The 82,568-nt window shown below is 43.6% G+C and carries 81 protein-coding genes, 1 tRNA gene and 2 pseudogenes; 24 read left to right on the forward strand and 60 right to left on the reverse strand.

Going from position 1 to position 82,568, the window contains the following annotated elements:
* The 3 genes from LYNGBM3L_RS31880 to LYNGBM3L_RS48130 all read right to left on the reverse strand — a co-directional run.
* Positions 1-2,381: NACHT domain-containing protein (locus LYNGBM3L_RS31880; protein WP_229414773.1), on the reverse strand; the 2,381-nt coding region annotated here is incomplete at its 3' end.
* 79 nt (positions 2,382-2,460) lie between these two features.
* Positions 2,461-2,601, reverse strand: coding sequence for a hypothetical protein (locus LYNGBM3L_RS48125; protein WP_008191138.1), 141 nt, complete (start codon positions 2,599-2,601; stop codon positions 2,461-2,463).
* Between the two features lie 3 nt (positions 2,602-2,604).
* Positions 2,605-2,796 carry a hypothetical protein gene (locus LYNGBM3L_RS48130; RefSeq protein WP_008191140.1) on the reverse strand — a complete coding sequence of 64 codons (192 nt, stop codon included), beginning with the start codon at positions 2,794-2,796 and terminating at the stop codon, positions 2,605-2,607.
* 68 nt (positions 2,797-2,864) lie between these two features.
* Between LYNGBM3L_RS48130 and LYNGBM3L_RS44760 the strand changes: the two genes are divergently transcribed.
* Positions 2,865-3,041, forward strand: a complete 177-nt coding sequence (locus tag LYNGBM3L_RS44760) for a hypothetical protein (RefSeq protein ID WP_154659986.1) — start codon at positions 2,865-2,867, stop codon at positions 3,039-3,041.
* A gap of 86 nt (positions 3,042-3,127) precedes the next feature.
* Entirely contained in the window at positions 3,128-4,006 is an 879-nt protein-coding gene (locus tag LYNGBM3L_RS31885; protein WP_008191141.1) for a Uma2 family endonuclease, read from the forward strand.
* A gap of 89 nt (positions 4,007-4,095) precedes the next feature.
* Here LYNGBM3L_RS31885 and LYNGBM3L_RS31890 read toward each other — a convergent pair whose 3' ends face one another.
* Entirely contained in the window at positions 4,096-4,887 is a 792-nt protein-coding gene (locus LYNGBM3L_RS31890; RefSeq protein WP_008191143.1) for an LmeA family phospholipid-binding protein, read from the reverse strand.
* Between the two features lie 867 nt (positions 4,888-5,754).
* On the opposite strand from LYNGBM3L_RS31890, the gene LYNGBM3L_RS31895 reads away from it, so the two are divergent.
* Positions 5,755-6,180, forward strand: a complete 426-nt coding sequence (locus LYNGBM3L_RS31895; RefSeq protein WP_008191146.1) for a hypothetical protein — start codon at positions 5,755-5,757, stop codon at positions 6,178-6,180.
* A gap of 152 nt (positions 6,181-6,332) precedes the next feature.
* On the opposite strand, the gene LYNGBM3L_RS31900 is transcribed toward LYNGBM3L_RS31895, so the two are convergent.
* Positions 6,333-7,685 carry an AAA-like domain-containing protein gene (locus LYNGBM3L_RS31900; RefSeq protein WP_008191148.1) on the reverse strand — a complete coding sequence of 451 codons (1,353 nt, stop codon included), beginning with the start codon at positions 7,683-7,685 and terminating at the stop codon, positions 6,333-6,335.
* 657 nt (positions 7,686-8,342) lie between these two features.
* Between LYNGBM3L_RS31900 and LYNGBM3L_RS31905 the strand changes: the two genes are divergently transcribed.
* Positions 8,343-10,259: an adenylate/guanylate cyclase domain-containing protein gene (locus LYNGBM3L_RS31905; RefSeq protein WP_008191151.1), complete on the forward strand. Its 1,917-nt coding sequence runs from the start codon at positions 8,343-8,345 to the stop codon at positions 10,257-10,259.
* A gap of 188 nt (positions 10,260-10,447) precedes the next feature.
* Here the strand turns inward: LYNGBM3L_RS31905 and prfA are convergent, their stop codons facing one another.
* From prfA to LYNGBM3L_RS32065, 32 genes and pseudogenes are all read right to left on the reverse strand, one after another.
* The gene (prfA, locus tag LYNGBM3L_RS31910; RefSeq protein WP_008191153.1) at positions 10,448-11,560 is read right to left on the reverse strand and encodes a peptide chain release factor 1; all 1,113 of its coding nucleotides are present in this window, start codon (positions 11,558-11,560) and stop codon (positions 10,448-10,450) included.
* Positions 11,561-11,780: 220 nt separating this feature from the next.
* A complete protein-coding gene (gene rpmE / locus LYNGBM3L_RS31915; RefSeq protein WP_008191155.1) occupies positions 11,781-12,029 on the reverse strand; it encodes a 50S ribosomal protein L31 in 249 nt (82 codons plus the stop codon).
* A gap of 336 nt (positions 12,030-12,365) precedes the next feature.
* Positions 12,366-12,779 (reverse strand): 30S ribosomal protein S9, encoded by a 414-nt coding sequence (gene rpsI, locus LYNGBM3L_RS31920; protein ID WP_008191157.1) that lies wholly within the window; start codon positions 12,777-12,779, stop codon positions 12,366-12,368.
* A 5-nt stretch (positions 12,780-12,784) separates the two neighbouring features.
* Positions 12,785-13,234, reverse strand: a complete 450-nt coding sequence (gene rplM, locus LYNGBM3L_RS31925) for a 50S ribosomal protein L13 (RefSeq protein WP_008191159.1) — start codon at positions 13,232-13,234, stop codon at positions 12,785-12,787.
* A gap of 214 nt (positions 13,235-13,448) precedes the next feature.
* The gene (gene truA / locus LYNGBM3L_RS31930) at positions 13,449-14,282 is read right to left on the reverse strand and encodes a tRNA pseudouridine(38-40) synthase TruA (protein ID WP_008191161.1); all 834 of its coding nucleotides are present in this window, start codon (positions 14,280-14,282) and stop codon (positions 13,449-13,451) included.
* 61 nt (positions 14,283-14,343) lie between these two features.
* Positions 14,344-14,694 carry a 50S ribosomal protein L17 gene (gene rplQ / locus LYNGBM3L_RS31935; protein ID WP_008191162.1) on the reverse strand — a complete coding sequence of 117 codons (351 nt, stop codon included), beginning with the start codon at positions 14,692-14,694 and terminating at the stop codon, positions 14,344-14,346.
* Positions 14,695-14,796: 102 nt separating this feature from the next.
* A complete protein-coding gene (locus tag LYNGBM3L_RS31940; RefSeq protein WP_008191164.1) occupies positions 14,797-15,741 on the reverse strand; it encodes a DNA-directed RNA polymerase subunit alpha in 945 nt (314 codons plus the stop codon).
* A gap of 143 nt (positions 15,742-15,884) precedes the next feature.
* Positions 15,885-16,277 (reverse strand): 30S ribosomal protein S11, encoded by a 393-nt coding sequence (gene rpsK / locus LYNGBM3L_RS31945; protein ID WP_008191167.1) that lies wholly within the window; start codon positions 16,275-16,277, stop codon positions 15,885-15,887.
* A 186-nt stretch (positions 16,278-16,463) separates the two neighbouring features.
* Positions 16,464-16,847, reverse strand: a complete 384-nt coding sequence (gene rpsM, locus LYNGBM3L_RS31950) for a 30S ribosomal protein S13 (RefSeq protein WP_008191169.1) — start codon at positions 16,845-16,847, stop codon at positions 16,464-16,466.
* A gap of 71 nt (positions 16,848-16,918) precedes the next feature.
* On the reverse strand, positions 16,919-17,032 hold the full coding sequence (gene rpmJ / locus LYNGBM3L_RS37590; RefSeq protein WP_071986986.1) for a 50S ribosomal protein L36: 114 nt from the start codon (positions 17,030-17,032) through the stop codon (positions 16,919-16,921).
* 101 nt (positions 17,033-17,133) lie between these two features.
* Positions 17,134-17,358, reverse strand: a complete 225-nt coding sequence (gene infA, locus LYNGBM3L_RS31955; protein WP_008191178.1) for a translation initiation factor IF-1 — start codon at positions 17,356-17,358, stop codon at positions 17,134-17,136.
* Positions 17,359-17,688: 330 nt separating this feature from the next.
* Positions 17,689-18,252, reverse strand: a complete 564-nt coding sequence (locus LYNGBM3L_RS31960) for an adenylate kinase (protein WP_008191180.1) — start codon at positions 18,250-18,252, stop codon at positions 17,689-17,691.
* Between the two features lie 124 nt (positions 18,253-18,376).
* Complete coding sequence (gene secY, locus LYNGBM3L_RS31965; protein ID WP_008191183.1) at positions 18,377-19,717, reverse strand: preprotein translocase subunit SecY; 1,341 nt, start codon at positions 19,715-19,717, stop codon at positions 18,377-18,379.
* A 44-nt stretch (positions 19,718-19,761) separates the two neighbouring features.
* Positions 19,762-20,211 carry a 50S ribosomal protein L15 gene (gene rplO, locus LYNGBM3L_RS31970; RefSeq protein ID WP_008191185.1) on the reverse strand — a complete coding sequence of 150 codons (450 nt, stop codon included), beginning with the start codon at positions 20,209-20,211 and terminating at the stop codon, positions 19,762-19,764.
* A 107-nt stretch (positions 20,212-20,318) separates the two neighbouring features.
* Positions 20,319-20,840 carry a 30S ribosomal protein S5 gene (gene rpsE, locus LYNGBM3L_RS31975; RefSeq protein ID WP_008191187.1) on the reverse strand — a complete coding sequence of 174 codons (522 nt, stop codon included), beginning with the start codon at positions 20,838-20,840 and terminating at the stop codon, positions 20,319-20,321.
* A gap of 114 nt (positions 20,841-20,954) precedes the next feature.
* Complete coding sequence (gene rplR / locus LYNGBM3L_RS31980; RefSeq protein WP_008191189.1) at positions 20,955-21,317, reverse strand: 50S ribosomal protein L18; 363 nt, start codon at positions 21,315-21,317, stop codon at positions 20,955-20,957.
* Between the two features lie 3 nt (positions 21,318-21,320).
* On the reverse strand, positions 21,321-21,860 hold the full coding sequence (rplF, locus tag LYNGBM3L_RS31985) for a 50S ribosomal protein L6 (protein WP_008191191.1): 540 nt from the start codon (positions 21,858-21,860) through the stop codon (positions 21,321-21,323).
* A 262-nt stretch (positions 21,861-22,122) separates the two neighbouring features.
* Positions 22,123-22,524: a 30S ribosomal protein S8 gene (gene rpsH / locus LYNGBM3L_RS31995; protein ID WP_008191196.1), complete on the reverse strand. Its 402-nt coding sequence runs from the start codon at positions 22,522-22,524 to the stop codon at positions 22,123-22,125.
* 23 nt (positions 22,525-22,547) lie between these two features.
* Positions 22,548-23,093 (reverse strand): 50S ribosomal protein L5, encoded by a 546-nt coding sequence (gene rplE / locus LYNGBM3L_RS32000; protein WP_008191199.1) that lies wholly within the window; start codon positions 23,091-23,093, stop codon positions 22,548-22,550.
* Positions 23,094-23,189: 96 nt separating this feature from the next.
* Positions 23,190-23,551, reverse strand: a pseudogene (gene rplX, locus LYNGBM3L_RS32005) (50S ribosomal protein L24).
* Positions 23,551-23,919: a 50S ribosomal protein L14 gene (gene rplN / locus LYNGBM3L_RS32010; RefSeq protein ID WP_008191203.1), complete on the reverse strand. Its 369-nt coding sequence runs from the start codon at positions 23,917-23,919 to the stop codon at positions 23,551-23,553. Before rplN ends, rplX begins: the two are co-directional and overlap by 1 nt.
* Positions 23,920-24,070: 151 nt before the next feature.
* Positions 24,071-24,319 carry a 30S ribosomal protein S17 gene (rpsQ, locus tag LYNGBM3L_RS32015; protein WP_008191205.1) on the reverse strand — a complete coding sequence of 83 codons (249 nt, stop codon included), beginning with the start codon at positions 24,317-24,319 and terminating at the stop codon, positions 24,071-24,073.
* Positions 24,320-24,327: 8 nt separating this feature from the next.
* Positions 24,328-24,612, reverse strand: coding sequence for a 50S ribosomal protein L29 (gene rpmC, locus LYNGBM3L_RS32020; protein WP_008191208.1), 285 nt, complete (start codon positions 24,610-24,612; stop codon positions 24,328-24,330).
* Between the two features lie 3 nt (positions 24,613-24,615).
* Positions 24,616-25,035, reverse strand: coding sequence for a 50S ribosomal protein L16 (rplP, locus tag LYNGBM3L_RS32025; RefSeq protein ID WP_044495712.1), 420 nt, complete (start codon positions 25,033-25,035; stop codon positions 24,616-24,618).
* 85 nt (positions 25,036-25,120) lie between these two features.
* The gene (gene rpsC, locus LYNGBM3L_RS32030) at positions 25,121-25,846 is read right to left on the reverse strand and encodes a 30S ribosomal protein S3 (RefSeq protein ID WP_008191211.1); all 726 of its coding nucleotides are present in this window, start codon (positions 25,844-25,846) and stop codon (positions 25,121-25,123) included.
* Positions 25,847-25,922: 76 nt separating this feature from the next.
* Positions 25,923-26,282 carry a 50S ribosomal protein L22 gene (gene rplV / locus LYNGBM3L_RS32035; protein WP_008191214.1) on the reverse strand — a complete coding sequence of 120 codons (360 nt, stop codon included), beginning with the start codon at positions 26,280-26,282 and terminating at the stop codon, positions 25,923-25,925.
* Between the two features lie 50 nt (positions 26,283-26,332).
* The gene (gene rpsS / locus LYNGBM3L_RS32040) at positions 26,333-26,608 is read right to left on the reverse strand and encodes a 30S ribosomal protein S19 (protein ID WP_008191216.1); all 276 of its coding nucleotides are present in this window, start codon (positions 26,606-26,608) and stop codon (positions 26,333-26,335) included.
* A 111-nt stretch (positions 26,609-26,719) separates the two neighbouring features.
* On the reverse strand, positions 26,720-27,583 hold the full coding sequence (gene rplB / locus LYNGBM3L_RS32045; protein ID WP_008191218.1) for a 50S ribosomal protein L2: 864 nt from the start codon (positions 27,581-27,583) through the stop codon (positions 26,720-26,722).
* Positions 27,584-27,705: 122 nt separating this feature from the next.
* The gene (locus LYNGBM3L_RS32050) at positions 27,706-28,008 is read right to left on the reverse strand and encodes a 50S ribosomal protein L23 (RefSeq protein WP_008191220.1); all 303 of its coding nucleotides are present in this window, start codon (positions 28,006-28,008) and stop codon (positions 27,706-27,708) included.
* Positions 28,001-28,633 (reverse strand): 50S ribosomal protein L4, encoded by a 633-nt coding sequence (rplD, locus tag LYNGBM3L_RS32055; RefSeq protein WP_008191222.1) that lies wholly within the window; start codon positions 28,631-28,633, stop codon positions 28,001-28,003. Before rplD ends, LYNGBM3L_RS32050 begins: the two co-directional genes overlap by 8 nt.
* 147 nt (positions 28,634-28,780) lie before the next feature.
* Positions 28,781-29,416 carry a 50S ribosomal protein L3 gene (gene rplC, locus LYNGBM3L_RS32060; protein WP_044495716.1) on the reverse strand — a complete coding sequence of 212 codons (636 nt, stop codon included), beginning with the start codon at positions 29,414-29,416 and terminating at the stop codon, positions 28,781-28,783.
* A 641-nt stretch (positions 29,417-30,057) separates the two neighbouring features.
* Complete coding sequence (locus LYNGBM3L_RS32065) at positions 30,058-32,259, reverse strand: cation:proton antiporter domain-containing protein (RefSeq protein WP_008191226.1); 2,202 nt, start codon at positions 32,257-32,259, stop codon at positions 30,058-30,060.
* A gap of 197 nt (positions 32,260-32,456) precedes the next feature.
* On the opposite strand from LYNGBM3L_RS32065, the gene LYNGBM3L_RS32070 reads away from it, so the two are divergent.
* Positions 32,457-32,678: a hypothetical protein gene (locus LYNGBM3L_RS32070; protein WP_008191228.1), complete on the forward strand. Its 222-nt coding sequence runs from the start codon at positions 32,457-32,459 to the stop codon at positions 32,676-32,678.
* 116 nt (positions 32,679-32,794) lie between these two features.
* Here the strand turns inward: LYNGBM3L_RS32070 and LYNGBM3L_RS32075 are convergent, their stop codons facing one another.
* Positions 32,795-35,434, reverse strand: a complete 2,640-nt coding sequence (locus LYNGBM3L_RS32075) for a colicin transporter (RefSeq protein ID WP_008191230.1) — start codon at positions 35,432-35,434, stop codon at positions 32,795-32,797.
* Between the two features lie 659 nt (positions 35,435-36,093).
* Here LYNGBM3L_RS32075 and LYNGBM3L_RS32080 point away from each other — a divergent pair.
* Positions 36,094-36,963 carry a pentapeptide repeat-containing protein gene (locus tag LYNGBM3L_RS32080; RefSeq protein ID WP_008191234.1) on the forward strand — a complete coding sequence of 290 codons (870 nt, stop codon included), beginning with the start codon at positions 36,094-36,096 and terminating at the stop codon, positions 36,961-36,963.
* Positions 36,964-37,306: 343 nt separating this feature from the next.
* Here the strand turns inward: LYNGBM3L_RS32080 and LYNGBM3L_RS48135 are convergent, their stop codons facing one another.
* Positions 37,307-40,207, reverse strand: a complete 2,901-nt coding sequence (locus tag LYNGBM3L_RS48135; RefSeq protein WP_008191239.1) for a TIGR03960 family B12-binding radical SAM protein — start codon at positions 40,205-40,207, stop codon at positions 37,307-37,309.
* A gap of 246 nt (positions 40,208-40,453) precedes the next feature.
* A complete protein-coding gene (locus LYNGBM3L_RS32095) occupies positions 40,454-40,786 on the reverse strand; it encodes an STAS domain-containing protein (RefSeq protein WP_008191243.1) in 333 nt (110 codons plus the stop codon).
* 776 nt (positions 40,787-41,562) lie between these two features.
* Here LYNGBM3L_RS32095 and LYNGBM3L_RS32100 point away from each other — a divergent pair.
* Complete coding sequence (locus LYNGBM3L_RS32100; RefSeq protein ID WP_008191245.1) at positions 41,563-41,757, forward strand: hypothetical protein; 195 nt, start codon at positions 41,563-41,565, stop codon at positions 41,755-41,757.
* Between the two features lie 240 nt (positions 41,758-41,997).
* On the opposite strand, the gene LYNGBM3L_RS32105 is transcribed toward LYNGBM3L_RS32100, so the two are convergent.
* Entirely contained in the window at positions 41,998-42,393 is a 396-nt protein-coding gene (locus LYNGBM3L_RS32105) for a hypothetical protein (RefSeq protein ID WP_008191247.1), read from the reverse strand.
* 185 nt (positions 42,394-42,578) lie between these two features.
* On the opposite strand from LYNGBM3L_RS32105, the gene LYNGBM3L_RS32110 reads away from it, so the two are divergent.
* The gene (locus LYNGBM3L_RS32110; RefSeq protein ID WP_008191249.1) at positions 42,579-42,923 is read left to right on the forward strand and encodes a hypothetical protein; all 345 of its coding nucleotides are present in this window, start codon (positions 42,579-42,581) and stop codon (positions 42,921-42,923) included.
* A 142-nt stretch (positions 42,924-43,065) separates the two neighbouring features.
* On the forward strand, positions 43,066-44,259 hold the full coding sequence (locus tag LYNGBM3L_RS32115; protein WP_008191251.1) for a hypothetical protein: 1,194 nt from the start codon (positions 43,066-43,068) through the stop codon (positions 44,257-44,259).
* Positions 44,260-44,486: 227 nt separating this feature from the next.
* Here the strand turns inward: LYNGBM3L_RS32115 and LYNGBM3L_RS32120 are convergent, their stop codons facing one another.
* From LYNGBM3L_RS32120 to LYNGBM3L_RS37600, 7 genes and pseudogenes are all read right to left on the reverse strand, one after another.
* Complete coding sequence (locus LYNGBM3L_RS32120; protein WP_044495721.1) at positions 44,487-46,061, reverse strand: ammonium transporter; 1,575 nt, start codon at positions 46,059-46,061, stop codon at positions 44,487-44,489.
* Positions 46,062-46,074: 13 nt separating this feature from the next.
* Positions 46,075-47,421 (reverse strand): annotated as a pseudogene (locus tag LYNGBM3L_RS32125) (RNA-guided endonuclease InsQ/TnpB family protein).
* Between the two features lie 270 nt (positions 47,422-47,691).
* The gene (locus LYNGBM3L_RS32130; protein WP_008191260.1) at positions 47,692-49,749 is read right to left on the reverse strand and encodes a ribonuclease catalytic domain-containing protein; all 2,058 of its coding nucleotides are present in this window, start codon (positions 49,747-49,749) and stop codon (positions 47,692-47,694) included.
* Between the two features lie 343 nt (positions 49,750-50,092).
* Positions 50,093-50,308 carry a 30S ribosomal protein S18 gene (rpsR, locus tag LYNGBM3L_RS32135; protein WP_008191262.1) on the reverse strand — a complete coding sequence of 72 codons (216 nt, stop codon included), beginning with the start codon at positions 50,306-50,308 and terminating at the stop codon, positions 50,093-50,095.
* Between the two features lie 453 nt (positions 50,309-50,761).
* Complete coding sequence (rpmG, locus tag LYNGBM3L_RS37595) at positions 50,762-50,956, reverse strand: 50S ribosomal protein L33 (RefSeq protein ID WP_071986987.1); 195 nt, start codon at positions 50,954-50,956, stop codon at positions 50,762-50,764.
* 311 nt (positions 50,957-51,267) lie between these two features.
* On the reverse strand, positions 51,268-51,420 hold the full coding sequence (locus LYNGBM3L_RS44765; RefSeq protein ID WP_008191268.1) for a hypothetical protein: 153 nt from the start codon (positions 51,418-51,420) through the stop codon (positions 51,268-51,270).
* Between the two features lie 324 nt (positions 51,421-51,744).
* Positions 51,745-51,888: an HNH endonuclease gene (locus LYNGBM3L_RS37600; RefSeq protein WP_081431819.1), complete on the reverse strand. Its 144-nt coding sequence runs from the start codon at positions 51,886-51,888 to the stop codon at positions 51,745-51,747.
* Between the two features lie 290 nt (positions 51,889-52,178).
* On the opposite strand from LYNGBM3L_RS37600, the gene LYNGBM3L_RS44770 reads away from it, so the two are divergent.
* The 3 genes from LYNGBM3L_RS44770 (at position 52,179) to LYNGBM3L_RS50725 (ending at position 53,680) form a co-directional block, all read left to right on the forward strand.
* Positions 52,179-52,337, forward strand: a complete 159-nt coding sequence (locus tag LYNGBM3L_RS44770; protein WP_154659987.1) for a hypothetical protein — start codon at positions 52,179-52,181, stop codon at positions 52,335-52,337.
* Positions 52,338-52,404: 67 nt separating this feature from the next.
* Complete coding sequence (locus LYNGBM3L_RS32140; RefSeq protein ID WP_008191272.1) at positions 52,405-52,602, forward strand: hypothetical protein; 198 nt, start codon at positions 52,405-52,407, stop codon at positions 52,600-52,602.
* Positions 52,603-53,596: 994 nt separating this feature from the next.
* On the forward strand, positions 53,597-53,680 hold the full coding sequence (locus LYNGBM3L_RS50725; RefSeq protein ID WP_438941764.1) for a hypothetical protein: 84 nt from the start codon (positions 53,597-53,599) through the stop codon (positions 53,678-53,680).
* 58 nt (positions 53,681-53,738) lie between these two features.
* On the opposite strand, the gene LYNGBM3L_RS48140 is transcribed toward LYNGBM3L_RS50725, so the two are convergent.
* Together LYNGBM3L_RS48140 and LYNGBM3L_RS32145 are read right to left on the reverse strand one after the other, a co-directional pair.
* The gene (locus LYNGBM3L_RS48140; RefSeq protein WP_229414775.1) at positions 53,739-53,975 is read right to left on the reverse strand and encodes a hypothetical protein; all 237 of its coding nucleotides are present in this window, start codon (positions 53,973-53,975) and stop codon (positions 53,739-53,741) included.
* Positions 53,976-54,142: 167 nt separating this feature from the next.
* A tRNA-Gly gene (locus LYNGBM3L_RS32145) sits at positions 54,143-54,214 on the reverse strand.
* A gap of 404 nt (positions 54,215-54,618) precedes the next feature.
* Between LYNGBM3L_RS32145 and LYNGBM3L_RS32150 the strand changes: the two genes are divergently transcribed.
* The 4 genes from LYNGBM3L_RS32150 (at position 54,619) to LYNGBM3L_RS32165 (ending at position 59,366) form a co-directional block, all read left to right on the forward strand.
* On the forward strand, positions 54,619-55,494 hold the full coding sequence (locus LYNGBM3L_RS32150) for an Npun_R2479 family HD domain-containing metalloprotein (protein ID WP_008191277.1): 876 nt from the start codon (positions 54,619-54,621) through the stop codon (positions 55,492-55,494).
* A 155-nt stretch (positions 55,495-55,649) separates the two neighbouring features.
* Positions 55,650-56,720, forward strand: coding sequence for an ABC transporter permease (locus tag LYNGBM3L_RS32155; RefSeq protein ID WP_008191278.1), 1,071 nt, complete (start codon positions 55,650-55,652; stop codon positions 56,718-56,720).
* 423 nt (positions 56,721-57,143) lie between these two features.
* Positions 57,144-57,347: a hypothetical protein gene (locus tag LYNGBM3L_RS32160; RefSeq protein ID WP_008191280.1), complete on the forward strand. Its 204-nt coding sequence runs from the start codon at positions 57,144-57,146 to the stop codon at positions 57,345-57,347.
* Positions 57,348-57,560: 213 nt separating this feature from the next.
* Positions 57,561-59,366 carry an ABC transporter ATP-binding protein gene (locus LYNGBM3L_RS32165; RefSeq protein WP_008191282.1) on the forward strand — a complete coding sequence of 602 codons (1,806 nt, stop codon included), beginning with the start codon at positions 57,561-57,563 and terminating at the stop codon, positions 59,364-59,366.
* 220 nt (positions 59,367-59,586) lie between these two features.
* Here the strand turns inward: LYNGBM3L_RS32165 and LYNGBM3L_RS32170 are convergent, their stop codons facing one another.
* The 3 genes from LYNGBM3L_RS32170 to LYNGBM3L_RS32180 form a co-directional block, all read right to left on the reverse strand.
* A complete protein-coding gene (locus LYNGBM3L_RS32170) occupies positions 59,587-60,339 on the reverse strand; it encodes a Uma2 family endonuclease (RefSeq protein ID WP_008191284.1) in 753 nt (250 codons plus the stop codon).
* A 1,077-nt stretch (positions 60,340-61,416) separates the two neighbouring features.
* Positions 61,417-61,689: a Txe/YoeB family addiction module toxin gene (locus LYNGBM3L_RS32175; protein WP_008191287.1), complete on the reverse strand. Its 273-nt coding sequence runs from the start codon at positions 61,687-61,689 to the stop codon at positions 61,417-61,419.
* Entirely contained in the window at positions 61,670-61,942 is a 273-nt protein-coding gene (locus LYNGBM3L_RS32180) for a type II toxin-antitoxin system Phd/YefM family antitoxin (RefSeq protein WP_008191289.1), read from the reverse strand. Before LYNGBM3L_RS32180 ends, LYNGBM3L_RS32175 begins: the two co-directional genes overlap by 20 nt.
* Positions 61,943-62,791: 849 nt before the next feature.
* Between LYNGBM3L_RS32180 and LYNGBM3L_RS32185 the strand changes: the two genes are divergently transcribed.
* Positions 62,792-63,211: a hypothetical protein gene (locus LYNGBM3L_RS32185; RefSeq protein WP_008191291.1), complete on the forward strand. Its 420-nt coding sequence runs from the start codon at positions 62,792-62,794 to the stop codon at positions 63,209-63,211.
* A gap of 22 nt (positions 63,212-63,233) precedes the next feature.
* Positions 63,234-64,370 carry a hypothetical protein gene (locus LYNGBM3L_RS32190; protein WP_008191293.1) on the forward strand — a complete coding sequence of 379 codons (1,137 nt, stop codon included), beginning with the start codon at positions 63,234-63,236 and terminating at the stop codon, positions 64,368-64,370.
* A gap of 193 nt (positions 64,371-64,563) precedes the next feature.
* On the opposite strand, the gene LYNGBM3L_RS32195 is transcribed toward LYNGBM3L_RS32190, so the two are convergent.
* The 3 genes from LYNGBM3L_RS32195 to LYNGBM3L_RS32200 all read right to left on the reverse strand — a co-directional run bounded on the left by LYNGBM3L_RS32195 (position 64,564) and on the right by LYNGBM3L_RS32200 (position 67,344).
* Complete coding sequence (locus tag LYNGBM3L_RS32195) at positions 64,564-65,175, reverse strand: Uma2 family endonuclease (RefSeq protein ID WP_008191295.1); 612 nt, start codon at positions 65,173-65,175, stop codon at positions 64,564-64,566.
* A gap of 69 nt (positions 65,176-65,244) precedes the next feature.
* The gene (locus tag LYNGBM3L_RS42350) at positions 65,245-65,427 is read right to left on the reverse strand and encodes a hypothetical protein (RefSeq protein WP_131826829.1); all 183 of its coding nucleotides are present in this window, start codon (positions 65,425-65,427) and stop codon (positions 65,245-65,247) included.
* 285 nt (positions 65,428-65,712) lie between these two features.
* Complete coding sequence (locus LYNGBM3L_RS32200; RefSeq protein WP_008191297.1) at positions 65,713-67,344, reverse strand: Hsp70 family protein; 1,632 nt, start codon at positions 67,342-67,344, stop codon at positions 65,713-65,715.
* A 53-nt stretch (positions 67,345-67,397) separates the two neighbouring features.
* Between LYNGBM3L_RS32200 and LYNGBM3L_RS49230 the strand changes: the two genes are divergently transcribed.
* A complete protein-coding gene (locus LYNGBM3L_RS49230) occupies positions 67,398-67,532 on the forward strand; it encodes a hypothetical protein (RefSeq protein ID WP_008191298.1) in 135 nt (44 codons plus the stop codon).
* Here the strand turns inward: LYNGBM3L_RS49230 and LYNGBM3L_RS32210 are convergent.
* The 3 genes from LYNGBM3L_RS32210 to LYNGBM3L_RS34450 all read right to left on the reverse strand — a co-directional run bounded on the left by LYNGBM3L_RS32210 (position 67,518) and on the right by LYNGBM3L_RS34450 (position 72,714).
* Positions 67,518-69,140: a DUF2079 domain-containing protein gene (locus tag LYNGBM3L_RS32210; protein WP_008191301.1), complete on the reverse strand. Its 1,623-nt coding sequence runs from the start codon at positions 69,138-69,140 to the stop codon at positions 67,518-67,520. The two genes, LYNGBM3L_RS49230 and LYNGBM3L_RS32210, sit on opposite strands and share 15 nt — an antisense overlap.
* A gap of 416 nt (positions 69,141-69,556) precedes the next feature.
* Positions 69,557-71,119 (reverse strand): ATP-binding protein, encoded by a 1,563-nt coding sequence (locus tag LYNGBM3L_RS32215; RefSeq protein ID WP_008191304.1) that lies wholly within the window; start codon positions 71,117-71,119, stop codon positions 69,557-69,559.
* Positions 71,119-72,714: a sensor histidine kinase gene (locus LYNGBM3L_RS34450; protein WP_008191305.1), complete on the reverse strand. Its 1,596-nt coding sequence runs from the start codon at positions 72,712-72,714 to the stop codon at positions 71,119-71,121. Before LYNGBM3L_RS34450 ends, LYNGBM3L_RS32215 begins: the two co-directional genes overlap by 1 nt.
* An 89-nt stretch (positions 72,715-72,803) precedes the next feature.
* Here LYNGBM3L_RS34450 and dxs point away from each other — a divergent pair, with 89 nt between their 5' ends.
* The 5 genes from dxs (at position 72,804) to LYNGBM3L_RS32250 (ending at position 80,021) form a co-directional block, all read left to right on the forward strand.
* Positions 72,804-74,711, forward strand: a complete 1,908-nt coding sequence (dxs, locus tag LYNGBM3L_RS32225; RefSeq protein ID WP_008191307.1) for a 1-deoxy-D-xylulose-5-phosphate synthase — start codon at positions 72,804-72,806, stop codon at positions 74,709-74,711.
* A 102-nt stretch (positions 74,712-74,813) separates the two neighbouring features.
* Positions 74,814-75,875 carry an S-methyl-5-thioribose-1-phosphate isomerase gene (gene mtnA, locus LYNGBM3L_RS32230; RefSeq protein WP_008191309.1) on the forward strand — a complete coding sequence of 354 codons (1,062 nt, stop codon included), beginning with the start codon at positions 74,814-74,816 and terminating at the stop codon, positions 75,873-75,875.
* 611 nt (positions 75,876-76,486) lie between these two features.
* On the forward strand, positions 76,487-77,104 hold the full coding sequence (locus tag LYNGBM3L_RS32235; protein WP_008191311.1) for a L,D-transpeptidase: 618 nt from the start codon (positions 76,487-76,489) through the stop codon (positions 77,102-77,104).
* A 332-nt stretch (positions 77,105-77,436) separates the two neighbouring features.
* On the forward strand, positions 77,437-78,177 hold the full coding sequence (locus LYNGBM3L_RS32240; RefSeq protein WP_008191314.1) for a cytochrome c biogenesis protein CcdA: 741 nt from the start codon (positions 77,437-77,439) through the stop codon (positions 78,175-78,177).
* A gap of 401 nt (positions 78,178-78,578) precedes the next feature.
* The gene (locus LYNGBM3L_RS32250) at positions 78,579-80,021 is read left to right on the forward strand and encodes a cytochrome c biogenesis protein (RefSeq protein ID WP_081431820.1); all 1,443 of its coding nucleotides are present in this window, start codon (positions 78,579-78,581) and stop codon (positions 80,019-80,021) included.
* A gap of 51 nt (positions 80,022-80,072) precedes the next feature.
* Here LYNGBM3L_RS32250 and LYNGBM3L_RS32255 read toward each other — a convergent pair whose 3' ends face one another.
* Positions 80,073-82,502, reverse strand: coding sequence for a non-ribosomal peptide synthetase (locus LYNGBM3L_RS32255; RefSeq protein ID WP_071986989.1), 2,430 nt, complete (start codon positions 82,500-82,502; stop codon positions 80,073-80,075).
* Positions 82,503-82,568 lie beyond the last annotated feature (66 nt).

Raw genomic sequence — 82,568 nt, forward strand, 5'->3', positions numbered from 1 at the left:
TAAGTTTTAACTAACTGTTCTATTGCTCTAACTCGCACCCTCCAATCATTATCACAGCGAGCCGATTGTTCAAGTATGGCTAAGGTATATTGGTGGTTTTTATAACTTTTAGCTAAATGTTCAATTGCTCTAACTCGCACATCCGAATCAGTATCACAGCGAGCCAATTGTTTAATTAGGGCTAAGGTATCTTTGTGGTCTTTGTAACCTTGAACTAACTGTTCAATCGCTCTAAATCGCACCCACAAATCAGTATCACAGCGAGCCAATTCTTGAAGTAGGGCTAAGGTATCTTTGTGGTCTTTGTAACCTTGAACTAACTGTTTAATTGCTATAGATCGCACCCACAAATCAGTATCAGAGCGAGCCAATTTTTTAAGTAGGGCTAAGGTATCTCGGTGGTCTTTGTAACCTTGAACTAACTGTTCAATTGCTCTAACTCGCACATACCTATCAGCATCCGAGCGAGCCAATTTTTTAAGTAGGGCTAAGGTATCTCGGTGGTCTTGCCAATGGGTGGCTACTGCTACAACAGCTTTAGTGCGAATATCACGGACTAAGTTGGCCTCATCTCCATACTTGTTATCAGTAGAATTTAGATCATAATGAATTAATTCTTTGATGCGATTCAGTAATCCAATATTCGTTGATTTAATCTCATACCGATTCCTAACCTCAGATAAACAATCCCCTGCCAGAAATAAATTATTAAAATCATCCTCTACTCCACCTTGTGCCATCAAATACTCAATAATCTCTCCACCTTTGGTAGAATCAATCATGCCCACAATCAACTGCAGCGCTTCATGCCAATATTCATCCCGCCAGTGCTTACCAAATACCTCAGTTTTCAACTGTGCTAGGGAAATATCCTGCTTTTTCTCAAATTTCCTGACAAATTCCCTAGCACAGAAATAGTCCAAAAATGTCCGATGCACAAAAGCGTAGTAATCTGCTCCTATTGAACAAAATATAAAATTGCGGGTACGCAACTGATTAATCATTACCTTAGCCACCGCTCTGGGATTACTAACCTCCCGTAATTTCAGCTCTTCTTTGATAATTCTTTCTAAATCTTCCCCACTAATCAGATTTCGCGCTAATCCTCCTTGATTACCCTGCATAAAATATGCCACTTTTCCCAATATCTCTTGCTTATCTTGATAATCAATAGTCTTCGGATCAACACGATTATCTTCTAGTAATGCTAGTTCCACATCCCATTGATGGAGCAGTAAGCGAGAAGATTGGTTATAGAGTTCAGAGCGGTCACGAGGCAATTCTTGATTGTGGTTCAGGATTGCCATCATGGTTAGTAATAGGGGATTTTGCGCCAGTTGTCGAATCCGAGAGCATGTCTTAATGGCTTTTTGTAAGCGCTCCTGTTTCCTATCTTTATCCGCTTGATCAGTAAAGGTTAACTCATGCCACTGCTCGATAAACGTTTGAATTTGTTCCGACTCCAAGCCTTGGAGCATTACATGACGAAATTCAGCATCCCGTAGCCGTTGAGGTTTATAACCAATTACCCGAGATGTCACAATTACTTGTACCTTAGGATACTGATTCGTAAAGCGATGAATATCAGTAATGACATCTTCTCGTTTCCCTGGCTCAAACACTTCATCCAAGCCATCAAACATCACTAAAACCTTACCAGCCTTTAACTGATCATCAAGTTTATTTTGATTGATATCACATATCGCTCCACTACTTTGATGGCAGAATTCCAAGAAATTCTGACACTGTCCACTATCGCGATTCCGGATATAAGTGGGTAAGTCAATCAGTAACGGAATCCGTAGAGAACTTTCAGTAGTTAGATCAGTTCTTGCCCACTCCAATGCTAAATATTGCAGTAAGGTAGATTTACCAGAGCCTGGGTTTCCTAAAACCACCAAATAGCGATAGCCTTGAGAGTCTTTGATCACATCCAATATCGATTGAATTGGCTGTTGATAATAAACCTGTTTAGCTCGTTGCAACTCCTTTTGGTCAATGTCCTGATCTAATTCACCACTCTCTTGCAGTTTTCGATAATCATCCTTAGGCAGTTCATGAATCGCCTCCGGCATCAAGTCATGAACCTCTTGCACATTTTGGGGGATAAATATATTCCAGAGTTTTAGTTCATTATAAGCACAGCCACTAGTATCCAAACTATCCAATTTAACATTACCGTAGCTCTCTAGGAGTGCTTCCTGATATTTCCTTAACTCAACATCTGGGGTAATTTCTGGTTTAGTGTTTTCTGCGATCGCTTCCAAGGTTTGGGAATTTCGGATAGGCCGTAACTGCTCTGATTCCCGAATAATATTTTTTACTTTCTTATTGTTCTTTTTTTTTCCTTTCTTGAGATAGCTTTTACCAATATAGTACATAGTGCCAATCAAATCCTTCCGGTAATTCTAATAAGTCAAGCTCAATCTAAGTCTTCGCTAATATATCGGTATCTATTCCTTAACAGCCATACTTGAACGCACTGCCCAGGATAGCTTTAATGGATTTATGTTTAATATACTGCTTGAGAGGTTTACTATACTGTTTTAATTCTTGCTTAGATAAATCAGCATCTTCCAATTCTTCTTCCACTAAAGCCATAAATTATTTTAATGCTTTACCCAAGAGTTTTTTCTGGATATTTTGATCCGATAGTCCGGTATACTCTTTGATGGATACTTTGAATAAGTCTTTGGTGTAGTCTTCTAGAGCTTCTTTGGCCAACGGACCAATCACCTCTTTGGCGAGATAGCCACCAGCACTAGAAATTCCCCAAACTGCTAACCAATCTAGCATGATATTGGTAGTTGTTTTTTGGTTTATCTATAATTATAAAGTAAAAGGAGTAGGGAGCGGTGCGACCCGTGGCGAATTTAATAATTAGATGCGGAAAGCGCACCGAGGGAGTCGGGAGCAGGAAAGTCCAATATAGCGTTTATGGGATGTATGAGGTACGCTTCTCAAGCTCAAAGTCCCTCTTTTATAAGGGAAACGGGGGTACGCTTTGGGAACAGGGAACAGGGAGCACAGCTGATGGCTGACAGCTGACAGCTGACAGCTGAGGGCTAAATGCTTACCGGCAGTTGCTAAGATCAAACTCATCAGTCGGAAAAATTGAGGTCATCTCATGTCACTTGCCAAACCCTCATTTAAAAAAGTTATTCTCCCTCATCCGGCTAAAGAAACCCTGCCCACCATGTATGATTTACCCAGTGAAGATCCCGAGGAGCCGGGTTTGCCTGACGAATTTCATCTTTGGCAACCACAACTGTGTAGTGAAACATTTCGCCCTCCCAATTATGACAGCGAAAGGGTGTTTGTGGCCAGTGACTTAAATTTATATTATGACCCCAACCATACCGCTTGGTACAAACGACCGGATTGGTTTGCGGTAGTAGGGATTTCCCGATTCTACCAGGGACGAGAGCTCAGAATGAGTTATGTGATCTGGCAAGAAGAAGTCAGACCAATTGTGGCGATAGAGTTTCTCTCTGCCAGCACCAGAGATCAAGACCTTGGTTACAGTGAACGAACGGGAGAACCACCAACGAAATGGGAAGTGTACGAGCAGATTTTAGCAATTCCCTACTATATCACCTTTGAGCGAGTCACCAACGAATTAAAAATCTTTCACTTAGATGGCGGCAGCTATCAACCCCAAACAATAGATAATTCCCAATTTTGGATCCCTGAGTTGCAATTGGGTTTAGGGCTATGGCTTGGGGAATATCGGGGATTGAATCGGTTGTGGCTACGTTGGTATGATCAAGATGGAAATTGGATTGCCACTAACGCAGAACGAACCGAACAAGAACGGCAACGAGCCGAACAAGAACGGCAACGAGCCGAACAAGAATACCAACGAGCTGAACAGGAACACCAACGAGCTGAACAGGAACACCAACGAGCTGAACAAGAACGTCAACAGAAGGAACTGGCTCAACAACGAGCTCAACAACTAGCAGAACGGTTACGACAGATGGGTATTAATCCCGATGAAATTTAACCCCTGTCTGAGTTTTTCTGTAAGCTATCAGCTATCAGCGTGTCGCGTATCAGCTATCAGCTAAAGGCTGACCACTGACGGCTGACCGGTCAAGGATTATTGGGGATGTGATCGATTTGGGCATAGCCACTGAAAACTAGCTTTTTACCCTGGGTCTCTAGACGATTGATGCGCATAGTAACACCATCAAGGTTGAAGCGGTCTAGATCCACCATATTGTTCAAGATCTCATCCAGGGCTACTGTCAAAGTTTGAGATATTTCTTGTAACGACTCTGGTATTTCATTAGCTTGAAACTGGGAGTCTTTAAACAAAATCCGCCGTCGCCGCTCTACTCCGATGGTAGATGTCATACTAATCGGTACTATGCCGTAATTCGGTAGATCAGCCTTAGCAAATAACCGTAGACCATTGTTCGGTTGCAGCTGCACTTGCACCTCAGTAAAGGAAACCGGAGCACCACCAGATAGTGCGGTTAAGGCTGGTGTAGAAAGGTTTTCCAGCCGCTTTCTTACTAGTTGTGCTTTAAAGGATTGGTTGATGTCAGCTTCAGTAAGAATAACTTGAGCGATCGCTTGAGTAGGTTGTTTCAGAGAAATCTTACCCTGAAGCACTGAGCTGAAATCCAGAGAGACAGCATCGGTTTCAAAGGACATCTCCTCTGTCCGGAATTCCCGACGAATCACTAAACCACGACCACTCATTTTGAAACTATCGATGCTACCTTGTAGCAACTTGCTAGAGGGATAGCAGCGCACAGACACATCTACCGATTCGCTTGTGGTAAACAGGTGGCGAATGGTCTTGCTGGCAACAGTATTGAGCAGCTGTTCACCCCAGTCAGTGCCAGAATTATTTGTACCGGTGAAGCCACCTAACATAACCATCTTGCATCCTGCGAGAGTTACTTCTACATTTGTAACAAAATGTGAAGAACTCAGCAATCGATCCTAGGGATTAAGGTTATTTGGTTATTCCCCATTGACATCCAGTGTAGCGTAAGTTAATCGGTTGTTCACCTTTAGTGTCCAGTGCAGGGTAGGTTATTTGGTTGGTTATCGGTTAATCAGCTGTAGTATATCAAATGTAGTATCTCAAACTGGTTAGCTCCAGAGGTCTCGGTTGTAGGGCTTTAGTTGTAGACCTAAAGGGGTCAAAAGCCAGTCTCAACCTTTATAGCATTTGTCATAGTTATCAAGTACATTCAATTTTCTTATCCAATCTTGATGGACTCGCTCATGGAGGGGAAGCCATCATGAAGGCGCTGGCTCCCCAATGGCTGGGCTGCTCCCTACTCTCTACTCCCTGCTCCCTATTCCCTAACAACCAGAGCCTAAGTACCTGACCCAATTGAGAACTACTTTATAATCCTTCACCTAATTGTTTACTTTCGTAAAATGTAGCTTAATATAATTAAGGCTTTATAATACTTGTAAAAGTTAGTCAAGAACAAAAATTAACCTAAAGTTGCGGTCTGTAACGTAATTAATGGGATTTTTGGGATGAGTATCACCGATTCTCATTTACCGATTACCCCTTACTAAACTCAGTTACAGCAAAGACTCCAGGTCAATACAGCAACCAGAGCTTTTTTTGTTCTCCTACTTTGTAAGCACCCCGCTCGCCCATAGACGAGGCAATAACACCAATAGTTAATCCCACATCTCCGCCAGCGGGTAGGACCAACGGGCTAATCTTGCCCGAATAGCTAAAAAACTCGGTTAAAAACTTCTAGGTATACGATTATTATGAGCGATAGCACTGTGAGCGATAGCACTGTGAGCGATAGCACTGCAATCAATGAAAACACTACCGCAGTTCAGCTAGCAGAAGCTCCAGCACAGGAAACCTCTGCCCTGGATACACTTCCCCCTTTACCTGGAAACCGTCCCATTGCTCCTAGTGAGCTTCATATTAGTGAAACACACAGCATAATGGGACATCGACCAATTGATGCCAGTAATCTCCAGGTATTAGAAACGATGTCTGTAATGGGAGAGCGCCCCATCACTTCTAGCAACATTGAGGTACTCGGTATCATGAAGGTGTCTGGGGAGAGACCAATTGCTGCTAGTAGTCTTCATCTTGACGAAATAGAGTACATCATGGGCAAGCGTCCCATCGCCCCAAATGATATTGATGCTGATCCACAGCTGATGGGTTATTTAGATTAAATTCAATCACCTGTTGATTTAGCGTCCGCTCCCACAACTGTTTTTTCCACGAACCACCCCTGTTTCAAAACAGGGGAATTTTGTGATTAGCTATTACTCAAGCCATTAGTAATTAGTAACGTAAGCCATAGATTAACCTTAAACCTTAAACCTTAAACCTTAAACCTTAAACCTTCAACCTTCAACATATCAAGGTGTTCTAAAAAATACTGACGATATAAATTACAACAGAGTGTGACTTGATTTCTCTGAACACTCACCAAACCCATACTCTGTAACTTATAGATACTGATTGGATCTAGTTCAACTCCCCTATCTGCTATAACCACCTGTTTAAGAGTAGTAGCTAAATCAGGATTTGCCCTGAGTACACTCAAGTGTTGCCGCAAATAGTCACTATAAATTCCCGTAGCAGTAGCTGCTTCAGCGAGTAATTGTTCTAGGCTAATGTTATGATAAGCCAAATGATAGAGAGCAAGCTGCACTAATCCCGGATGTCCTCCCACCATAGCCATCAGTTTCTCAGCAGCTTCACTATTTGACCAATGTAATCTATAAAGCTGCGCTAACTGCTGGATTTGCTGTTTGTTAAACTCGGGTAACTTAATCGGTAATCCCACATTAAACGGAGATTGGGAAGTTTCCAGAGCAACATAAATTTCTGTCGAGTAAACCACAATCACCCGCAGCTTTCGCCACACCGGTAGTTGTTTAGCTTCCTCATGCCAAGAGCGCAATAAGGGCAAAAAATCTTTAGCAGTTTGGGCATGCTCAAACAGGTGATGAACTTGATCCATTGCCAAAACGAGGGGATGGTGTATTTTTTCTAGGATATGTTCTTGTAAGTAACTCATACAGCTGACCTTACTGCCTAGGTCTTTATCCCAATAGTCATCCAGTTGGTGGGGAAGCTGGAGTTGGTAACTGACGTTAACACATAACCAGCGCAATAGCCGGTCTAAATTACTTAAAATGGCGGTTTCGGCTTGGTCAAAATTGAGGTATACTCTGTGATATTGTTTTTCTCTTGCCTGGTCTAATATTCGCAGCAGCAAAGAGGTTTTTCCTGTCTCTTTTGGTCCTGTAATCCGGAGCAAACTCCCAGGTTGCTGGATGGCTTGATAGCAAAGCTCTTCAATAGGAGGACGCTTTATATAAAGCTGAGATGGTAGGGGAAGTGCTCCACTGGGAAATTCAGCAATTTGACGTAGGCATTGACGGCGGTAATATTGCTCAATTATCTCTTGATAGTAGGGAGTAATCGGGGTTGTCTCCAGGGTGTTCCGGAAATTGGTCTTGGTGATCGCTTTGCCAAAAATATCTCCCAGTAATCGCCACAACTTATAGGCAGTCTTTCTGAGGTATTCAGGACCATAGTGTGCTTCGATCGCCATATCGGTATAGGTTTTTCCTTCCCAGGCTTGGTGCAGTATCCATTCCTGAAGTGGAGTCAACTTGATTTTCTCAACACTTTTGAGGATGTCAAGTACCTGATCAATAGTCATCACTAACAGTTCCCCAATATCTCAAACGACACTTTAGCGCTTTCTAACAAGGCAGACAATTAATTTAGGTTGATTCAGTGATTAAACTGGCTACACTTGCTAATTGACAAATACATACTATTATGTATAGTGCTGACATGCCTATCAAATGGTTGTCTTGGGATAGTTGACAAATAACTTATTTAAGGGGAATAATTCGGTTTTAGGTATATTCTAAGGGATTCGGGGTTAATTGAGTGGGTTAATCCGATAAATTTCCAGCAGACTGGGTCAATAGTGTAGCCAAATTTTAAAAGCAATTGGCTACATTTTTGTGTTGACGGTAGAGGATACTATCGCCACAATGCTATATGTTGCTCCAACAAATAGAGCTTGTCTGCTAAATCCATAGGTTGAGATAAGTCGGTTGCTATAAATAAAGGAAATATGTAGATTTTTTGTGGTTTACTGTTGATGTATTACTCTTAGTAATAAATGCTCAATGAATAATATTTTAGCGACTAATAGTTTATCTTTAATTACAGCTACAGCCACTGATTTACTTCAATAAATTAATAAGCAGGCAACCTTTTGGTGTGACTATCAAAACTATATAATAATTAATTGCCGCCAGGCATTAATTTAACTAATTCAATATGATTTTGCAGATAATTTGGCATGACAAACCCATTAATAATTATTTGTATTGATAATGATCCATCAGTTCTCAATAGCCTAAAAACATCTCTAGGTAAGACTCTCGGCAAAGAACATCTGATTGAAAATTTTGAAGGGAGTAAAGGGGTTGTCAAGTTAGTCGAAGAGTTGCGCCATGATGAGTCTGAAGTTGCTTTAGTTTTGGCTGGTGCTGTTATCCCTGATCTAAAAGGGGATGACTTATTAAACATAGCTTATTTTTTCTCTAACCAAACTATCAAAATTATGCTGACGGATGATCTGGATTTGGAAGGGACAGCCAAGGCAATTCGGTATGCAAAGTTATATCGTTACCTAGGCAAGCCTTGTCCATCTGAAGACCTTAAATTGACAGTCATAGAAGCCATACATAGTTATCTTCTTGAGGAAACATTGAAGGCACAAAATCGCCAACTTCAGGAACTCAATCAGCACTTGGAAAAAATAATCTGTGATCAAGCAGCACAGATTTCAGAATATACTACAGCACCAGAACAAGCTAATCAAGAGTGGCAGCACCTGAGTTCTATAAACCGTCAGCAAGCTGTCCTAGTTGACGAACTGCTAGAGAAGCAGTATCAATTGACCCAGTTCCTAGAAAGGATGCCTGTGGGTGTGGCTGTGTTTAATGATAAGGGGATACTAGAATTCCTCAATTATAAGGCGCGGCAGTTATTCGGAAAGGGAGTCGTGCCATTAACTACAGTTGAGCAAATGCCAGAGGTTTATCAACTTTATGTTGCCGGAACCAATCAGCTATACTTTGCTGAAAAATTAGTTGCTGTAAAGGCCTTAAAAGGTGAAAACTCCACCCTCGATGATATTGAAATCCACCAAGAAGACAAAATTCTCCCTATAGAAAGTTGGGGAACACCTATCTTTAATGAATTGGGTAACATTGCCTATGCTATCGTTGCCTTTCATGATATCACCCAACGCAAAAAAGCAGAAGCAGAACACCTACGCTTGATGCAGGAATTCTCGCAAGTTAATCAAGCTTATGAAAGCTTTGTTCCCCATCAGTTTCTCCAGTTATTGAACAAACCAAGCATTGTCGATGTTCAATTAGGGGATCATGTTCAGCAAGAGATGTCGGTGCTATTTTCCGATATTCGCTCCTTTAGCACCCTCTCGGAAAGTATGACACCTGAGGAAAATTTTGAATTTATCAATACCTATCTTTCTCGTATGGAATCTGTCATCACTGAAAATCATGGCTTTATTGATAAATACATGGGGGATGGGATTATGGCTCTGTTTAACGAAAGTGCTAATCATGCGGTCAACGCCGGAATTGCTATGCTCACATCCCTAGCTGACTATAATCAATCTCGGCGAAGCTCAGGACACCCAGCCATCACCGTTGGCATTGGCATCAATACTGGTTCCTTGATGTTAGGAACAGTGGGAGGAAAAAATCGGATGGATAGCACTGTCATCAGCGATGGGGTTAATTTAGCGTCTCGTTTAGAAGAATTAACGAAACCTTATGGGGTGCCATTATTAATCACTCACCATACTTATTGGAAGTTAGATAATCCCTTAGCTTATGCCATTCGCTTGATTGATCGGGTACCAGTGAAGGGCAAATCCGAAATGGTGACAGTTTATGAAATCTTTGATGCCGATGAACCGCAATTGCGAGAGGGCAAGTTAATTACTCGCAGCAAATTTGAACAAGCCTTGGTGCTTTATAATCTGCGTTATTTCTCCAAGGCATCAGTTCTGTTTCAGGAATGTCTACGCTTGAATCCAGGAGATAGTGTAGCACAAATTTATCTTGGACAATGTCAACTTCATACTCGCCTCTCTGGAGTGACTAAAATCAAGCAACCATTAAAATCTAGTTTACAAAATTTTGATTATGATGTAATATACAAACCTAACAACAAACTGTAGTCTTCGAGTCTGGGCTTCACTTTGATTAAATCCAGATCAGGTAAGGCTTTTAGGTAAGCGCGATTGACCAAAGGTCACGCTACGCGAACGCTCTTTTTGTGACAAATGCGGCTAATACCGCAATCAATTCCATCAGAATCCCACGCTAAAAACGTAGTGTTAGCGTGGGAGAGTCACCTAACTTGGTATCAATTTAAAGATTGACCGTTGGATGTTGAAGATGCCAATTTTTCCAATTGCTCCTGCTGGTCTTGGCTAATGCAAGCTTGAATCAATCCCTCCAAGTCCCCCTCCAGCAAAGGAGCGAGGGAATAATTTTGACCCAGTCGGTGATCGGTAACCCGATTATCTTTGTAGTTGTAGGTACGGATTTTCTCAGAACGAGCCCCTGTACCAACTTGGGCACGCCTCATCGAGGTCACCGCTTCTTGCTGTTCCTGTAACTTGATCTCGTACAGCTTAGCCCGGAGAATTTGCATAGCTCGCTCTCGGTTTTGCAGCTGAGATCGTTCTTCTGTACAGAAAATGCGAATTCCTGTAGGCTTGTGGTATAAATCAACTGCCGTTTCCACTTTGTTTACGTTCTGACCACCAGCACCACCCGAACGGGCTGTAGAAATTTCGATCTCCTTGGGGTCAATCTCCACATCCACCTCATCAACTTCCGGCATCACGGCTACCGTTGCTGTTGAGGTGTGAACTCTACCGCCAGCCTCAGTTACAGGTACTCGTTGGACTCGATGAACCCCAGCTTCAAACTTCAGCTTGCTGTAAACTTGCTCTCCCTGAATTTCTAATATCGCCTCTTTGAAGCCTCCCATATCCGCCAGAGACTCACTCAATAACTTTACTCGCCAGTTTTGACTTTCGGAATAGCGTGAGTACATCCGTACCAAGTCCCCTGCCCAGATACTTGCTTCATCGCCACCAGTTCCTGCCCGAATCTCCAGCATGATATTCTTTTCATCATTTGGGTCTTTGGGCAAGAGTAATATTTTAAGTTCTCTTTCCAGATGCTCTACCTTGGTCTGGAGTTCCTCAACTTCCAGAGCTGCCATTTCTTGCATTTCTGGCTCACCAGTGGATTCTTTGAGGATTTGCCTTGCTCCTGCCAAATCCTCTTGGGTTTTCTTCCAGTTGTCGTAAGTAGCAACAACTTCTTCTAAGGAGGCACGAGCTTTTGCCACTCGTTGCAACTCATTGGGGTCAGTGGCGATATCTGGATCAGCCAGACGCCTTGTTAATTCATGGTAGGTTTGCTCGACAGAGTTTAGTTTTTCCAGCAGGTAGGTTTCAGCCATGGTTTATGCGATCGCTCTCTTGAAATAGCCTAAGAAGTTAGGAAGGATGAAGTATAAATTTATGAATTATGAAGTGGGAACTATTAAGTGGGAAGTTTAAGTCCTAACTGTTTATCAAGTTTTTAGTCAACCTTAAGTTAGCCATCGCTAAACCCATTTCATGGTTCATTCCTCCTGGTTCATCTTTTATCCTTCATCCTTCACCCTTGAACTTCAGGAGCTATTTCTTTGTCTCATCAGAGCTAGCTGTATTGTCTGCAGCATCCAGCATCCCATATTTCCGCATAAAGCGTTCAACTCGCCCTTCCGTATCAATAATTTTCTGGGTTCCTGTGTAGAAGGGATGATTACCAGACCAAACATCGACGTGAAGTTCTGGCTGAGTTGAGCCAACGGTCATAACAACTTCCCCGTTGCAATAGACTTTAGCTTCTGGGTACCACTCTGGGTGAATATCTGGTTTTGGCATAGTTCCTCCTTTGATTTCTATTTTACTATATATTTAGCTAATTTTTCATTCCTATTTGTTAAATTATGGTAATGATATGCGCTAAGCACACCCTACTTGAGGTGCTATCAGCCCCTTAGCAGTCAGCTTTTCAATCCTGTCAAACTTAGGGATGTTGCTTAATGTTGCCCAGACATTAGCTATTGTGGACAACCCTTAATCAGCTAATTTATTAGCTTATTTATTATTGCTTTTAGCTAAAAGTTTATTCGGAATGGCTGATAGCTGATAGCTAAGGTCTGAATGCTTACAAATTTTTAATTACCATGTTGAATTTTAAATTAGCCAGCTGATAATTTATCGCTTCGAGTATTGGGGGGCTTTCCGAGCTTTTTTCAAGCCATATTTCTTACGCTCTTTTGACCGTGGGTCACGAGTCAAGTAGCCTTCTATTTTAAGAGGTTGGCGGTTTTCTGGGTCTAGTTCGCACAAGGCTCTAGCCACCCCTAGACGCACAGCATCAGATTGTCCCGTTAAGCCACCACCGTGGGCATTGACTAGGATATCGTACTCATTTTCCAAACCTAAAGTTTCCAAAGGTGCTTTCAGGCTGGCTAGGTACATGGGGTTAAAGTTAAAGTAAGCGTCCCCTGGACGTTTATTAACAATCAACTGACCGCTACCGGGAACCAAACGCACTCTAGCAACTGATGACTTACGACGACCAGTTCCCCAGTAAACAGCGCGACCTGCTTGTTCTTCTGCTTGCATTAGTTTTAGCCTCCTGGAATTGTTTTAATAGTTAGTTCTTGGGGTTGTTGTGCTTCATGGGGATGGGTCTGACCAGTGTAAACTTTCAGCTTCTTGAAAAGTTGGCGACCCAGAGAGTTTTTAGGTAGCATACCCTTGACAGCTTTCTCGATAATTCTTTCGGGTATACGTGCTTGCAATTCGGCAAAGGTTTCTGTCTTCATACCGCCAGGACGACCGGAATGGCGGCGGTATAGTTTTTGGTCTCGTTTTCTGCCAGTTACCATAACTTTTTCGGCATTGACAACAATCACGAAGTCACCAGTATCCATGTGGGGAGTGTAAGTAGGTTTGTTCTTCCCCCGCAGAATAATGGCTATTTCACTGGCTAGTCGTCCTAGACGCTGGTTGGTGGCGTCTACAACGTACCACTTTTTTTCAATTGAGTCTTTAGTTGGTATGTGGGTTTTTTCCATCGGTTCAATCAATATCAGGTTTACGGTTGGGTTGAAAGGTTGTCTCTTGTAGCTTGGCCTTAAGGCCCACGCTACACAGGTTGTTCTAGCCCAAGGAGCCCTTGTCGGTTAGTAGGTTGACAGATTAAATTGAATGTTACTTATCTCTAGAAGTAGCCTTCAGGCTTGTTACCTGTCACCTTCACCCCCTCTTCAATCTTGTTACGTGTAGTCTTCAACCCGTCAATTGAGGTAATATAAATTTGGGTTGGGTATCATACCATATTTCTGGGAGAAAGGGGCATTCTGGGTAGCCAACCCTTAGCAAGCACAAGCCTTTGGCTGGAGAAGCGTGTTTCACCTTGTCCCGCTGTTGGTTAACCCAGATGTCAGTAAACTGTTCTGGGGTTAGCTTCCCTATTCCCACTTGTACTAGCATTCCTACCAACAGACGCACCATACCATATAGAAATCCGTTAGCTTGAATTTCTATATGAATAAATGGTCCATTGCGGTAACATTCGGCTGCTTGCACATTTACCCAGGAATGCGATCGCCCCGAGTTGCTTCGGTGAAAGGCTGCCAAGTGATGCTTACCCAGCAGTGGTTTTAAGGCTGCCTGGATCAGGGATTCATCAAGGGGAGCTTGATAATAGTGCCAACAAAAGGGTTGTACAAACAAGTTAGGGCAGGCGTCGGTATAGATTGTGTATCGATAACGACGCCAGATGGCACTAAACCGAGCATGCCAGTCTTGTGAAACTAATGCTGATGCTCGGACTAAGATATCCTCTGGCAGTCTACTATTGAGTATCGCTGCCCAGCGATGGGCTGGTATGGGACCTGTGGCATTAAAATGAGCGACTTGGGCAGCAGCGTGAACCCCTGTATCAGTACGACCAGCACCATATAGGGTTATGGCTCGCTGTTGCACGCTGGACAGAACTGTTTCGATTTCTGACTGAACACTGCGATGCTGGGGTTGTCGCTGCCAGCCATAAAAGTTATTACCCAGGTATTGAATAACCAGGGCAATTCGCTGGATAGCTTTAGCATCGTTGTCAGACATCATGGATTAAGGATTAACAATTGACATTTTTAATGGTTAATTGCTTTAATGGTTAATTGCCTCAGACTAGTTCAATAATAGATATTTCAGCATTATCACCACGACGCCGCACCGTGCGCAGAATTCGGGTATATCCGCCGTTGCGATCGCCATATCGCGCTTTAACCTCAGCAAATAGGGAGTGAACTAACTTTTTGTCGTAGAGATAGGCAATTGCCCTACGTCGGGATGCCAAGGAGCCATCCTTGGCCAGGGTAATCATTCGCTCCACCTCCGAACGAATGGCTTTTGCCCGAGCTTTAGTGGTAGTGATTCGACCATGACGCAGTAATTCAGTGGTCAGGGATCTCATCAGAGCCCGACGTTGATCTGCTGGCTTGCCCAGTTTTGGCACACGACGCCCGTGACGCATTTTTTAGCTTCCTCCTTTTTTTTGAACAAGATTTGCCTTTATTCCTAGGGTTTGGACTAGCTAATTGCTAATTGTCCAGTCCCTTAAGTTTAATTGTTGTGGTTAAGTCTTAGCGGATTTTTCGTGGGGCAGTGTAATTCCTAGACGTCGTTGCAGAGCTTCAATCACTTCTTCAGCCGACTTTTGACCAAAGTTTTTGATTTCTAGGAGGTCTTCCTGACTATAATCGAGCAAATCGGATACAGAGTTGATCTGTGCTCGTTTCAGGCAGTTGTAAGCCCGAACCGAGAGTTGTAATTCTTCGATTGGGATTTGGCTGGTCGGATCGTCATCATCACCATAGTCATCTTTAATAGATTCGAGATTAATATCCTTGAGAGGATTGAACAGATCCACCAGGGTCCCAGCCGCTTGAGATAAAGCTTCTTGGGGAGTTATACTACCATTGGTCCAGACCTCTAAAGTTAAGCGATCCTTTTCCAGAGCACCATCAATGCGAGTATTTTCAACGCTGTAATTTACTTTAGTCACCGGCATGAAAACAGAGTCAATCTGGAGGAAATCTACCGCTGTTGATTCATCATGCCCCCGTTCCACAGAGCGATATCCTGTACCCTTTTCGATGCGGAACTCCATTTCAAGCTTAGCCCCTTCTGCTAAAGTAGCAACATACTGACCTGGAGCAATAATTTCCACCTCCGAGGGCAAATCAAACTGAGCAGCTCTCACAGTGGATGGCCCAGTAATCATCACTCGACCTATCTGAGGTTGAGAGGTGTAGCTTTTGAGGACAACTTCCTTCATATTCAGCATAATTTCCAGGACATCCTCTCTGACTCCCTCAATTGTGGCAAACTCATTGTTTACGCCAGCAATCCTGACAGCCGTCACTGCTGCTCCTTCTAGGTTGGACAGCAAAACTCGTCTGAGGGCGTTGCCAACCGTTGTGCCTTGACCACGTTCGAGAGGCTCTAGGACAAATCTGCTATACTGACTTTGGTTCTTCAGTGTTTTGGATTCTACACACTCAATCTGAAACTGCGCCACAGAGTGACCTCCCTCTATTCATAAGACCCCTTTAACCGAATACAGGTTGAAGGGATAGTAAGCCAAAGGGTAAGGAGTTCCTTATGAACCTCCTCCTTTCAAGCTACTTTCCTTTCAACCTAACGGTCGCAAAAAATATACTCTTATACTCGACGCCGTTTGGGTGGACGGCAGCCGTTATGAGGAATTGGAGTTACATCCCTGATTAGGGTGATTTCCAGTCCGGCTCCTTGCAGGGCCCGAATAGCGGTTTCTCGACCTGCTCCTGGTCCACTCACCATCACTTCCACCTGACGCATACCTTGGTCTATGGCTCGTCGGGCAGCACTGTCAGCAGCGGTCTGAGCAGCGAAGGGAGTTCCTTTTTTTGCCCCCTTAAATCCACTAGAGCCAGCTGAAGCCCAAGAGACTACATCCCCTTTGGTGTCAGAAATGGTGACGATAGTATTATTGAACGTAGACTGGATGTATGCTATTCCATTGGGTACATTGCGTTTCTGCTTTTTTGTACCACCTTTTTTTGTTGGTCGCGCCATGTCACTTGACTTTACTCTATCGGTGATTGATTATCTTGGGGTTGAGTAACTTGAACAATTTTGTCCAAAGTCTTTTGTCCAAAGTCCTTTGTCCAAAGTGACTAACAGAAGGTCTCCTGGCAGTTACTTTTGACGAATGACCAATGACCACAAAGCTGTGGTGGATAGTTGAGCTGACTAGAGCTATTACTTCTTAGCCGGTGCTTTTTTCTTTCCAGCGATAGTCACTCGTCTACCGCGACGGGTACGGGCATTAGTGCGGGTTCGCTGTCCTCTCACGGGCAGTCCCATGCGATGACGACGTCCGCGATAGGTACCAATATCTACTAGGCGCTTGATGTTCATTGACTGCCAGCGCCTTAAATCCCCTTCCACCTGATAATTTTTTTCGACAGCTGCTCTGAGGGCAGCCACCTCAGCATCGGTCAAATCCTTAACCCTCGTATCTGGGTTAACTCCTGTTGCTGCTAAAATGTCTTTAGACCGCGACAGACCGATTCCATAAATGTAGGTCAGACCTATTTCTACACGTTTATCGCGAGGTAGGTCTACACTGGCAATCCGAGCCACGCTTGGTTCTCCCTTGACTGAAGTTTTGTGCTACAAATTAAATGTATGGATTAAGTGTATGGATTTGAGGTTTATCCCTGACGCTGTTTGTGTTTGGGATTCGGGCAAATCACCATAACTCGACCGTGGCGTCGAATCACGCGGCACTTTTCACACATTTTTCGGACAGATGGTCTAACTTTCATGCCTTTTTTTCTGGACAGAATGCAGTTGGTTATTATATCTTTTTTTTGGTTGACTTGTCAAATTTAACTTATTTTTCATAAAACAGAATCCGCTGCTAGTTTTACTTCTTACGCAGACGGTAGGTGATCCTGCCTTTGGTTAAATCGTAGGGGGTTAGTTCAACTTTGACCCGGTCTCCGGGCAGAATTTTGATGTAATTCCGACGGATTTTACCGGAAATATGAGCTAGGACATTAAAGCCATTGTCCAAGTCAACGCGAAACATGGCATTCGGCAGGGATTCAGTCACCGTGCCTTCCATTTCAATTAAGTCTTGTTTAGCCAAAGTGTTTTAACCTCAATACAACTATCCCCCTATGTTCTAAATTTTGATTATTTAATTCAGGGAGTCTTAACATATTTTATCAAATCCTAAATTATACCAACTAAACTAGTTTAAAACCAACTTTGGAGTAGCGCGGTCAGGGAAGCATTTTTCCCGTGGCCTAGCTCAAGGCATAGGTTACACCGGTCGAACCATTAGAATAACCATTAGTCTAAATTAGTCTAAGTATTAGGCTAGTGGTAAGGTATTCGCTACAATAGGGTCAGATGATGGCTTCCATGCCCCACGCAGGGGGTTTCCGCCCTTACGCATGGGCTTACCCTAAAATCATTACGCTAGAACCTGTTTAATCGATTCGGTGACTTGCTCTAAGGAGAGATCACCATTAATAGATTTTAAAGCTGAGTGTTCTCGGTAAAATTCCACCAAAGGAGCTGTTTGATGGTTATAGACCTCAAGACGTGTGCGGATAGTTTCCTCATTATCATCTGTACGTCCCTCCTTACGACCCCTTTCCAATAGTCTGTCGATCAAAACCTGATCTGGCACTTCTAGGTTGATGGCACCATCCAAAGTTTGGTCAAGCTCCTGCAACAGGTCATTCAAGAAATGGGCTTGGCTGACGTTACGGGGAAAACCGTCTAAAATCCAACCATTTTGAGCATCGGGTTGATTTAGGCGATCGCGGATCAGATCTATGAGCAACTCGTCAGGCACCAATTCTCCTTTATCCATATAGGACTGAGCTTTTTGACCCAGGAGGGTTTGAGCACTTACAGCCCCTCGCAAAATTTCCCCGGTGGAAATGTGAGGAATCCCTAGTTGTTCAGCCACAATTTTGGCTTGAGTTCCTTTACCTGCTCCTGGAGGTCCTAAAAAGATTAATCTCTTCATGTGTCATGTGTCATGGGTAATGTGTCAGTTGGTTTTTGTCCTAGGCAATGAACAACAACCAACTGACCCGAAAATTTGAGGCTCATCCACCTAAAAAAGCTGCTGCGCCCATTGCCCAATCGCTTTATTGCTTGACCATACCTTCGTAACGCTGGGAAATCACGTAGGTTTGAATTTGCTTGGCTGTGTCAATGGCAACCCCCACCAAAATCAGCAACGATGTGGCACCTAATCCCCTAAATGTGGTTACACCAGTGGCGCTTTCGACTGCAGTTGGTACTACAGCTACCAGTCCTAGGAAAATTGCTCCTAATAAGGTCAGTCGGTTCAAAACTCTCTCTATATATTCACTCGTAGCCCTTCCTGGTCGAATACCAGGGATACTCGCCCCCATTTTCTTCAAATTCTGGGACATATCTACTGGGTTTATAATCAGTGAGGCGTAGAAGTAGCTAAAGAACAAAATCAAGACTAAATAGACAGCAACATAGACCCAAGGAGTTTGACCATTGGGGTTGAGATAATTGGCAATCTGGATTAGGACTTGATTGATTGAGCCTAACAATCCATTGCTATTATCGCCACTAGTTATCCCAGCTAGGGATGTGGGTAGGATTAAGACGGCTGAGGCAAAGATAATTGGCATCACGCCACCTTGGTTTAACCTTAGGGGCAAATAATTTTTCCGCTCCCGGTAAAGGCGCTTACCAACTTGACGTCTGGCAGTAATAATCGGAATTCGTCGGCTGCCTTCTTGCACAAAGACAATACCAACAATCATGACTAGGAAAACTAACAGCAGCACAATTACCTTACCCACCGTTTCTCGACCCCCGGTCTGAGCCAGTTCAATGGTTTGACCCAAGGTGCGGGGCAAAACAGCAACAATATTGACAAAAATCAATAGTGAAGCTCCGTTGCCAATACCTCGTTCGGTAATTAACTCTGATAGCCACATCACAAACATAGAGCCAGCCGTGAGGGCAAGTACAGTTTCAAACACAAAGAATGCGCCTGGTTCAACAGCAAACCGCTGTGCCCACAACGATAAGCCAATACTTTGAATCACAGACCAGCCTAGGGCAACATAACGGGTAATCTGACCGATTTTTCGACGCCCTGCTTCACCTTCATTTTTCTGCAAATTTTCTAAAGCAGGAATTGCTGCCGTTAGCAGTTGTAGGATAATCGAAGCATTAATATAAGGCAAAATTCCCAAGGCAAAAATCCCTAGGGCGGAAAAACCACCACCAGAGAAAAAGTCCAAAAGACCTACAAACGGGCTATTCTGGAGTTCTGCTGAAAATCTGGCTCGATCAATTCCTGGTACAGGAAGAAAGACACCCAAGCGGGCTAAAATTAACAAACCAACGGTGACAAGCAGCCGACCTCTAAGGCCAGCCGCTTGAGCCATTTGCATAAACGTCTCTTGAGCAGTTGGGGCTTTGTCTCGACTGACAGTCATTTAAGGTACCTCTTGAAGATACAGGAGCATAAGGGCTAAAGGGGTTACTTAGCTATAACTTCCCAGCTGCCACCAGCCGCCTCGATTTTTTGGCGGGCACCACTTGTAAAGGCAGCAGCTTTTATATTGAGTGGCACATTCAGCTCCCCATCACCGAGTAGTTTCAATGGACCATCATTGGTGGTGACCACACCTGTCTCCAACAATGATTCCAAAGTTACCTCAGTATTGGCGGGAAGTGAGGCCAACTTACCTACGTTGATTGTAGTGTAATGTTTGGGGTTAATGACCGTAAAGTGTTTTAACTTGGGGATACGGCGATATAAGGGCATCTGACCCCCTTCAAAACCAGGTCTTGTCCCTCGACCTGAACGGGATTTTTGACCACGCATTCCAAAACCGCAGCTAGCCCCTTGACCAGCGGCAATGCCACGACCTACACGGCGTCGGCGCTTTTTGGAGCCTTTTTTTGGGACTGCATCATTGATTCTCATCGATCGTTTTTTGTAAGGGTGAAAATGTTTTTTTTAAGATTGACGGCTGACGCTAAACCGTCAACCTTGAGCATATTACTTTTATTTCTAGCTACCTGGTTTTTAATTTATGCATAGATTTGTTCAAGGGGAATGTCTCGTTCTTGAGCCACCTCTGAAAATGTGCGTAGGGAATCAAGAGAGTTGATTGCTGCTCTAGCATTATTGAGGGGGTTATTGGAACCAAGCTGTTTAGCTAAGACATTTTTAACTCCAGCTAACTCAAGTACTGTGCGCACAGCACCCCCAGCAATTACCCCAGTTCCGGGAGCAGCAGGTCGCATGATTACTTTGGCTCCCACCGCCCTACCTCTAGATGGGTGAGGAATGGAATTAGTTTTGGTTAAGGGTACATCAATCAGTTGCTTTTTGGCATCAGCAACTCCTTTACGGACAGCACCAATTACATCACTGGCTTTGCCTACACCAACCCCCACTTGACCTTTTTCATTACCTACAACTACGATGGCCCGGAAGCTCAACTTTTTGCCCCCTTTGACCACCTTACTAACGCGGCGGATTTGGATAACCCGCTCTTGCCAATTACTTTCTTTTTCTTTAGAGCGGTTGTTTTTTCTACGATTTGCCATAGTTCGCTAGAAATTAAATCATGATAGTAAGTATTCAAAGATTAGCTAATTTATAGTTGCTAATTTTTAACTGTTAATTTCAATTTTCAGTTGTTAATTGTCAATTAGCATTTACTAAAAATCTAGCCCTGCTTCACGAGCAGCTTCTGCTAAAGCTTTGACACGACCATGATATAGGTAGCCCCCACGGTCAAAGACCACTTTCTTGAGACCTTTTTCTAGTGCTCGCTGGGCCACCAACTGACCCACTTTAGCTGAGGCTTCACAAGTGGCTCCAGATTTGAGTTCAGATCTCAGAGCTGGTTCTAACGTTGAAGCTGCCACTATGGTATGTTGCTGATTGTCATCGATAACTTGCACATAAATGTGCTCATTAGAGCGAAATACAGCTAATCTTGGGCGTTCAGCAGTACCACTGACTTTCCGGCGTACCCGCCTATGTCTGTGTCGTATAGATTCTTTTCGAGTAAGTTTCATAGTTTACTTCTTACCTGCTTTACCAGCTTTACGTCTGACTATTTCACCGGCATATCGAATGCCTTTACCTTTATAGACTTCTGGGGGTCGAACTGCACGAATTTTTGCAGCTGTGTTGCCTACAACTTCTTTGTTGATGCCACTGACAATCACGTTGGTGTTGTTTTCAACTTTGACTTGAATCCCCTCAGGAGGAACGATCTCCACTGGCTTGCTGTAACCAACGTTTAAAATCAGATTACGACCCTGCACTTGAGCTCGATAACCGACTCCCTGAATGTCCAAACGTTTTTCAAACCCTTTGGAGACTCCCTCAATCATGTTGGCAACCAAAGTGCGAGACAAACCATGACTTTCACGGGCGGTTCGGGTTTCTTCGCGCCGGGAAACCTGTACAGTTTCACCAACTTGCTCAGCTTTAATTGTATCTGGCAAAACCCAATCCAGTTCACCTTTGGAACCTTTGACCTTCACCTGTTGACCGTCTATTGTTACAGTAACTTTACTGGGAATTGGTATAGGGCGCTTGCCAATACGTGACATAAAATTATCCTCCTAACTAAAGAAGTATGAAATATAAAGTATGAAGTATGAAGTATGAAGTATGTCATGAATTGGTTAATCAGCTAATCCGATCAATCCTAGGTTGGCCCAAGGACCGTTTGGCATATACTGAGCTGATTATTGCTCGAACTGATGCTCTAATCTACAGGGGCTTCCAGCTGATAGCTGGCAAGCCTAGATTTTTAAGTAGCGAGTCAGCTGACGGCTCTTAGTAGATCCTTCATCCTTCATGCTTCATCCTTTACCATACGTAACACAGAACTTCACCACCAATTCCCCGACGCCTTGCTTCCCTGTCGGTCATGATGCCATTAGAAGTAGAGATAATAGCAATCCCAATCCCTCCCAAGACTCTTGGCAGTTCTTTACGGTTGGAGTAAACTCGCAATCCAGGTTTACTCACCCGCTTCAGGGCTCTGATAATTGGTTTGCGATTGTTGCCCTTGTATTTTAGGGAAACAACTAAGTATTTTTTGACCCCTTCGCCTGCTTCCTCAAAATCAGTAATAAAGCCTTCTTCTTTGAGTACTTGGGCAATCGCCCGGGTCATTTTAGTTGATTGTACATTTGTTGTTTGATGCCGAACCAAGCAGGCATTTCTAATGCGGGTCAGCATATCTGCAATTGTGTCGTTTGCCGGCATTGTTCCTTCCTATGATTACAGGCTTATTTATCCCGGAAAGGCATTCCCATCTCTTTGAGTAAGGCGCGACCTTCTTCGTCAGTGTTGGCAGTGGTGACTATGGTAATATCCATACCACGAATCTGATCGATGCTGTCGTAGTCTACTTCTGGAAAAATGAGTTGCTCTCGCACCCCAAGAGTGTAGTTACCACGACCGTCAAAGCTTCTAGGGCTAAGACCCCGAAAGTCCCGAATTCTTGGTAGGGCTAAGTTAATTAGCCGCTCTAGAAAGGAGTACATACGCTCTGAACGGAGGGTAACCGTGACACCAACAGGCATCCCGGCACGGATTTTAAAACCCGCGATCGCTTGTTTTGCTCGTGTGACCACCGGTTTTTGACCGGTGATTATGGCAATTTCGTTTACCGATGATTCCAGAGCCTTGGCATTTTGAGATGCCTCTCCTAATCCTCGGTTAAGACTAACTTTGACTAATTTCGGTACTTGATGAATGTTTTTGTAACCGAATTGCTCTTTTAATTTGGGGACTATTGTTTCCTGGTATAGGATTTTTAACCCTTTTGTCATAGTTTTTTTCCTTTGATTTCCCTGGGCTTGGTCAGGGCAATTGTCATTAGTTATTAGTCATTGGTCATTGACCATTAGCCATTAGTAACTGAATAATTAGTCAATAATCTCACCAGTTTTTTTGAGCATCCGCACCTTCCGACCATCGTCGGTAAAGGTATAGCAGATGCGGCTAGCAATTTTTCTTTATTCGAGTAAAGCATAACGTTGGAGCTATGGATTGGAGCTTCAAACGTAGCAATTTGACCTTTCTCACCTTCTTGTTGAGGCTTGACATGCTTAGTTTTGACGTTAACTCCTTTGACTACTACCTTGCTAATTTTGGGTAGCGTCCGCAAAATTTCTCCAATTTTGCCTTTATCTCGACCGGCAATCACTTGTACCGTGTCGCCCTTTTTAACGTGCATTTTGTAGCGTAATGGGGTATCAGTTTGTGCCTTCTGGTGTTTAATTGGCATCAGAGTACCTCCGGAGCAAGGGATATAATTTTTGTGAAGTTTTTCTCTCGCAGTTCCCGCGCTACAGGGCCAAAAACGCGGGTCCCTCTGGGATTGCCATCTGGGTTTATGATTACTGCTGCGTTGTCATCAAAGCGAATACTCATACCGCTTTCCCGACGTAGCCCCTTGCGGGTGCGCACAATCACAGCCCTAACTACATCTGACTTTTTGACGCCCATATTTGGAATGGCATCTTTGACCACACCAATAATTACATCACCCACACCGCCGTAGCGCCGATTTCCTGCACCAATAACGCGGATGCACATTATTTTTCTGGCTCCACTGTTGTCAGCAACGTTTAGGTAGCTCTCTTGTTGAATCATCAGTGTTCCTCCTCTAATAGAGTAATGAGTTATGAGTTAAACGAGTTATTAGTTAAACATTGCTAAGTTTCCAATTCCGAAAGGATTTTCTTCCGAGATCTCACGCACATTGGTAGGTCGTGGAAAACCCACATCGACTAGGGTTAACTCGCTATTTTGAGGAACTACTGACGATTTCAGCAACCATCCAGCGTTTGGTACGACTCAGTGGTCGTGTTTCTCTAATCCGAACGCGATCGCCTTCTTTACATTTATTTTCCTCATCATGAGCTTTGTATCGCTTGGTACGCACAACAATTTTGCCGTACTTTGGGTGGGGAGACCTATTTTCAATAGCCACCACCACAGTTTTGTTCATTTTGTCGCTGACCACCAGGCCAACTCTCTCTTTTGCTGCCATACTATTCCTTATGCTTCTGATTCTGATTGTGGGGTATCACTTTGTTCTGATTGTGGGGTATCACTTTGTGAGGTATCTGTTGATTCTTTCTGTTTAGCGAGTTGGCGTTCTCGTTCTACTGTCATTAGCTGAGCGATTCGGTGCTTAAGATGCTTAAACTGGTGAGGTTTTTCTAAGCGTTTGGTTGCCTTTTGCAGGCGCAAGTCAAACAACTGACGCTTAGCTGCTAAGATTTCCTGCTCTAGTTCGGCATCGCTCAGGCTTCTAGCATCTTCTATCTTGGGCAGAGCCATAGCTTATACCTGTTCCCCTTCACGAGAAATGAACTTCAATTTAATGGGAAATTTGTTCGCAGCCAGACGCATGGCTTCCCGAGCCACCTCTTCGCTTACCCCAGCGATTTCATAGATAATCCGACCGGGTTTAACTACTGCTACCCAAAACTCTGGGGAACCTTTTCCAGAACCCATACGAGTTTCTGCTGGACGCATGGTGACTGGTTTATCTGGGAAAATTCGAATCCAGATTTTGCCACCACGACGAACGTAGCGCGTCATTGCCCGACGACCTGCTTCGATTTGGCGGGAGGTAATCCAAGCTGGTTCTGTGGCTTGCAGGGCATAATCACCAAAGTTAATGGTACTGCCACGAGTGGCCATACCCTTCATTCGTCCCCGGTGCTGTTTGCGATATTTTGTTCTTTTTGGACTTAACATAATTTGTTCTTTGTTAATTGAAAATCGAAAATTGAAAACTGACAATTAACAAGCAAGCAATTTTCAAAATACTAGTGAGTCATTACTAGTCATTTGAGCGGTCTTCAAACTGCTGGCGGCGTTTTGGCTGACGGCGACGAGGTTGAGCTGTGTTAGGGGTAGGCTTTTCTTCTTGACCGGGAATCACTTCCCCTTTGAACACCCAAACTTTAATGCCCAAAATTCCATAAATGGTTTGGGCCGTTTTGTAGGAATAGTCAATATTTGCCCGGAGGGTATGGAGGGGCACTCGTCCTTCACGAGTCCACTCGGTTCGGGCAATTTCAGCTCCATTTAACCGACCACCTACCTGAACTTTAATCCCTTGGACATCAGCCCGCTGAGCCCGCTGAATTGCTTGACGAACCACTCGTCTGAAGGAAACTCGGCGCTCTAGCTGTTGGGCAATGTACTCGGCAATTAGGGTAGCATCTGCATCCACCCGTGATACTTCCACGACATTGATACGAATCTGACGATTGTTGCCCAGGGATTTTTGCAGACCGACACGCAAAGACTCAATACCACTGCCACCACGACCAACAACTACTCCAGGTCGAGCTGTATGAATTTCTAAATCAATCTGGTCAGCTTTGCGCTCAATCCGGATGTCGGAAATTCCAGCATTATTGAGGTTTTTGTCAACATATTGTCTGATTTGATAATCTTCCTGCAACAGAAGCGGATAACGCTTTGAGTCGGCAAACCAGCGAGAGCGATGCTCTTGCGTGATACCTAGCCGAAAACCAATTGGATGTATTTTCTGTCCCACTGTTCTTTTCTTTCCCTATTATCTAGCCATAGCGCTATTAGTGTTCACCCTTGGTAATGCTCAATCAACTCACTAACTAATCATCTACTTCTGGAGAAACAGCCACCGTGATATGGCAGGTTGGCTTGCGAATCTGATAAGCACGACCTTGAGCTCTTGGTCGATACCGCTTCAAGCTTGGTCCCATATCCGCAAAAGCTTTAGTGATGTATAAGCTAGCTGGGTCAATCCCTGCATTGTGTTCAGCATTGGCAACAGCGGAGCGTAGTACTTTCAAGACTGGTTGACAAGCCCGGTAGGGCATAAATTCCAGAATGATCAGAGCTTCCCGATAGGAACGCCCCCGAATTTGGTCAAGTACTCGCCTCACTTTACTTGGAGACATCCGAATGTAGCGTGCGATCGCTTTAGTTTCTGCTGTAGTGTCTATCGCCATCGTTCCATCATTTGCTTTCTTTATAGCTACTAACTACTGAACTAATCACTTTAACGACGGGCCTTACCATCCTTAACATGTCCCCGAAATGTTCGAGTCGGGGCAAATTCGCCCAGCTTATGACCTACCATCTGCTCATTGATAAAAACTGGTACATGTGTCCGCCCGTTATGAACGGCAATGGTGTGACCAACCATCTGCGGCACAATGGTCGAGGCTCTTGACCAGGTTTTAATCACCTGTTTTTCACCTTTAGCATTCAAGGTTTCAATCTTAGTCAGAAGACTATCGGCTATAAAAGGACCTTTTTTTAATGAACGACCCATAATTCAACGCTCGTTAGTTTTTAGTTGTTAGTTGGTAGTTAATAGTTGCTAGTTGGTAGTGATTAGTTGCTATTTACAACGTTTAACCTGCTAACTTTAACGTTCAACTCCTTAAGAATCGCGACCACCGCGCCCTCGCTTAGAGGATTTCCGCCTACGCCGGACAATTAAAGAACTACTTTGCTTTTTGGCCTTACGAGTTTTGGCTCCCAAGGCTGGTTTCCCCCAGGGGGTCACTGGACCGCTTCTACCAATAGGAGCTCTACCCTCACCACCGCCATGGGGGTGATCTACCGGGTTCATTACACTGCCCCTTACTTGGGGACGACGGCCTCTATGTCGATTGCGACCAGCTTTACCTAAACTCAAGTTTCTGGCTTCAACATTACCGACCTGTCCAATAGTGGCGTAGCATTCTTTACGCAACATCCTGACTTCACTAGACGGCAGCTTTAGGGTGACATAGTCACCTTCTTTAGCTTGCACTTGAGCAGTTGCTCCGGCTGCACGGACAATCTGTGCTCCTCGCCCTGGGATCAGTTCAACGTTATGCACGTTGGTGCCTAAGGGAATATCCTTTAGGGGCAAGGCATTGCCTATTTCGATGGGAGAGTCAGGCCCAGATATAATGGATGACCCCACTTCCAAACCCACAGGATGCAGGATATATCGCTTTTCACCATCTTGATAGTAGAGAAGCGCAATCCTAGCATTCCGATTGGGGTCATACTCAATTGCTGCCACTTTTGCTGGAATATTGTGCTTATCCCGGCGGAAGTCAATTACCCTGTATAGACGCTTATGTCCGCCACCGCGATGGCGACAGGTAATGACACCGCGATTATTGCGACCTTTTTTACGATGCTTAGACTTGGTTAGGGATTTTTCTGGCTCAGTCCGAGTAATCTCAGCGAAGTCTGAGACAGTACCCTGACGAGTGCCTGGGGTGTATGGTCTATAGCTACGGATGCCCATAACAAGTATTTTTTACTTAGTTTGTCTTGACTAGTTTGTCTTGACTAGTTTGTCTTAACAATTGACAATCTACCAATTGGCAATTAACCAATTAAAAATTAACAATTAGCAATTAGCCAGTTTTATACGTCTGGGAATAGAGTAATCGAATCTCCTGGAGCTAGGGTGACAATCGCCCGTTTGTACTGGGTTTTGTAACCTACAAATCTTCCCACTCGACGCTTTTTACGTGGCGGACGTAGGGTATTTACTGCCACCACTTTCACTTCAAAAAGACTTTCAATCGCGGCTCTAATTTGTGGCTTTGTCGCTTTGATAATCACATCAAAGACATACTTGTTCTGCTCCATCAGTAGGGTCGCCTTTTCAGTCACAATTGGGCGAATCACCAAATCAGCCAGGTCACGGGGGTTATACTCAGTCATTGTAAACCTCCTGAATTTTAGCAAGAGCCGTGTTAGTGGTCACGATTTTATCAGCGGCTAGGATATCATAGGTATTCAAGTTGGTGGCATAAATCAACTTGACAGTTGCTAGGTTACGGACTGACAAATAAACCTTTTCTTCTGGCTGAGCTAGGATTAGGAGAACTTTTGACTCAGGCTCAATTCCCCAACGACCAATTGCTGCCACCAAATCCTTGGTCTTGGGTCGTGGTAGTTGCTCAGTAAATTCCTCTACCACAATCAAATCCTCTGCTCGACTCATAAACGCTGTTCTCAGAGCCAAGCGACGCTCTTTGCGGTTCATTTTCTGGCTATAGTCTCTGGGTTTCGGACCAAAGATTACACCACCACCACGCCATAGGGGTGAACGATTAGAACCAGCACGAGCACGACCGGTTCCCTTTTGTCGCCAAGGTTTGCGTCCTCCACCTCTAACTTCGGAACGAGTTTTTGTACAAGCATTGCCTTGACGAGCATTGGCCATTTGTCTCACCAGTGACCGGTGAACAATGTGGGCAGCGTTTTCTTCTTTGGCAACTCGCATCTGGAGTGTTGCCTGCCCTACTTCTTCCCCTTGCCAGTTTCGCACTGAACAATCTACCATTTGTTCTCTCCTTCTTAGCGAGCAAGCGTTTAGCAATTAGCTGTTAGCTTTTAAGCACTTAGGGGGTGCTAGTAGTAAAAATAAACAGTTACATATACATCAGGCTTACACCTAACGATGAGGGAGCTAATTGCTTTTTCGTTCTGACTAACGTCCGACTTTATTAGTGGGTGCAATGCTCAAGAGTGTCCCTGGTTTACCGGGAACTGCACCTTTAATCGCTAGCAAATTGCGCTCTTGATCTATCTTGACTACTTCAAGTTTGCGAATTGTCACCTTGGTACCGCCGTAACGACCAGCCATTTTCTTACCTGGATAGGTACGACCAGGGGTTGTCCCTGCTCCAGTGGAACCTGGAAGGCGGTGGTTTTTGGAACCATGAGCCATCGGTCCTCGCCTGAAGTTGTGACGTTTCTGATAACCCGCGAAGCCACGACCAATGCTTTTACCGCTGACATCGACAATTTGACCAATACTGAACATATCGGTATTGACTGGCTGACCCAGTTCAAAATTACTGGTATCATCCACGCGGTACTCACGTAGGTGGCGTAAGGGTGGGGCGCTGGACTTAGCCAAGTGTCCTATTTCAGGCTTATTAATTGCCTTAGGCTTGACTTGGTCATAACCAATTTGAATGGCATTGTAGCCATCTGTCTGGTTGGTTTTTATTTGGGTCACAGTGCATGGCCCAGCTTTGACGACGGTTACAGGAATCGCTCTTCCTTCTTCATCGAACACTTGGGTCATACCGAGTTTGGTACCGAGGATACCGACAGACACGGGTTTCTCCTTTCTAGACATTGCAGCAGTATGGCAGTAGGGATATTCACGAACCTGAATTCCCTTTGTGCCACAAACCTGTTCACTATTTATAGTGGATAAACCTCTCCTCAAAAAAATAAGCAGAGAGCCCACTTTTATCTAGCTCGGCATGACGGTCGAGCTAGATTCTCGTTCAATTGCGTTGACTGGTCAGAAAAGGCTATTCAACTTGCCTGACTTCGCTGGGACTTAAGTTGTTAATAACTCAGTATCCCTTGATCCACGAAATTGTAAGCAATTATTGACCTAAAGCAGACCCAAGAACTGATGGGACTTGTTTATACCTAACTGTCTTTGATCTACTTTAGCCCTGATGCCAAACAAACGCCTGGTATGCTGTCTATATTGTCTTGCCTCGAACCTACTTCTCAGCCCACAGCACACCCAGATCATCAGTTGCTGAGGAAGCAACTGTCATAATGTCACTATTATATAGTATATAGTATTTTGCTAAGGGTGTCTAGTTAGTTTGAGAATTAGTTTGAGAAAAATTTGCTTGCTGTATGGATTTATGTGAAATCGGGGGATTCGGAGCTCGAAGGATGCGTTCGCGTAGCGTAGCCCTTCGGGCTAATCGCATAGTCTTGAAACCAAATTATTCAGTCCTCATCCCATTCCCCAGACAACAACACACAATCCCCCACCTGCAATACTCCAGCTTCATCCACCGGATTATATAGTTTCCCTTGTCTACGCAACGCCTGAACCATCACATTGTATTGATGCTGGAGATCAATTGGCTTCATACCGACCAAACTTGAATTCTCTACCAAAGTTACCCAATGCTTAGATCCCTCACTAAGGAAACTGCGACTTTCGATCCAGTCTCTAAACGCTGCTAATTCTTCCGGTTCCCCAACAACTAGCAATCGATCCCCTGAACGCAACGTCATCTTACCTTGTGGGTAGTGGACGATATCATTACCTTGTTGAATTGTCAAAACTGTTACCCCAGTCACGTTACGGATATCTGCTGCTGCCAGAGTTACCCAATCTAGACGGGAAGTTTGACTCAAGGTCACCCACTCACTGTGGAGTTCTTCAGCAACATCAGTGATGTCTTGCTGCTTTGAATAGGTAGCTTGTTCAGGTCGTACACTCAAATAGCGGTCTTGGTGAATCCGATTGATCACAGACTGAATCATACCTTGGGATTCTCCCAGTGCTACTAGCACATGGGCTCCCATTTCCAATGCTGCCTCAAATTCTGGTTGCACTACTTCCCGCGCCCCTAACTGGGTGAGTAGGTCAATTTCGCTATTTTTGTGAGAACGAGCCACAATATCCAGTCCTGGGGCAAACTTGAGGGCACGTTTGAGCAACAAGCGGGTACTGCCAGGATCGGGTAGGGCAATGGCTAGGGCTTTAGCTTTTTCTAGATGGGCTTTTTCTAACACCAGTTCCGAGTGAGCATCCCCAAACATATAAGGAATTTTTTCATGTCTTAATCGTTGAATAGCAGCTTCGCTATTTTCAATCACTAGTACCTCATGCCCTTGATTGCGCAGGATGTTGACCAGTACTCGCCCCACTCGTCCATAGCCAGCCACTACCACATGATTACAAATCGTTTCTGGAATTGACAAAGCTTTAGTGCCCCGAAACTGACGCAGGTAGTTTTTCAGAAACGGCAGATTTACCAGGTGGTCTGCTATTCGGGGAGACCATCTCAGCGACATTGGTGTCAGGACTAGGGTAATTGCTGTGGTTCCCACCAGGAGTAGATACTGATCCCTAGTGATAAATCCTAACTCAAAGCCAACCACCGCTAATACAAAGGAAAATTCTCCAATTTGATTGAGACCAAAACTAGCAATAAAAGCAGTTTTAAAGGAATAGCCAAATTTCAGCACAATCGGTAGGATAATGGCTGCTTTTCCACCCATTACTAACATCACTAAACCGATAATTATGCCGAAGTTATCGAGCAGCACTTCTGGCTCAATGAGCATTCCTATGGATGCAAAAAATAGACATACAAACGTGTCTTTAAGGGGAATTATTTTGGCAACTGCTTGGTCAGCATAATCAATTTCAGCCATCATTAATCCTGCCACAAATGCTCCCATTTCAACGGATAGACCAAGTCCAGCAGTAATCAAAGCAATCCCTAAACACAGGGCAATTACTGTGATCAGAAATAGCTCACTGTTTTCAGTGCGGGCAATATATTTAATGAGATGGGGAACTATCCAGCGACCCGCTGCTAGAGCAGCAGCTAGAAACACCAACGCTTTGAGTAAAGCAACAACTAAAGCTGAGCCAATATCTGAGGGCTGCTGAAGGGCGGGGATGACGGCTAACATCAGACCTAAACTAAGGTCTTGAGCAATCAAAATTGCTAGCATCACTTGACCATGAAGGGTATTGGTTTCTCCTCTCTCCATCAGGGTTTTAAGAACTACTGAGGTGGAGGAGAGGGATATGATGAATCCGAGCATTATTCCCGGAGTTAATCCATCAACCCAACCAAGTCCATTGGCTAAAACTGCAACTAGGGTAATAGTGAGACTAATTTGCAGTAAACTCCCTTTCAGGACAATATCTTTAAATCGTTTAAGCTGGGATAGAGAAAATTCTACCCCATAGGTGAATAACAAAAAAACAATCCCAATTTCAGCTAGGGATTTGACTTGTTCTAATTCGCCTACGAGTTTAAGACCAAACGGACCAACCAATAAACCACTGGCTAAATAGCCTAAAAGTACAGGTTGACGTAGCCGATTGGCAAGGTAGCCTCCCAGAGCAGAAGCCCCTAGAACTGTGGTTAGATCCAGAATTAAATTGTGTCCTGAGGCCATGATTAGGAATGGGTAATCGGTTATTGGTCACAGGCTTCATACCTGGGGGTTTTCCCTTGTGCCCTGATTTTTGGGTAACCTACTTCACCTGAACTAAGCAACTTGGGCATCAAGGAGTTGGTAAGGAAGGCTCAAAGTACTCTACCCACCTGATAATTTTTTCAGTTATCTTATGACGGTAGAGATTTCCAAGAACTATGGCTTTAGAACAGTGTAACGTTTGTGGGTCTTTAACCAGCACCAACGATGAAATTTGCCTCAGTTGTGGTTATCCAGCTAAAGGTCGGCCAAAGTTAGTTTTTTTCAAGTGGACTGCTATCGGTGTTGCTGTAGTATTTGCTCTGTTTCTCGTACTAGGGGTAATTAACAAAGTTGAGCAACACCTCAACTCTCAACCTTCGACACAGATAGACCGGTAAGATAGACCGATAAGATAGGGTTGGGTTATCAGTCTATCTGTGTATAAGGGAAGCCGTGCCAGCGCGCAGCAGACACAGGGCGCAGCAGACACAGCGCGCAGCAGATACACATGTACTTAGTTAGAAGTTGGCGGACTAATCAGACCATTAGCTGCACCAAATAGATTGATGGGATTTTTGCCATCGGTAATCAAAACACTCTGGATACCAAGTGCTTCTAGAAGTCTTGCCTGCATTTCCGGACCTGCTTGTGCGATCGCTTGAATGGTTTGAGGACCAATCGCTTCTACTTTCTGTCGGTATTCTTCACTCTTAATGTGAGCCATACGCTCAGCTTTGGCAATCTCTAGGTTACTCAAACTCTGTTGATGGGCTAATTCAGCTTCCTGACGTGCTTTGAGTTGAGCTAACTCGATTTCATTGCGAATCCGAGCCGCCTCGGCTTCTTGCTGAGCCAAGTTAACTGCTAATTGTCCTTGAATCTGAGCCGCTTCAGCCTTAGCTCTTGCTTCTGCTGTTGCTTGACCTGTAGACTCAATGGCTATATTTTCTGCCTGTAATTCTAGAAGTTTTTTCCGTTCTGCTTCTGCTGCACTTTGATCCAAAATTACTTGCCTTTCCAACCTGGCTTTCGCTTCTTGCTCAATCCGTTCCGCATCTTGCCGTGCAGCAGCTTCTTGAGCATCAGTAGTAATTTGAATCGCTAGCTGGACTGACTTTTGCAAGCTCCTTAAGGTTTCTTCATCCACTGGCTCCACTGACTGAATGTCAATATTGGTAATTACTAGGTTATTGGCTCGGAAACGAAATTCATCTCGAATATGACCTTCTTCATCAGTGCCAAACACCGCCAGTCGGATAATCCGGGCTGAATTGCGGTGAAATTCATCAAATTTTTCCCCTGCTACAGCACCCCGCACTCGGGATGCGATCGCTTTACAAGTATCTCCCACAAAATCAGGTACTTGAAACAGTCTAGCTGCAGTTTGTTCATCGTGTCTGTCCACATCAAAGTACCAGTTATAGGACAGCTGTAGCTGTAATCTGGTATGGTCTGCTGTCTCTACGGTAAAGATATCGGTCATAAAATCAGGACCGAGTAATAAGGCTAAGGATTTAATTACATTAGGTCGTTTGGGCTTGCTACCTGACAAAGAAAGCACAGTAAAGGCTTCATCTGGTTCGAGCATCACCAAGTCCGGTCCAAATACAGTTCTTGCAGTTCTGTTTTTATAATCATGAAGTTGTACAGCAGCATTTTGAGGAATATGAAACACAACTGCTCTAGTCTTATCCCGTTGGGATAGACGTTGGCGTACTCCTGATTTTTGCTCGGACTGATCCCCTCCAGCTACAGAATCCTGACCACGTCCAGACAATGGGTCTATTTTTTGCATCAACAGTTCCTCAACTACCGATGGCAGTTCTTTTTCCCAAAGCTTCTCATAGGGAGTGAGCATATAAGCCTGAGGACCACCGACCAGTTTGAGTTCACCAGTCTGAATATTACGCACATAGATACCTTCATTCTTATCAAGGGGAATCGCTTGACGCTTCTCAACCACTTCCACTTCCACACGGGGAATATAATCTTGTGGCCCAGCAATCATCCATAAATCCCCTGGTTGATGAGTAATGACCTGGTCACCTTCCCCTTCATTAAACGCTTCTTTGGCTCGAAGCAACAGTGCTTCGAGCTCACTGAGAACATAGATGTTTTGGATACCATTCTCCAAGGATTCACCGGGATGCAAGAAAAATGATGTTCTCCCCTGGCGAACCTCTCGCATACCGAGCTGAGGTTTTCCAGACTCATCAATGGGGTCAACCACAATACACCATTCGTGATCGCTGAGGGTAGTAATCGTGACTTCTCCCACTACATCTTCATAAACATCGGGAATATGAATTTCTGCATCTTCAAAGGTGACCAACCATTCATCTCCAGCTTTACGCTGACGACCAAAAATATCAGTAAAGGTGCGTTTAGCTTTCAGATGTAATGCTTTTTGTTCTGTCAAAATGTAAGCATTAATAATGCCAATTACTTCTTCATCCACACCAGGTAAATAGGCTCCTTCTTCTCTAACCAGCCATTCTTCACCTGCTCTACGTCTATTGCTTTGACGATCGGTGCAATTCTGCCGTGCTAACAGGTGTAAGGCTTGGTTAGGTTTAATCACCTCAGCTGTGACTGTCTCAACTACTTCCACCTCCACCCGGGGAATATAGGTTCCAGGTCCTTCAAACAGCCATTCATCACCTGCTAAACGGTTAATTGTTTCAGTCTGGGTTTCTCCATCAACTATTCTCGTAACCGTATCGGTAAAATCCCGAATTGCTCTCAGACGCAGTGCTTGATTGGTCTCGACTACTGCCAGTTGCGTGACATCCCCTACCAGTTTCTCGTTTGGATAAAGGGGAAACGGATCTTGCGCGAAACGAATTTCCAGATCACCGTAGCGCAGTCGAATTTGACCATGCTGATCAGCAATGGGTTGACCGTCTTCATCCCGGAGTAATGGATTAGCCACCACACAATAATATCGAGGCGGCACAATAATCATCGGTTCAGGTTTTAAGATCAGCCGCTCGTGATCCCGAAGGGTAATGGTTTGAGGACCAACCTCCAGTCGCGTAACACCAGTATTGTTGTCTAGCACATGAATAAACTGTTGGGGCTTGATGCGAATCACTTCACTAGTTGTTCTAGGCACTTCCATTTTCTTCTCTGTTTTACGCTCAGTTGTATTCATAGTCTCGGTCTAATCGAACTAGATTACTAAGTTGCCTTCATCGGTCGTAAGTAGTCATACACAATGAAAGTTGACTGATCAGATAAGGGAATAGGGAACGGCGAACCGAGAACATAAAGGGGTTGAACAACGTTAAGGGTTTCAACACAGTTAACAGTATTTATGTTCAGGTAATTAGATACGGTCTTGTGCCTATAGAAATCCCAAGTCAGTTGTGAGCAGAATTTTTTACCAAGGGAGCTTCGGATCAGTAAATCTCAGGATTCATCTAGGATTGCTATAGTTCATGGTTTATCCCTAAAGCCTAATCAACAATCAACTATTTTGTAACCTGACAGCAAAGGAACTCGCTATAAAACTAAAGTAACCTTTCTTTTTCTGTTCTGCCAAAATAACCCAAACTCGTTATGAATACGTTGAGTTTATTGAGTTGGGAGCAATTTCATCAAACCCCTGGGATAGAAGATGTGATTGCTGATCAGAACATTAACGATGAGGGATTAGGGATTAAGCAACCTTAGATTAGGCTTGATCGCATTAAGTACTAAAACTAGTAACCATTAATCATTAAGCCAACCCATTTAAATTAAATTAAACTTTTTTTTACGATATACTTATGATAAGTAAGAGCTCAAAATAAATAAATTATGGTGCATACTATGAATCGTGATGAATTCCTAAAACGCTACGAAGCTGGTGAAAGAGATTTTTCTGGTATTAATTTGAAAAAGGCTAACTTAAAAAGTACTAATTTCAAGGGTGTTTGTCTAAAAAATGCGGACTTGAGTAATGCTGATTTAGAGGAAGCTACTTGGGATGATGTAGATCTAAGTCATGCTAACTTGAGGAATGCTTACCTATACGAAACCACTATCGAAAATTCTAACCTTACTAAGGCTAACTTGAGTCATATAGTAGCCTCTGAATCAACCTTGGAAAACTGTGATTTTAGTGGTACTGATCTGAGTTATGCGGATTTATCTGTAATCTATATAGCTACTAGTAAGCTCAGGGATGCCAATTTTAGTTATGCTACCTTATGTGAGGTTTACGTAGGTGATTCTGACCTGAGCAATGCTAACCTCAGTTATGCCCGTATGCTAGGGGTTGATGGCTGGAAAAAAGCTGACCTGAGTAGTATAAATTTTACCAAAGCTATCTATACGTCATACACTGAGTTTCCGACTGGATTTAACCCATCAAAAGCCGGAGCAATCTTTATTTGTGCCGAGGCTGACTTAAGCGGTTTAGACTTGAAAAATGTCAACCTAGGTTATGAAGAACTGTGTGGCGCTAACCTTAGTCATGCTAATTTGAGTGGTGCAAGACTGTATAATACTGACTTGAGAGCCGCCAACCTAAGTTATGCCAATTTAGAAGGTGTTGACTTTCATGATGCTGATTTGAGTGAGGCTAATTTCAGCCATGCTAATCTTAAAAAGGCTAAATTAGCTAAGGCTGACTTAAATGATGCTATTTTCTGTAACACTATTATGCCTAATGGCAGGATTAAAAATAATAATTGTTAGCTAGATCAATCCAGCTCAGTGAGAAGATAATTATTGGTAATGGGTAATGGCTAATTTTGATTACTCCCGTACCATTGGCTTTCCTTATCAAAGCAGTGATTTTCTTTTCCTTAGACCATTCTTTGAGGCGTTGCTTAATAATGGAATGATTTGAATAGTTTTGTGGAATGGGCATCTTGCCCGTTCCTGACGGTGCGACCCGTGGCGAATTTAATTCTTAATGGGTCAAGCGCACCGGATCTTTTTGGGCAGGCAGGATGTCCACCCCACTCATATTCATTGATTGATTCAGCAACGCCACATTTTTAGCCAATCATACCTTAATTCAGCAACGCCAAATTTCTCAATTGCGCAGAATCAACCGTTGCCGATGAACATGCAACAAACGAAACTCCCGCTGCGCCACCTGCTCCAACATATAAATAATGTGCTCTGGTCGCAACATCGTGCCATCATTCAAACAACTCCCCACATACCGCAAAACCACCCCAGACTCCGCAACCTCCTCTTCACCATCTTTGGATTTTTGGGGTTCGATCACCTCGAAGTCAAATAAGCGATCGCATAAATTCACCCACTGCTTCTTCCCCGACTTCGTAAACCGCTCCCACCAAATTTCCTTACTACCTTTGATTGCTTCAATCCAACCCTGCCACTCTTCCCAAGACGCTTCTGATATTACCTCAACTCGAATCAAATACTCAGCTCTCTCCAACAGCTGAGTTCCCGCAGGTTCCTTCAAATCCACTGCTTCAACCCCATACACCGGAATCTCTTTAGGCAACTGAGACACCAGCCTTTCCCTAAACTCCTCAACTGGCATTTTCTCAGTTAACTCAAACTCCACAATCTCCCCACTGCTAGACGCTCCCAAGGGCAACGCATTAGCAATCATAATCCGAGCATTAGCCCGAAACCCCCCACTATATCGAATTGGCAGTGACGCCCGTCTTACTGCTCTCTCAAACAGACTTGCCAAATCCAGATGACCCAACAAGGTCATATCCCCCAACTTCCCAAAGCAAACCCGCAGCCGCTGATCCTTATTAGTATTGGGTTTAAAGTGACCAGCAAATTGCGGAATCTGTGGCGGCTCAATCACTACATTATGACCAAAATCAATCCCACACACACCACAGTGAGAACACCCATCAAAGGAACAATCCGGTACCGTTGCTGCATCTAACGCCCGTTGTAAATCTTCCTTGAGCCAATTCTTATCAATTCCCGTATCAATATGATCCCAAGGCAAGGGAGCATCAAGGGCGTTAAGGGTTGACGGTTGAAGGTTAGCTGGTTGAAGGTTAGCTGGTTGAAGGTTAGAAGGTTGAAGGTTAGAAGGTTGAAGGTTAGAAGGTTGAAGGTTAGAAGGTTGAAGGTTAGTTGGTTGAAGGTTAGTTGGTTGAAGGTTAGCTGGTTGAAGGTTAGTTGGTTGTCGGTTAGTTGGTTGTCGGTTAGTTGGTTGTAGGTTAGCTGGTTGTAGGTTAGCTGGTTGCTCTGAACTTTCAACCTTGGCCTTTTGGCCACGCTTCGCGAACAACCTTCCAACTTGCAACTCTTCTACACCCGCCATCACGTTCCATTCGCCATTTTCTACTTGGCGATATTTCCAGGTCAGACCTGATGAAGCGATCGCATTTTCCCAAGCAGCAAATGCCCGATCCAAGCTTTCCATCCAGGAGTCCATCCCTGCCCCCAATTCCCAAGCACGGCGCACCACCGCACTTAAGCGTCTGTCACCCCGTCCCACGAAATCTTCCATGGCCGAAATCCGAACATCGGTGTAATTAACCTTCACCCCCCTGATCTGACCAAATACTTGTTTGAGTAATTCCTGCTTGCGTTCAAACTCCGAAGTCGATACGGAATGCCACTGGAATGGGGTGTGAGGTTTTGGGGTAAAATTAGAAACAGTTATGTTAAACTTAATGGTTTTTCTGCCTTTAGCACGGCACTCCTGCTGCAACCAACGCACCGTTTCCGCAATCCCCAACACATCCATATCCGTTTCACCGGGCAAACCAATCATAAAATAGAGCTTGACTTTCTCCCAGCCTTGCTCAAATGCCGTCTTTACTCCCCTGAGCAGTTCTTCATTAGTCAGTCCCTTATTAACAATATCCCGCATCCGCTGAGTTCCTGCTTCTGGGGCAAAGGTCAAGCCACTCTGCCGATTGCCCCCTAGGATATTGGCAATATTCTCATCAAAGCGGTCTACCCGCTGACTCGGTAGGGACAAGGAAATATTCTGATCCTTAAGACGATTTTTGATTTCCATCCCCACCGCTGGTAGAGCCAGGTAATCCGAACAACTCAGGGATAGAAGGGAAAACTCGTTATACCCTGTAGCACGCATCCCTTGTTCAATAGCTTCCACCACTTTTTCTGGTTCCACATCCCGCGCTGGTCGAGTCAGCATCCCAGGTTGGCAGAAGCGACAACCCCGAGTACAGCCCCGTCGCACTTCGATCTTGAGTCGGTCATGAACCGTTTGGATATAGGGTACTAGTCCAATAGCATAGGCAGGCATCGGTGTAGCCACACGCCGCAAAATCCGCTTCGGCACATCAGGGCGGTTGGGTTTAACTGAGCCATCCTCAGTCATATCATAGAATTGGGGGACATACACCCCTGGTATCTGAGCCAAATCCAGGAGTAACGCTTCTCGACTTAAGCCAGCTGCTTTGCCTTCTTCGATTACTAAGCCAATCTCTGGCAACAATTCTTCCCCATCGCCAAGATCAACAAAATCTAAGAAATCAGCATAGGGTTCAGGATTCGATGTCGCCGTTTGTCCACCTGCAAAAATTAGGGGTATTTCCGATATATCAAACTGAGCACGGTCTTTCCAGGTCAGGGGAATTCCTCCCAAATCCAACATTTCCAAGATGTTGGTTGCCCCTAATTCATAGCTAAGGCTAAAGCCAATAATATCAAAATCTTTCAGAGGTCGCCGATTCTCGACAGCAAACAGAGGGGTTTGAGTGGAACGTAATTTAGCTGCCAAGTCTGGGGCAGGTAGATAGGCGCGATCGCATAATTGCCTAGGTTGATAATTCAATATATTGTAGAGGATGATATGGCCTAAGTTAGAAGCCCCCACTTCATAGATTTCTGGATAAGTCAATACCCAGCGTACCTCAGCTTCTTCCCAAGGTTTATGGACTGCTCCCAACTCGTTACCTAAGTAACGGGCTGGTCTGTTGATGTCTGGTGTTAATATTTCCTCTACAGTGATTGCCATAGAAACTTTATTACTGCTTTCAATGCAGTTAACCCTGATCCACCTTTGATTTTATCAGTACTCAGGCTAGAGATAAGGGGGTGAAGGTGGATGAAGTGAGGGAGATAATAACCACCATACTTCTTAACTGGTATTTCCCTATCTCCTCCCATCATCATCGCTGTAAGCACTTAATCTTCCCAAGATTTCCTATGATTTTGCTGCACTCAGAGCCATTGAGTTAGCTTCCCAACCTACTCCAACCCCCTAGAGGGCTGTAGCAAAAGCCTCATGGCTGTCAAAAATCTCAAACACCCCATCTAATTTAGTTAGCTCCAGCATAATTCGAATTGAAGGAGCTACGGAGCAAAGACCAAAGCGCCTCTCTAGACTTCTTGCTAGCTTCAGACCATGAATTAAGGCCATTAAGCCAGCACTGTCGAGAGACTCTAACTGATGCATATCAACCAACAAAGCCGAATCCTCAGCAGCCACCACAGCTTCTGTCAACTGACTTTTAAACTCAATTGCATTAGAAGCGTTAATATGACCGGAAGGTTGAATAATTCTTAATTTTGCACTCAGGGTCGCCTGTGTCATGAGTAGACTCCTCACTTGGTCAAATCCAATAAAATTTTATAGAGAATATATTGAAGATAGTATGGAATTTCGCTAATTCCATACCACTTCTGATAGACTTTGCCGAATCTTTACAGATTGCTAATGGTTTTTGAAATCTTCATTAAACTTACCATCAAAATGTATCATATATTACTTTTTTTCAAGTTAAGTAATTTATTTTTCATTTCCGATGGTCTAAGTTGCTAAGAGCATGGCTCAGTTGATGCCTATAAGTAGGGATTAAATTTTAATAATTTTTGTTACGTTAACTAAATAGAGCTGCCCTGACATAGAAATATAATACTTTTTGTTATAGGCTTGAGCCAAATGTTTAGCCTTAGATAAGTATAACGTTAACTAGGGTGTAGAGGCAAGTAGTACTAAGCAGTATGTCCTTATAACTGCCTTAGGTGCGCTTGACCCATTAAGAATTAAATTCGCACCTATTGGTGCGCGCCTCCAAGGGCGAATAAATCGCCCTTGGGTCGCACCTATTGGCTTTGCCAACGCTACGCGAACGGGTCGCACCTAAACTTCAATACCTCTAACCCTTGAAACGGCATAGCTTCTTCCGTTGAGGTTAAGCTTTCTGAGTTAAGTCCAAAAGGCATATAATATATATGTAATATATATGTCAGAGAGTACCAATCCACCTCATCAGTGATTTAGATCACATCCCAATAAGATAAAGATCACTATAGTGGCTAGTAATTTCAGAAGACAATAAAGTTATATGGAATTGTGGGTAAGTAATTGTGAAAACTACATTTGTTATTCGTCAACTAGTAGAAAAAGCCCTCTATATTAGGAAATTGACTCCTGATATAGAAAATGCAATTAACTACGAACTAACTCAAACTGGTTACATCTCTGATGTGGATTACGAAGCACTGGAATTATTAATGTCTGAGATGGATGCTGGTCGTGTACAGCTAGTTCCGAGTCACTAGAAAAAGTGGTTATAAACTAAGGCTAGACCAGCTCGGAGGCTTGGTAACTACTCCATGACTTTTAGCCATGACTTTTAGCCATGACTTTCAGGGTTGGGGCAAGCTCTGACAGCTACATGTGGCAAAACCCCTACAACTTTAGTTTACTCTCCTAAGGGGTCTGACTTGCTACTGCTTGAGTCGTGATCAGATCACCATTGAGTTGGCAAAGTCCTATTACCGATTAACCATTAAAAAAACTTAAAACTTTTCAGGATAAGCTTGCCAAACTGCACAGATAAAATAACTTAGTTGCTGGCGAGCATCAGGGTCACTTTCTACATTGACATCAGGGTCATCTAACCGAACCAAGAGGGGAATTACTTCAGTGTCTAAGGCTAGTCGTAATAAACTCGCTGGCCAAAGTAAATCCGGTCCAGAGCGTAGGTCGTAAAGAGTAAGCTGTTCAGGGAGTTCCACTGGCACAGGCTCTTGACTATGCAAGGTGACCAATATCATAGAACGCACCCAACACATTTGTCGCGATGACACAAATTCGATCACTTCAGCGTATAAACGAGTATTGTCATGCTCTAAACAAATAATCTGATGAGGCTGGAACTCGTAAACCAAACTCCTTGATAGGTCTTTATTCACCAGGCATCAATTCCTAAATTGAGTCATTGCGATACAATATAATGTTCATATTACCAGTTTGGTTAACGGGGGTATTAGACCCAGATTTGCCATGACTGGAAGTCAGAGGCTGTCTCACTGCTCATCTTTGCTATGATGTATTAATTCAACTTAGTCTCAATAGATTTAATACCATAGCATAGATTATGAAAGTCCAAGTTTCAGTCGTGTTTAGCAATCCCGTGGATTTCGTTAATTTTTCTCATCAGGCACTGCCTCGATTTTGCGTCGATCTGCCTTTTAAACCTCGCGCTATCCCAGTTGAAGAACTGTTGCCCAACGTCCCTATGATTGATAGCAATTCAGACGATTGGACAACAGACCTGCCCTTCGAGCAAATAGAATACAAGGAAGAAGGAGCAGAGGAATATGCCAAAATGGTAGTAGTAGTGGAAATCCCACAGGATGATATGCCCTTGTTTGAAGATGTAGTTAAGTCGTTTGGGGGAAAGATTATGCCATCAGAGGGGTTGGATGTAATGGACATGTAGTGGACATGTAGTTTACACCCCATATCTTACCCATAACCTGGCTTGTAGATCATAGAAATTCCTTGTTAATCTTGATCGAAAATTCAAGACTATCACAAAATATGTTTGAAGGAAAAATAGTCTGGAATACACAAGGAATGAAATGACCTCTAAGCAGGATAAACCTGAGGTGGCTAAAATCCTCGAACCATTCAAACTCGCATTGGCTGAGCATCTGAGTAACCCTGATGTTGTCTTAGACGAGGTACTGGCATGGACTGGCTCTCAGCCTTTTTTGACCCAGAAGCTTTGTCAAGTTATCCTTGACTCTAAATCTCCCATCCCTGTTGGTGAGGAAGCTCTCAAAGTCGAAGAACTAGTCAAAACTCACTTCGTTGAAAATTGGGAAACTCAGGAAGCCGCTGAACTTCTGCAAGATATTCGTAGTTTCTTGCTCGAAGAACAATTCCTGCGGCTATATCAGAAAATTTTGCAGGGAGTCATGATGGCAAATGACAGTTGGGAACAAAAAGTGTTGCTCAACTCCGGTGTGGTGATTAACCAGGGGGGAAATTTAAAAGTTTCTAACCGTATTTATGAGGTTGTTTTTAATCACAGCTGGGTAGCTCAAGAGTTAGCACAGTTGACCAGTACAGACTATTGGTTGGCATCTGAGCTGACGACAGATGCTACTGATCAAGCCATCGCCATTGCTTTTCCTAACCTACCAATCACCCCAGTTACTCAAGACCAAGATCTCACAACTGACCAGCCTAAACACTCAGAGCTGACAACTGATGAACCCAAACACCCAGATCTAACAACTGACGAGCCCAACCAATCAACTGTAGTACCTTTAGAGCCAGACCAAGCCACAACCTTGGCTACCTCATCAGCTAGCAGAATCCCATCACCCATTAGTTTTTGGGGTGGCTTGATCGCCTTGTTTCTAGTCATTACCTTTGGTGTATTTCAGTGTACTAGTGCTAGAAGAGCAGACGATCAACTAAAAAACCTTGCTTCTGAGGACATATGCAGACGCCAATTTACTACCAGAAAAGAACAAATAGAGCAACTTAGAAAGATAAAGAGTCAAAATAGTGCTTTTCCCAAGCTATGTCAGTCAATGTTAGATCAATTGCAGTTTTCCTATGCTATAGAAGAGCTCGCTAGTCAAGGTGAATTCAAGCAAGCTACTATAAATCTTTGTAAAGTATCAGAGCGTTACTACCAGTTTAAACAAAAATCTCTTCCACGTTTTTTCCGTCGATGGGATAGGAATAATGAGAATTATGCTAATTGGTTGAGAAACTATCTAATAAAATTAGATTGTCCAGCTGCTAAATATTTGGGGTAATCAATTGTTAAATTGTTAAATTGTTAAATTAAATTGTTAAATCAGTAGTTGTGGCAACAGGGAACAGGGAATAGGAAATTCATGCATGGATTTTTAGCAAACAGTTAACTAAATAACTAATTAATTTAACTAATTAATCTAACTTAATAGACTGGTTTTAGTCAATAAAAATTTATTTTATTGCCTACTTTTAAAGACTTAGCTATTTACTGATAAGCCAGATTCTTCTAAGGATTATAAAAAACTCCATCGCTACCACTGATTTCTTCTTCCAAAGATACCCTAATTCCTCGACGAGCAATTTCAAAAATAGTTAAGATAAATTCTCCCAATTGAAAATATTGGGTTTGACGTAATTGTTTCCTATGGCGTTGTTTGCCGCTAATCCGCTCATTGATATGGCTTGCATAATATAAAATTAGGCTAACTAATAGCCAACCTAATAAACTCAATAGAGCTGTTACAATGATAATAATCAGCCAGCCTAAGAACTGACACAACACTTGTAATAATGGATCGTCATATACATCAAGTTCCGAGTACAACAGAGAACTATTGCTACTAAAGATTCCTAAGGCAATCGTTCCCCAAAATCCACAGAAAAGGTGAACAGGAATCGAACCTACGGGGTCGTCAATTTTCCAAACTTGTAGAAAATATTCGCCTAAAAGGACAAAAATACCGCTGATAGAGCCAATTATAAATGCACTTTTGATATCTACAAAAGCAGCTGAGGCTGTAATTCCCACCAACCCACCTAAAATGCCATTGATAATTGAGGCTAGACTGGGTTTTCCCAGGATAATTGGACTAAAAAATACGCTGGATATTCCACCAGCTGCTGCTGCCATCATGGTAGTTGTGATGGTATTAGCTACATAATCGAGATCCTTTGCTGAGCCACCATTAAAACCAAACCAGCCCAGCCAAAGAATTAAGCAGCCTAAGGTGGCTAAACCCAGATTATCGGCAGAGAACTTTTCAGTTTCGAGACCTTCATATCTATCTGTTCTTAAATTGTAGCCAAAACGACCTTGTCGTGGCTTTAGTAGCCAAGCCCCTACCAAGCCAGCCATACCACCAACACTATGGACTACAGTTGAACCCGCAAAATCATGAAATTTTAGCGCCTTGGCTAGCCAACCATAGTGTCCCCAAACCCAGTGACCGGTTACGGGATAGATAAAACCAACCAGGAAAAAACTAAATAGGAGAAATGCCCAGAATTTTACCCGTTCAGCAACAGCTCCTGAAACAATAGTGGCTGCAGTTCCAGCAAAGACTAACTGAAATAAAAATAGAGCCGCAAAGGAGCGATTAGACCAATCTTGATTGAGACAATTAAATCCTGATTCTGGAAAACCAAGATTTCCAAATTGGGGAAAGGGAAGATTAAAAAACAACCCCTTTTGACCCACTAAACTTAAACTATTATTTTCTCCTGGAACACAACTGTAAGTGATGCCATCACCAAACATTAAGCCAAAGCCAACTAGCCAAAAGGCTAAGGCTGATATACAGAAAACTATCAAATTTTTAGCCAAGACATTAGTCGCATTTCTCCGTCTACATAACCCGGCTTCTAACATGGCAAAGCCAGCATTCATAAAAAAGACTAGAAAAGATGAAACTAACAACCAGATAGTAGACAGGTTAGTGAAATTATTCGTGTTACTATCTTGTGCTACTGCTACACCAAGCCATCCCAGCAGGATGGTAATAGCCAAAGATAGGCAGAAGTACCAACGGCTCGGTACCCGGATGATTTGGTGTTTTAATCTCTTGTACTTATGTCGAGACATCAAAGCAAGCTTTCTAGTTTTTTGACACTCCCCGGTCGCGCATACGCGGGGATTCTTCATTCAACGAGCCAGCTTGCTGAACCTGGCCGGAACCAAGAACAGTAGAGGCCGATTCTCCTGAAGCGTTTAGATATTTTAAGATCCAGGTTCCGGTGTGCCCCACCGTACCCAAGGCTTTCTTAAGGATGTTTATTGCGGCGTTGTGGTCTCTATCTAACTGACAACCACACTTGCACGTATGAGTCCTAGTTGATAGGGACTTTTTAACTTCTTCGCCACAATTGGAACAGTTTTGGCTGGTATATGCAGGATTTACTGCAACTGTTACCTTTCCGAACTTGGTGCCAAAGTGCTCCATCCATTTCCTAAACTGATACCAACCTGCATCATTAATAGACTTAGCGAGGCAGTGATTTTTTACTAGGTTCTTGGCTCTTAAGTCGACCTAGGCGACCAGATCGTTAGAACAGATTACGCAGCGCGCCGGAGACGAAACCTTAGAATAAAGAAGCCTTAATAACAAAGATTTAACCCTTTTATGCATAGCCGACTAACCATAAAGGCTTCTTTATTCTTACGGTAACTTCGTTCCCAGTCTCTTGGCGTTCTCTTCACGTTGCCTACTTATCTTAAGGTGCTGTCTGCCTAGTCTATTAACTGCTTTATTTCGATTGGATGAGCCTTTCTTCTTGCGAGAAACTCGACGCTGGTAGAACTTAAGGCGTTTTTCTCCCGTTCTGTAAAAGCAGGGATTTGGTTCAGTTTTTCCAGCGGAATCAGTGTAAAAATATTTTAGTCCAACATCCAAGCCGATAGCTGTCCCACTTGGCTCTAGTTCCTCTTTGATATCAACTGAAACACAAAACTGGACATAATAACCATCAGCCCGGCGAACTATACGGACTCGCTTTATTTCCTTTTTATCCAAGCGCCACAAGTCCCATCTACCTTTAAGCTTAAGCTTCCCAATACCCTTTTTATCACTAAAGGTGATTGACTTCTTGTCAGGGGATAACTTCCATCCAGACTGTTTATACTCCACTGAGCGGCAGTTTTTCTGGAACTTAGGAAAACCTTTCTTTCCAGGTACTTTTTTCTTGCAGTTATCAAAGAATCGAACAATTGATGACCATGCTCTTTCAGCACTAGACTGACGAGCAGTAGAGTTTAATTCATTAGCAAAAGGAAAGTTTTTAGCAAGGACTGCACTGTACTTATTAAGGTCAAATTTGTTGACCCCTTTATTTTCCATCCAATACCTGAGGCAGCTATTACGGATGAACTGGACTGTCCGGATAGCCTCGTTGATCCCAGAGTATTGATGTTTTTTTCCTTTCGCCTTGAACTCTAAAATGATCATCAGCTTCTTAAAGTTACCGTAAGAATAGGGTCGCCTTATAACAACAGTTTTAACCCTTTTTCCATAGCCGACAAACCATAAAGGCGACCCTATTCTAAGGTTTCGTCTGGGACCTAAACTGTTCACTCCCTTATTTTACAACATCCAGACTAAAATTCCGGATTTTCCTGAAATATTTTTCTAGGCGCGTCAAGCCGCTGTGAGCCTTCATCCCCGGTCATTAGACACGGGGTTTTCGGCTTTGGGGGATTTTTATAAAAGGACAGAGATTTACGCGAATCTGTTCACAGCAGAAGCTGAGCCATCTTCTAGCTTTGAGTTAAAAGGAAGCTGAGCCTCTGAGTTCGCTAGTTCTTGAAAATGAATAACTTCTTTACGGGGATCAGCATGACTGACTTTGACGTGTAAGCGATCGCCTAATTGAACCGAACGCTGGAAACGCATGGGCAATTCTAGACCTAACTCTTCTAGGAGAATGTTGCCCTTATTCTCGTTTTCTCGCCACCAACTGAGTACTAATACTTGCCAAACCTGATTCGGGTTACGCCGCAAATATTCCAATCCCCAATATTTGTTGGTATCACGTTCTACTTCACTAGCATCCTTAGCTGTTCTGGTTACACTCTGCATCGTTTCGAGCAAATCTTCAGCTTCAAAGGGTAGGGGGTCACCCCGTAGATGAGCTTTCAGCTGGAAATGAGTCATTAAGTCAGTGTAGCGGCGGATCGGAGAGGTTACCTGGGTGTAAGTTTCCAAAGCCAAACTAGCGTGGCGTGTTGGGGTAATGCTCATTTCGCTTCTAGGCATACACCGACGCATGGCACAGAACCGCACTGGACCGGCTGGCAATAGCAGCAGTTCTTCTTGGGATGGAAGTTCTGGCTGGGGTTGTCCTCGGAATGGTAGTGGAATTTGGTGCGCTTGACCATAGCGTCCAGCCACTTCACCTGCCAGAATCATCATTTCTGCCACCATTTGCCGTGATGGTGAATCTTCTAACACCTCAATGGTAATTTGGTCATCATTTCCCACCTTGATTACCGACTCTGGCATATGGATGCTAATCGCCCCCTGAGACTTGCGCCACTTTTGCCGACGCACAGCCAAGTTAGCGATCGCAAACAGTTCTGTTTCTGCCTGTACCCCTAACTGCAACATTTCATCTACATCTTCATAAGTCAGGCGATAGGTGGGTTTAATCAGGCTGGGGTGAATCTGATAGTCATAGATGGCACCATCTTGATCCAAGATCACGCCAAAACTGAGTGCGCCACAGACTTGACCTTGAACCAAACTCATTGGACCAGTTGCCAGTTCCGATGGGAACATGGGAATCATGCCCGTGGGTAGATATATGGTGGTACTACGCCGTCGTGCTTCTAGGTCAAGATTATCCCCTGGCATTACCAAGCGGGTTGGGTCAGCGATGTGAATCCACAGACGCTGAGTGCCATCCTCTAGATCTTCTATACTCAAACCATCATCTATTTCTTGGGTACTTTCATCATCTATGGTGTAGAGTTTCAGATGAGTTAAATCCAAGCGATCTGAATCTGGGTCAGTAGGAGGATTTGCCAGGTATTGCTGGGTCAATTCGAGTACCTCACGACGAAATTGAGTTGGGATTTTATGACGCAGCAAGTACTTCTGGTGAGGACGCCACAAACCCAAATTTATCAATAAATCGAAGGCATTTTCTGGGTTTTGAGGGCGTTTTAGTGCTTCCAGAGTTTCCTGAACTGCACGAGATGGTTTATCTGGTTCACTAACGAACCGTTCTAGAGCATCAAAGCGAGTGCGATCGCTATCAACCCACTCTACTTGCTCACCCCCTAACTTTTGCTGTACTCGCTTCAAAAATTCTTCTTGTTCCTGGTGCTTTGATTGAGCCGCTGCCAGTTGATGCTTGATTTCAGCCACCATGCTAGCGGAGCGGGGTTCATAGGTTTGTGCTTTTTGTTTAAAATAGATTTTGTCTTCAAACAGAATACAGTGTGCCGCATAGCACTGGGGTGGACTTTGCTCAGAAAATAATAACTGTGCCATGTCAGCACAGGTAACCGCCTCTCCTTCTTCCACCAGTAATTCCCAAGCTAATTCTAAGCTATCTGGGTCTAGATAGGGTTGTACTCGAGCAATAAACTCTGGTATTTGTGATGGCTCATAAGTAGAATCTGCCACTGTGTAGGTGACTTGTCGAGGATGGAGCTTGTGCAGTTTCCCCCGTTGATCCAAAGCAATCAAGTGGTTCTTGCCCTCTGGACGATCGACAACAGCGAGATGGCGTTCTCCTTGTAAGCGAAATTCGATTAGTGTTCCCTTTTCCACCAGTTCTGATAACCCGGGTAGCGTTTACCAAATCCACCTCCCCCCAGTCTATCCTGTGTTGTTGAGATACCCAACTCGGCAGACGGGGTCAAGTCTAAAGTCTGAAGTCTGAAGTCTGAAGTTGTCAGTGGTCAGTGTAACTCCTGGTTGGGTCGCAAGTTTTTAGTTAACCATGTCTTGATGCAGAGCGCGAGTGGGGGAATTCCCCGTGAGGCCACTGCATCGCGCGCCTCAGCCATCGATCACCCCATTTCATCCTTCATACTTCATCCTTCATCCTTCTTATTTGATATTTGATTCTTCACACGGGAAATATCCCAGAGGAAGACCGTGATTGTTCACCTTAACCTTCTTTATTAATATAGGGTAGCAAAGCCAAGAACCTTGCTCGCTTAATGGCTGTGGTTAGCTTTCGTTGTTGTTGAGTCGTTAGATTAGTAATGCGGCGGGGTAGGATTTTTCCCCGTTCAGTGATAAACTTGCGCAGCAACTCAACATCTTTATAGTCGATCGGTTCATCGGGTTTGATCGGAGAGAGACGTTTACGAAAGTAAGTCATGATTGGTTGTGATTGGTGATTGGTTATTTAGGTTACTGGTTACTGATTATAGTCATTTGTTCTTTGGTAAGTATTCAGCTATCAGCTATCAGCTATCAGCTATCAGTTATCAGTTATCAGCTTATGGGCTATCAGTTATCAGCTTATGAGCTATTAGCACGCTACTTAAGCTGCTTAGGTTTCTTTTATTCTGACGGCACCTGAAGTAGAGTGAGCCATTCGCGTAGCGTGACTCAAAGGCCAATGTTCACGGCTGACCACTGAATGCTTACAATAAAACAGGTAAGCATTGGTTTAAGCTGAGTTACTTGAGCTGACCGCTGATAGCTGACCGCTGAACGCGCACGCGTGTGCGTAGCACATAAGCTGAATACTTGTTCTTTGTTGCTTGTTCTTTGTCAATAGTCCATTTTCAATTAACAAATTCAATTCACAAATGACCAAGGACCAAATCTATTTGATTTCTTTGTGAATCATGTGCTTGTTGCAATGGGTGCAAAATTTCTTCAGTTCCAGACGTGATGATGTGTTACGGCGATTCTTCCTAGTGGTATAGCGGGAAACACCAGCCGAGCGCTTATTGGAGTAACTGCGACATTCAGTACATTCTAGAGTAATAACGATTCGGACACCTTTCTTACTTGCCATAGTTTTTTTTCTAAGAACTCAAATATTACAATTAAACACAATTTACTATTATCTCATGGGATGCCCCAGTCTATCAAGTAGATGCAAAATTGCTCAAGTCTCGGGAAAAACCTCACGCCTTGTTGGCACCATCATCGTGCAGGGCAATCTGGTCACTGACAAGGGCAGCCCACAGTAGTATCCTTGAAATGCGATTAGCTAGACCAATCAAGCCAATCATCATCGCGCTTTAGTGCAGCGAAGCCAACCATGCTCTCCAGTTTAGTTAGAGTCAGTAACCGGTGCAAGGGTAACGAATCTAACCTCAAGAATCAAGATAACCGAAAGCCCACTACCCTAAACTCTGAGCCGGATTGGTGTATAATAGCACGACTCCCGTAACTAGCCAGACCAACTCGAAGATCAGCATCTGCAACATATAAAAGCCAAGAGTATTTTTGATCAGGAGTGAGCTGACCAGCCATACTCCTACAAAATCGATATCGAAAGCAGCAGCCCGCCACTCTATTGCTATAGCAGTCGCCAGGGCAGTTAGGACATGACAAAAGTCTCACACCCTTTGTAAGCGCAAGAGTTTGACTTCTGACAAATGACTTCTGCTATACCTTAGGGAAAGCGGGGATGAAATGGTTTTCTAGTGACATACTCCCGACGCTGACAAGCACGGTACAGCGCGGGCTTCATTAAACTAAGCCAGTGAGTCACCTCTGACTCGTCTTCAAAAACGTACGTGATACTTTCGCATCATACGGCTCATCATTACAGTACAATCCTTGACATTGGCTCCTCTAGAACGGATTTTCATCTAACTCTTTTGAGTTGGTTTTGCTTCCGTGTTTGGCATCATGGCAATGTAGGTGTAATAATTCGAGATTTTTGTCTGAATTATTTCCATCCAGTGCGCGTGGTATTATATGGTGCTTTTCCAACAAATCTCCATCTCTGTTCGCGAAGCGTCGGCTACGCCGAAGGTAAGACCACTGCGGAGTGCATTTCCGGAAACGAAACCTAAGATAGGGTCGCCTTACTACAAAAGCGCCGTTACCTTTTACCCATAACCTACCAACGTTTGAAGTTACCCTATCTTAGGGTAACTTCAAACCCTTCTTGCCGTTTCAAAAGCCTTCCCGGAGACGAAACCTTAGAGAGGGTCGCCTTATTAAGCCCACCTACTTACGTCGTGTTTTATTGTATATTAATTACGAAGAGTATTCGATGTGCCTTGCGCGCATTCTTGAATGTACAACCAGCTTCTGGAGAAACCATTGGCTTAGACGGCAAAGTCCTTAAAGGTTCAGATCAGATTGAAAACGATAATCCCAATTCCGACTCCCAAGGAGACGAAACCTTAGAGAGGGTCGCCTTATTTCATATAACTTAAAACTATTACCCATAACCTGTTCCTATAAAGGCGACCCTCTCTTACGGTAACTTCAAACCCAGCAATTATGTTGGTCAGTTCTTACATTGTTGAGCGGGGCTTGATTTTAGAACCCTTTGAAGTTGATGCCAAAACCAACGAAATTAAAGCTTTACCAGAGTTGCTCAAGAAACTGGCTCTAAAAGGAGTTGTCAATGCCAATGATGCTATTAATACCCAAAAAAAACTTGTGAATTTATCGTCAACAGTGGCAAGGATTATATAGCTGCTTTAAAAGGTAACCAACCAAGTCTATTTCAAGATGTTAAAACAAATTTTAGACCGGAATGGCTCTTCCGGCAATATGGTGTAAAATGTAGCTAGTAATACTAAATGCTGTTAACCGACGGATGGACTTTCATCTAGATATAGCAGTCGCCAGGGTAATTAGGACATGACAAAAGTCTCAAACTACAGTATGGCAAGAGTTTAACTTCTGACTTCTGACTTCTGACTTCTGACTTCTGCTATACTTTGTTAAATTTACCGAATGTAACCGTGTTCACTTCTTATAAAAAAGAATAATTTATAATATTGAATTTGGATTTATTAAATGAAGTAATTAACTGTCCTAAGTGTCAAATTTATACGAATGACATTAATCAAAATCGACCAATTTTAGTGCGAGATTTATCCATATAGCGCTTTTTAGCCTCATCAGGTACACATATTTTTTTCCCTCTTCCCTCTTCCCTCTTCCCTGCTCCCTGCTTCCTGCTCCCTAAAACCTTAGGTGCGCTTTCCGTTGGCGAATTAAATTCGCCACGGGTCGCACCTCAAAAACTTGTACCTTACTAGATTAAAAACCGCTATATGTGGGCAAGGAGTATACTTACAAGTGCCTCGTCGTCAATTTTATTGTTGTCACTGTCAAAACTACTCAACTGAACCTTTAAGCTTTATATAAATGGGTCGTAATTATACAAAAATGGATGAATAATATATCTATAATAAAGTTCAAGAATTAACAGTGGCACAAGTAAGCAAAAATGAACAATTAAGTCAAGAAAAAGTCGAAAAAATTTTTAAAATAATCCATAAGCAAAAAAAAATACTGGGTAACTCCACAACGGTTAAATATAGATGAATTTAGTCGAGCAAAAGGAAAAATAAAATTTGTTACCGTTGTTTGTGATATTGATAACAGTTATTTATTATAAGTAATTGACTCTCATAAGAGTGAAGAAATTATAGAAGTACTCAAGGAGCAACCTATTGCAATCAGGGGAAAAATCAAAGAAGTCAGTGTAGATATGTGGGGTGGATTTCAGAAAGTTGTCAAGGAAGTTTTTCCGTTCGCGTAGCGTGCGCGTAGCGCAAATGCTAATCTGGGAATAGATAGATTTCATGTCATAAAATTAGTTAACAAATCTCTGAACAAAATTCGCCTAGAGTTAGAGGGAATGGGGAATGGGGAATGGGGAATGGGGAATGGGGAATGGGTAATGGGGAATGGGGAATGGGGAATGGGGAATGGGGAATGGGTGATGGGTAATGGGTAATGGGTAATGGGTAATAGGTAATAGGTAATAGGGGGAGCATGTCACTAATGCCTAATATTTGTACATTATCTATAGCCCCCTCATGGGTAAAAGCCAAGCTGATCTGGTAAATAGTTCATCTGTTCTGCAACTAAGACCGGCTCAATAACATGATTTTTGTTGTTTTGTCAAGTAGTTCATTTGTTAGGCTTATTTGACCTGCTCCCCATCAAGACAGCGTGCCCGTAGCGCATTAGCTGACCGCTGAATGCTTACAAATCAACAAGCGGGTGATCGGACTCGAACCGACGACGTTCAGCTTGGGAAGCTGACATTCTACCACTGAATTACACCCGCAAACCTTTAACTATTATTTAACTATTATTGGTATTATAGCAGTTCTTAATTGGGTCAGGTACTTCACCCGATTGAGCATTGCTAGATCAAGTGCGCAAGAATACCCATCATAAAGAAGATTGATAGGGAGATGGGGCAGATTTTTATTAAGGTTAATTACCCGGACAGGATCTGATCGGGGCCTTCAGCTTGGCTTTTTGGTAAGCTGTAGACAAAGATTAGCCTTCCCCATTGCTGCTAGTATAGCGCCCAAGGATCACTTAGTAATGCTTTGAGGTGTTAACCCTAAGCGAGCTATACAAAAGGTTAAACTACCAAAAATTTAAATCTACCAAACTAGTAAAACTAAGCCAGTGTCATGGGAATACTGGACTTTGTCTTAGCATTTAAGTCAATCAAAAATCATGTTTAACACCACTGAAATTCTAATTAACGCCTTTGTTATAAGACTCCGGGAAGGCTACCGCCGAACTTACGGGGGACTCAACCCTGACAACGAAGATATAATTGCTTGGGCTGGCAGCATGGCAATGGAAAATATTGCCAACAGTGATGCCCTCTATCACAATGTGGAACACTCCATCCTAGTTACCCTCGTCGGACAAGAGATTTTGCGAGGCAAACATATCCGTGAAGGTGGTGTAACTCCTGATGATTGGTTACACTTTATCATTTCTTTGGCATGTCATGATATTGGCTATGTTAAAGGAGTATGTCGCCAAGACCGAGAAAATGAACGACTCTACGCTACTGGTCAACATGGGGAGATGGTTCATTTACCCCAAGGCTCTACCGATGCTGCTCTGACGCCTTATCATGTCGATCGGGCAAAATTATTTATTGATGAGCGCTTTGGTGGTCACAACCTGATTGATGCCGAGTTTATCAAGCGCAACATTGAACTGACTCGTTTCCCTGTGCCGAAGCAAGGGGATCATCAAGATACAGGTAACTATCCTGGATTAATTCGCGCCTCTGACTTGATTGGTCAACTGAGTGACCCACGCTATCTCAAAAAAACTAGTGCTTTGTTCTATGAGTTTGAAGAAACTGGATTTAACAAAACCATTGGGTACCTCCATCCTGGAGATCTGCGGCAAGGCTACTCTAAGTTTTACTGGAATGGGGTATACCCTTATATTCAGGATGCCTTGCGTTACCTATCCTTAACTCAGGAAGGTCAACAAATTACGGCTAATCTCTTCTCCAATGTCTTTGTGGTCGAACACTCACACAATCACAATGGACTGGGGAAAATGACACAAAAGGTTAATGTATAATCAGAAATTATGAACGGTGTTGAGTGAAGGGTGTTGAGTGAAGGGTGATTGGATCAGATTTCGATACCATCTTTGTATGGGTGAAACATAGCTAATGCAAGATACGCCCATACAAAGTAAACACGAGGTGCTTTTCGCGCTTTCGGAATAATCCTATGAACTGGTGGCAAAAACTTACCAAGAACCCTCTCGCCCGTTTTGGGGCATTGCTATTATTGACTTTTTATCTAATTGTCATTGCAGCAGATGTTGTTGCTCCCTATGATCCTTATGTGTCTCAGCCAGATGGTTCCCTGCTACCACCTACCAAGATCTACTGGCGTAACCAGCAAACCAAAGAGTTTATTGGTCCCCATGTATATCCCACAACCCAAGGACCAACGGATTTAGAGACAGGCGATCGCAAACTGATTGTAGACTGGCAAAAGCCGTCGCCAGTGGGTCTATTTGTTCCAGGTCGGGAGTATAAGTTGTTTGGAGCGATTCCCTTCAACCGTCACCTGTTTGGTACGGTGGGTGAGGGGAAGATTAATCTATTAGGTACCGATGAGCAAGCTCGTGATCAGTTTAGTCGCTTGGTGTATGGGGGTCGGATTAGTCTTAGTATTGGTCTAGTCGGAATTGCGATCTCCTTTCCCCTTGGTCTAATCATTGGGGGAATTTCCGGCTATTTCGGCGGCTGGGTAGATGGGATCATCATGCGTCTGGTAGAAGTTTTGATGACTATTCCTGGTATTTACCTACTCGTCGCCTTAGCGGCTGTGCTACCACCTGGTCTAACTAGTGCGCAACGGTTTTTATTAATTGTTCTGATTACCTCGTTTATTAGCTGGTCTGGCTTAGCACGAGTGATCCGAGGACAGGTGTTATCGATTAAGGAGCGGGAATTTGTCCAAGCTGCCAAAACTATGGGGGCGAATCCCTTCTATATCATTGTACGCCACGTTCTGCCCCAGACAGCTTCCTATGTGATTATATCAGCAACCTTGGCAGTTCCTGGTTTCATTGTGGCCGAGTCGGTGCTGAGTTTGATTGGATTGGGAATTCAGCAACCGGATCCGTCCTGGGGAAATTTGTTGTCTTTGGCAACCAATGCCTCAATCATCGTGCTACAGCCTTGGTTGATTTGGCCGCCAGCACTGCTGATTATTCTGACGGTGTTGGCGTTTAATTTACTTGGGGATGGTTTGCGGGATGCTCTCGATCCCAGAAGTTTACAGCGCTAGCTATTGAAATACTCAAGGGGGAAGGATCGGTCGAGTCTGGAAAAAGCCTTTTTTTCTCGGTTCAATCATCAACCTTGCTCCCCTTGAACTATAGCCCTCACCACAATAGTCCGAAGGATTCAGTTTTAACAAAACATCTCAGGGAACAATAATATTAGAAATGGAATGTTTTGTGGCTGTGTTTACCCATTATCAAATACTTACTGGCTCAGACAATAATATATAAAATACAAACCCAATCCAGAGCAAAGAAGAAGAGCACGGCAATTATAGCGTTGATCACAGTTATGAGGTACAGTATTCTTTGAAGCTGATTCCCTGTTAGGTGCGCTTTCCGCATCTAATGATTAAATTCGCTCAAGGTGCGCGCCTCCTAGGCCGGGGAACCCGGCCTAGGGTCGCACCTTCGGGTCGCACCTGAAGATGCAGCGCATCCCTATTACCTATTACCTATTACCTATTACCTATTACCTATTACCTATTACCTATTACCTATTACCTATTACCTATTACCTATTACCTATTACCTATTACCTATTACCTATTACCTATTACCTATTACCTATTACCTATTACCTAAAATCCCGAAATTTTGTACCTCATAGCTATGAGAAGTGCTATAAATAATAGTAATACTGGCTAGTTGCTGTTAGGATTTTGCGCTCCAATTAATTTTAACAGAGTACTAGTTTTGGCGACGATAAAGACTTTAAAAAAGACCTAGTTTTGATAAAAAAAATATTTTTTGTTTCTTTATAAGAATCGACAATTCCTTGTCTGTTTCTTTACAGTCCATGTGGCAAGACAGTACCAGTTAGAAGAGACATAGGGACTGCGGACATGAAAGCATTATCACTGGAAAGTGTTACGGCAGCATCTAATCTACCCAAGGAGTCACCTCCTCAGGAGTATCGGAGTGAGTACCCCTTCCGGACACTACTTTATCTCTACCGCCAAGACCTAGGTAAAATCGGACTGTCGATGGCGGTGTATGTGATCAAACACAGTCCGGAATGGATCAGACCATTGGTGATTGCTAATGTAATTGATATTATTGCCAACCCAAGCACTCACCCACTGTCGGAGTTATGGATTAATGGGGCTATCTTAGGGATTTCTATACTGCAAAATATCCCCACCCATTACTTACACATCCGGTTTATGAGTCTGGCGACTCGCAACATGGAGTCGAATCTGCGCTCACTCATCACCCAGCAGCTGCAACTGCTTTCGATTGGGTTCTACAAAAATAACAGCAAGGGAGCACTACAAACTAAACTCTTGCGGGATGTGGAACAAATTCAAGGGTTGGCAACAACCCTGTTCCAGTTTGTCCCTGCGGCTATGCTAACTATCTTAGTAGCAATTGTCGCTACTGCTATTCGTGCTCCTTGGTTCTTGCTGTTCTTCCTGGGAACTGTTCCAGCAGCTGTGATTCTGATTTCGGTACTCAGACGACCGATTCGCGATCGCAATTCTGCTTTCCGGCAACAACTAGAAGAAATGGCAGCTAGCTTAATCGAGATGATTCAGCTAATCCCAGTCACACGAGCTCATGGTGCTCAACAGACTGAGATGGAACGGATTGATGGCAAGTTAGTGACGGTCAAACAGGCAGCGGTGCGACTGGACTCGATTAACGCCATCACTGATTCCTCTTCTTGGGTAACCCTACGGTTATTCAGTCTGGTTTGCTTGATCACCTCAGCCTGGTTAGTCTATACCAAGCAATGGTCAATCACAGTGGGGGATGTGGTGTTACTGACCGGCTATTTTGATTCCCTGACTAACTCGATAGTGCAAATTTTAGCTGTATTGCCACAGATTGGCAAAGGTTTTGAATCCATTCGCTCAGTGGGTGAAATTCTCGAGTGTCCTGACCTAGAGCGCAATCCTGGTAAGATAGCTCTGCAACAGCTGCGTGGTGAATTCACCTTTGAGTCCGTTAGTTATCAGTATCCCGATACGGAACAGTTTGCCATTCAAGACTTTTGTCTACAGGTCAATCCTGGCGAAACCATTGCCATCGTCGGACCATCCGGAGCCGGAAAATCGACCTTATTAAGTCTGATTATTGGTTTCATGGCTCCCACGACCGGAAGAGTTTTACTAGATGGTACGGATATGAGTAGCCTAGACCTACAGACCTATCGGAAATTCCTCTCAGTGGTTTCCCAGGAGACTATCTTATTTGAAGGTACGGTGCGAGAGAATATTGTGTACGGCAGTCAACAATTGGATGAAGAGCAGTTAATCAAGGCGATTCAGGATGCCAATGCCTTAGAATTTATTCAGGAATTGCCCTCGGGACTTGATACTCTAATTGGGGAAAATGGGGCAAAACTTTCTGGTGGTCAACGGCAACGACTAGCTATTGCTCGTGCTTTAATTCGTAATCCACGGGTGTTAGTTCTCGATGAAGCAACATCGTCTCTAGATACTGCTTCGGAAGCTTTGATTCAGGACGCTTTGGAACACTTGATGGAAAACCGCACAACGTTTGTAGTAGCTCATCGCCTGTCAACGATTCGGAAGGCTGACCGGATTGTAGTTATGGAACGAGGGCATATTGTAGAAGTTGGCAATCACCCTCAACTGCTGCAGAAAGAAGGAACCTATACACAATTACATTCATTACAAATATAGCAGTTATGGCGCTACGCGCAAGTCAGAAGTCAGAAGTCAGAAGTCAGAAGTCAGAAGTCAGCTATGACTAAGTTTCGGAGTTTAGGAATGTCCTGACCTTCATGTGTAATGCTATATCAATGGGGTGAGGTATAGAATTATGGGTTTTAGGGAGTAGGGAGTAGGGAGTAGGGAACAGGATAAAAATTATGTGTACCTCATAGCTATGAGAAATGCTATATCACTGAGGGAAATCACCGAACTGTTCTCGATAACGAGCTAACAATGACTCCATTTGAGCTAATTGCTCCTGAGCTTGTTGCTTTTGCTGACATTCTTGTTCGGCTCGTTGCTTTTCGAGTTCGGCTGCTTCAGTAGGGGCAGGAACTAGTTGTCCTTCTGGAGTAAACCAACGTAATTTTGAGTCATAAATTCCCAAATATAGTGCCAACTGTTGACTCCACAACCAACCTTCTTGATTAGGCTCAAGTTCGAGATAACAACCATCTACCAAGTGGAAGCCCTTTAATTCCAGGGTGTTGGGGTCAAACCAGAAATAGTCGGGAGTACGGAATGTATCCTGGTAGATTTGCTTCTTTAATCCTCGGTCCGTATCTGCTGTGGTAGGGGAAATAATTTCTACAATCACATTCGGATACTTCCCCTCTTCTTGCCACACTACCCAACTGTTCCGAGGTTTGCGCTCAGTTCCCAGCACCACAAAAAAGTCAGGCCCACGAAATTCTTCAGACTTACGTTGTCGAGGACTGTAATAAATAGTCAGATTTCCCGAGACATAGAAATCATCACGCTCATCCCACAACCACTCTAGGCATTGGATGAGTAGGGTCATTTGTAGTCGATGTAGATCAGTTTCCAAAGGTGGTTCGTCACTGAATAAATCCCTAGGGGGAAATATAACATCTTCCGGTACAGTTGTTGCCTTTTCTGTTGGCGTTTCTGTTGCCGTTTTTAATTCTTGAGTCAAAGACATGGCGGCTAGGGTACAATAAGTAGGTAGTACTTATTAGTCTATAGCCATTTAATTTTTTTGTGCACCATTTTTATAATTAACTGATCTGCCAATCGCTAGATCTAGTCAAGTAATATCTGAACAAATTGGAAAAATTATCAATCTCTGATCGCAACCATTCAGATAATAAATGTTCACAGCGTTTTTCATAACTATCAGGTACACCTGTTTCCTTTGCTATAGCTGATAGCTGATAGCTGATAATTTAGCATTCACTTTTTTTTATACTAAAATTACCCCCGGAAAAAAAATTTATAAAAACCCTTGACAATTATAAATATAATCATTACAATAATCATTGTAAGCGATGCAGCGCGGTCTTGGGGGTTTCCCCCATGAGCGACTGCATCAAGACAACGAAATTTAGTTTTTAGCCATGTCTACAGAATTTATTCCGAATCACAACAATAATCCCAAGAAACAACGTATTAAGTACATTAAGGGCTCTCCTGAAGCAGTAACCAAAACTATTTACGGCCTTTGCGCACTCGGGTATGGGTCGGTTTCCGACTGGAGCCCTTTGCAACCGACGGGCATTCCGGGGCAAGTAATTAGTTTTGCAACCAAGTATCAAACTTGGCGTTAATAGGTTAAATTTATGGGGGGGTTTCCCCCCCGGTCTGGTCCGGTAGGATCACATCCGGATTGATTCGGAAACTGATAGACAAGACAATTGCGTTTACAGTATTGAAATAGCCGTGGATAGTATTTCTACGGCTATTTTTTTTTGTAAGCTATCAGCTTAAGCGCTACGCGCACGCTACGCGAACAGCTATCAGCTATCAGCTATCAGCTTAAGCGCTACGCGCACGCTACGCGAACAGCTATCAGCTATCAGCTATCAGCTTAAGCGCTACGCGCACGCTACGCGAACAGCTATCAGCTATCAGCTATCAGCTTAAGCGCTACGCGCACGCTACGCGAACAGCTATCAGCTATCAGCTTATGATTGGGGCTACACCTATGGTGGGCAGTGCCTAGTAACGGGCTTTGTCAGCTGATTTGTATCAAGCACTGCCCACCCTACATGAACTAAAATCAATTAAATTGATCGTAATGACCACCTATTGCAAAAATATAAACATAGTTATCATCAAATTTGTAAATAAGGCGATCTTTTTGAGAAATTATTCTTGACCACAACCCCGATAAATTATGTTTTAACGGTTCAGGTTTTCCCATTCCTTTACCGGGATCGTCTCTCAGCATTTCTTTGATGATTTTACAAAGGGTTTGATGGAGTTTTTTGTCTTTTTTACGAAGTTCTTCGTAATTTTCCCAAGTTTTGCCCTCAAATACTAAGGATATCATCTAGTTCTTCCTGATTGGGAGAGTAGCCTTTATTTTGGGTATGGGTAGCTTGAGAATGGTTAATCTGTTCCATTAAATGGCTATTTTGTAATACATACAAGGTTTCTTGTTGTTGTTCCAAATCTTCGGCACTAATAATAATAAAGTATCCCTGATTGGGATCGGTTATTTTGAGGGTAGTATGGTGATTGATGACTTGTTTAATAAAGTCTTGGATGTTAGTTTTAAATTGCTTGATAGGGATAGAGTTCACGATTTTTTCCTCATTTATACTTAAGTATAGCAAGTTAATATAGCGGTTTTAAATTAGGTGAGGTAAAAGTTTGTTGGTGTTAGGGAGCAGGGAGCAGGGAGCAGGGAGCAGTAAAGCCAGAAGAGGGAAGAGAGAAAAAATTATCTGTACCTGATTAGGTAACAAAGCGCTATATTTGCTTGAGTTAGTTGTATGCATTCATCTCAAGTCGGGTTGAATACTCATAATAAAAGTTGATCGAAGGCAAAGGGCAGAAGGCAGCTTTGCTGAAGTAAAAGAATAAGGTTTCAAGGGAATGGTGCGATGGGCTACGCGCAGCCAAAGGCGATTGATCTTAGGTCAAGCTTCGCGATGAAGCGTTCGTAAAGCGTGGCCCAAAGGCCTCAGCTTCCGCTAAATGCGATCGCTTTTAGGGGTTCCAAAGGAGCATCGCAACGGTGACACGGCAGCAAGGTTGTGAGTAGAGCCTATGTGCCCACTATGATGTAAACCTAAGAGTTTTTTTCTTATCAAATAAAATTATGATTTTTTTCTCTTATCAAATAAAATTTTGGCTCTTTTTACTCTCTTGCTTTTTGCGTCTTGCTTCCATCACTTTTACTACAACCAGTGTATTGACATTCTAGATACAAACACTATAGTAGTTTATAGGAATAAGCTAGGCAGCATTTACCTTAAAATAAAATGATTTGTGATAATTTTTGTTTCCTAATTCCAATTGCCTTTCCTATATATATCGTTTTTCATAACTATGAGGTACATAGGTGCGCTTTCCGTTGGTGACTTAAATTTACCAACAGAAAGCGCACCTTTACAAATATGAAATGCATCCCACTATTAACGGTTGACATGACCACAAATAAAAAAACGATAAACCCACAAAAACCCAGTAGGAAAACTCAAGGTGTAACACAATTATCAACTAGACCAAAAACAAGGTCTGGGAAGGTTATTAATGAACTGCTTATCAACATTTGGGAGCCCTTGGATCAGCTTGGAAAAGCTTTAATAGGTGACCTCTGGCGAGATGTCTATTTAACAATTCAGGATGCCATTGGTCTTGGGATCCTATACGTTATTTTCGGCTGGATATTTCATTGGATAACTAAAGAAAATTTTACAAGCTTTGATCAATGTTGGAATACCTGGAGCGTTTGGGAAGTAAACCGCTACTTCTGCCTTGTTGTTGTTTTGTTAGCTTTTAGCTCCTGTATTACCTTATGTGGTCGAATCCTCAAACGCTTATTAAAAGATATGATTAATCTATGACGCTATAACTAAGTTAGTGAATATGTCTACAGTTAAACGCGAAGAAATTAGTCTCTACCAAGAAGCCAAAGCTAGTTTAAGTTCCCTGTTTTGGCAAACAGCCCAAGTCTTTACTAGTTTACTAGTAATATTCTTGTTCGCTGGTGGCAAACCTCCCGGTTGGTTAGTCACCACCAGCTTTGTCGTCGGTACTGTATTTGTTTTTTGGAGAGAAAACAAGCGAACTAAGGATGGATCAAGTGAACATAAACAAATAAATAATAACGAGCATAAACCAAACAAATCTATGGTTCCCACTTATAAGAGTTACAAGCAAAGGAAAGCTAATCAAGTTCTGAGACGATCAATTGCAGAGAAAGAAACTACTATAGATGACCAGAGTGATGCCAAGTTTAACGCTAGTGCTAACTACTTCGAAAAAGCTGATTATGTTAGTAGTGAACAAAGCTATGCTAAGCAAACTAATATGGATAGAGACTCGAAAATACAGAAATGGCAAAACTATTTTAATTTTGCATTAATTATAATCATTTTTACGGCACCACTATTTACTTTTGGAATCAAAGAATTGGGGAAAAAAAATTATAAAATATATAAAAATAATCAAGGAATGATTGCTGAAATAAATAGTAAACCTCTTGTTTATTCTTCTCCAGTAATTTCACAAATTCCGACAGATGATAACCCTGAAAAAACTCAAAAATTATCTAAATCAGTTGAACCCCAACTAGTTGAACCTATAGAAGTTGAAAATAAAGGTATTATATATAATTTTAAAAATTGCCAAAAATCCTTAAATGTAAATTCAAGTACTCAATCCATAAGTTGTGCTATATTAATTACAAGCACTAAAGAAAATGTTCAGTTGCGTTTATATTCCAATCGCACTTCTTCTCAAAGAAGTAGACTATTGGATCAAGGTAAAGAATATGTAGCCACAAAAGTTGAATTTGGTACATACAGTAGTAATCGCATAGGTTATGTAAAAAATAGCTTGATTAAGGATGTACCGATAGAAGCCATTATTGATTTTGATGGAGTTCCACTAGAATTAAACCAGATAGATATCCTGCAATTTACATCCTATTTAGAGAGTTCTTATTACAAAGGTAAACTCAATACTGAATTACGTAATTTGCCGGTTATTCCGGAAAAATAGAAATTATCTAATTTACAAATAGGTTATAGCGGTTTTTAATTAGGTGAGGTACAAATTTTAGGGTTTTAGGGAACAGTGGCGTAGGGTGCGTGATAAGACGGGCTCCCCTTGATTTTCCCCCTGTTGACATCGGTTGAGATAGCCCGGCCCGTAACGCACCACCGGGTCAAACTAGAGATCCTTCCCCCTTGCCTCAGCGCAACCCTATAAATAATTTGTCTGTAGATATCTTAAGATTAGTAAAAAGCGAAGATTTGAGACAATCCCCTCTACGGAACATTACTTTCTGATATTGATCATTTACCAAACAGCAGACCGTTACCGTCGGTTGTTTCGGGCTACCAATAAAATATTTTCCGCCAATACCGAGATAATCGACAATCCAGTATTCTGGAATGCCCAAAGCTTCGTAATCTTCATACTTACGAGCATAATCATTCTGCCAGTTTGTACTAACGACTTCAACCACAAGTTTTACAGTAGTACCCAGAGTTATAACTGGTTCCCTTGCCCAAAGTGGTTCGTTGACCAATTCTCCCTCATCAAGGACAACAAGATCTGGTCTGAAAGCGTTGAAGGTTCCCAAGGGCTGAATTAAACAGCGGTGTGGGATAAAATAAGGTACATCTAAACGATCTATTTCTACGTTAAGCTTTCGGCTAATCAACGCCACGACTTGCTCGTGGGGGCCAGTTGGTTCCATCTCAATTAGCTCTCCATCAATGAGTTCGTACCGTTGATCGTCTCCATACTGAGCAATAAATTCTTCTGGACTGATACCGGTTGTGGTTGCTGATAAAATCATAGAGCGGTCTCCTACTAAAACCTTACTGTTATCAACACCTAACTAAAATGTAAGCTATCAGCTTATGCGCTACTTGAGGTGCTTTTGAATAAAACAGGTAAGCATTGCTTTAATCTGAGTTAAGCCACAGCATCGTTCGCACAGCGTGGCCGTTCGCGTAGCGTGGCCAAAAGGCCAAAAGGCCAAGGCCAAAGCCTGTGCCACGGCTGACAGCTGAACACTGACAGCATGAACATTTGGATTGATGCCCAACTGCCTCCAACATTAGCAACAAGCCCTTGGGTGGTGCGTTACGGGACGGGCTATTTCAATACTAGCGCTAGGTTTTAACATGAGGGCAAGCCCGCCCCTAACTCACCCTACGCACGACGCACGACTGCCTCCAACATTAGCAGCGAGCCCTTGGGTGGTGCGTTACGGGACGGGCTATTTCAACACTAGCGCTAGGTTTTAACATGAGGGCAAGCCCGCCCCTAACTCACCCTACGCACTATCACCTACTATTTATAAGTGTTCAACGGAACATGATCTGAGCAATTAACTTAACTGAGCGACTACCTGATTTGCCAATAAGGTTTCATTGGTAAGTAAATCATCTACAGTAACTCTCAAGTAACGTTCACCATCAACTTGAAACTGGAGTTTAATGCGATCGCTTCCGGGATTGCCCAGGGGTGTTAATTTAGCCACACTTCTTGCCCCATCCCTATCATTGAGGGGTTGCACAGCGTTTTCGCCCTGGCCTAACTGACGAGTAATTAAGCGATCGCCTTCAAAATAAATCTCTGTGCCACCAGTTTGGGAGCCTAACTCTCCTAAAATTAGCTCTATACTCGGTTGATTCTCTACCGATGCTCCTAAGAATAGTTCTACTGGCTCACTCATGGGGTAAGGCTGTCCTTCTCTAATGATTGAGTGCCAGTTGTGACGCTTTAACCGTCTATCCCAATAGCGAATTCCGTAGCTATGGTAGAGGAAATCTTGGACTTCGATACCTTGGCTGAGCTGAAGTGCGCCAGTTGCGATCGCTTCAAAAGGTTTTTGGCAACGAACCTTGCTTGAATCGAAATACCGGTTTACCCATGCCTGAACTGCTGGGATCTTCACCGTCCCACCCACTAACAAGACACCATCTATATCTGGCACTTCTATACCGCTGCGTCTTGCCTGTTGCAGCACTTCCGTCATCTTATCATCAAGGGTATCAAAAAACTGGTGTTCTTTGAGAATAGTTTCAAAAGTCTCCCGGTCTAGTTTTAGTTCGTAACTCTCAAAGGTTTCATCATTAAAATAGACTTCTGTAGCTTCAGACTGCTCAGATAGTTGAATTTTCAGGCGTTCTGCTAGTCGAGTAGTCAAAGGCGATCGCATTAACCCTTGAGTTTCCACAAAATAATCCACCAGCCAGTTATCAATATCTGTCCCACCCAAATTTTGTCCCACTTTCGCCAGCACACGGGCAATTTTCACCTTCTGGCTAGACCCTTCACCAAATGACTTTTGCCCCCACTTAAGAATAAACCCGATAGGTTTTTTATTCCCTTGAGCCTCCTGATTCAGCTGCACCAGAGATAAATCCAGAGTGCCACCACCAAAGTCTATAACTAGTAGAGTATCCCCTTCCGCAATACCATAGCCCAAAGCAGCCGCTGTCGGTTCATCCAGCATCCTCACCTGTTCCACTGGCAAGGATTGGCAGATTGCACTAAGCCAATGGCGGTAGGCTTCAAAGCTATCCACAGGCACAGTCAGAATCACCGATTCAATGGCAGAATCCCCCGCCTCGGACTGGAGGGCTGATAGGTCTTCAATAATTTGGTTGAGGAACCATTCCCCAACTTGTTCAAAGGTGATCACGGTGCCATCCAGTTCTGGCAGAAATCCCTGAACCTCAGCACCAATCCCCCGTTTGAAGCTGCGGAAGAATCGAGGGTCACTGCTGAGATCCAATCCGCGATCGCGTACTGCCTGTCCAACCATAACCTTACCCTGAGCCGCATCTTCCACATACACCAAACTCGGAATTAAGGGAGGATTTTGACTAAGTTGCAGTGCAAGTCCTGGTAAAGTGATGGTTTCTGGCGTTTCGGTGACTGGGTTCCAGCGAGTGATTACCGTATTGCTCGTGCCAAAGTCAATAGCGTAGGACGTAGTACTGGTGCTAGGCATCAATATTGATTCAACTTATCTTATTAATATTATTTATTAATAAATATCAGTTTATGGACGAACTACTCAATAGCCAGGACACCTGTACCCAGGAAGACAGTTTAGCAATCCGTGTCGGAATTGTGATAATTTTTGATGCCATATTCCCGATTCCCTTTGCTATTGCACTACAGTTATCCCGTAGTTGAAACATCTAACTCTTGCCTAAAGCTTAGCCATGCTCTCATAGCCTCTGGATTAGATGCTACTCCTTTTTGCATCAAAATCACACCATCTTTAAAACCAATGATGCCATACTCGTTAGTCTTGGTGACCCGGTCAATCATGTTAACTAAAGAGCGCAACCGCTGACCATCATGCTTAAAGGCAATTTGATAGCGTTGTAACCGCCATAAATCTGCGATCGCATAATCCACCTTCACCACCTCGCCATTATCATTGCGCAACTGTAAATCCCCTAAGCGGATGATTTCCCGACGTCCTGACAGATGAGGGACTAGATAGGTAGTAGCTGAGACACTAGCATTTGCAGGAATCTGAGCCAGTAATGACCGAATCGACCCCACACGAGACCACTGTTGGGTTAAGGGCACATAGACGAAGGGTTGGTAGGAATCGGGAAGGAGGAAATAAAAGGTTCGATTTGGGCTAGAGGTAATAGTCAACACTACCGCAAGGGTTAGACAAAAAATCCAAAAGCGCCGAAACTTAGACCTAGCCGAGATCACAGCTTGACTAAATTGGGTATGAGCTGACCACCAAAGTATCGCGCCATAGAATAGCCCAGGTACTACGGTCATCGCATAGCGGATATTAATCGCAAGCACTGATTGACCTTTACCCAACAGAAGTTTTAGCAAGGGAAATGCTGCGATAGACCAAGAAGCGGGAGCAATAGCTGGTATAAATGCTAATGGTAACCATTGACCTAATAAATACTGAATGGTGCCAAAAAAGGGAGTAAACAGTTCTACTAGTAAACGCCAAGGATTAGTCAGCATACCCTTAATAATTTCCAGAGTAGACGCCTCATCCCCATCAGCGTACTGACCAAAACGCTCGATCATGAACCGTTGAGAAATATCTTCCGAAAATAGGGGCATAATTAGATTGGTCAAGACAAGTATGTAACCGAAACTGAGGGTACAAACTGCCAGACCAATGCGAGGGTAGCGCCGACTGACTATTAAATAGAATCCCACACCAAACAAACCTATCCCGGAATCTTCCCGTACAGCTAAAATCAAAATTGCCAGCAACCAAAACAGCCACCACCAGCGTTTTTCCATAGCTAGCAGTAGCCCAAATACAAATAGCGGAATTTGGCAGATGTCATGGAAATTGGCTAAGGTCGGACCGAGAATAGCATTAGCACAGTAAAAGCTAACCGTAATCATTGCTGCTAACATCGGTTGCAGATACTGTCTAGCCAGGATATACAAAACTACACCAGCAGCTGTTACCAACGTTACCTGCAAAACGGTTAGGGTAGCGGGAAATGGAAACAAAGCATATAACGGTAACCAAAGTAACAGGGCGGGAGTAAAATGTTGCCCTAATCGGTGGTAATAGACATTTGGAACTTCCCCATTATGAACTACATTAGTAGACAGCTGGGATGAAAGAGTACTCTGAAAGAAGCTACCGTGAATTCCATTCCAGAAGACTTGATTAAAAATTCCTTGATCGTAGGAAGAATAAAAAGTATAGTGTCGATGTAGAGTAAAAATTAAGGTGAATAAAAAAAATGCGATCGCCGCAGTAATAACAAGTTTTAACCCAGGTTTTTTGGTCATTTTTCCTTTGTCATTTGTCCTTGGTATTAAGCTCCAGAAAGTTTCGCTTTTTTAAAACTACTCTTGTTTTCAACACACCCTCACGCTTATCGGGAAAAAGATCTAGCGTTTCTCATAGCTATGAGGTACAAATATTTTTTTACCTCTTGCCTCTTGCCTTCCCCTCCTGGGAGGGGTTAGGGGTGGGTTCCTCTTGCCTTCCCCTCCTGGGAGGGGTTAGGGGTGGGTTCCTCTTGCCTTCCCCTCCTGGGAGGGGTTAGGGGTGGGTTCCTCTTGCCTTCCCCTCCTGGGAGGAGTTAGGGGTGGGTTCCTCTTGCCTTCCCCTCCTGGGAGGGGTTAGGGGTGGGTTCCTCTTGTCTGCTCCCTGCTCCCTAAAGCCCATAATTTTGACCTCATTAGTTTGAGAATTGCTATAGCTAATTGCGACTACTCCCGAGCCATTCCGAATCAGAACTTCTCACCTCAGACCTCTGACCTCTGACTTCCCCATTACTTACTATGGGAATTTTAATCGTAAATGTTGTCCCAACGCCCACTTCGCTAGTCAGTTCAATCTCTCCCTGATGCTGTTCCACACAGCGTTTCACAATCGATAGTCCCAGACCAGTCCCTTGAATTGTCCCCACATTTTTGGCTCGATAAAAAGACTCGAAAATTTTCTTTTGGTCTGCTTCAGCAATCCCAATTCCTTTATCCTGGATGCGGAACACAACCAACTGCTGTTTCAGATCACAAGTTAGGTTAAAGGTCACGATTTCATGAGAAGGAGAATACTTCAAAGCATTGGTAAGCAGATTAGTTATAATGTAATGTATAAGTTTATCATCCATACAGACTTCTGTATAGACCCCGTCAGAGGTAAAAACAATCCGGTTGCGGCTGGCTTGATCTAGGCATAGTTCTGCAATTAAATCCTGGCAGAATTGCTCTAAGTTCATGGGAGTTGGAATAAATTCTAGCCGACCTACTTCAGCTTGACCGATTAGCAACACCTCTTCCATCAACTCAGTCATGCGCTCTACTGAAATAGTAATTCGTTTTAGATAACGCTGCTTTTGCTCCTGAGTGGCCAGATTACCATAGCGCTTAAGTAATTCAGCGGCAGTTAGGATCACACTGAGGGGATTACGGAATTCGTGGCAAACGGTGGAAACGAACTGGGAGCGGAAATCTTGTATTTCTTGCTCTTTTGCTAACACCTGCTCTAACATTTCTGTTTGAGGTTCCTCGCTGATATCCCAAAACGCCAGCACTACTCCATTCACGTTTCCCAGTTGGTCTTTTAGGGGTGAAGCACTATTACCAACAGGAATTCGACCACCGTCCTTTGCGATCAAAGCGTTATGCTCGCCCAGATAGACAACTTGTCCGGTCTTGATCACTTTATCTAGGGGATACTTGACTAGATTACCGGTCAGGTCATTAACAATTGGGAACACTGAGGTCACATCTCGCCCCCATACCTCCGATGCCTTCCAACCAGTCAGAGCTTCAGCGGGAGCATTCATAAAGGTAATGGTACCTTGGGTCGTGGTAGCAATAACTGCATCATCGATAGAGTTTAAAATGGATGCCAACTGAGCTTGGCTGTTCTGCAACGACTGCTCCATCTGGTATTGCTGGAGAGCCATTTCAATGGCAACCCGCAAGTCTCTCTCGTTAAACGGTTTGGTAACATAGCCAAAGGGTTGGGTAACCTTAGCCCGTTGCAAGGTATCTTCATCCCCATAGGCAGTTAAATAGACGATAGGAATACGTAAATGTTCACGAATTTGCCTAGCAGCAGTAATACCATCCATCTTGCCTTTGAGGAAAATGTCCATCAGCACTAAGTCAGGCTTAGTTTGAGCGGCTTTGGTAATGGCTTGAGAGCCAGATGAAGCAGTAGCTGATACCATATAACCCAGTTGCTTAAGCTGGCTAGCAATTGTCTTAGCAACAATAACTTCGTCTTCTACAACTAACACCCTGGTAACCACTATTGTTGTCCTATTGCTTCTACAATTGTTGCTGTTGAGAATACTATTCTGAAAGCTGTGCCCTCGCTATGGCCCTGAAACATACTCCCGTCTAGTTGCTCCGTTGCCAGGTCATAAACTAACGATAATCCTAAAGACTGGGTATTACGCCAATCTAACTCTTCTGGTAAACCAACCCCATTATCTCGGACAATCAATTCAACCTGATCGTCCCCGCTATGGTGCAATTCAATGTGAATCTCACCATAGCGTCCATTGGGAAACCCGTACTTCAGGGAATTGGATACCAGTTCATTGATGATTAGACCGCAAGGGATGGCCTGATCAATACTGAGGGAAATGGGTTCAATAGTCGTGTGCAACTGAATCCTATCGCTAGTTACTTGATAAGCTACCAGTAAGTTCACCGCTAGGTTCTGGATATAATCCACTACATCCAGGTTGCCTATCACTGAGGCACCATAAAGTTTCTTGTGAATGAGAGCCATGGCTTCAAGGCGATGGCGAGCTTCCGACAGGTGTACTCGGGTTTGGGGTTGATCTACTGTCAGAGATGGCAAGTGTAGTAAGCTAGAAACAATTTGTAAGTTGTTTTTGACCCGATGGTGAATTTCTTTGAGCAGCACCTCTTTCTCAACTAGGGTAGCTTTGAGGTTTTCCTCGACCTGTTTGAGCTGTGTGATGTCGATGGCTATGTTATGGATCCGAATTGGAGTGTTATTAGCATCTGTGAGGAGGTGAGCACGATGGCGAATCCAACTCACAGCTCCATCCGGTCGCAAAATTCTGTAGTCAATATCTTTGGCACCAGTTGACAGCAGGGTTTGGTGTGCCAGTTCATAGGTTTCGAGATCCTCTGGGTGAACCACTGATTCCCACAGGCGTAAGTTTCCGAAGAACTCAGTGATACTGCGACCATAGACTTGCTCGGTAGCACTGTTAAGATAAAGCAGTTTGTCAATCGAAGGATCAAAAGACCATACCACTGCTTCTAGGGAAGTCAGAATACTCTCAAGACGTTCTTGGCTCAACTGCCAGGCATGTTCATTTTCCCCCAATTCTTCTTCAAACTGCTGATTGACAGCAACTTCCTGCTGCCATCGCTGATTAGCTGCCACTAATTCCCCTTCTTTTTGACTCAACTGTTGGTGTAAGTCTTCGACCTTAGTAACAATAGCAGAGAGGATGGCTGGCATGGTGTGGGGGGTCACCACACGCACTACTTGACCTGGTTCATCCACTAGGGGTAGGTGACGAATCTGGTGTTGACGTAATCGGGACTCTACCAAAAAAATGTCCGGTTTCGCTATGATGGGCAAGGTAATTAACTCTTGAGTCATCACATCAGCGATGGAAACCCCTGAGTTGACCATTCCGGCTGATGCTACTTTGACCACATCCCGTTCTGTAAAAATGCCTACCAATTGCTGCTGCTGTACTACCAGCACATAACTCCTTCGAGTTTGATTCATCGTAGCGATCGCTTCCGTTACTGGAGTATCGGGAGCAATGGTGATCGGCTGCTGGTCGCAAGGAAAATTTACAATGGAAAGTTGACCAGAAATGCCATTTTTCAGGTAATCTTTAGCTTCCATATAACCCTTGAAGCGCCAAATTATTGGATACTTTTAGGGAGTCGAAAGATAAACATTAACACAATCCAGTAGCAATTCAAAGAGACGGTATGCATCTCAGTGAAATTACTCATCCAAATCAGTTGCACGGTCTATCGATTCGTCAACTAGAGGAAATTGCCCGTCAAATTCGCGAGAAACATCTCCAAACCATAGCTACTAGTGGTGGTCACTTAGGACCAGGCTTGGGAGTGGTAGAATTAACCTTAGGTCTGTATCAAACACTTGACCTTGACTATGATAAGGTAGTCTGGGACGTTGGACACCAAGCTTATCCCCACAAAATGCTCACGGGGCGCTATAACCGATTCCATACCCTACGGCAGAAAGATGGTATTGCTGGTTATCTAAAGCGCTGCGAGAATAAGTTTGATCACTTTGGAGCGGGTCATGCGTCCACCAGTATTTCTTCCGCTTTGGGTATGGCCCTCGCCCGAGACCGCAAAGGGCAAAACTTCAAAGTGGCAGCAGTTATTGGTGATGGTGCTCTGACCGGTGGCATGGCCTTGGAAGCCATCAATCATGCAGGGCATTTACCCCATACTAAACTACTGGTGGTGCTCAATGACAATGAGATGTCCATCTCCCCCAATGTGGGGGCTATTCCCCGTTACCTCAATAAAGTGCGGCTTTCTGAGCCGATGCAGTTTATTACTGACAATTTGGAGGAACAGTTCAAAAATCTCCCCTTTGTCGGTGAGTCTTTATCCCCAGACTTGCAACGGCTCAAGGAAGGGATGAAGCGTTTAGCCGTACCTAAGGTCGGAGCAGTATTTGAAGAACTTGGCTTTACTTACATCGGACCGGTAGATGGTCACAATCTAGAGGAGTTAATTTCCACCTTTACCAACGCCCACAAGCTAGATGGACCAGTGCTGGTGCATGTGGCAACTACGAAAGGCAAGGGGTATGCGATCGCAGAAGCGGACAAAGTGGGTTACCATGCCCAAAGTCCCTTCAACCTAGCTACGGGTAAAGCCCTTCCAGCTAAAAAACCCAAACCCCCGGGCTATTCCAAAGTGTTTGCCCACACCCTGGTAACACTAGCTCAGAATAATCCCAAAATCATTGGCATCACCGCAGCTATGGCTACCGGGACAGGGTTGAATAAATTGCAAGAAAAACTCCCTGACCAATACATTGATGTGGGAATTGCGGAACAACACGCCGTCACCCTAGCGGCTGGCCTAGCCTGTGAAGGAATGCGACCGGTTGCAGCTATTTACTCCACCTTCTTACAACGGGCTTACGACCAAATTATTCACGACGTTTGTATCCAAAACCTACCCGTCTTCTTCTGCCTCGACCGTGCGGGAATTGTGGGTGCTGATGGCCCTACTCACCAAGGGATGTATGATATCTCCTATTTGCGATGCATTCCCAATATGGTAATTATGGCTCCCAAAGACGAAGCTGAACTGCAACGTATGGTAGTTACAGGAATAAACCACACCGATGGTCCGATTGCCATGCGCTATCCTCGGGGTAGTGGCTATGGCGTTCCCCTGATGGAAGATGGTTGGGAAGCACTACCCATTGGTAAAGCAGAACTCTTGCGTAATGGTGACGACCTGTTAATGGTAGGGTACGGCACTATGGTTTACACCGCCATGCAAACCGCTGAAATTCTTAGCGAGCATGGTATTGAAGCAACGGTGATTAATGCTCGTTTTGTCAAGCCCCTAGATACAGAATTAATCTTCCCCTTGGCTCAGAAAATTGGTCGTGTAGTTACCCTAGAAGAAGGGTGCTTAATGGGTGGCTTTGGTTCAGCGGTGGCAGAAGCACTCATGGACAATGATATATTAGTTCCCCTCAAGCGCTTTGGTGTACCGGATCAATTAGTGGATCATGCCAAGCCCGATGAATCAAAAGCTGATTTGGGGCTGACTGGCTCTCAAATTGCTGAACAGATCAGGGCAGCGTTCTTTAATAGACAGCCATCTTCTGTTAGTTAATCTATCAATGTTAACAGTTGACAGTTAACTGTTAACTGTTAACCGTTAACAAAATAGCAATTAACAATTAACAATTAACAATTAACAATATATCGAACTTATATGAACCCATCCACATACCAAGTTTATCCCGTTGTTTGGGAAAACGACCGAGTTATCCTCATTGACCAAAACCGCTTACCCGGCAAATATTCCATTGTAGAAATCAGCCGCTGTGAAGATATGGTTGAGGCGATTAAAACTATGATTGTTCGGGGAGCGCCAGCTATTGGAGTAGCAGCGGCTTATGGCATTTACCTTGGCGCAAGAGAGATTAAAACAAAAGAACGTAAGGCTTTCCTCGCAGAGCTTGAAATTGTAGCGCAACAGTTGCGGCAAACTCGTCCTACAGCCGTGAATTTGTTTTGGGCAATCATGCGGATGCTTAAAAATGCCTATGAAACGATCGGGACAGTAGAAGAGATTAAAGCTTCCTTACTTGAAACAGCTCAACAAATTCAGCTGGAGGATTTACAAACCTGTCAATCCATAGGCGATCGCGGATTAGAAGTATTACCGACAACCCCCGACAAACTCTGTCTTCTGACCCATTGTAATGCAGGAGCGTTGGCAACAGCTGGGTATGGTACTGCCTTGGGAGTGGTGCGTTCGGCCTGGCGGGATGGGCGATTAGCCAGATTATATGCTGACGAAACCCGCCCCCGCTTGCAAGGTGCTAGGTTAACGACCTGGGAATGCGTCGAAGAAGGTATTCCGGTTACTTTAATTACCGATAGCATGGCCGCCCATTGTATGAAACAAGGGCTAATTGATGCGGTTGTAGTGGGAGCTGATCGCATTGCTGCCAATGGGGATACGGCTAACAAAATTGGTACCTATAGTGTAGCTCTGATTGCTCAAGCTCATCAGATACCTTTCTTTGTGGCTGCTCCGATCTCAACCATTGATTTTCAGCTATCTACTGGCGAAGAGATTCCCATTGAAGAACGTCACCCCTCAGAAATTTATCAGATTGGGGAGACAGTGATTTGTCCTCCTAAAGTGGAATTTTATAACCCAGCTTTTGATGTAACTCCAGCGGAGTTAATCACTGCCATTATTACTGAAAAAGGCGCATTAGCCCCCAGTGAGCTGTCACAACTTAACATTAAGCAGTCAGTTTGAAATCTATCTTGGTTTTAGGGATTAGGGATTAGGGAGTAGGGAGCGGTGCGACCCGTGGCGAATTTAATTACGGGTCAAGCGCACCGAGGGAGTGGGGAGTCGGGGTAATAAAATTGAATGTACCTGATAAGGAGTGAGAAACGCTATAACTGACCCAACTATGTTTGAGTCAGTTCCTTAGTTCAGCAACCTCTAAAGGATAAAGTCCGATAGCTATGGGTGTTTAGATCATGGGTGTTTAGATCATGGGTGTTTATAGCAATTATCATAGCTATGAGGTACACAATTTCGGGATTTTAGGTAATAGGTAATAGGTAATAGGTAATAGGTAATAGTAATAGGTAATAGTAATAGGGATGCGCTGCATCAAGAGGTGCGACCCGTGGCGAATTTAATTCTTAATGGTAAGAGCGCACCTAACAGGGAATCAGCTTCAAAGAATACTGTACCTCATAACTGTGAGAAACGCTATAGATCATGGGTGTTTAGATCATGGGTGTTTAGATCAAAGCCCTGCAGCTGTAGAACCGTCAACAGTCAACGCTCAACAGTGAACAAAACATGATCAATTAAAATATGCACATAAAATATCAAATAGCTAAGAGGAAATCGTGAACGGAAAACTTTCCACCCAACACTTAATTGTGTGCGGCTTAGGTGTAGCTATCCCGTTATTATACGCAGAGGTAGCCACCGCCGCCGCTGATCTAACCAATACTAGTGTAACTAACTGGAAAAAAATTCAGTATGAAAGCTTTCTGCCAAGGCTTGAAACACCAGAATTGTCCCCTCTCGAAGAAGTCAATCACTATCTGCGGCAAGAAGAAGATTTCTTTAATAATACCCCTCGTTTAGTGATTAAACTAAGTGAGCGTCGTCTTTATGTTTATCGAGGAGATAAACTCGAAGCCAGTTATCCAGTTGCCATCGGTCAGCCTGGTTGGGAAACCCCTACAGGCAATTTCCAAGTGACACAGATGGTTCAAAATCCAGTTTGGAAGCATCCTCTAACTGGTGAAGTCGTTGCTCCAGGACCAGAAAACCCTCTTGGTCCAAGGTGGATGGCATTTTGGAGTGATGGAACAAACTACATCGGGTTTCATGGTACCAATGATGAGGAACTGGTGGGACAAGCAGTGTCTCACGGTTGCATCCGGATGCGTAATGATGATGTCAAAGCTTTGTATAACAGAGTGGCTTTGGGAACATCTGTAACAGTACAGGAATAGTTATTGTTGACAGCTGCCCCTAGCTAAAGCTAGGGGATTGAGGCAGCTTGATCAGGGTGGGCACAAGATGGTGATTCAAGCTTTTTGGTATATATAGCAGAAGTCAGAAGTCATTTGTCAGAAGTCATTTGTCAGAAGTAAAACTCTTGCGCTTCTTGATGCAGTCGCTCATGGGGGAAACCCCCAAGACCGCGCTGCATCGCTTACAAAGGGTGTGAGACTTTTGTCATGTCCTAACTGCCCTGGCGACTGCTATATCCCTGGGATTTGGCCACTCTACTTGAGGGGTTCAATACGCTAAAATTCAAGCAAACTGGGTGTTAAAATTCCCTATGCTTGACACATTCTCGACTCAACTCTATCAACTCCAACAATTCGCTAATAACCTGGTTGACAGCCAACTGACTCACCTGAGCCTAGTCAGCATAGCCATCATCTTTGCTGCTGGGTTGCTGACTAGCCTAACCCCCTGTATGCTATCAATGCTACCGATCACGATTGGCTACATCGGTGGTTATGAAAATCAAGGACGGCTGCAAGCTGCTACCCAATCGGTATGGTTTTCCTTAGGCTTAGCCACAACCTTAGCTGCATTAGGAATTATCGCAGCATCTATCGGGCGAGTCTATGGTCAAATCGGTGTTGGCTTACCGATTATTGTGAGCCTAATCGCCATTATTATGGGGTTGAATTTACTAGAAGCACTACCGCTACAGTTTCCAACTTGGGGTGGTATGGATTGGATTTCCCAGGAATGGCCGAAAGGGTTACGCTCTTATCTCATTGGTTTGACCTTCGGTTTAGTTGCGTCTCCTTGCAGTACACCGGTATTAGCAACGTTACTGGCTTGGGTTGTCTCAACTAAAGATTTAGTGTTAGGTGGTGCCTTGCTGTTGTCTTATACAGCTGGTTATGTGGCACCCTTGATCTTGGCAGGTACGTTTACTGCTTCAATTAAACGATTATTAGAATTGCGACAGTGGTCGAGTTGGATTACACCAGTAAGTGGTGCGCTATTGGTGGCATTTGGTGTGTTTTCGTTGTTGTCTCGGATTCCTGTGGGAATTTTTTGACTGAGTACTGAGTGCGTCGTAAGCTATCAGCTATCAGCTATCAGCTATCAGCTATCAGTTATCAGCTATCAGCTATCAGTTATCAGCTATCAGCTATCAGCTATCAGCTATCAGCTATCAGTTATCAGCTATCAGCTATCAGTTATCAGCTATCAGCTATCAGCTTATGCGCTACGCGCAATGGACTTTTCTGGTGACTTTCAATTATCATAAATCTCGAACTATTAAATTCTCTCGTTTGCGCACGCTACGGGAACGGCGCACGCTACGCTGGGTTTATTTTAAGCTGACCGCTGACCGCTGACCGCTGACCGCTGACTGCTGACCGCTGAATGCTACTGAGATTCTTTTCATAAATCTGCTCATCCTATTCAGAAAACAAGTAATTAACTAGACTGAATATGACTTTAGAAAACTCATCAGATAACTCATCAGATAACTCATCAAATAACTCATCAGATAACTCATCAAATAACTCATCAAATAACTCATCATTGAATAGTAGCAGTCGGTTGTGGCGTCGGTTAGTATCAGTGCTGGCTAACTTACGGTTAGCGATTATCTTGCTGCTTGCGATCGCATTCTTTAGCATCAGCGGTACAGTTATTGAACAGGGTGAATCTCTGGCATTTTACCAAGCTAATTATCCTGAAGACCCAGCGTTGTTTGGTTTCCTGAGCTGGAAGGTGTTGTTGCTGCTAGGGTTAGATCATGTCTACCGGACTTGGTGGTTTTTGTCCTTATTAGTGTTATTCGGTAGTAGTCTGACCGCCTGTACCTTCACTCGTCAATTTCCAGCTTTAAAAGCAGCCCGGAATTGGAAGTTTTACAAAGAACCCCGCCAGTTTGGGAAACTTGCTTTGAGTGTAGAGTTGGACAAGGGGTCTTTTACTTCCCTCACTGAGTTGTTAGAGAAGCGGCGTTACAAGGTATTCCAAGAGGGGGATACTATCTACGCCCGTAAAGGAATTATCGGACGGATTGGTCCAATTGTAGTACATGCCAGTATGTTGATTATCCTGGGAGGGTCAATTTGGGGCTCAATGACAGGATTTACGGCTCAGGAAATGGTTACCAGTGGCAATACATTCCAAGTTAGAAACATTATTGATGCCGGTCCGTTTGCTTGGCCCCAAATCCCCAAAGATTTGTCAGTGCGGGTGAATCGTTTCTGGATTGATTACACTCCATCCGGGGATATTGATCAATTTTACTCCAATCTGTCAGTTTTGGATAGTCAAGGTGAGGACATTGACCAAGAGACTATCTATGTGAATAAGCCCCTAAGATATCGAGGTGTCACCTTTTACCAAACGGATTGGGGGATTGCTGGGGTTCAGGTGCAGTTGAATAATAGTCCAATTTTCCAGCTTCCCATGGCACAACTTCCCACTAATGGTGAGGGACGGATTTGGGGCACTTGGGTTCCCACAAAACCTGATTTAAGTGAAGGGGTATCCCTTTTAGCTAGGGATTTGCAGGGAACCCTGTTTGTTTATGATGGAACGGGTAATCTCGTTTCAAGTGTTCGTTCTGGTATGGGGATTAAGGTCAATGGGGTGATACTTAAAATTAAAGATGTCATCGGCAGCACTGGCTTACAAATTAAAGCTGACCCGGGTATTCCCTTTGTTTACACTGGCTTTGGTTTACTGATGTTAGGGGTACTGATGAGTTATGTCTCCCACTCTCAGATTTGGGCATTACAAAAAGGCGATCGCTTTTATATTGGTGGGAAAACCAATCGTGCTTTGGTCACCTTTGAACGGGAATTGATTGAGATTTTAGAGCAGGTGGGTGAATCATCCCAGACCGTAGAACCTTTACTAGCTAAATCTGCTTAGTATGACCGCGATCCAGCTTCCGAACAGGGGAGCCAGTGCCGCCAAGACGTGCTAGTTGTTCAATAGATACTTGTTCAATTCTGCAGTTAGACCCTCAACTTGAGGGGCTTTCATAATAGTGAAATGGTCTCCAGTAATAGTGTGAGTTTGGATATTACCTAGAACTAGAGAACCCCAGCCGTGGGTTGGGTCTTCAATTACTGCTGGGGAAGTTTGACTAGCATTTAGAAGGAGAACTGAACCTGGATAAGCTTGTGGTTGATAATAAGAGTTTGCTGCTAGATTTGCTTGAAAAACTTCCCATAAAGAACGCATTTGCTCTATTTCTAGGTCTGATGGGAATATCCCTTGCTGTTTGGCTTGCTCAAATAGATGCAAAACTTGCTGGGATGCTTCAAGTTGTCTAAGTGTTTCATGGGATATATCTAACTCTTGACCATAAAGACCTCCCAAATCTTGAGCCAATAGATTTACTATCATGGCTTGATCTATTTCTGAAGGTTTCCGAATTAAAGTGGGTGCATAACTGTCTATTAACGTTAGAAGAGCCACTGGCTCATTTTTAGCCTGTAATTGTTGTGCCATCTCATAAGCAATTACACCTCCAAAAGACCAGCCTATTAGGTGTAATGGTCCTTGGGAATGAATTGGCTTTATTGCCTCAATATAATGGGATGCCATCTCCTCAACAGAAGTTAAGGGTTGCTGTTGTCCATCTAAACCAAGAGATTGTAAACCATATACTGGATAATCTTGATCTAAATGACGAGCTAACTCTGCATAACACAGGACATTACCACCACCAGGGTGAATAAAAAACAAGGGGGGTTGGTTTCCACTGGTTTTAATGGGAACTAATATGGAGTGAGATGTATCTACTGAACAATCCAGAAAGCTGGCTAACTGTTCAATGGTTGGACTTTGGAAAAGGGTTGCTAAAGGCAAATTGATTTGGAATTGTTGTTTAATCTGGGACATTAAACGGACAGCCAGTAGAGAATGTCCTCCGATTTCAAAGAAGTTGTCATGTATTCCTACATCTGGCACTCCTAGAACATTGGCGAAGATGTTGGCGATTATTTCTTCGGTTGGAGTACATGGAGCTACATATTCCTCCACCCTGCTGAAAACCCCATCAGGTGCAGGTAGGGATTTGCGGTCTACTTTGCCGTTTGGTGTTAAGGGCAGGGTGTCTAAGGTAACGAAGGCACTGGGCACCATATAGTCTGGTAGTTTCTGAAAGAGGAATTCTCGTAGTTGCTTGGTGCTTAGTGATTCGGACTGACTGACATAATAGGCGACTAGGCGTTTGTGACCAGGAACATCTTCTGTTACAATTACTGCGGTTTGTTGGATGTGGGGATGGGTGGACAGTACTGATTCTATTTCCCCTAGTTCGATGCGGAAACCCCTGATTTTGACTTGGTTATCGATCCGACCGAGAAATTCAATGTTACCGTCTCGTCGGTATCTCGCCAGGTCTCCGGTTTTGTAGAGTCGTTCTGAAAAGGAACTACACAAGGGATTTGGGATGAATTTTTCTGATGTTAGTTCTGGGCGATTTAGGTATCCTCTGGCTAGTCCATCACCTCCTAGGTATAATTCTCCGGGTACGCCTATGGGTACTGGTTCCAGGTTTTTGTCTAGGATATAGATTTGGGTGTTGGCGATGGGGCGACCTATGGGGGGAAGTGATGACCAATCACTGGGAAAACCATTTAATTTAAAAGCACTGACCACATGAGTTTCTGTTGGTCCATACTGATTTTCTAGACGGCAATTAGACAGTTTTTCAAAAAAGTTCCTGAGGGTGGGAGTAATTTGTAACTGTTCTCCTGCGGTAATCAATTCACACAGTGTAGAGGGTAGACATTCCGGACTAGTCAAAGCACTAGTCGCTAAGTATTCTAGAGCCACAAACGGTAGAAAGAGTCTTTCGATACCTTGTTGTTTGAGCAATTGCAATAAGGCAGTTCCATCTCTTCGTACATCTTCTGGTATCAATACTAATGTTCCACCTGAACACCAAGTAGATAAGATTTCTTGGAAGGAGACATCAAAGCTTATCGGTGTAAATTGCCCAGTTTTTGTGCCGTATTTGGCAGAGGAGTTTTTCAACTGCCACAGGATAAGATTAACCAGAGGACTATGGTTCATGGCAACCCCCTTAGGTTGACCAGTAGAACCAGAAGTATAAATCACATAAGCCAAATTATGTGAATGAACCCCAACATCAAGATTCTCCCCACTATATTGCTCTATGGCACCCCAATCACTATCCAAGCAAACCACCTGGGCTTGATTTTGTGGCAAAGATTCTAGTAACGACTGTTGAGTCAACAACACTTCAACACCCGAATCGCCCAACATATAACTCAGTCGTTGGTGAGGATAATTAGAGTCCAGGGGTACATAAGCACCACCCGCCTTGAGTATCGGCCCAACAGTCCTACCACCATCTGTACAGAACGTTCCACACAAATACCCACCAATACTTCTGGTCCTACTCCTAAGTTTTGTAGGTGATGTGCTAGTTGATTCGCCTTT

Source organism: Moorena producens 3L (assembly GCF_000211815.1).
In the GTDB taxonomy this organism is placed as follows: Bacteria; Cyanobacteriota; Cyanobacteriia; order Cyanobacteriales; family Coleofasciculaceae; genus Moorena; species Moorena producens.

Coding starts and splice junctions, on each gene's coding strand:
- LYNGBM3L_RS32210 (WP_008191301.1), bottom strand. CDS start 69,140: ATGACCAAAAAACCTGGGTTAAAACTTGTTATTACTGCGGCGATCGCA.
- LYNGBM3L_RS32170 (WP_008191284.1), bottom strand. CDS start 60,339: ATGTCTTTGACTCAAGAATTAAAAACGGCAACAGAAACGCCAACAGAA.
- rplR (WP_008191189.1), bottom strand. CDS start 21,317: ATGAAACTTACTCGAAAAGAATCTATACGACACAGACATAGGCGGGTA.
- LYNGBM3L_RS32110 (WP_008191249.1), top strand. CDS start 42,579: ATGAAAGTCCAAGTTTCAGTCGTGTTTAGCAATCCCGTGGATTTCGTT.
- rpsS (WP_008191216.1), bottom strand. CDS start 26,608: ATGGGTCGTTCATTAAAAAAAGGTCCTTTTATAGCCGATAGTCTTCTG.
- rplM (WP_008191159.1), bottom strand. CDS start 13,234: ATGGAAAAAACCCACATACCAACTAAAGACTCAATTGAAAAAAAGTGG.
- rplN (WP_008191203.1), bottom strand. CDS start 23,919: ATGATTCAACAAGAGAGCTACCTAAACGTTGCTGACAACAGTGGAGCC.
- LYNGBM3L_RS32155 (WP_008191278.1), top strand. CDS start 55,650: ATGAACTGGTGGCAAAAACTTACCAAGAACCCTCTCGCCCGTTTTGGG.
- LYNGBM3L_RS49230 (WP_008191298.1), top strand. CDS start 67,398: ATGGACGAACTACTCAATAGCCAGGACACCTGTACCCAGGAAGACAGT.
- rplQ (WP_008191162.1), bottom strand. CDS start 14,694: ATGCGTCACGGGCGTCGTGTGCCAAAACTGGGCAAGCCAGCAGATCAA.
- secY (WP_008191183.1), bottom strand. CDS start 19,717: ATGACTGTCAGTCGAGACAAAGCCCCAACTGCTCAAGAGACGTTTATG.
- LYNGBM3L_RS32190 (WP_008191293.1), top strand. CDS start 63,234: ATGTCTACAGTTAAACGCGAAGAAATTAGTCTCTACCAAGAAGCCAAA.
- rpmG (WP_071986987.1), bottom strand. CDS start 50,956: ATGGCAAGTAAGAAAGGTGTCCGAATCGTTATTACTCTAGAATGTACT.
- rpsH (WP_008191196.1), bottom strand. CDS start 22,524: ATGCCGGCAAACGACACAATTGCAGATATGCTGACCCGCATTAGAAAT.
- LYNGBM3L_RS34450 (WP_008191305.1), bottom strand. CDS start 72,714: ATGGAAGCTAAAGATTACCTGAAAAATGGCATTTCTGGTCAACTTTCC.
- LYNGBM3L_RS32115 (WP_008191251.1), top strand. CDS start 43,066: ATGACCTCTAAGCAGGATAAACCTGAGGTGGCTAAAATCCTCGAACCA.
- rpsI (WP_008191157.1), bottom strand. CDS start 12,779: ATGCAAGCAGAAGAACAAGCAGGTCGCGCTGTTTACTGGGGAACTGGT.
- LYNGBM3L_RS31900 (WP_008191148.1), bottom strand. CDS start 7,685: ATGACTATTGATCAGGTACTTGACATCCTCAAAAGTGTTGAGAAAATC.
- LYNGBM3L_RS32200 (WP_008191297.1), bottom strand. CDS start 67,344: ATGCCTAGCACCAGTACTACGTCCTACGCTATTGACTTTGGCACGAGC.
- LYNGBM3L_RS32075 (WP_008191230.1), bottom strand. CDS start 35,434: ATGAATACAACTGAGCGTAAAACAGAGAAGAAAATGGAAGTGCCTAGA.
- LYNGBM3L_RS32150 (WP_008191277.1), top strand. CDS start 54,619: ATGTTTAACACCACTGAAATTCTAATTAACGCCTTTGTTATAAGACTC.
- LYNGBM3L_RS32070 (WP_008191228.1), top strand. CDS start 32,457: ATGGCTTTAGAACAGTGTAACGTTTGTGGGTCTTTAACCAGCACCAAC.
- LYNGBM3L_RS32165 (WP_008191282.1), top strand. CDS start 57,561: ATGAAAGCATTATCACTGGAAAGTGTTACGGCAGCATCTAATCTACCC.
- LYNGBM3L_RS32160 (WP_008191280.1), top strand. CDS start 57,144: ATGCAGCGCATCCCTATTACCTATTACCTATTACCTATTACCTATTAC.
- rpsR (WP_008191262.1), bottom strand. CDS start 50,308: ATGACTTACTTTCGTAAACGTCTCTCTCCGATCAAACCCGATGAACCG.
- rpmE (WP_008191155.1), bottom strand. CDS start 12,029: ATGCCAAAACCAGATATTCACCCAGAGTGGTACCCAGAAGCTAAAGTC.
- LYNGBM3L_RS32095 (WP_008191243.1), bottom strand. CDS start 40,786: ATGACACAGGCGACCCTGAGTGCAAAATTAAGAATTATTCAACCTTCC.
- mtnA (WP_008191309.1), top strand. CDS start 74,814: ATGAACCCATCCACATACCAAGTTTATCCCGTTGTTTGGGAAAACGAC.
- LYNGBM3L_RS44765 (WP_008191268.1), bottom strand. CDS start 51,420: ATGGCTGGTCAGCTCACTCCTGATCAAAAATACTCTTGGCTTTTATAT.
- LYNGBM3L_RS32120 (WP_044495721.1), bottom strand. CDS start 46,061: ATGTCTCGACATAAGTACAAGAGATTAAAACACCAAATCATCCGGGTA.
- LYNGBM3L_RS31960 (WP_008191180.1), bottom strand. CDS start 18,252: ATGAAGAGATTAATCTTTTTAGGACCTCCAGGAGCAGGTAAAGGAACT.
- rpsE (WP_008191187.1), bottom strand. CDS start 20,840: ATGGCAAATCGTAGAAAAAACAACCGCTCTAAAGAAAAAGAAAGTAAT.
- prfA (WP_008191153.1), bottom strand. CDS start 11,560: ATGGCTGAAACCTACCTGCTGGAAAAACTAAACTCTGTCGAGCAAACC.
- LYNGBM3L_RS32195 (WP_008191295.1), bottom strand. CDS start 65,175: ATGATTTTATCAGCAACCACAACCGGTATCAGTCCAGAAGAATTTATT.
- LYNGBM3L_RS32050 (WP_008191220.1), bottom strand. CDS start 28,008: ATGACTGAGTATAACCCCCGTGACCTGGCTGATTTGGTGATTCGCCCA.
- LYNGBM3L_RS32140 (WP_008191272.1), top strand. CDS start 52,405: ATGTTGGTCAGTTCTTACATTGTTGAGCGGGGCTTGATTTTAGAACCC.
- rpsQ (WP_008191205.1), bottom strand. CDS start 24,319: ATGGCAGCAAAAGAGAGAGTTGGCCTGGTGGTCAGCGACAAAATGAAC.
- LYNGBM3L_RS32065 (WP_008191226.1), bottom strand. CDS start 32,259: ATGGCCTCAGGACACAATTTAATTCTGGATCTAACCACAGTTCTAGGG.
- rpmJ (WP_071986986.1), bottom strand. CDS start 17,032: ATGAAAGTTAGACCATCTGTCCGAAAAATGTGTGAAAAGTGCCGCGTG.
- LYNGBM3L_RS48125 (WP_008191138.1), bottom strand. CDS start 2,601: ATGGCTTTAGTGGAAGAAGAATTGGAAGATGCTGATTTATCTAAGCAA.
- rplV (WP_008191214.1), bottom strand. CDS start 26,282: ATGGCGATAGACACTACAGCAGAAACTAAAGCGATCGCACGCTACATT.
- LYNGBM3L_RS32240 (WP_008191314.1), top strand. CDS start 77,437: ATGCTTGACACATTCTCGACTCAACTCTATCAACTCCAACAATTCGCT.
- LYNGBM3L_RS32080 (WP_008191234.1), top strand. CDS start 36,094: ATGAATCGTGATGAATTCCTAAAACGCTACGAAGCTGGTGAAAGAGAT.
- LYNGBM3L_RS48135 (WP_008191239.1), bottom strand. CDS start 40,207: ATGGCAATCACTGTAGAGGAAATATTAACACCAGACATCAACAGACCA.
- rplP (WP_044495712.1), bottom strand. CDS start 25,035: ATGTTAAGTCCAAAAAGAACAAAATATCGCAAACAGCACCGGGGACGA.
- LYNGBM3L_RS31905 (WP_008191151.1), top strand. CDS start 8,343: ATGACAAACCCATTAATAATTATTTGTATTGATAATGATCCATCAGTT.
- LYNGBM3L_RS32250 (WP_081431820.1), top strand. CDS start 78,579: ATGACTTTAGAAAACTCATCAGATAACTCATCAGATAACTCATCAAAT.
- rplD (WP_008191222.1), bottom strand. CDS start 28,633: ATGGTAGATTGTTCAGTGCGAAACTGGCAAGGGGAAGAAGTAGGGCAG.
- LYNGBM3L_RS31890 (WP_008191143.1), bottom strand. CDS start 4,887: ATGTTAGGTGGCTTCACCGGTACAAATAATTCTGGCACTGACTGGGGT.
- rplF (WP_008191191.1), bottom strand. CDS start 21,860: ATGTCACGTATTGGCAAGCGCCCTATACCAATTCCCAGTAAAGTTACT.
- truA (WP_008191161.1), bottom strand. CDS start 14,282: ATGTCTGACAACGATGCTAAAGCTATCCAGCGAATTGCCCTGGTTATT.
- LYNGBM3L_RS48130 (WP_008191140.1), bottom strand. CDS start 2,796: ATGCTAGATTGGTTAGCAGTTTGGGGAATTTCTAGTGCTGGTGGCTAT.
- rpmC (WP_008191208.1), bottom strand. CDS start 24,612: ATGGCTCTGCCCAAGATAGAAGATGCTAGAAGCCTGAGCGATGCCGAA.
- rpsK (WP_008191167.1), bottom strand. CDS start 16,277: ATGGCGCGACCAACAAAAAAAGGTGGTACAAAAAAGCAGAAACGCAAT.
- rplE (WP_008191199.1), bottom strand. CDS start 23,093: ATGACAAAAGGGTTAAAAATCCTATACCAGGAAACAATAGTCCCCAAA.
- dxs (WP_008191307.1), top strand. CDS start 72,804: ATGCATCTCAGTGAAATTACTCATCCAAATCAGTTGCACGGTCTATCG.
- rplB (WP_008191218.1), bottom strand. CDS start 27,583: ATGGGCATCCGTAGCTATAGACCATACACCCCAGGCACTCGTCAGGGT.
- LYNGBM3L_RS32185 (WP_008191291.1), top strand. CDS start 62,792: ATGACCACAAATAAAAAAACGATAAACCCACAAAAACCCAGTAGGAAA.
- LYNGBM3L_RS31885 (WP_008191141.1), top strand. CDS start 3,128: ATGTCACTTGCCAAACCCTCATTTAAAAAAGTTATTCTCCCTCATCCG.
- rplO (WP_008191185.1), bottom strand. CDS start 20,211: ATGAGAATCAATGATGCAGTCCCAAAAAAAGGCTCCAAAAAGCGCCGA.
- LYNGBM3L_RS31895 (WP_008191146.1), top strand. CDS start 5,755: ATGAGCGATAGCACTGTGAGCGATAGCACTGTGAGCGATAGCACTGCA.
- LYNGBM3L_RS32175 (WP_008191287.1), bottom strand. CDS start 61,689: ATGATATCCTTAGTATTTGAGGGCAAAACTTGGGAAAATTACGAAGAA.